The sequence below is a fragment of the Roseivirga sp. AWQ4_251 genome (genome assembly GCF_056158225.1).
In genome coordinates, this window is record NZ_JBSWSW010000002.1 from 1,789,993 (window position 1) to 1,905,335 (window position 115,343).

A 115,343-nucleotide genomic window follows, 5' to 3' on the forward strand; every position below is an offset into this window, starting at 1 on the left:
CTGCTTCTGCTTCTGAAATTTTCGCAGGCGCAATGCAAGATTATAAAAGAGCTGTGATTGTGGGAGAACAAACCTACGGTAAAGGTACGGTTCAGAATGTGCGAGGCTTAGCCGATTTCTTAAGAGAGCCTTCTGATGAAGAGTTAGGTTTGATAAAATATACAATGGCAAAATTTTATCGAGTAACAGGAAGTAGTACTCAGCACTTGGGAGTTTCTCCAGATATTTCTTTTCCATCGGCTTTCAGTGCAGCGGAATTCGGAGAGAGTTCTAAGCCAAGCGCTTTGCCTTGGGACAAAATCCCAGCAGCTCAGTTTAAGCCATTGAATTATGTGAATGCCGATATGATTTCGAGCTTGAACAAGTGTCATAAAGAGCGTTTAAAAACGGACCAAGGACTATTGGATTATCAGTATGATATTTCTGAAGTAAATAAAGCCCGTGAACAAACTTCTATTTCTTTGAATTATGAAGTAAGGAAAAAAGAAAATGACGAACGTGAGAAGAAAAGAGCTGCAAGAGTTAAGGTAGGAGATTCATTGAAAGAATTGGAAGCTAACAAAGTAGCAGATCGCTCTTTAGATGATCTTAAAGATCCGTTGTTGAAAGAGAGCATCATCTTAATGGCAGAGCAAATTGCCGCAAGAAAATCATAGAATAGAATTAGTATTGAAAAAATTAAGGCATCCCTTAGGGATGCCTTTTTTTGTTATGTTACTTCGTAGTAAGTTTAAAACTTAAGCCGTTTTTCTTTTCGTCTACCATTCGTTTTACATCTTCCAGAAGTTTTTTGGCATCGTAAACAATGCCATCTTTCACTGTATAGCGCACACCGCCAACACGAACTACTTCATTATTTTCATCAAGCTTTAGTGCTCCGGTTCCGTAAAGTACTTTTAAGTTTTGAAGTGGGTTTTCTTCTAGAATCACAAAATCGGCATACTTGCCTACTTCTACCGTTCCTATTTTGTCTTCCATGCCTAAAGCTTCAGCACCATTCAAGGTAGCCGACATAATTACTTCTAAAGGGTGGAATCCCGCTTCGCGAAGCAATTCCAGTTCGCGGATGTAAGCAAAACCATAAAGTTGGTAAATGAAGCCCGAATCGGAGCCAGCCGTTACACGTCCTCCGCGGTTTTTGTATTCGTTAATGAAGGTCATCCAAAGTCTATAATTTTCTTTCCAGCTTACTTCTTCTTCAGTTCCCCAATAGAACCAATAAGAACCGTGCGATTTTCTGCTCGGGCGATAGAATTCCCAAAGCGAAGGCAATGTGTAATTTTGATGCCATTCTGCAGAATAGGCGCGCATTAAATCACGGTTGGCTTCATAAATATTGAAGGTTGGATCAAGGGTGAAGTCAAGCTCTAAAAGCTCATTCATCACTTTGTTCCAATGGTCTGAATAAGGTGCAGCCGCTTGTTTCCAAAGCTTTCCAGCTTCGCCAAATCTGTCCTGCTCGTTTCTATAGTTATAATCTAGGCTGTAGTTTTGAACAATTCTATCGGTGAAAAGCGCTTCTGGTAAACCATACCAGTGTTCCATGGAGGTTAGGCCAGCTCTTGCAGAATTCAGCACATTCCAACGGGTAACATCCATTTGGGCGTGATGCATGGCCGAACGTAATCCCAGTTTTTTGTTTTCTTCCAAAGCCGCCTGCATAATGTCTGGAGCTGCACCAAAAAATTTGATCCCGTCTGCTCCATTGGCTGCATTTTGTCTTACCCATTCTCTGGCCATTTCTGGGGTCGAAATCGATTCTTTAGCGCCTTGCCCAAAAGCAGTATAAGCCAAAATTCTGGGAGCCGTAATCGTGTTTTTATTACTTTTCTCTTTGTGTTCTAACACCCACTTAAGGCCATTGCCGGCCGAAGGGTCACGGATGGTGGTAATGCCATGAGCAAGCCAAAGTTTGAAGACGTATTCTGCTGGTGTACCTTGACCTGTGCCTCCAATGTGTCCGTGCATATCGATAAATCCAGGCAACAAATACATGCCCTCTAAGTCAAGAACTTGATCTTTTGGCCCTGCTTTTGGCCTTCCCCTTTCTTCGATTGGCAAACCTGGGTAGCCCACATTATAAATGCCTTTAATGATGTTTTGCTCTACGACAATATCCACAGGGCCAGTTGGAGGGGCGCCATTACCATTGATGAGGGTTACACCTCTGATGATAAGCTTTTCGAAAGGTCCTTCGCCTTCAGCTCTATTGGGCGCTTTTTCAATTTGGGCGAAAACTGAAATGGCGAATACTAAAAGAAAAAAGGACACGAATGTCCTTATCAAATGATGTTTCATTGCGATTAAGGTTGAATTCAGGTTAGAAGATAACCATTCCTTAACCTATCGCAAAGTCGATTTTTTGCTAATGGCGCTTACTTCTTTTTCTCCTTGGTAAGGTTCAGTTCAAGCGACTGGCCATTTTGGCTCCATTTTCCTTCCAGCTTTTCTTCTTTTAATTTTCCTTCATAGAAAGCGTTGATTGCTTTCATTTTTAGGACGAGCACACCGTCTTTGAAAGAAGTTTCGTCCATTGCCAAGCCAAATGCGCCTTGGTCGGGGCTGTCGAAAGTAGTTTTTAACTTTCCGTCTTCCTCTGTAATGTGAAAAGCAAGTTTGATTGAACCGCCATTCGGAATGCCGATGGCTCCGTTCCAATCGCCTATGATTTTGGTGTTTTCCTGAGGGAATGTTGAGAAACTAATGACAAAAATTAGCGTTGAGATGAGATGTTTCATAACCAAAGGGGTTAAAAGTTAATGCCTCACTGGATTTCGCTGCGTAATACTTCTAAAGGGGATTTGCTCAAAATGCCTCTACTATTCAGCAGTCCAATCAATACAGTTAAGCCTGTAATTGAAATATAAACGACCAAAATGGGAAGTAAGTTGGGAACGAAGGAAGTTTCGAAGAGGAAATAGGCTAATGCCCAGCTACCCAAGAGTGCTAAAATTACGCCTGAGAGCGATGCCAAACTGCCAAGAATAAAATACTCCAAGCTGTTGATGGTTAGAATTTGCTTTCGGCTTCCTCCTAAAGTCCTGAGTAAAATGCTTTCCCGAATCCGTTGAAACTTGCTTAAAATCACAGAGCCAACCAGTACTAAAAGGCCAGTGATTATACTGAACAAGGCCATAAAGCGAATCACAAAGGAAATTTTTCCAAGAATTTCGTCTACTGTGTTCAGAATCAAGCCTACATCAATTACGGAAACATTTGGGTATTTCTTAACGATTTCGCGTTGATACAAAGCTCCTTCTTCTGTGGATTTCACCCTTGTAATCAGAACATGAAATTGTGGCGCTGGCTCGAGTACTCCTTTAGGGAAAAGCACTAGAAAATTGGTCTGAACACGGTTCCAGTCCACTTCTCTGAAGCTACCAATATAAGTGGTGATAGGTACTCCTTGGACATTCCAGATTAATTCATCTCCTATTTTCAGATGGCTACTTTCGGCATAGCCTTTCTCAAAGCTGATGAAAATGGAATCTTGGGCCGAGGTCACCGATCTCAATTCTCCTTCTGTCAGGGTCTCAGATTCTATCAAGCTATCGCGGTAAGTAATTCTCCATTCACGGTTAAAAGTGCCGCTTCGGTAATCGCTTGTCGAATCGGCCAACACATCCTTTATTGTTTCTCCATTGATGCTTTGCAAACGCATTGTAACCACAGGTACTTGCTGCAAAACGGGTAAGCCCGATGATTTGGTGAATTCTGCAATTTCTTTTGTTTGATAGCTTTGAATATCAAAAAGCATCATGTTTGGCCTGCCTTCATCTGTGGTAATTTCAACTTGGCTAATTAACAATCCTTGAATAAAGTAGAGCGTGGTAATCAGCGCAGTGCCCAAACCAATGGAAGCAATCAGAATTGTGGTTTGGTTGTTCGGTCGGTATAAGTTTGCCAGACTTTGCCGCCATGCATAACTCCAAGACGTTGGAAAGAATCTCTTCACCAACCACATGGAAAAACGAGCGATTAAAGCCAAAAATCCAAAAGCTAGAAGGATAGAAATGGTAAACCAGAAACTGCTGACAAAGTCACGAATTTGAATAAAAGCAAAACCTTGAATGAAAAGGAAAATGCCTGTGAAAACCAACCATCTTAATGGATCTCGAACATTCTGAACATCGGCTGTATTTCTGAGTGTCAACAGAGGAGATGCTTTTCGGATGGCCAAAAGAGGAGTTAGTGCGAAGAGAATGGAAACGACTAATCCTGTAGCGATACCGCCCAAAATAGAAATCCAGGAAATACTGAAATTAACTGCTACGGGAAGAAAATCGGCAAATACTGTTGGTAAAATGGTTTGAAGTAGTGTACCAAGAAAAGCACCAATTATGGCGCCTATCAATCCAATGATTCCGATTTGGATAAGGTAAATCAAGAAAGTATCACGCCCTTTCGCGCCTAAGCAGCGGAGAATGGCTACTGTTCTGATTTTCTCCTTGATATAAATATGCACAGCACTAGCCACACCAACACAGCCTAAAAGCAAAGCAACAAAAGCCACTAAATTCAAAAAGCTGCTTAAATCTTCGAAAGTTCGGCCAGTTTCTTCTTTACGCTCCTTCACCGTATCTGCACGAATGCCTTCTGTTCTTAGCTGTTCACGGTCTTCCTCTAATTGTTCATCTAAATCAAGGGTTTTGGGCAGATTTTCAAACTTGTAAAACCTGCGATAGAAAACTCTACTTCCCTTTTGGATCAGCCCAGTAGCGTCCAAATATTCCATAGGAATGTAAACCGCAGGAGCAACTAAAGTAGCGGCTATAGATTGCGATGGAGAACTCACTAAAGCGCCTTCAATCACAAAAGTAACTTGTCCAATACGTACAGAATCGCCAGCTTGAACATCGTACTGAATCATCACACTTTTATCTACCAAGGCTTTTGGTCCGCCCTTTCTAAAAGACTGAGCAGCTGTTTCGGGTTCTGATTCAATTTTACCGTAGAAAGGAAAATTTCCTTCCAGTGCCCTTACATCAACCAATCTGCTTCCCTGATTTTTTGGAAAAAAGACCATTGAAGCAAAGCTGTTTTCTTGAGACACTTCATAATCAAGGCGCGATAGAAATGAATAGTTGAAATCGGCCTTGTTGCTGCCTAATTCCAAATCGGCTCCTAGTAATTCCTTCGCCTGACCTTCGATGTCGGCTTTTAAATTTTGACTGAAGGAATTGATGGCAACCAAAGCGGCAATGCCTAAAACTATAGATGAAATGAACAGAAAAAGCCTCGATTTGCTTTTTCGGGCATCGCGCCAAGCCATTTGCAATAGCCATCGGAAGCTGGTTTTAGAAGAGTAATTCTGATTCATGCTTACGCTTCTTATAAATTTATTTCTGTTGAAAGAGCCGAATCGAAAGTGATTTGGCCTCCTTTAATTCTGATGATTCTGTCGGTTTTATTGGCCAATTCAATGTCGTGTGTTACCAGTACTAAAGTGGTTCCGGCTTCACGATTTAAACTGAAAATCAAGTCTTCAACTTTTTGAGAAGTTTCTTCATCCAGATTGCCAGTGGGCTCATCGGCAAATAGAATTTCGGGTTGGTTTGAAAATGCCCGAGCTATAGAAATACGCTGTTGCTCTCCGCCAGAAAGTTGGGTAGGATAATGGTCGTGACGTTCGGCCAAGCCCACTCTATCGAGTAATTCTAACGCGCGTGGCTTAATATTTTTTTCTCTTCGCAACTCCATCGGAACCATCACATTTTCCAAAGCAGTAAGGGTTGGTAAAAGCTGGAAATTCTGGAAAACGAAGCCTACATGGCGATTTCGGACAGCTGCTCTTTCATCTTCATTCAGTTTTTCCAAGGCATTTCCATTCAAAATTACCGATCCTGAAGAAGCTCTATCTAATCCTGCACAAAGGCCAAGCAAAGTGGTCTTTCCGCTTCCCGAAGGCCCAACAATCGAAAAACTTGTTCCCGTTTCAATTTCAAAATTTACATTTTTAAGAACGGTAAGGTTTTTGGAACCGCTGCTATAAGTTTTCGTTAGGTCTTGAACCTTGAGGATACTTGCCATGTATTATTAGGGTGTTGAATATATTCAAGACGTTTCGGTGCCCTGAAAGTTTGTGTATTTTACAATTAAGTCCAGAATAGTATGATTTCAAAGTTTTGGTTTTTTACAAGTTTGATGGTTTTAACCGCCATTTCTCCATTTGTTTCAGAGCAAGAGAGCAAAACCATTGTGTTTTTTGGCGATAGCATTACGGCTGGTTTCGGAATCACTTTGGCTGAAGCTTATCCTCAACTGATTCAAGAAAAAATGGATTCTCTGGGTTTGAATTACAAAGTGGTTAATGCGGGTTTGAGCGGAGAGGCTTCGGCTGGTGGTTTGCAAAGAATTGATTGGATACTCAGAAATAAAGCTGATGTTTTTGTTTTAGAACTTGGCGGAAACGATGGCTTGCGTGGTTTAAGTATTGAAGAAACCGAAGCCAATATTAAAGCCATGATTGATAAAATCAGAACGGCTAATCCGAACACAAAAATCATTTTGGCGGGCATGCAAATTCCTCCAAATCTTGGGCAAACTTATACCAAAGCTTTTAAAGAACTTTATCCTAAAATTGCTAAAGAGAAAAACGTGGATCTTATTCCCTTTTTGCTAGAAAATGTTGGTGGGGAAAAGGAGTTGAATCAATCGGATGGTATTCACCCAAATCCTGAAGGGCATAAAATCATAGCGGAAACGGTTTGGAGCTATTTAAGAGATTTTTTAAGATAACCCCACTACTAGGAGTAAATTATTATTGGTTTTCTTATTTTATATAATAAAAATTTTAAATTGTACAATTAATATTAATGCTTAATAGCGTTTGTATGTCTATTGTTTAATTTTTAATGATTTGAAACAATCACTTATGAAGAATTTTGGATTATATCTTTCCGTCTTTTTGGTGATAATTGTCTTTGGTTGCCAGATGGACAATATTGAGCCCATGGTCGTGGCTTCTCAAATGAGAGCAGAATATAGAGATCCCTCTGATCTTCCAGACGTATTAGCTCATCTAAATAATTCGTTAAATGAACAAAGTAATATTAGGGGTTCAGTTAGCAATGGTCAAGTGGTTACCTCAATTGGCAAGATTGATATCGATAGAATATTTGAGGTGATTGATACCTTAAGTAATACTAACTACACCTTTTTAGTTGATGACGAGGATGGCAATCCTTTCACTTTTACTAATCTGGTTATCAAAAAAAGAGAAAATGGTGATTTTGAAATGCCCTACTTGATAGAGTATACCGTAGACTCAGCCCATATCTCTGACTTTGTAGCTAACGACTTTTCCATGACAAGTTTTACAGGTAAGACCAGGAGGAGATATTTGCAGAACTTTTCTTTTAGCCAGAGGTCTGAGGCTAATTTAGGGGAAAGAAGCCCTGTTTCAACTCAATGTGAAATAGAGGGTAATTTTCAAGAGGGAACAACAGTTCCAAATCCATCAACTGGAGGAGGAGGTGGGCGACCCATAACAGATCCATCTCCTACTAACTCAGGTGGAGGTGGAGGAGGTATTATCTGTATCGAATTTTTTGAGGTGATTGAAACCGATCCTTGTGGCTGGGAAACCAGCCCTACAACCGGTTTGCTACGTCCTGATTTCTGTGGTCAACCTAAAACCAAGACAGTGAGCCATGTTGAATGTTTTTCTTTAGTGGGTGCTGGTAGTGCGAATGATGGCGAAATTTGTCCGGAGCCAGAAACAGGAGATATTGGGGTGCTACTTGAATCACAATTTCGTGAAAAGGCCTTAAGGTTTCTGCTTGAAAATAACCCTTACCTCTTACTTAATATTCCCTGTTCTGAAATTGAAAAATGGAAGAAAGTTGCTGAACACAAGCCAGACATTGAAGTTGTAAATAAATTAAAAGAGCTAACTGAAAACAACCACACAGCATTTGGTTTTGGATTTGATATTCAAGAATTGTCCGACCCCAAAAGTCCAACAGTAAACATGGATTATTTTTCTGTAACAATAACTGAACTGCCCAACAATATGACTGGGACGGGCTTTCTCAATTACATAAGAAAAAATATCAACAATTTTATTGATACTAACCTGTCAAGCTTTGAACCATACAACTTGACACCAACTAATACTAATAAGTCTGCAATCTGGAATTCAAATAACCCTATTGGAGCTATAGTACATATTGATATTCCGGGTGATGATGCTTCTGTAGTTTGTAGTGATTATACTGATGAATACTGGAGGTTTAGTACTATTACTTCTCCGGCAGATTACACTCATCCAGTTAGTGGAACAAGGGAGTTTGGGTTCTATAAAAATCCAGATGCATCTTATACATTTTATACTCGTGGAGTCGACCGATTAACAATAGATTTGCAAGGCACAAACAATAGTGGTGTGCTGGCATTTGGTGATTTGATTATGAAGAAGATAGCTTTTTCTAGCGCGGATAACCTTTGGAAAAGCTTTCAAGAAAGGATAAACGATTATGTTAATAGCAATGGAGGGTATGGTTACAAAAATTCGCCCTTGATATACCGTCCAGATTATCGTATTTTAGAAAGAGTGTTATCAGGAGAATTACCAATTTCTGCCTTAGGTTGTGATTGAGAACAAGAAAACTAGTGACTATATTTCTATCCTAATGCTTGCGTTAATGACTATGGTTTTATCCGTGGTCTTAGACGTTATTTTAAGATATGTTTTTGAGGTCTTAGAGTTATTGCCTGTTAGAACTTTCAGCTTACCCTTTATGAAGGATGAAGGTTTTTTTTACAACTGCTTTTTACTTGTAATTTATGTCATATACAGAAGGGGGCATTTTCTATTTGCATTAGGAGTGCTTTATGTTCTATTGATTAGAAACGAATTTTTTAGTAGTTACTTGAATAAGTTTATACTTTTTTTTATAATTCAACTAGTTCATTATAGAATTCTTGTGGGCTTCTTTTCGGAAGAAGATGTTCCGATAAGAGAAGTGTTATTAATTTCAGTGACCACAAGTGCATTAGTACCTATTGTTTTAAAAAGAATCAAAGGATTGAAAGTGTTTGAAATTCCATAAGTAAACAGTTAAAATCAATAATTTAAATGTTTACTAAATGAGCCTGCTATACTTGATTTCTCAAATGTCTGATTCGTCAAATCAATATCTACTTTGTTAATATGAGCGTGAGAAAGCAAGCTACCTCCTCAAAAAAGCATCATACCTTTTTAAAATTTTGACCGCCAAGGTATACTCTGAGGCTTGAATGATTTCCGTGTCTAAAAAGCCACAGAATTCCATAAACTCATCGATCACGCGGTCATCTATTCGTGTAACCTGTTTCACAAACTCCTTGTTGAATTTGGCTTCGGCTTTCGATTTTCGATCTTCCTCACGGGCTTTCGATTCAAGAAGTAATTTCAGTTTTCGCTGCTCTTTTACTTTTCTATCCAAAGAAGAGAGAAGGCCGGTTATGACTAAACCGCCATTCATTTCTACTTGAGGAACCGTCCAATCTCTTTTGGGGGCATTTGGGTCAACAAAGCCCATATCTATCGGAACTCCCTTCTTTCGATTTAAATAAAAATCTTCAGGCAAGCTGGTGACGACTACAGAATCGAGCTCATAAACACCGGGCTTCATCTGAATATACAAACCCGTTGGGTATTGGGCTATAAATTCAGGAGACACAACAAATTCCACTGGTTCATAACCAATTGAAGTCACTTGAATGGTGTCTTTGTCGCTTACGGGAAACTCGAATGTGCCATCATAATCAGATGCTACTCCTTTCTTTTTATTGAGGATTTGAATGGTAGCATACATAACGGGTTCTTGGGTTTCGACATCAACCAAAATACCCTTCAACACAAGTTGATTTTGTGTTTGCGCTTGACTTAAAAAAGCGCAAAGGAAGGTGAAAAATAGTATGGCCGAAATTTTAAACACGTTACAAATTAACGCTTTAGCCAAAGGAAACCCTAAGCAGAAAAGGCCTATTTAACCAAATTTAACCGCTATTGCTCCTGAGTTTTTAGCAGAAATTTATCGAAGAGTATAACCAACCAAACTACACCAACAGCAACAAGCGGCAACAAAGCGTAAGTGGTGTCGAATGAAAAACTGAAGGGAAAAGAAGTTGGAAGTTGTTCTTTTATTATGCCACTTAAATTGATTGGATGGCTGATAAACATGTAGATTGCTGGAGAAATACCGAAGATAATTAACAAGCTAACAAGCCATTTTGGAGCTTTGGCTGGCTTCCTTTTGGTCTTCTCAAAGGCTTCGATTTTGGAGAGTAAGTTTCTGTTGAAGCTCATAGAAGGTTCTTCTAAGCCTTCTTCTAAAAGTAGGGCTTTTATCTCCTTGTCTGATAAATCGAATTCTTTCATAATAATGATTTTACTTCATCATCCAGCAATACTTCCAATGCAGAAAGTAAACGCTTTCTGGCCCTGTGAAGTTTTACTTTAACGTTTGCTATCTCCCAACCGGTAATCTCACAAATTTCTTGAAGACTGTTCTCGTTTAAATAAAACAGTGTAATTACCAAGCTGTCTTCTTCTTTAAGCGAATCTAAAGCGAGCTTAATATAGCCAGACCTTTCTTGTTTTTGGAGTTTTCTCCATTCCTTTTCGCTTTCGCTAAAACTTTCTAGGTTATCTATCGGAGTCATGCCACTTTCATCAATGGCAATCTTCTTTTTACGCAATTTGCTCAAGGCTGTATTGTATACAATGGAATAAAGCCAGGTCGAAAACTTCGACTTTCCTTCAAATTGTTTGATGTTTTTGTAGGCCTTGAGAAACGCATCCTGAGTTACTTCTTCAGCATCTTCTCTTGATTTAACCAGCTTTAGGGCTAAGGTAAAGGCCATGGCTTTGTGCTCATCTATCAGTATATTAAATGCTGATAAATCGCCTTCTTTTACCCGGGCAATTATCAGATCCATAATATACTTTTCATGCTGAGCTTTCATTGTTTTTGCGTTTGACTCAGGTTCCGCTTTTTAGGTTACAGAAGAAAAATAAAAAAATTAGCTGTAACCTGTTTTCTGGAAGGCGGGTCAAAGCTTTTGAAACACAAAAACGGAAACGATTAAATTGAAATAAAATGGAAGTTGCATCAGTATTTATCGCCTTGTTTGCAGGCCTCTTCGGTATCATTTATTACTACCTTTTGTCTCGCCATAGGGAGCGTATGTCGCTAATAGAAAATGGAGCCGATCCTCAATTATTCCACGCTAGGCCAGAACCTAGAAGAAAACCTTACTTCTTTTCTATGGTACTCGGGGTTGCATTGATTTGCCTTTCTGTTGGTATTGGATTGGGCTTTATTTTGGATCAATATTTAAGAACCCGAGAGATTATCAGCCGTCATAACGATTTCCCCGGTGCTTACTTCTTTATGATTTTCCTTATGCTGGGCGTTGGATTCGTGGTTTCTTATTTTCTACATAAGAAGCTAGTTCTAGAAGAAAGAAAATAATGGGTAAAATGAATTAGGTCAGAAACTCAAAATAAGGGCGTAAAAACCCTTATTTTTTTCTCTTTTCTTTAATAGCCTCACCCAATTGACACACCGCCATGGCGTACATAGGGCTGTGGTTGTAGCGGGTCACCACATAGAAGTTATATAAGCCGAAGAAGTACTCGTCTCCTTTTTCACCGTCAAGGATGATCATGGTTGCAGGTAGGTTTGGATCCAATTTTTGATCAGGTTTAAAACCTATAGCAGTATAATCAGAAACCTTGTTTTTAGGCTTTAAAACTTGTTTTCTTAAGCCAGTAATTTTTCTTGTCAAAGTAGCTTTGGTGGTGATTGGCTCATCAGCTTTCCAGCGATGTACTTTCAAATAATTCGCCACAGAAGCGATGGCGTCTTCTGGAGAATTTACTAGGTCTTTGGTACCATTTTCGTCAAAGCTTTTCGCGTAGGCTCTATAACTGCTGGGCATAAATTGTGAGTAACCCATGGCGCCTGCGTACGAACCTTTGGTGGTTCCAATCTCTAATTTCTCTTCTTTGGCCAAGGTTAAGTAAGCTTCCAATTCTGAAGTGAAAAATTTGGACCTTTTTGGGTAGCCAAAAGCCAAAGTATAAAGTGCATCTAACACATTGTAAGAGCCTTTTATTCTTCCAAAGTAAGTTTCAACTCCAATGATGCCCAAAATAATGTGTTCGGGAACGCCAGTTTCTCGGCTTACTTTGGTCAGAGTTTCTTCGTTTTCTTTCCAGAATTTTACGCCAGCATCAATACGTTCATTGGTGACGAAAATTTTTCGATAGCGTCCCCAAGTCATGGTTCCTTCTGCTGGCTTAGAAATTTTATCGATGATGTCTTGCTTATAATCGGCTTTCGCTAAAATGGATTGGATTTCTTCTAGGCTATAGTCACTTTTTTGGGAGAAGGACTTTGCGAAATCATCAACCGCTTGTTGGTTGATTTGAGCAGAGAGGGATGTAGCTAGACCTAAAATTAAGATGAAAGAAAGAAATGTGCGCATGTTCAAATTTAGAAGATTTTAGAGGAGGATGTGCAAACTTGGAGCCAAGAATGTAATCAGAAGAGTTGTAGGAAAGGGCTTGAGCTAATGTTTTGCTAGCCTGCCCAGCCGTCTCTATCGAGGCTTCGGTATTGAATGGCTTCGGCCAAATGCTCGATTCGAATTTCTTCGCTTTCGGATAAATCGGCAATCGTTCGACTTACTTTCAGAATCCTATCATATGCCCTTGCTGAAAGGCCAAGTCTTTCCATGGCAGTTTTAAGCAATGTTTTTCCTGCATCATTGATTTGGCAAACATCTTTAACCATTTGGGAGGGCATCATAGAATTAGAATGCAAGTTTTTGCCTTTAAACCTTTCGGTTTGAATTTCTCTGGCTTTTATTACTCTTTCCCGAATCGTAGCGCTGTCTTCTGCCTTTCGGTTTTGAGTCATTTGGTCAAACGAAACTGGGGTAACTTCTACGTGTAAGTCAATACGGTCCAGCAGTGGTCCGCTAACTTTGTTCAGATATCTTTGAACTTGCCCTGAACCACAAACACATTCTTTTTCTGGGTGATTATAATAGCCGCAAGGGCAAGGATTCATGCTCGCGATTAGCATAAAGTTGGAAGGAAAATCAACCGATATTTTTGCTCTTGAAATAGTTACTCGCCTTTCTTCCAACGGTTGGCGCATTACTTCCAGAACCGTGCGTTTGAACTCAGGTAATTCATCCAAAAATAGAACTCCGTTATGAGCTAAGGAGATTTCGCCCGGCTGAGGAATTCCTCCTCCGCCTACCAAGGCAACATCGCTAACGGTATGGTGAGGTGCTCTAAATGGTCTTTTGGTGATGAGGTCGGCATGAGTGCCTAATTTGCCCGCCACTGAGTGAATTTTAGTGGTTTCCAGCGCTTCGTGTAAACTGAGAGGCGGAAGAATTGATGGCAACCTTTTGGCCAGCATGGTTTTTCCTGCTCCAGGAGGACCAATCATGATCACATTGTGGCCACCTGCTGCAGCAATTTCCAAAGCTCGTTTTATGTTTTCTTGCCCTTGGACGTTTGAAAAGTCGGCTTCGTAATCGTTTAAATGCGTAAAGAACTTATCGCGCGTATCGTATTCTAGCGGTTCTATTTCTCGCTTGCCATCTAGAAATTCGATGGCTTCAATCAAATTCCCTACACCAATTACATCCAAGTCATTAACAATGGCAGCTTCATTGGCATTCTCGGTTGGTAGAATAAAACCTTTAAAACCTTTGTTTCTGGCTTCAATGGCAATAGGTAGAACGCCTTTGATTGGTCGTAGATTTCCATCTAAAGCCAATTCACCCATTACGAGATATTTCTCTAAATCATCTGCATGAATTTGACCAGAGGATTTCAAAACGCCTAAGGCAATGGGAAGATCATAAGAGGAACCTTCTTTTCGAACATCGGCAGGAGCCATGTTCACCACCACCTTTTGGCGCGGCATTCTATATTCAAAATGTTTGAGAGCTGATTCTATACGATGCTCGCTTTCTTTTACAGCACTATCGGGCAGCCCACTAAGCCAAAATTTTGTGCCTTGCACAATGTTCACCTCAATGGTTATGATTTTGGCATCAACACCAAAAACCGCTGCTCCATAGCCTTTACTCAGCATCTACAGTACCTTTCTCTATCAGTTGAATTAAAATGTGAATTACCTTAATGTGGATTTCTTGAATTCTATCAGCATAGCCCATATGCGGAACTCGAATTTCCACATCAGCAAGTTCTGCCAATTCTCCTCCGTTTTTTCCGGTTAGGGCAATAACCTTCATTTTGCGTTGCTTAGCCATGGTGGCAGCTCTCAAAATGTTGTTAGAATTGCCACTTGTACTTATGGCCAAAATTGCGTCTCCTTCGCGACCAAGGCCATCCACAAATCTTGAAAAGATGGCTTCATAACCGAAGTCATTAGATACACAGCTCATGTGGCTGGGGTCAGAAATGGCAATCGCTGGCAATGGTCTGCGGTTTTCGCGATATCGGCCAGTAAGCTCTTCTGCAAAATGCATGGCGTCACAATGTGAACCTCCATTGCCACAGCTGAATATCTTACCGCCATTTTGTATGGTTTCCACAAAAGCTTGAGCTGCAGCTTCTATGGTTTCCAGATTTTTGTCGTTAGATAAAAAATTGTCTAATACTTTGGCTGCTTCTTGAAGCTCCTTAAGTATAATGTTGTAATTATCCATGTAGAAGAGGTTTGTCGATGTAAGGGTAATTATAGGAAATATATCGATGCGATATGTAATAAATCAAATGGATTGCATGCTTATAAGGCGAGTGTACACCCCATTTAGTTCCATTAGGGTTTGGTGATTGCCTCTTTCGATGATTTCTCCTTTTTGCATTACAAGAATTTCATCGGCATGCTGAATTGTACTTAACCTATGTGCGATGACAATTGATGTTCGGTTTTTCATCAAGTTGGTAAGCGCATCTTGTACCAATCTTTCTGATTCAGAGTCTAATGCCGATGTGGCTTCGTCTAAAATCATAATCGGTGGGTTTTTCATAACGGCCCTGGCAATGCTGATTCTTTGGCGCTGTCCACCTGAAAGTTTGCCGCCACGTTCACCAATGTTTGTTTCGTAGCCATTTTCTAAATCCATGATAAAATCATGCGCATTGGCGATTTTTGCGGCATTTTTCACTTCTTCTAAATCGGCACCAGGCATTGCAAAGGCAATATTCTTGATTACGGAATCATTGAAAAGTATAGATTCTTGAGTCACGATTCCCATCAATGATCGCAAAGAATTGATGTCCACTGATTTTATTGGATGCCCATCAATTAAAATTTCACCTTCTGTTGGGTCAAAATAGCGAGGAATGAGATCGGCCATTGTAGATTTTCCACCGCCTGAGGAGCCCACCAATGCTACTGTTTTGCCTTTTTCAACTGTAAAGTTGATTTTGTTAAGCACAGTTTCCTTGTCATAAGCAAAGCTTACATTTCTAAATTCAATCTTATCGTTAAAGTTATCGATTGAAATGGCATCGGGTGCATTTTCGATTTGAGGCTGTTCGTCTATCAGTTTAAAGATTCGTTCTCCGGCCACTAAACCCCGCTGAATGTTGCTTAATGATTGAGAAATGCTTTTTGCAGGGTTAATGATTTGGCTAAAAACAGCGATGTAAGCAAGAAGTCCCCCCGCATCCAGTCCTCCCTTATCTTGAAGCACTAACATTCCCCCATAAACTAATAATGAGGCAACTACCAAAATCCCTAGGAATTGAGAAACAGGCGAAGCCAACTCGTTTTTGCGCGCCATGGAAATGTTGATTCTTCTATAAGTAGAAGTTTCTTTTTCGAAAATATCGTCTACATAATCCTTGGCATTAAAGGCCTTGATGATGCGCATTCCAGAGAAAACCTCGTCCATCAAGTTTACAATTCTGCCCAGCGATTCCTGACTAAGAACCGCTTTCTTTTTCAGCTTTTTCACAATCCATGAAATCAGAAAACCCATGATTGGGAAAAACAGAAAAACGAAAAAAGTTAGTCGAACCGAAGTAGCAAAGAGAAATGCCACATAGATAATAATAGTAGCTGGTTCTCGGAAAAGAACTTTAATAGAGCTGACCAGTGTAGTCTCTATTTCTTGAATATCATTGGTCATTCGCGACATTAAATCGCCTTTTCTTTCTCCGGAAAAGAAGTTTAAATGAAGGTTAGTAGTGTTTTTGAAAACCTTGTTTCGGATTCTCTGAACCACGTTTGCCTTTACAATGCCCATGGTGACATTCGAGAGGTAGGTAAATAGGTTCGATAAGAAAGCGGAAACCGCAATAATGATGCTTACATAAATAAGGCTCCCTGATTTTCCGTAAGCATCGCGAAAGATTACGAGTTTTTCGTAAAGAAGGGCTTTTAAACTATCTAAAAAGCCAGGGTCTTGAATGGCATTAGCGGCCGCTTCATATTCTTCCTTTGTTTTGTTTTCAAAGATGATATTGAACAAAGGTTCGAGTAAGGCCAAATTGGTCAAACTGAAAATAATAGCCAGTATAGCAAACAGAAAGTATTGCGGAAAGTGCTGATGATAAGGTTTGGCAAAAGCCAGTATTCTCCGAAATGTCTTCATAATTTAATTTCGGCTGCAAGTTATGGATAAAATATTGGGAAAACCCGAATCAAAACTCGTGTTGCCGTTTGGCTAAGTTCCATCTTAGCCCACCGCTAATTGTGGTGCTGTTTAAGTCTCTATCGTCTAAAACGCTGTTAAAGTTCCTTTTGATGAGTGTAAGGTCGATAAAAACATTGTGAAGGATCATATATGAGCCGCGGGCTTCCATATATGCATTCTTTGCATTGGCGCCTTGACCAATATGGTTGCCGCGGGCACGAGCCTTGTCATCGGTATCTGCTAAAACATTTCCCCCATAATTAACCCCATCTCCAAAGTCTTCACCCAAATCAGTATAGATGAACTTCCCCGTGAGATAAAGCTTTTTCATTGGCTGGTAGCGGGCTACAAGAACAAGTTCTTTAAAGTTGCTGCCTATTGGGTTAGCCAAAGGATTGCGGTAGTTTGAGTAGCTGTTTTTAAATTCACTCTGATATAAGTAGGGCCGGGCAAGGTTAATTTCTGCTTGAAGGTCAAGGTTAGAAACTTTGAACGCATCATAGTATTTTGTGCCAAATTGAATGCCAAATCGGTTTCTCCAGTCTCCGTCATTTTTTCTCAAAGCACTAATCACAAACTCATCTAACAAAACCTGACCGTAAATGGATAGCGTGTTTTTTACATTGTATTTTAAATCCAGCCCAACCATAACATTGTCGGGGCTGCCTTCTTGCTGTTCTACGGCTCTATAAAAAACTATAGGGTTGAAATAGGCCAAGGTGGCGCTTTCGCTCATTACAAACTCAAAAAGGCCAATGGTGAACCTTGGTGTGATGTTGAGTCCGAGTCTATGAAATGCCCAGAATTTCTTAGGATAATCTCCGTCTCCAGGGTTGGCGTTGGCGAAAATTATATCTTCTGTTAATTCAGCAAACATGTTGGTGTATTGAAAAGGGCCGACTTGAGTGTTGATTTTCAGAAAAGCATATGGGCTTGAGAAATCGGATAGAATCATAGAGCGTAATCCATCACCTATGAAATTTTTGTCGTAGCCTGCTTGAACATGAATGCTTTTGGTAAGTCCAAAAGTAAAATAACCTCGTGCATGAAGTAAATCCCAGCCGCTTCTTGAGCCTTCAATTTCTTTATAAAAGCCTTCGTTGGGGAAAGCTCTTCGATATCTGATAGTCTTTCTTACATATTCAGGAAAAAGGGCTTCTGTTGTAGTGACAAAAGAATAGAAGCCAATTTTGTTGTCTATGCGGCCACGTATTTCAGCGCCACGGGTATTGGTGTAAAGTGTCTCGTTAGTTTCGGAGTCCTTTCCTCCTTTAAAATCGAACACTGGGTTTATATGTATGTCGGAATTTTTATTGCCATAGTTCAGAAAGTCCGACTTCTGGTTGTAGAAAATGTTCCACCAACTTTTGTCATTTTCAATGAATTCACTCTGAGTATATTCCCAGCTATCATTCATTAAATACTGAAAGTTGAATTTGTCTTGAAGAGAAAAGCTGTCGTAATTTTCTTTAATGCTGTTTAAAAAAGTGGCTAGGTCTTCTCTGGAAACAGGTTTGTAAGTGGTATGAAAAGCTTTTGCCGCTTCGGGGTATTTAATGGTAAATCTATCGATCAAATGATAGTAGTCTCTGTTATAAGGCACATAACTGCTTTGAGCAAAGGCTACGGCAGAGAAAAGAAACAGCAAAAGAGAGATGGAGAACTTTTTCATAACTATATTAATGCCTGCAAGAATAGCTACTGAGCATAAATGCAGAGCCGAATTTTGGAGAAAGCTAAAATTCCTAAATAATAAAAGTAATTTGTTTGTGAAATATCCTGTGACTCACTACATTTGCAGTCCTTTTTGAGGGCAGTATAAGAAAAGCGTTATGAAAAAAGAAATCCATCCTGAATATAAGCCAGTTGTATTTTACGATACTTCAAGCGAGTTCCAGTTTATGACTAAGTCTACAATGACTTCAAGCGAAACTATTGAATGGGAAGATGGAAATACTTATCCATTAATTAAAGTGGAAGTTTCTTCTGCTTCTCATCCATTCTACACTGGTAAGAAATTGTTTGTTGATACAGCTGGTCGTGTTGAGAAATTCAACAAGAGATACAGCAAGAAGAAGTAATAAGGGTTTATTACGATTAAAAGAAATTAGCCTGTATGCATTGCATACAGGCTTTATTGTTTTTGAGTGTTTGAACTTGTTACAAATTGATTTTATCCAATAAATCCCTGGTCTGCTGATCCCATTCTGCCATTGATTTACTGCTGCTCAGATAATATTCTTTAAGCTTGCCATTAGTAATCAAGTTGAGCTGGTACTCATAAGATTTACCTTTTTTTGCCTGTCCGTATAGCTTGCTTATAGAGTAAGTTCCAAAATCAGATGCTTTATAATTCTTGAGCACTTCGTTTTCCACTTTCTTGTCATCAATCCAAACACCGTATAAATTGAAATCCAACCAATTTTCAGTAATCGTAGGGGAGGGACTTCTTTTAATCACCGGAGGAGGTGGTGGCAACCTAAGGGCGTGAATAGCATCTATTGCCTCTTGACTTAATGAGGTGAGATTTTTCACTATAGGTTCTTTGTCTTTTATAAAGAAAACGGCCTTTTCATCATCATATACTATTTTCAGGAACTTGTAGTCGTTGCCGAAATTAACCATGTAATGCTTTTGGTCTAGACCGTATTTTATTTGCGTAGCCTTATCGCTAGCCAATGATTTCTTAGCTGCCTGTGACTTTTCCTGAAGGAAGGTTAATGGGTCTATTCGCTTTCCATTCATTATGATTTCATAATGCAAATGAGGAGCTGTGCTTTTTCCTGTGCTACCTACTTTTCCAATTGTCTGACCTTTTTCCACAACATCTCCAGTTTGTACATCCATAGCGCTCAAATGAGCATATAGTGTTTGGTAAGTGTCGTCATGTTTGATCTGAATATACAATCCACGGCCCGGATTGTTCTCCGTTTTTTCGATAGTGCCGGCTGCAGTAGCCATAATGGGTGTTCCTGTTTTAGCGGAATAATCAATTCCATAATGCATTTTTTTCTCTCTGGTAATCGGATCGGTACGCATCTTGAATGGTGAACTAATTCGGGAAATGTCTTTACTGTCTAGAGGTACAATATCAGGGAGGTTAACCTCGGGTGCTTCATTTTGAGTTGGGGTGCTGAAGGCTGGATCCAATGAGTTTTCATACTCAGTTTTAAGTATAAATGAAGAGGTCGTCACCAGTATTGCGATGGCCGCTAAAAAGAGCCTTGTCAGTTTTGTTGTTTTGGACATTTTTTGAGTTATCATTTTAAACCTTTTTTTAGTTAATGAATAGTTTGAGAATGAGGCCAGTTGTGCATTGGCTTCGGGAGGTCTGCTGATAAATGCGAGCAGCATTTTTTGATAATCAACCACATTATTGTCGGCTTTAATTACTTCGGAATCGGCTAAATATTCATGGTTTAGCCTAATAGCTTTGCCTAAGAAGTAATAAGAAGGATTGAACCAGAAAATGGCTTTTAGAACTTCGAGCAAAAGAATATCGAGCGAATGAAGTTGGCGCGCGTGTGTTATTTCATGGGTGAGGAGTTTGTCGCGAAGTCTGTCGTCTTGATAGTCTTGCCTGCTTATGAAAATAGTATTTAAGAAGTTATGCGGTATAATTGGTTTAGTTGAAATCACAACCTTTTGGCCGCTGATTGTGATTGAAGCTGGCTGTTTGGAAAGCAGCAATATCTTCATGACATTAATGAAATACCTTGCCAGAGCGACAAAAGCAACCAAGGCATAAAGTCCAACGAGCAAATCTTTCCATGGAAAATGGGAGTGGTTCGATGATTGTTTTTCGGGTTGTTCTTTGTTCTCTATGCTATTGCTTATTCCTTCACTTGAGGCCGCAGAACCCATATCGAACATCTGATATGCTTGTTGAATAATGGGTTTATCTTCCATTTTCAGCTCTACAGTAACTAGCGGAATCAGAAATGGGATGGTTAGGCAAGCCAAAAGAAACGCCCTTTTTAACTTGTGCATGGTGGTATTCTCCAAAAGTAGTTTGTAAACAAGAAGGAATACCAAGCAGCTAATGCTGGCTTCTAATAAATAGCTCATTCTTTCTTTTTGATTTGTTCGTCAATCATTGCTTTTAGCGATTCCAGTTCTTCTTTGCTCAAGTTGGTTTCTTGGGTGAAGAATGAGGCAAACTGCGTGTTCGAATCATCAAAGAAATCCTTAATTATGCCTTTTACATGCTTCGAGAAATAGTCACTCTTTTTAACCAGAGGATAATATTCCCGCGAGTTCCCAAACATTTTATAATCCACAAATCCCTTTTCCTGCATGCGTTTTAATAGTGTGGCTACTGTGGTTGTAGCGGGCTTAGGATCAGGGAATTCGGTTAGCAAATCTTTCATAAAAGCTTTTTTCAGCTTCCATAAATAGCTCATCAACTGTTCTTCACTTTTTGATAAATTCATGCTCTATATTTTTAGAGTGTATTCTACAAATGTAGAATTATTTATTTCTCACGCAAATCATTACTAGTTTTTTAGTTGAAATTTGTCAGGCAATACTTGGTCGAATTGTCATTTACTTCCATTGCCTTTTTTATTTTTGCTTTATGCAGATTGATCTATTCGACCCTTCAGAAATTCGGGAAAACCTTTTGCCCTTTACGTTTACCCGTCCAGTGGCTGTAATTCGCGTTGGTATTCTAACCATTGCAGAAAAATGGGAGAAACAAGGCTTTGAAGTCGGCTTTCAAACTCAAGATTACTTGAGCGAAAAGTTCAAAACTCTAAATAGCGATTTCCAGATTAATGGAGCTTTGTGCCCAAATGAAGCATTGGTTGGTGCTATAAAAGCATTACCAGAAAACGCTCAGTTAATTGCGGGAGAAAGTATGTTGGCCAAGCGAGGAAATGGAGAGAATCAGGTCAATTTTGAAGGAGAATTTAGGCTGATAAACCAACCTTGGGAGATCTTTCAGTTTAATAAAGAGCAAATTGTAGCAGATTTTGCCGTTATCACAAAGGGTAGAAAGTCTCAAGAAATTACCGATCCTCATACGATTGTGTATGGAAAGGAGAATGTGTTTTTAGAAGAAGGCGCTTCGGTTCGTGCCGCCATAATCAATGCGGAAACAGGCCCAGTTTACATCGGTAAAAATGCCCATGTTTGTGAAGGTGCTATCATCAATGGAGCATTGGCTCTTTGCGAAGGTGCAACCGTAAATATGGGTGCCAAAATGAGAGGAGATAATACGGTTGGTCCTTTTTCCAAAGTAGGTGGAGAAGTGAGTAATTCAGTGATTTTCGGCTATTCCAACAAAGGGCACGATGGCTTTTTGGGCAATAGCGTATTGGGTGAATGGTGTAATCTTGGAGCAGACACAAATACTTCCAACCTTAAAAATAATTATGCTCCCGTTCGTTTGTGGAACTACCCAACGCAACGATTCATTCACACAGGCCTACAGTTTTGTGGCTTAATGATGGCCGACCATGCAAAGTGTAGTATCAATACCATGTTCAATACTGGTACAGTGGTAGGTTTTGGGTCCAATATTTTCGGAGCGGGTTTTCCTAAAAACTTTGTTCCTTCATTTTCGTGGGGTGGTTCCGCAGGGCTTACCACTTTTCACCCTAAAAAGTTTTACGAGGTGGCCGAAGCTATGATGGGGCGTAGAGGTTTGGTTTTCAACGAAGTAGAAAAGGAAATTGCCGATAAAGTTTTTGAACTAACCGCGCAATATAGAACTTGGGAGAAGCAAGACGCATGAGATTTCAAGATATACCGGGATTAGAAGAAGTAAAGGGGAAGCTGATTGAAGCAGTAAAGGCCGATCACGTGGCGCATGCGCAGTTGTTTCTGGGGCAAGAAGGTTCTGCAAATTTAGCTATGGCTTTAGCATTTGCTGCTTTTTTGAATTGTGAAAACCGTCAAGAAACAGATTCCTGCGGTCAATGCGCTTCTTGTGTTAAGAATTCGAAATTCATTCACCCCGATATTCATTTTGTGTTCCCTACGGCCGCTACGCCAAAAATTAAGAGGGAAGATGCTACCAGTGAAAAGTTTCTGAGAGAATGGCGTGAGTATTTAATCAAGTCGCCTTACGGTAATCTAAGCGATTGGAGTTTCCATTTTGGATGGGAAAACAAGCAATTGATTATTCCTCGCCAAGAAAGCCGAAATATCATCAACAACCTTGCACTTAAGGCATTTGAGGGCCGTTATAAAATCATGATCATTTGGCTGCCCGAACTCATGAATAGCAATGCGGCCAATGGTATTCTGAAAGTTCTGGAAGAGCCACCAGAGAAAACCATTTTCATTTTGGCGGCTAACGATGAAAATAAGCTTTTAACGACTATTCGTTCGCGAGTTCAGTTGCTTAAGATTCCCACTTTTTCTGATGAAGAAATTCTAACGGTAATCGGCAACCAGTCGGCTATTACTGAAGATAGAGCAAGCGAAATTGCTTATTTGGCGGAAGGAAATATGCGTGAGGCACTGCATTTAGCAGCTGGGGCTGAAAACGTAGTGGGCGACCAGTTTAAGCAGTGGATGCGTTTTTGTTTTACCTATGATTTTCCTTCTTTGGTAAAAATGGGCGATGAATTTCAACAAGGAGGAAAAGAGTTTCAGAAGAATTTGCTCGCTACAGGCGGTAAAGTAATGCGCGATACTTTGATTCACCAATATCATGTGGCCGATTTGGAGCGTGTTCCTGAAAAGGAAAAAGGCTTTGTCGCCAATTTCAGTAAAGTGTTTAATGCCGATAAAATTGGCGAAGTAGTTCCTAAATTAGAGGAAGCGCATTACCATATCGAGCGAAACGCCAATCCGAAAATTCTGTTCCTTGATTTATCCTTGGCGATTGCTCAAATTGCACGGTCGAAATAAAACCTATGTCAAAACCACTTCAATTAATTGGTCGGCAGGATGTTATCAACTTACCCGAATTTGGGCTCGAAGAAGTAGAAGCCAAAGTAGATACTGGCGCCTACACTTCGGCTATCAATTGTTCGCGGGTAAAGTTGGTTGAAATAGACGGGGTGCAAACCCTTACTTTTTATTTGTCGGCACATAAAATTCATGAAAAGAAGGCCCGCAAATTCTCTACAACTTCTTTTAAAAGAAAAAAGATAAGAAGTTCGAACGGAGTCATCGAAGAGCGGTTTATAATTAAAACTACGGTTGTGGTTTTTAAAAGAAGAATCAAGGCCGAATTCTCTCTTTCCGACCGAAGTAAAATGAAATTCCCTGTTCTGCTGGGCAGGAAGTTTCTAACCAGTAGATTTATAGTGGATGTAAGTCAAAAAAACCTTTCGCTCAAGGCCAATAAAAAAAATAAAAAAGCGGATTCCGCTGAGTAAACTAAACGAACTAGAAATGAAAATTGCTGTGCTTTCCCGAAACCCATCTCTTTACAGTACGAGAAGGTTGGTAGAAGCCATTGAAACCCGAGGTCACCAAGCTGTAGTTATGGACCACCTTAAATGCGACCTTGTGATTGAAGCAGAAGGGCCTGCGGTATATTATAAAGGTGAAAAAATCACCGATGTAAATGCTGTGATTCCTAGAATTGGTGCTTCAGTTACTTTTTACGGAACAGCTGTGGTTCGCCAGTTCGAAATGATGGAAGTTTTTAGCACTACCGATTCTCAAGCGATAGTTCGTTCGCGCGATAAACTTCGCTCCATGCAAATATTGTCAGGGGCGGGTTTGCCAATGCCAAAAACTGCTTTTACCAACTATTCCAAAGAAGAAAAATCTTTGATCGATCATGTGGGTGGTGCTCCTGTGATTATCAAATTACTGGAAGGAACGCAAGGTTTGGGCGTAGTTTTGGCTGAAACCAGAAAAGCTGCTCAGTCGGTAATTGAGGCATTTCATGGCCTTAAAGCCCGCATTATAGTTCAAGAATTTATTAAAGAAGCCAAAGCCACCGATATGCGGGTTTTCGTGGTTAATGGCAAGGTGGTTGGCGCTATGCGAAGAAAAGGAATGGAAGGCGAATTCCGCTCTAACTTGCATAGAGGAGGCTCTGCCGAAGTGATTAAACTTTCCCGTACTGAAAAATCAGTAGCCATTAAAGCAGCCAATGCCATGGGGCTTTCCGTAGCGGGTGTAGATATGTTGCCTTCTTCAAGAGGGCCGTTGGTACTTGAGGTCAATTCTTCTCCAGGTTTGGAAGGCATTGAAAAGGCTACAGGCGTTGATATCGCGGGTAAAATCGTTGAGTTTATTGAAAGCAACGAACCTAAAAGGAAAAGTATAAAGGCCAAATTTAACGCCTAATGAAGATAAGAATAGGAACGAGAGGAAGTAAGCTGGCTTTGTGGCAGGCTTATTTTGTGGAAGAAAGGCTGAAGGCTGCAGGTGCCGATACTGAAATTGTGACCATTGAAACCAAAGGAGATAAAATCTTGGATGTTTCAATTGCTAAAATCGGGAGCAAAGGTGTTTTTACTGAAGAAATTGAAGACCAACTGGCGGCAGGAACGATAGATATTGCGGTGCACAGCGCAAAAGATATGCAATCTTCTTTGCCTGAAGGTTTTAAGCTGATCTCATTTTCGGAGCGCGAACAAGTAAACGATGTTTTGGTGAGCAAAAAACCAGGTGTTTCTTTAAATGATAAAAACATTGTGGTTGGAACTTCTTCAACCCGAAGAATTGCCACGCTAAAAGCTTTTTATCCTCACATAAAAACTGTTCCTGTTCGCGGAAATCTTCAGACGCGAATTCGCAAAATGGAAGAGGGCGATTGCGATGCACTGTTGCTTGCCTACGCTGGTGTTCATAGAATGGGTTATGGCGAAATGATTGCAGAGCATTTATCGCTGGAAGAGTTTATTCCGGCTGTTGGGCAAGGTTCTGTGGCCATTGAAGTGCATGAAAGCATTACCGAAGAAAAAAGTGATTTGGTTCGAAAAGCACTGAATCATTCAGCAACCGAAACTTGCTTGTTGGCAGAAAGAGCCTACTTGAAAACGATGGATGGTGGTTGCTCTATTCCCGTTTTTGGTTTAGCCCAATGGGTTGGCGATAACATTGAGATTGCCGGTGGAATTATCAGTTTAGATGGCCAGCAAATCATAAAGAAGAAATTCATGGGCAAGCCAGAGGAAGCTGAGGTTTTGGGCGAAAAACTGGCTCATGAAGTGCTATCGGCTGGCGGATCGCGAATTCTTGAAGCAATCAAATCAGAACTTAACTAACAACTACAAACTATATGAAGAGGTATTTACAACTAGCGTTTACGGCTGCTCTGGTGTTAACGATGTCCGCTTGTGGGTCGGGTAAAACAGAGTCAACTGCGGAAGGCAATGATTTTTTAGTGACGATTAAAACCAGCCAAGGCGACATGAAGGCTATTCTTTATGAAGACACGCCTTTGCACAGAGAAAACTTCGTAAAACTGATTAAAGATGGCTTTTACGATAGCTTACTTTTTCATAGAATGATTCAAGGATTTATGATCCAAGGTGGAGATCCAAATTCTAGAAATGCAGGACCAAACGATCGTTTAGGAAATGGCGGTCCTGGTTATACCATTCCTTCGGAAATCAAACCAAACCACTTCCACAAAAAAGGTGCTCTTTCGGCTGCAAGACAAGGCGATGCTGTGAATCCTCAGAGGGAATCTAGCGGAAGCCAATTTTATATTGTTCAGGGTCAAATTATCCCGGCAGAAAATTCTAGAATTGACATGCAGGCATTGGGAATAGCCGTTCGCCAAATTGGTATGGAACAAAGTGACTTAGAGCTTAATAAGCAATTGGAGGCCGCTTATAATGAAGGTGGAAGCCAAGGTTTTCAGGATAAAGCTGTTGAGTTGATCAAGGAAATTGAAGAAGCTACTGGTACAACCTTAACTAAGGAAGTGAGCAGTGAGAAGATGGATGCCTACGCTGAGCTTGGAGGAACTCCATTTTTAGATGATCAATACACGGTTTTTGGCGAAGTAATCGATGGTTTGGATGTGATCGATAAAATTGCCGCTACACGTACATTGCCTGGCGATAGACCTCAAGAGGACATTAAAATGTTTATTACGGTAGAAGAAGTGCCTAAGGCTGAAATTGAAGATAAGTACGGATACACTTACAAATAGATCATGAAATTTCGCTTCAACTTTTTAATACTGGCCTTACTCTCGGTACTTTTCTCATGCGAAAAGGAAATGGATGAAGTGGTGGTGATTTCAACGCCATATGGCGATATGACTGCCGTTTTGTTTGATGATACGCCATTGCATAAGCAAAACTTTCTTGAATTGGCTAAATCAGGAAAATACGATTCAGTGCTTTTTCATAGAGTGATTGAAAACTTTATGATCCAGACTGGCGACCTTTCTACCGGAAAGCAAGAGAAAGATGCTGATTATAGAATTGACGCGGAGTTTATGGCTGATAAGCATTTTCATAAGAAGGGCGCTTTAGCAGCTGCTAGAAATGGCGATGCCATGAATCCAGAGAAGAAATCAAGCGGTTCTCAATTCTATATTGTTCAAGGCGAGGTTTATGATGATGAAGGCTTAAAAGTTAGGGCAGAAAGAAGACAATATTTAAAACTTGATGGCCTATTTCAACGAATTTTGAAAACCGATCGCGCTCCGGAACTGATTGAGAAGTACAATTATCATTTGGAGAAATATAGAGAAGATACGACCTACGATTTTAACGAAGCTCGATTCAAACTTGTAATGTCTTCGCAACCCACACTCGAAAAGTTTTTTGGCGATTTGGACGATCCAGGATATTCAGATCAACAAAAGGAAACTTATGCCACTGTAGGAGGAACGCCTCATTTGGATGGCGAATACACCGTTTTTGGTCAAGTGGTAGAAGGGCTCGAAGTGATCGATAAAATTGCTGCAGTTGAAACTAATCAGCGAGATAGACCTTTGGAAGAAGTAAGAATGACGGTGAAGGTTGTTGAAATGCCTAAAAAGGAAATCACAAAGAAATACGGAATTCAATATTCAAAATCAGAGCAAAAATGAAAATTCTTATCACGGGATCGAATGGCCTTTTAGGCCAAAAGCTGGTTGAGCTTATTCTTTCAGAAGGAAACCATGAATTGATTGCTACCGCCAGAGGAGCTAACCGCCTACCGATTCCGGAAGATAAATACATTTACGAAACGCTTGATATTACAAATCGCCAGCAAGTTTTAAGCATCTTCGAAGCTCATTCTCCCGATGTAGTTATTCACACAGCCGCGATGACCAATGTAGATCAGTGCGAAACCGAAAGAGAGGCTTGTTGGGATTTGAATGTTGAAGGAGTTCGAAACATTGCCGATGGTTGCGAATTAGTGAATGCTTTTATGGTACACCTTTCTACCGACTTTATTTTTGATGGAGAAAATGGGCCTTATGATGAAGAAGCGGAAGCTAATCCAATCAGCTATTACGGTGAAAGTAAATGGGAGGCAGAAAGAATTTTAGGTCGAAGCAAAATAGATTTCGCGATAGCCAGAACGGTTTTGGTTTACGGAATTGCTCATGATATGAGCCGTTCTAACATCATTCTTTGGGTGAAGAAAAGTCTTGAAGAAGGCAAAGAAATCAAAGTTGTGGACGATCAGTTAAGAAGCCCAACTTTGGCAGAAGATTTGGCCAAAGGCTGTTTGCTTTTGGGCGAACAGAAAGTAAGTGGCATTTTCAACATTTGTGGTAAAGATTTGCTGACTCCTTACGAAATGGCAAATAAAACGGCTGAATATTTTAACCTAAGCACTGAAACCATGCAAAGAGCCGATGCTTCTACTTTTTCACAAACAGCCAAGCGCCCTCCGAAAACAGGTTTGCTTATCGACAAAGCGCAGCGCGTGGTGGGCTATAAACCTCATTCTTTTGAAGAAGGAATTGCCATTGTAGCCAAACAAGTGGCGGATAGAGCATAAAGTTATGGCACAAAAAAGCCCTCCAAAAGTGAATTGCTTCTGGAGGGCTTTTTTATGTGTTCCTGTTTAGTCTTCCTTTTCAGCCTTCATAGCTTTAAACAAGAAAAACAAAAAGCCTCCTACTGTAATCAATAGGCATATAATCATTCCAATTATTCCTTCTCCACTCATTTTTTTACGAATTTTTTGTAGAACCATCCATTAAATACAACCGCTATAACCATAGCAATTCCCCATTGGGTAACAATACTGGCATTGCTGTAAACGTCTAAGAAATTCCAGTTACCATCGGCATCAAACCATGGGTAATCGCTGTAACCTTGGTTCATCCACCAATACACGAGAAAAAGACCAGCGAAAAATATAGTGTAAATCATGGCTGAATAGTAGCCCGAAGAAACTTTGAAATCTGAATGGTCATCGATAAAGTCTCTTTTGAATTTGCCAGGGCCATAGCGCATCACCAAGAAGGAAATGAAAATACCGCTCACCAGAAGGCCAACGCCCCAAACCCAATCTTGATTGGTGAAAATATCTAAACTCCAAGCTGATGGAAAACCGATAATAAAGCAGGCGGCACCTGTAATAATGGCTGCTTTCTTTCTGCTGATGTTGTAGTCAGTAAGGTTACGGATAATAAGCTGCATCATTGGCAATACCGAACTGAAGGCCGCCATTAAAAATGCCCCAAAGAACAACCAAGATAATATTGGTCCACCGGGCATTTGAGCAAACAGCTGAGGCAAAACTGTAAAAGTTAATGCCTGACTACCCTCATGAAGGAATTCAGTGGCTTCGGCAGGAGTGGCTGCCATGGCGAAAACTGCCGGTAGAATGGCCATTGCGGCCAAAAGTGCCGCAGTGTTGTTTCCAAAAGCACCCAAGAAAGTGTTTAGCGTTACATCTTCTTTAGAACGGGAAAATGATCCAATGGTAATCATCAAACCCCAGCCTGCTCCCGTGCTCCATGCTGAATCGGTTATGGCTTCAATCCAAATGGTAGAATCTGAAAACAAATCGAAATTGATGGTGAAGAGATATTCTAACCCCTGAAGACCACCGTCCATTTGCAAGGCAAAGGCAGAAACTACAATCAAGAGTATAAATAAGGCAGGAATCAAAATCCGATTTACCTTTTCCAAGCCTTCTTTAATTCCTTTTCCAAGTACCCAAATTGCCAAAACAATGGTAACCATATAACAGGCTACGGCTTCCCAACTCGCGTTTGATAATCCTTCCCAAAAACCTGACATATAATTAATGTCGGGATTGGCTATTTTCTCATTGATGGCGCCAGAACCAAAGAGGTAATCTACCAGATTTTCGGTGTTAAAGATGAAGTACCTAAGCGACCATCCTGTAACTACGGAATAATAAAAGGCAATTCCCATCGTGACAAGCGTGATGAAAATGCCCATCCAGTTGAATTTCTTTCCAGAAAGGCTGCCTAACGATCCTAGCGTTCCTTTTTTATAATATTTTCCTATTGCTAATTCGGCCATTAATAGGGGAATAGACCATACAACAAGGAAGAACATCCATAAGATGATAAAGGCTCCTCCGTATTCTCCGGCAATTCTTGGAAACCTCCAAAGGTTACCGGCTCCAATGGCCATTCCTAAAGAGGCTAGAATAATTCCCCACCGATTACTAAATTCTTCTGCTTTTTCTTGCATGAGTTAGCTACTGTGCATTTTTAGTTAAAGTTCTCAAAATCCCGTATTTCGGGGCGGGGAAACTAATTTTTTTAACTGAAAACTCAAGTTTTCTCCGGATTTTATTCCTGAAAATACGCTTTTTGTATTCACTTATGTTAAAGCGGATGGCTTGTAACCCTCTGCCTTTCAGTGGATAGTAGCTTGGTTTTTATTTTTAAAATGCTCAATATTCCTCGTTAATTTTTTCTCAACTTCAAATAACTTTTGACATATGGCTGTTAGTGTAAGCGACAAAAACCGTGGCCAATGGGGGTCTAAATTTGGATTCATCATGGCGGCTGCGGGTTCTGCTGTCGGTTTGGGAAACATCTGGCGTTTTCCATACATCACAGGGCAAAATGGAGGCGGAGCCTTTGTTTTGGTTTACCTGCTTTGCGTGATTCTGATTGGTGTTCCGCTTTTATTTACCGAAATGGGCTTTGGGCGATTCACCAAAAAGGGAACTATCGGGGCGTTTAAAGATACCGGTGCAAATCCATTCTTTATGGGACTGGGCGCAATTTTGGCACTTATGGTGAGCTTTTTTGTGCTTTCGTATTATGGAAATATCGCAGGCTGGACCATCGGATACATCTTTAAATCATTAAGTGGAGGCGAAGGTACTTTCGAGGAATTTGCTGCCAATCCTGTCAATACCATTTCGCTTATGGGCGTATTCACTTTAATAACAGTATTGATCGTAAGGAAGGGGATTTCTGGCGGTATCGAAAAGGCTGCAAAAATCTTGATGCCGATTCTGTTTCTATTGATTGCCATTGTAGCTATTCGAAGTATGACTTTAGAAGGAGCTATGAAAGGCGTTGACTTCTATCTGAATCCTGATTTTAGTAAAATCAGTGCAAATACCTTCTTGGTGGCATTGGGCCAAGCTTTCTTCTCGATGAGTATTGGCTGGGGAATTATGATTACTTATGGTTCCTATTTACCGAAGTCGGCCAACATTATCAGTAGTGGCGTTTGGGTGGGCCTAATGGATGCTGGGGTTGCTCTTTTGGCTGGCTTCATGATTTTTCCTGCCGTATTTGCCTTCGGAAAAGATCCTGCCGCGGGTCCCACTTTAGTATTCCAGGTATTACCCGATATTTTCAGTCATATGGCTGGCGGAGCGATCATTGGAGCATTTTTCTTCTTGTTGCTAATGGTGGCAGCATTGACTTCGTCTATTTCTATGCTTGAAGTTCCTGCTTCTTATTTTATGGACGAAAGAAAATGGAGCCGTAGTAAATCTGCCTGGGTTGTAGGGGCTTTACTTTTCATTGTAGGTATTCCATCGGCTTTATCGCAAGGAGGTTCGGCCTTTTTCTCTGAAATGAACATTGAAGTATTTGGCTCAACCTATACTGGTTTTCAAGATATTTTGGATTTCTTTTTCGGTACTTTCTTCATTGTAGTAGTGGCCTTAGTCACTTGCGTTTATGTAGCCTGGAAAATGCCAATTAAGAATATTGTGAGCGAAATAGATATGGGTGCTCCAGGTTGGAAGCCAGGTACTTTTGCTTCTAATGCTTTTGTGTTTTTCATCCGATATGTATGCCCCCTAGTGATTTTCATTGTTCTATTGAACATGATGGGCGCATTCGGAATTTTCGCAGGTGGGGGCTAGAAAGTAAGTTGCGAGTTTACTGAAAAAGCTGCTTTGAAATTGTGATTATCAACTTCAAAGCAGCTTTTTGTTTAATACATCTTGTCAATGTTTTTGTCTTTCACTTTGATTTTTTCAAGCGCTAAGAATTGCTCCCAGAACTGATCATTTGGTAGGCCAGCCCTAATAATCAGTGGTTCTTTTTTCACAGGATGCTCAAAATATAAGCCCCGAGCATGTAGGTTGATGCTTTTGTCAGGGTTGGGTTTTGAGAACCCGTATCTTAAATCTCCACGAATTGGACAACCGAATTCAGCCAATTGAACTCGGATTTGATGCGGACGACCCGTTAAAGGTTTTACCTCGATCATGTAATGATCATTTAGTTTACCCATCACGCGAAAATCCAATTCCGCTTTTTGAGAGCCTTCTTCCTGATAATCGTAAGCCGTGGTGATGTTTTTTGTCGGGTCCTTTTTCAACCAACTTACTAACTTTCCTTCGGGTTGGCTTGGTCTTCTCTTTACAATGGCCCAATAGGTTTTCTGCACTTTTCTCGACTTGAAAAGCTTGTTCATTCTTTCCAAAGCTTTGGAAGTTCTTGCAAAAACTACTGCTCCACTCACCGGCCTATCTAGCCTATGTACAGGATGCAGAAAAACCTCACCAGGTTTGTCGTATTTCTCCTTGATGTATTCTTTGCAATACTCCGTTAGGTTTTTGTCTCCAGTTTTATCACCCTGAACCAAAATACCAGCAGGTTTATTGACAATCAAAAGGTGATTGTCTTCATATATGGGTTGAACAATATTTGCCATTAAAATTCAGATGTAAAGTGGAAATCAATATCGGGGAAGTTATCCTGAACCATTTGAAGCCAAGCTCTCGATTCGGCCATAAACACCAACTTTCCGTCTTTGTCACGGGCAATGTGGCGCTGCTTTGAATCGATAAACGCATCTAGCTTTTTCGGGTCTTTGGCAGAAATCCAACAAGCTTTATAAACCTGAATTGGCACGAAATCAACCGTAGCACCATATTCATTTTTTAAGCGGTATTGGATTACCTCGAACTGAAGTTGGCCTACCACACCAACCGCTTTTCGGGCTCCTAATTCGTAGCTAAACAACTGAGCAACTCCTTCGTCCATCAACTGAACAAGGCCTTTTTCCAATTGTTTGGTTTTCATCGCATCGCGATTGATTACCTCACGGAAAATTTCAGGAGAGAAGCTCGGAATTCCTTTGAAAGTACCTTTTTCTCCATCGGTGAGCGTATCTCCAATTTTGAAATTTCCTGTGTCGTAAAGTCCGACAATGTCACCTGGCCATGCTTCATCGATGGTTTCTTTGTCTTGAGCCATAAAAGCTGTGGCCTGAGATATCCTGAACTTTTTGTCTTGGCGGGTGTGGTAATAATTGCTGCCTCTCTCAAATTTACCTGAACAGATGCGAAGGAAAGCAATCCTGTTTCGGTGTTTGGGGTCCATGTTAGCGTGAACCTTAAAAATGAACCCACTGAATTTAGATTCGTTTGGTTTCACCTCGCGCTCGTCTGTATTTCTTGGTCTTGGTTCTGGAGAAATTTTAAGGAAAGTGTCCAAGAGCTCTTTCACTCCAAAGTTATTTACGGCCGAACCAAAGAAAACAGGAGCCACTTCTCCATTGAGATAAGCTTTCAAGTCCAAGTCGCCATATAAATCGGAAATCAACTCAACATCTTCTCTTAATTGATTGGCATCTTTTTCTCCAATGAATTTCTCGAGTTCGGGGTTATTGATGTCAGAAAGTTTAACGGTTTCTTCGTAAAGCCTTTGTTTGCTAGGTTGAAATAACCTTAGACTTTTATCGTAAAGGCTGTAAACACCTTTAAAGCCTTTTCCAATGCCAATTGGCCAGCTTAGAGGGTGAACATTGATGTTCAGTTTGCCTTCAATTTCTTCGAGTAAATCGTAAGGGTCGCGGCCTTCACGGTCCATTTTATTGATGAATGAGATTACGGGTGTACTCCTCATTCGGCAAACTTCCATTAGCTTTTCGGTTTGCATTTCCACGCCCTTCACACAGTCAATTACCATCACCACGGAATCGACTGCTGTTAAAGTACGGTAAGTGTCTTCAGCAAAATCTTGGTGACCAGGAGTATCGAGCAAGTTGATTTTTCTGCCTTCGTATTCAAAAGCCATCACCGAAGTAGCTACCGAAATACCCCTTTGCTTTTCAATTTCCATCCAGTCGGAACGGGCGTGCATATCGATTTTGCTCGATTTTACCGCGCCAGCTTTTTGGATTGCTCCTCCGAAAAGGAGTAATTTTTCCGTTAAAGTGGTTTTTCCGGCATCGGGGTGACTGATAATTCCAAAGGTTCTTCTTTTGGCTATTTCCTGCTCTAATGTCATCTGCTCAAAAATTGAGGTGCAAAAATACTTAAAATGTACTGAGTGGCATAGGGTTGCACAAAGTTTGAGTTCTCAATCAAATATAAGCTTTAATGTCTTGATAGTTTGTTGGTTGATTAAATGTCGGCATCTAGTAGCTCTGGCTTTTCTGAATAAGGGATAACTAAGATTAAATCAAAGGATCAAGAGATAAGATCTAGCCTCAGAACATGGCCGTTACTTTTTCTAACGGCTTTTCAGTGTCGTCTATGGACAGTCACGGAAACTTCACTCCTCCTATTTCTTGTAATCTAGGTTAGGCTTTTGAAATTGTTATGTCAAATTCCGGTGATGTTATAAAGTATAAAGGCTATGCTTCTAATATTAATCAGTTAGAAATTTATAACGAACAATTGAATGGGGCGATCTCAGCTTTGCTCAATCGAGATGGGAAACTTTGTGCATCGAAAGCAAATGTTGTCCCAGAAGAGAGAGCCGTGTTCCAACTCTCTAATAATATTTTTATTGGGGCTGCATTTGGAGTTACTGAAGGCCAAGTTTTAGATATGGCCATTGTTGAGAGCATTACTACAGAAATATCCTTAGAAGGAATTATCTCAGCCGATATTGTTATGACAGGCGGAGGAAATGGCCCTGACGCCAAACCTTTGAAGTTCACCTTCACCCTCGAAAACGTAAAGAGATAAACCTTAAATAAGCCTAAATGTAAGTCTAGTCAGTTGGCTAGACTTTTTTTATGCCTTCTTCTGCCAAACTGTCACCAAATGTCAGGCAAAACCCTTTGGCACAACCATTGATAATTAGCAGACCGAATTCTAAGATCAAAAAGAAACTATTAATAAATCATGGGAAAAATTATCGGAATTGATTTAGGAACTACTAACTCTTGCGTTGCCGTAATGGAAGGTAATGAGCCTGTAGTAATCCCTAACAGCGAAGGTAGAAGAACTACTCCATCTATTGTCGCCTTCTTAGATAATGGCAATGGAGAAAGAAAGGTTGGAGATCCTGCTAAGCGTCAGGCCATCACCAACCCAAAAAATACAATCAGCTCTGTGAAGAGATTCATGGGTAAAAAATTCAGCAATGTGTCTGAAGAGTTGAGAGGTATTTCCTACGAAGTAGAAAAAGGAAACAACGACACCGTAAGAGTTAAAATCGGTGATAGAATGTATACTCCTCAAGAACTTTCGGCTATGATTCTTCAAAAAATGAAGTCTACTGCTGAAGATTACTTGGGAACTGAAGTTACAGAAGCTGTAGTTACAGTGCCTGCATACTTCAACGATGCCGAGCGTCAGGCTACTAAAGAAGCTGGTCAGATTGCTGGTTTAGAAGTTAAGAGAATTATCAACGAGCCGACTGCTGCTGCTTTGGCTTACGGACTTGATAAAAAAGATAAAGATCAGAAAATCGCAGTTTACGATTTAGGTGGAGGTACTTTCGATATCTCAATCCTTGAATTGGGCGATGGCGTTTTCGAAGTGAAGTCTACCAACGGTGACGTTCACTTAGGTGGTGATGACTTTGACCAAGTAATCATTGATTGGTTGGCTGAAGAATTTATGCAAGATGAAGGATTGGACTTGAGAAAAGATCCAATGGCACTTCAAAGATTGAAGGAGGCTGCTGAGAAGGCTAAAATCGAATTGTCTTCTTCAACTTCTACTGAAATCAACTTGCCTTATATCATGCCAGTGGATGGTGTGCCTAAGCACTTAGTAAGAAGCTTGTCAAGAGCTAAATTCGAATCTTTAGCCGATAACTTGGTTCAAAGATCAATGGAGCCAGTGAAAAAAGCTCTTTCTGACGCTGGTTACAGCACTTCAGAAATTGACGAAGTAATCTTGGTAGGTGGTTCTACAAGAATTCCTAAAATTCAGGAAGAAGTAGAAAAATTCTTTGGAAAGAAACCTTCTAAAGGTGTAAACCCAGATGAGGTTGTGGCTATCGGAGCTGCTATTCAAGGAGGTGTATTAACAGGTGAAGTGAAGGATGTATTGCTTCTTGATGTTACTCCACTTTCATTGGGTATCGAAACCATGGGTGGTGTATTCACCAAGTTGATTGAGTCAAACACTACGATTCCTTCTAAGAAATCAGAGGTTTTCTCAACGGCTGCCGATAATCAGCCTTCTGTAGAAATTCACGTATTGCAAGGTGAGCGCCCAATGGCTAAGGATAACAGAACTATCGGTCGTTTCCACTTGAGCGACATTCCACCAGCCCCAAGAGGTGTGCCTCAAATCGAAGTAACTTTCGATATTGATGCCAACGGTATTATGAATGTTTCTGCGAAAGACAAAGGAACTGGTAAAGAGCAGAAAATTAGAATCGAGGCTTCTTCTGGTTTAACAGATGAAGAAATCGAGAAAATGAAGCAAGAAGCTCAAGCTAATGCTGAATCAGATAAGCAAGAAAAAGAGAAAGTTGAGAAGTTGAACGGAGCTGACTTTTTAATCTTCCAAACTGAAAAGCAATTGAAAGATTATGGCGATAAGCTTTCTGAAAGCAATAAAAAGCCAATTGAAGAAGCTTTAGCTAACTTGAAAACTGCTCATGGAAGCCAAGATTTAGCCGCTATTGAAAGTGCTATGGAAGCTTTGAACAAAGCATGGGAAGGTGCTGCTCAGGAAATGTATGCTGCTAGCCAAGGCGATGCTGCCGGAGCCCAGCCTGGCCCTGATGCGAACGCTGGAGGCGCTTCAGATTCAGGAAGTGGTTCTGGAGATGTATCTGATGTAGAGTACGAAGAAGTTAAATAATCCTTCTGCTCGAAATAATATAGATTGAAAGCCATTCGTCAGCTGACGAATGGCTTTTTATTTTTGTGCTCAATTGAGGGCTTTTCAAAATGGATTTAAAATGAAAGTAAGTATAGTCGGTTGTGGTTGGTTAGGTTTGCCATTGGCCAAAACATTGGTGGCTGAGGGTTTCCATGTAGCAGGAAGTACAACTTCTCGCGAAAAATTGAGCACTTTAAAAGAGAATGGAATTGAACCTTATTTGCTCAAATTCGACCCTATGCCAATTGGCGAAAAATTCAATCCTCTTTTTCAAACAGATTGCCTTATCATTAATATTCCTCCTGGAAGAAAAACCAATACACCTGCTCATTATGAAGAGCAAATCAAATATTTGAAATACCTGATCCAACAGCACAATGTGCCGAGGGTGATTTTTGTAAGTTCTACCTCATATTACCCGAATTCGGAAGAGTTGGTAAGCGAAGAAATGCCATTTGACTTTGAAAAAGGTTCTAGCAAAGCAGTGGTTCAGGGAGAAAAGCAAATAAGGCAAATTGAGAGTGAGCTTTTGGTTTTGCGTTGTGCTGGACTAATGGGAGAAGGTCGAATCCCAGGAAAATGGTTTGCGGGTAAACCTACGACAGGATCAGAAACCCCGGTAAATTATATCCATCGCGATGATGTAATTCGAATCATTCATCAGCAATTGCTTACTTCAAAATTTGCCTACGAAACGCTAAATTTAGTCTGCCCAAACCACCCAACACGACAAGAGGTACATGAAGCCATGGCAAAAAAGTATGGATTTGAAAACCCCGTTTGGCAAGCTCCGCATAAAGTTTCTTCTAAAATAGTAAGTGGAGAAAGGCTTGAATCAATCCGTTACGAGTTTACTCACCCAAATCCTCTGGAGTTTTAATTTCCTTGTCGCCATTCAAAGAAACACGTGTTCTTGGTAGGCAATCAGGATGGTTTTCCTGAATGTAGGTTATCAATCTTTCGCGAAGCCATACACGTAAATCCCAAGCAGTAGGTGAATCAGACGCACTCACCAAAACTCTTAATTCCATTGTTTTAGAAGTCGCATCTGTTACCTGTAAAACATTGGTTTCACCATCCCAAAGCTCCGTTTCGTTTAAAAGTCTGGTGAGTTCTTTTCGAAGGGCTTCTACCGGAAATGTGTAATCGGTATAAATGAAAACGGTTCCTAGAATGTCGGCAGAAACGCGTGTCCAATTCTGGAAGGGTTTTTCAATAAAATAGGTAGTAGGAACAACCAGTCTGCGTTTGTCCCATATTTTTATGACTACAAAAGTCAGGTTGATATCTTCTATCCAACCCCATTCGCCTTCCACAATCACAACATCATCAATACGAATAGGTTGGGTAATTGCCAACTGAATTCCCGCCAGAAAAACACCAATTAGTTTTTGAGCGGCCAAACCGATGATAATACCGATTACACCAGCCGATGCAAATAAACTCACTCCGATTTCACGAATAGATTCGAAGCTCATAAGCGCCACGGAAATTGAAACAATAACAATTATGGCAATGACAATTCTTTCGAGAATGTCGTATTGGGTGAAGATTTTTCGAGCACCAAGATTGTCTTTGGCTTTCAAATCATATTTGGAAAGCATGATGGCTTTGAGCACAACCACAGAATTGATAAGTGCCCATGCCAAGCCTAAAATCAGCGATATGCTGAAAAGCTTTGAGAAAGCGTATCGATAAGGGAAAGAGCCTTGGTAACTGCTTAAGGCAACCATGGCTGCTAAACTCAGCACTGAACAGATAACTGGCCACTTTATTTTTCTAATGATCAATTTGACTTCTTCGTGCCCAATGTGAGCTTTCTTAAAAAGCCTTTTGATCATTCGCGCAAAAAGAACATTCAGGGCAACGCCTAATAGAAGAGTTGCCCCAACAATGATGTAGAATAGAACATTATCGTTTTTTAGAACGGAGTCGAGCATAAGCAGTTTTGGATTGAAATCCTGAAAAGCCAACCTTGGATTATTTACTTTGACCAGAAGTAAATCGGTTGCCTTAATTTATAAAACTGCCAATGGCGTATTCTGTTAGAGGATTTTAGTTAAAAGGACGGAAACGTTTGTTTAGCCTTCCATTTCATCTAAAAAGAGCTCGCCACGCTTAAGCCTATGAATTGCCCTAATTGTTTTGAGTTGATTATTCATTTGATCTAACACTTCAAATTCGGCTTGAGCAATCTGCCAGCCTCTCTTGTATCTGTCAGGCGACAGAGACTGATGATTTTTCGTTTTCATTACTGGTTTTTGAGACTTTTTTATAAGACGTAAAAACGTGACAAAGTTCCCTTAGGGTTTCCGATATTCTGAAAATTTTTAAAAAAATATTGTCTTATAATAAAAAAACCATCTTACCCCTAAAGAATTGAAGTTCAATTTGATAAGATGGGTTTGCTCCTGCGCTTTCCGCAAACGTTTGTTATTGCCAGGCTCCTAAAATTACACCCACAATAGTATAGGCTACAATGTGGTAAAAGGAGTTGATAAGAATGAGTGTTGTGGATTTTCTGGCGAAAAGATAATTCATGGCTGTAGAAGGTAAAATGAAGAAAATGCCCGTCATAGCCGCCATGCTTGCTCCCATACCTGCGTTCATTTCTGGGTTTGGACCAAAACCATAAAAGAACATGGCCATACCAAAAGATACAATGAATGCCATTATAAATGCCGAACCAAAGAGTTTGGCCATATTGGCCTTTTTAATTTCTTCGTCACTCAGGCCAACGCCCTTTTGCCAAGCTTTTCCGAAAAGAGGTCCGTACCAAACCGAACCCAAAAGAAAGAAGGCTACAGCAGAAATTACTACAGCCAGCCAGTTGATGTTAGATAAATCCATAGTACTTGTTTTGTTAATGTTGAAGATTGACCTCGAGAGCCACACTTTTGGAGCTTTCACATTTCGAGGCTTAACAAAATATAAGTAAAAAGAAGGAGAAACTGGTTAGTCCTCAAGCATTTGTATGAGTTCGTTTATCGAAGGAATCAATAAAACATCTTCAGGGTACTCCAACTCTTCCATAAAATATGGGTTGCCGGTAATCAGGATGTGCTTGTCAGGAAAAGTCTCGGAGAGCTTATAGATATAGGCTTGAGTATCAATTTTGGATACAGGAGCCTTAACAAAAGTGAGGAGTGTGTCCGGTTTAGAAATTTCGGCTACTTTCAATAAATCCTGAAATGGAATATCGGCCCCCAAGTAAATGCACTGTCTTCCTCTAAATTTTAGTACGTATGTGAAAAGCAGAATGAGCAGGTCGTTAAACTCCGATTTTGGCAAAAAAAGCATGTACTTTTCGGCATTGGGTGGAGGGAATTCCAAGCCATCAATCCCCACAATAACCTTTTGCCGAATCAGTTGGTACATAAAACTTTCTTGAGCTGTTGAAACTTCTCCGGTACGCCACATCACCCCGATTCGCTGTAAAAATGGATAGATCACTTTAATGATGATGCCTTCAAAATTCATTTTGAGCAAACCAGAAGAGATGATTTTTTCAAAAAGGCCTTCATCAATTTCCAACATGGCTAGCATTAAGCCATTGATCATGGAAGTGGTGGAATGATCTTCTTCAGGCTTGGGCTGAGCATCCATTACAAGCCGAATTTTCTCGGCAAGTTCGTCTTCTGAAAAAGTACAGATTTGGCTAATGCGGTAGCCGTTGTCTATCAACAGCGAAACGTTCAACAGATACTTCAGCTGTTCTTCGTTGTAATAGCGGATATTCGTTTCTGTGCGCTTAGGGGTCAACAATTGATAACGTTGTTCCCAAATACGGATGGTATGAGCCTTAATGCCAGAATACTTTTCAAGGTCCTTAATGGAATACCTTATCATATGCACACAATAATAATTGTGAAGCTAATAATTTTAAGGCGAAGAAAGCCTTAGCGGTAAATACTAATTTCAACCCTTCGGTTCATCGCTCTGCCTAAGGCAGATGCATTATCTGAAATAGGCAGAGTATCGGCCACACCCTTTACTTGAATTCTGTTTGCCTGAATTCCATTCTTTATCAAGAAATCGGCTAAGGTTTGTGCCCTACTTCGCGAAAGCCTCTTGTTGACGGTGTAACTTCCTACGCTATCCGTGTGGCCCGTAATCAGAATATGCGTTGTAGAATCTTGCTGCAGATTCTTTAAAATTTGGTTCAATTCTTCTTCGGCTGAAGCGTTCAAATTGTGACTGTTGAAACTATAATTGAATGTGTAAGTTTCTTCTACGCTAACTCTTCCTGATTTAACTGGGTTCGCAGTTTTCGGAAATACCTTACCATAAGGAGGTTGGGCTAAGGGCTGGTATGGAGGCAAACCTATGGGCCATAAGTTGTATCTTCTTTCAGCAAAAGGACGCTTTTTACTAGGGCGTTTTCGCTTTGATTTTTTCTTCCTTTCCTTTTCTTTTACCAAACCTTTGAACTTTAAACCGAACTCGAAAGCGCCTGTGTTGGCTGAATTTTTAGCACTCACCGATAAATCATAGGCCATTCCCACAGAAAAATTTCCCTTATTCAATTCCAGTGTGCTGATCAAATCCCTACCTACCAAATAGCGAATGCCAAAATCTAGGGAAGATTGGTTTGCCAATCGATATTCACTGGCCAAGCCGATGTTCAAACGGTTTCTCTTATTGTGATGAACCCTAAGAAAAGTAGGTAGTAGATTCAGTTTGGGTGTTTGGTAAATAGATACCGCAAGTTCAGTCATATAAGTTGGCGGAACTTTCGATTGAGTATCGAAGAATGAACCTTCCGGATGGTTAATGTCAAAAATGGAAAAGCCTAAACGCGACAAAGTTTGGCCATTCGCATTTTCATAACGATACAGAATACCTCCGTTGATTCGATAATAATTGGTTGATAGTTCTTGAAGGTTTTCTCCGTTGCTGAGCGATGAATCGAAACCTCTATCAGGAATATACTGGGCGTTGGTTAAGAAGTTAGAAAAGTTAAAGCCTTGTTTGTGATAAAATCCACTTATGCCGAATGAAAGTGTTTGACCATCATTTGATGTGAATTGGAGCGCATACGAAAGTCCAACTTCTTGAACTTCGAAAGTATTGGTTGAGCCAGACTGATCATTCAATACGTTCAAACCAAAACCACCTTCAACGTTTTCTCTATTGCGAATCAAATGTGGATATCGAAAGGAAAATGAAGAGCTATTTATGTTGAAGTCGGGAGCGGTTTGCTGGCTTCTGTGTAAAATATCGGCTGACCAATGATGGTCTTGTGCTGCATAGGCTGGGTTTAACCTTTGTTCAGCATAAGAGAGTAATGAAAAATTGAACTGCTGCGATAAGGCTCTTTTGTGAGAAAGTGCAATCAACAGAGAAAAAATGATTAGGGCTCTTACGTTGATTCTCATTATCTCACCAAGCTGATTTTACCATTGGTTTCATTGTTAAGTTTTACGGGTTGGCCATTGGCAAACTTGCCGCTTACGCTCCAAAAATAGACTCCGTTGGAAACAAGCGACCCATTCACGCTGCCATTCCACCCTTGTTGAGTAGCTTCTTTGGGGTCTTTGGTATGGTATAAAAGATTGCCCGAGCGGTTATAAATATTGAACTCGAATTCGTTGGGCATTTGGCTCAAGAAAACTACAATATTGTCATTTTTTCCATCTCCATTAGGGGTGAAGAGGTTAGCAATTCCACCAGTTTGGGCTACGTTTACCTGAACTTCAAATGATTCAGAACAGCCGTTTTCACTGGTTATGGTGACCAAATAAGTTATGTCAGTTCGGGGATTTGCTGTTGGATTCGCAATGTTTGGGTTACTAAGGTCAGAGGAAGGAGACCATTCATAAGTAGCGCCTCCTTCAGCTTTAAGTTCAATGCTTTCTCCAACATTAATATTCAATACCGAGTTTTGCACTGAAGGATTAAAATCTTCAACCTCTACATAGCCTTGGAACACAAAAGTGCATCCATCAATATTTTCACCTTTGAAGGTGATGGTTTGGCTTTCTGTTGGAAAAAAACTCACACTTGGAGAATCGCCAATTTCGCTGTGAATATCGGACCCCCAGCTGATATTTTGCCATTCTGGTGAAGCGGAAAAACTTACTTCATCCCCAGGGCATACCAATGTATAGGGTGCTAGGTTTACTTCAGGGATTTCAGAATCATAAGCTTCAATATGATAGGTGAATTGTTTGGCGCTGCAATTTTCATATTCTACCACAGAACCATAAATGGTTTCGTCATTCTTGACTTCAATTGCTAAGACCTTCATTTGCCCAAGAGAACCTCGGGTTGTAGAAACCCAATTGCGAAGAATATCTGGTGAACCTAAATTGATGGTACTCCCTCTACAGGCTTCTATATTCGAAACCTCTAAGTTTTCTACTTCGCAAATGGCGAAACGATTAAGTATGCCAGTTCCGCTTTTGCCAGAACAGAAATAATTAAAGGCATTGTCCGCACTGCTTACAAAACGGAAGTAGTTACCTGGGTCTAACTTCTTGAAAGTGGTATGATGAGCGTACAATTGATTACCGTGATTTGGCGTACGGGGGTTGGGGACATTTATGTTTACATTGCCATCATTTAGGGCAACCGTGTCATCCTTGGTAATTACAACATCGAAAGAAAGAAGGTGACTTTTCGTAAGTGAATCGATACCGCCTCGCCAAACAAGATAAGCCTCTCCTTCGCCAGTTTGCACAGCATTTGAATGAAGGCCCGTTGGTCCTGCATTTATAGGTTCAACTTCATTTTTATATAGAATAATATTTAAAGAGTCTGTGGAAGAAATAAGCTGTGCAAAATCAAGGTTTCCGTCAAGAGAAAAATCCGCAAATCTTGTTAATGCAGGCTCGTCCATTTCATATTTAATTGTATCAGATTCAGCAAGCCCCACGCTGTTTAAAAAGTAGCTTGCCAACTCATTTTGATCATTTCGGCCGTAAAGCCATAAATCAGTGGTTCCATCAGAGTTGAAATCGGCTATTAGCGCATCCAAAACTTCTAGTTCGGGTAAAATGGAAGCTATTATAGTGGTGTCAGCTTTTGATAAGGTCAAAATATTATGGGTTTGCTGAGTTGTAGAGGTCCCTGTGAAAAACAGATCTGGACTTTTGGCACCAACAAATCGACCATAAGTAAAAACATTGTCAATAGTGAGGCTATCTAAAGGCCAAGAGTTTTGCCAAACGTCCCAAGAATTGGCTTGTGAATTTTGGAAGTGAAGTGTCTGCTTTTCTGTTGGGTTGGGAGAAGAAACCAAAATATCCCGAAATCCATCGTTATCTAAGTCCAATTCCTGAAAGTTGTTTGCTTTGGTTTTTTTGAACTCGTTTAGCGGAAGTTCCCAGCCCGATTCCGTGCCTTCTAAATAGATTAGTGAATCCTGTTGATCGATATATAAAAGTTCAGGACGTATGTCTTGATTAAAATCCCTGAGCACAAACTTTTCGGTTAATATGGAATCGAGCGGAGTATTGGCCAATTCAAACTGAGAGTTTCCCTTATTTTCAAGGAAAGAAAGAAGCGTATCCTGACCAGACTTTATTCCAGAAAAAACGATGTCAACTTCTCCATCTGAATTCATGTCCATGATTTGGATTGCATGAATTTGAAGGTCGAAGGTCTGGATCTTATGAACCTCAAATTGAGATTCTCCTTGATTTTGCAATAAATAGAGCTCTGTAGAATCTGAGACTGGATTTGAACCGTAAATCAGCAAATCATATAATCTATTGGAATTGAAACCAGCCCAAACCATGTTCGGATTAGTGAGCTTAGGAAGCTTTAAAGAATCAATTTTCTCAAAGGTTTGAGCAGTTGTCAATTTAAAAATGAACAGCAATAAAAGAGACAACAGTATTTTTAAGCCTTTCATAGTTAATGATCTTCAAGATCGAATTTGAGTTTTATACTAAGTTGGCTTCTCACGGCTTCGCTATTGAAAGTGGCAGGTTCCCAATCTTTTACCAGTTTTAATACACGAAGAGCTTCGTTGTCAAATGCTTCTCCTAGACTTTCCTGAATTTGAAAATCTGAAATCGTTCCGTCAGGATTAATCGCGAAAAGCACTTTCACATAGCCTTCAAAAATATTGGAGTTAGCATTTTCAGGGTATTGTAATTCTTGGTCTATAAACTCATAGAATTTCTCAAAACCCATTTTGGGCGATGCCTTTATGAATACATCTTCTTTGACCACTTCTTTGTCAAAACTTTCAGTTTTTTTGATGGGCCTTGGTGTCTCTTCTGCTTGAGGTTTTTCTTCTTTAATTGCTGTTTTTTCTTTTGCTGAATCTGTCTTGGCTTCAATTTCTTGCTCAGGCTGAATGCTATCCGCTAAGGCTGGCTTTGCAGGAGAAGGCTCTGCTTCCGCTTGTGTTTCTTTAGGCTGAATGCTGTTTGGGTAATCATTATTACCCGCTGTATTCAAAGTGAAATATGCGCCAACTGCGATAGGAAGTAGAAGCAATAAAAGCAGCCAGCTTTTGGAAGCACTTTTATGTGTGAGCGTTTCAGAAAGCGGTTGTTCAATGCTTGTTGACGCATTTTGCAGCACTTGCTCAAAATTCATGTGAGCTTTAATATCGCTGCTACTCAGCTTTTGGCCTTTTTTCAAATATCTATATTTCATATTTGCTCGGCTTTAATTTCTTTCTAATTCTTTGAATAATGCGTTGCGAACGGGTTTTTGCATTGTTTTCAGTAATGCCCAAAATCTCCCCGATTTCTCTAAAGCTTTTCGATTCGTAAAATCTCAGCTCAATCAGTTCAAGATCAACGGGTTTGAGTTGTTCAAGAACTTCCGATACATGCTTAAAGCTTCTTTCTGGCTTGTCGCCATCAAGGTTCATTTCCTCGATTAAGCCTTGAGTCATAAAGTCTTCTAAAACAACCGTCCGCTTTTTCTTTTGGTCGCGGAAGTAATCATAGCAGGTGTTTAGGGCCAAACGATAAAGCCATGATGAAAAGCTAAGGCCATGAAATTTGTACTTGTTAAGGTTCACCAATGCCTTGCAAAACACATTCGAAGTGATTTCGCTGGTGGCAACTTCATCTTGAACCCGCGACATAATGAGCCTGAAAATGGGTTCGTAGTACTTTTCATAAATGGACTCGAAGTACCGAGGGTCCTTTTTCGACCATTCGATCAACTCATTTTCTGAGATTACTTCAGGATCCACTTTTGATTCAATTATCATTTGAGCTACGTTACTCGGTTAATTTTGGACCTTATAGCCTTGGTAAGAGGGCTGCATTTTCAGCAACCCAATTACAATTCTTTCAAGGCTTTAAAAACACTACTTTAAGTATGTAAACTTCGCATATGAAACGCGGGCATATTAAAAAGATACACTTTGAATGTCTATATTGAATTGCGCCTCGGAAAACACACAATTTACCCACTTTAAAAAGAATCTGGAATTCATTAAACCAATTTACAACGGCTTGCGTTGTCTTTGCACTTATGAAAGGCTACCGATTTTCAAAGTACATTCCGCCCAAAACCCAAGGCGATACCGCTTTTGATAACCTACTCAATGTTTTTCTTCAATTGGTGAGTATTACTGGGGGCGATGTTGGCGAGGCACTCAACTGGCTTACCAGCTTGGACAGGCAGTACAACATTACCGATGGGAGTTACGGAATAGGCGATTTTATTGATGAACTCAAAGAAAAAGGTTACCTCACGGAACAAAACCAAGAGGGAAAGTATGAAGTAACCGATAAAGCTGGTCAGCAAATCCGTAAATCAGCTTTAGAAGAAATTTTCGGCAAACTGAAGAAGTCTGGAAAAGGCCAGCATACCACAAATATTCCCGGCCAAGGAGAAGAGACAGGAACCGACCGCAGACCTTTTGAGTTTGGCGATGCCCTTCAGCAAATAGCCATGACGGATTCCATTCGTAATGCCCAAATCAATCATGGTTTCGGAGATTTTATGCTTACCGAAAACGATTTGGAAGTTGTAGAAACTGAGTACAAAACCCAGACTTCTACCGTACTGATGATCGATATTTCACATTCCATGATTTTGTATGGCGAAGATAGAATTACGCCAGCCAAAAAAGTGGCAATGGCTTTGGCCGAACTCATCAAAACTAAATATCCGAAAGACACTTTGGATGTGATTGTGTTCGGTAACGATGCTTGGCAAATCGAAATCAAAGATCTTCCTTACCTACAAGTTGGGCCCTACCATACCAATACCATTGCAGGTTTGGAGTTGGCCATGGATATTCTCAGAAGAAGAAAAAATGCCAACAAGCAGATTTTCATGATCACTGATGGAAAACCAACGTGCATGAAAGTGGGCATTAAATACTATAAAAATGCTTTTGGTCTTGATCCGAAAATCTTGAACAAAACATTGAATCTGGCCAGCCAATGCCGCAGGTTAGATATTCCCGTTACCACTTTTATGATTGCTTCAGATCCTTACCTAAAGGAATTCGTGAAGGAATTTACCACCGCCAATAATGGCAATGCCTATTACAGCAGTTTGAAAGGGCTGGGGCATTTAATTTTTGAAGACTTTAAACGTAATCGCAGAAAACGATTTTAATATGAGCTACTCCGAATTGACAGCAGATCAATTACTAAAAATAAATACACTTGGCGCTTTGAAAAAAGCAGGCTACCAAAGCAAGTCTGTTAAAGATGAACTTCGGGAAAACCTGATCAAAAAGCTGGTGAACAAAGAGCCTACTTTTGAAGGAATTTGGGGTTATGAAGACACCGTAATTCCCGATGTTGAAAGAGCAATTCTCTCAAAACACAATATGAACTTGCTTGGCCTTAGAGGTCAGGCAAAAACGCGTATTGCTCGCCAAATGATCGAATTACTAGACGAATATGTACCTGTAATTGAAGGTTCGGAATTGAACGATGATCCTTTGTTGCCAATCACAAAATATGGAGTGGATAAAATAGCTGAATTGGGCGATGATACTCCAATAGGCTGGTTGCACCGCAGCGATCGTTATGCTGAAAAACTTGCTACGCCAGATGTTTCCATTGCTGATTTGATTGGTGATGTGGATCCTATTAAGGCGGCTTCCTTAAAACTGCCTTATTCCGATGAACGCGTGATTCATTATGGATTGGTGCCACGTTCGCACAGAAGTTTGTTCGTAATCAATGAATTGCCCGATTTACAAGCTAGAATTCAGGTGGCGCTTTTCAATATTTTACAAGAAGGAGACATTCAAATCCGTGGATTCAAATTGCGTTTGCCGCTCGATATTCAATTTGTGTTCACGGCTAATCCTGAAGATTACACCAATCGTGGAAGTATTGTAACGCCTTTGAAAGACCGAATCGATAGCCAAATCATTACGCATTACCCAAAAACCTTGGAAATTGGCAAGCAGATTACGGTTCAAGAGGCCAATATAAAAGAAGCTCAAAAGGAGAAAGTTGTGGTGAATGCCATTGCGCAGGACCTGATTGAACAAGTGGCTATTGAAGCCCGGCATAGCGAATATGTAGATGAGAAAAGTGGGGTTTCGGCCCGTTTAACCATTTCTGCCTATGAAAATTTACTGAGCGCTGCCGAACGAAGGGCTTTAGTGAATGGCGAAAAGCAGACTTACATCCGTGTTTCTGATTTTATTGGTGTGGTACCTGCCATTACGGGTAAAGTAGAATTGGTGTATGAAGGTGAGCAAGAAGGGCCAGGGATTGTAGCCCAGAATTTGGTTGGAAAAGCCATTCGCACGCAGTTCTCGGATTATTTTCCAAAGCCAGACGATAAAAAGAAAGACAAAACCCAGAAAACGGAGAATCCTTACAAATCCATCATCAATTGGTTTGGAGAAGGTTATACGATCGATTTGCTAAACGACCTTTCCAATGAGGCTTATGAGAATGCACTTAACTCTATTCCGGGTCTTTCCGATTTAGTGAAAAAGCAGCACCCAAAAGTTTCAAAATATGAACACCTATTCTTGATGGAGTTTGTGCTTCATGGCTTGGCGGAATATAGTAAGCTTAGCAAATCTGCACTTGATACGGGAACACGATTCAAGGATTTACTCAGCAGCATGTTCTCCATCGATAACCTTGAAGATTTTGATGAAGAAGATTTAGAATAGAAACAGCGAACATTTTCTATTTAATGAAAAGCTAATTCAGAAATGGGTTAGCTTTTTTTTCTGAAAAGAAAATTAAAATCAGTAGACCAATCGGTCTATTTTTGCTTTATTTGAATTATGCTATCCACGCGCGAAAAATTGGTTCAATCGGCTGCCGTTCTCATTAGGAGAAAAGGCTATTTCGGTACTGGCATTAATGAAGTTCTGAAAGAAGTGGGTGTGCCGAAAGGCTCTTTATACCACCACTTTCCTGAAGGGAAAGATGAGCTGATTCGTCAGGCGATTCAGTATGGAGGCGAAAATCAGATGATCAAATATGGTAATGCCTTAAGAGGAAAGTCCGCTTTAGAAGGTTTAAACGCGATGGTAGATGTTATGATCAACGATTTGTTAGACTCTGATTTTAAGGATGCTTGCCCCATAACTGCCGTGGCTGCTGTAGCGTGTTCCATGGACGAAACCATACGAAAGGCCTGCGAAAGTATTTTCAAAGGTTGGCAAGATAACCTAACGGGCTATTTACAGCGAAGAGATATTTCTAATGCGGAAGTTAAGGCTCAGCAATTATATACAATGTTTGAAGGCGCTTTTGTATTGAGCCAAGCTCATAAGGACATCAAGTTTTTGAAACTACAAAAGACCTACATTCCAATAATTCTCAACAGTTAAAAAATTTTATTCTGATATAGACAGACTGGTCTATTTTAAATTTGAAAGCAATGACTTTAAATAAAAATCCAGAGAGTAGAGCCATAGTTCGGTTTCAAGACTGTGACCCGTTGGGGCATCTGAACAATTCGAAATACTTGGATTACATGCTCAATGCCAGAGAAGATCATCTTATCCAACATTATGACTTCAATGTGTTTAGAATGGCGCAAGAAATTGGTGTGACTTGGGTGGTTGGGCACCATGAGCTGGCCTACTTAAAACCCGTTATGGTGATGGAAGAAGTGCTAGTGCAGAGCAGGCTAATTTCATATACTGAAAAATACGTTCAGGCTGAAATGGTGATGTACGACAAACACAAAAAACAGATTAAAGCTGTATTGTGGACAAAGTTCTTTCACTTCGATGTGAAAAGCCAACGTTCTGCCATTCATTCAGAAAAGCATATGGTTTTGTTTAAAAACCTGTTGGAGCAAATTGAACATAACTCAGTAGAAGAGAGGGCAAGGCATTTGGTAAGTGAATTGAAACTTCAGGCTGCCGAAAGGGTACTTTAATAAAGAAAGAGAGGTTGTTTCAAGCTTCAAACTTACCAAGTGGATTGGGTTTGCTGAGCTTGAAACAACCTCTATATTGATGAGAAGCCTATTTTATTTTTGAGCTGGCTTCGTTAATTACTTTTTCAGGAACAATGTTTTTCCAAGTCATTGGGCTCTTTGGGTCGAAATCCACCAAATACCATTCATTGCCTAGTGATTTTTCTTTCACCCAAATTACGTACTTGGTTCCCTTTGCCTTAATGGTGTAGGTAGAAGCATCGTAGCTAACATTATTGCTTCCAAATTGGCCTTTCATAGCGCCTACAATCTGATCAGCAAAGCCTTTGTTTTGCTCATTCAGAATCATTTTCATGTCTAGAAGATAATCTGCCAAAGCGTATTGATTGCCACTTTGAGCACTCAAGCCTTCTAAATTTCCGATTTTGGCTTCGCTAATGTCTAGCTTGATTTTCATCAATTGTAAAAACTGAGCCATCTCTTTTAGCCCGATTGAAGATCCGTTTTCGAACTGTTTTGGATGAAGATAGCCGAGAACCTTTTCGAAATTCTGCTGGGAAGTATAAGTTAGAAACTCTTTAAATCGCTTATTAATGGCACCTTCATCTGCTTTTGAAAGCGTTTGAGCATTCAGCGCAAAGCAAGATATGGCCAAAACTAGTATTGAAATATATTTTCTCATTTTAATCGTTTTCTTAGGTTTTACAATTTTCAGGCCTGTTTTCAAGCCAGCTTTGTAAAGATCGATTTTAAGCTCGGAATGTTGCAGGCTTATTTTTTTGTAAGTGCTTCTGCCTTGGTTATCAGCTCTTCAGGAAACAAAATTTTCAACAACATTGGGTTTCCTGTATCAAATTCTGAAAAATACCATTCATCGCCATAAGCATCATCTTTTACCGCAATCAGGTATTTAACACCTTTAATCTGCATTTTGAATTTTTCCTTGTCAATACTCACTTCGCTCGAAGCGTAGGTTTGCTTTATGGAATTGAAAATAACTTCAGAGGTTTCAGGAGTTTTCAATTGCTCAGAAGCCAGGGTCACTGTCAAATCCATATTGTATGGACACAAAGCATATTGAACCGTTTCGGTATCGTAAATAGGCAGAATGTCAGTTACCTCCATTTCGTTAAAGCTCATATCGATGCCTTGGGCGGCTAAGCCTGTAAATACTTGAGTAACTTGTTCTTTACTCGCAAAATTGAAAATCTTAGGGTATACCATTTCTACCATCGAAACGTACTTTTTCTCTTTGGTGCTGGTAACATATTGGTCGAGTCTTTCCCTGATTTCGCTTTTATCTTTTTCAGAAAGCGATTGAGCAAAGCTGGAAAGTGAAATGAATAGCAGAAAAGCTAAAAATGTGAATCTGGTCTTAGTCATGATGGGCAGTTTAGTAGGCTAAAGTATGCTTTAAAAATCAAAGATTATTGCTTTGGGCCTTTATCCTTGGGTTTTTCGCTCACAATGGGTGAGAAGGACTGAAAGTTTTGGGTTGAAATCCAAAAACCATCTCCTTGGTTGTGAATGTCGTCATTCCCCTGCCATTTTCCTTTATAATAATAGGCGCCACAACCCAGCTGCAAAACGTTTTCGCTGTAGAGCGTTTTGGCATGTGGAGGCGATTTAATCCAGCCATCTACAACATAATCGGCCAGTTCTAAATACGATCCGAACTTTATGCCGCCCACTGCTGATATGTTTTCAGCAATTGAAGGATTAGAAATTCCGGCTAAAACAGCACGCTGATTAGGCTTATTTCTGTCTTTTTGTTTAGGATTGAAATGGTCGAAGAAATCTCGCTTTCCCATTTCAATGGAATGATTCCACGCCATAATTTCCAAGCTCGGATGGTAACTTGTTGGTTTTAGGCCCTTCTCTATTCTTGCTTCGTTGGTTACAAAAAATATGGCTGCATCTAGCGTTTTATAATCGGGGTCGTCCAAATCTATTGGTGATTTGAACAGTTTGAACTTTCTGAAATTGTCATCAGTCAGTTTCTCATAGTATTTATCATCCCATTTTTTCTGGCCGTAGGTCGAAATGGGAAAGCATAGAAAACCGATAAAAGTGAATAATAGGTGACTCTTCATATGTGTGCTTAGAAACGCAACGTTGGTAGTTCGTAGTTTATGAGTTTTTCTGTTTTTTTGGAATGAAAACCCAAATTGATTGTGTTTACTCCAGCGAATGCATCGAAATCTATTAAATTTACCTGAACCTAACCCAATTATTGTGCGCCAATTTAAAACTGTTCACTTTCTCTTACTTTCTCTATCATTTATTTTCATTTTTTCGGGTTGTGCGGGAGGTAATAAGGCTCGGGTTAAAAAGGCGGATATGGTCATTACTACGGCCAAATCGTATATCGGAACGCCTTATAAATATGGAGGCACTACACGAGTAGGAATGGACTGTTCTGCCCTTCTGTATCATTCTTATTATAGTGTTGGAATTCAATTGCCACGCATGTCAAAAGATCAGGCTAAAATTGGTCAGAAAGTAAAAATGAAGGATTTAAAAGAAGGCGATATGCTCTTTTTTGCTACCGGAAAACGGAAGAATGAGATTACGCATGCAGGAATTGTTACTGCCGTTCGAGGCAAGTCAGAAATTCGATTTATACATGCTTCTACTTCGTTGGGAGTTACTGAGAGCAATTTATTTTCGCCTTATTACATTCAGCGTTTTAAAAGAGCCAGAAGAGTTTTTTGAGCTAAGCCCGAATAGCCACAATTGAAGTGGCTCCTTCTTTCCCTTTCAATTCCGCAGTACCAAGAGGTTTGGCGGTATACATTTGGTTCAGGTCTAAATGTTGGTAAAGAGCTTCAGAAATCAGTAAGTCTTCTCCATAATAATTACAAAGGCCTTGAATTCGGGAAGTAGTATTGAGCACGTCACCAGTGTAGAATATTTCCTTTTTAAGAGCCCCAATTTCACCCGTGGTTACTTCTCCAAAGTGCATAGCGACCTTGAATTGAGGTTCAAAATCAAATTTCTTTCTGTAGAAATCCCAGCGTTTTTCAAGGTCGTTTTTCATAGCGAAGAAGCATTTCAAACAATTGTTTTCAGCCAGGCCAGCCTCAAACTTCCAAGACACCACCACTTCATCTCCAATGTATTGATATACTTCTCCCTGATGCGCAATTATGCCTTCGGAGAGGTCGTCATAATATTCTCTCAGAAAATCGAAATAGCGAATATGACCAAGCTTTTCAGCCACTGTGGTCGATGATTTCATGTCTAGAAACATGAAAATCCGCTTTTCTACTTTAGGGCTATGATACTTGCCTGTAAAGAAGTTGATTAACACCTTGTGCCCAAGGTTTTCACTGATTCCCGCATAGAAAAAGCATAAAAACAGGCTTATACTCATAGAAAACAAAGTGCTGGCAAACGTTCTACTATTTAAATAATGAAGGAATTTTGCCCAAACTTCACCGTCTAGCGGAGAAATGCCAAGTTCCAAACCTGCTGCTATGGGGTAAGTAACACTGATAATTACCAGCATCAAGAGTGTGTACAAAATCAGTTTGTAAAAGAGTTTTTGGGCAAAGCTTCTCTTTCGGAAGACTTTTTCGAGCCAAATAATCTCGATTGTGCCAACAATCAGCCCAACCACCATTACGGCAAAACTTGCAAAGAGAAATACTGAGAGAGTGAGGGTTATGGCCGTTTCCGGATCAGGATTTTCGTAGTTGGTGGCAAGGCCTTCAATAAGTAATATTGCCCAGCCTGCAATAAGCCAAATGATGCCGAAGGGCAGAATTCGGGATATATTTCTTTTGATTTTGGGAGAAAGTGAAAAAGACATCAGGCTTTTTGAAAAAATATTATGTGATAAGGCAATAATGAAGATAGAGAAAAGCCTTGAAGAAACACAAGTGAGGTAAAGCTAAAACACAAAAGGCCATCGTGAAGATGACCTTTTTTGTGGAGGATACCGGATTCGAACCGGTGGCCTCTACACTGCCAGTGTAGCGCTCTAGCCAGCTGAGCTAAACCCCCTAAGAGTGCGCAAATATAAGGGTTGAATTTATATTCTAGCAATTTGCTAAACGTTTTTCAATAAATTTTGCGCTAAATTGTTCTTGCAGAACCCTTTACATTGAGGTTTGGTATTAATGAAAGTAGTTACTTTCTGAAAAAAATGTATCTTTAAATTCTTGGACGATCTCACTGGTCATGAGTTTTTCATTTTTTGGTCAAAACATAAAACAACAACATCATGCTAAAAAACTACATTAAGGTTGCGCTCCGCAGCTTTAAAAAGCAAAAAGCTTTTTCTTTTATCAACATCTCTGGATTGGCCGTAGGCCTAACCTGTTGTATGCTGATTGGCTTGTACATCAGCGAAGAGCTGAGTTACGATCGTTTTCATAACAATGCCGATAACATTTATCGGGTTACGCGAGAGTTTAAGAGCCCCGATGGTTCTACATCTCTTCATTTATCCAGAGTAGCTCCTCCATTTGGTCCTTTAATGAGGGAAGATTTTTCGGGAGAAATCGAGAAAATTGGCCGATTTATGACTGTCGGTGGGCCGGTAAAGTACAAGGATAAGCTTTTTGTAGAAAGTGATTTCGGTTTTGCCGACCCCGAATTCGCAGAAATTCTCACCTTTAATACTATTGAAGGGGATTTAAAAGCAGCTCTTTCACAGCCTGGTTCTTTGGTGATTTCTGACGAAATGGCTACCAAGTATTTTGGTGATGAGGATCCTATTGGAAAAACGGTCAATTTCCTTTCCCAAATAGATTTAATCGTTCGCGGAGTTTATGAAAAACTGCCTGATAATTCGTCCTTCCAAATTGATATGATGGCCGATTTTAGTGGCATCGAAGCTTTTTATGGTGGCCGAGAAGCCATGATGCAAAATTGGGGTAGCAATAATTTCACGACCCTTTTTACGCTGAAACCTGACGGAAGAATTGATGAAATCGAGCGTAGAAAGGAAGATTTTCTTGTCAGCCATATTGGTGAAAACGCCAATACTTGGACGGATATTCACATTCAAAAACTGACCGATATTCACTTGCATTCAAACCTTTCCGATGAGCAAGGCCTGAATAGCGATATTTCTTATATCTACATTTTTGCGGGAATCGCCTTTTTGATTTTGGCCATAGCCTGTATTAATTACATGAATTTAGCCACTGCGCGTTCTGCCAATAGGGCGAAGGAAGTGGGAATGAGAAAAGTTTTTGGAGCAGGAAAGGGCAAGCTGATCAATCAATTTTTGGTAGAATCTATTTTGCTGGTGTTTTTTGCTGTGTTGGTGGCAACGCTAGCAACAAGTTTGATTTTGCCCTACTTCAGAGACTTTACAGGCCTCAATTTGGTTTTCGACCTTAGTGAAAATGCTGGCCTTATTGCTATAATTTTAGCCAGTGCGCTAGTGGTTGGCGTTCTTTCAGGAAGTTATCCTGCTTTTTACCTTTCTTCATTTCAACCCTTAAAGGTATTGAAAGGGAAATTGGCTTCTGGCGCAAAAAGCGGTCTGCTGAGAAAAGTCTTGGTTGTGGTTCAATTCACCATTTCTGTCATTCTTATTGTTTCTACGTTGGTTGTTTTTGAGCAATTGAATTTCATCCAAAATAAAAAATTGGGCTACGAAAAGGAGCAGATGATGATTATGGGCGTGAGCCAAGAAGTAGCCAATCAATACGATGCATTCAAAAATGAACTGTTGCGTATTCAAGGTGTAAAATCTGTTGGCGGATCGAGCCGTGTTCCTTCAGGGCAGCTGTTGGATTCCCAAGGAGCACAGGCGGAAGTTAATGGTGAAATGCAGGCAACTCAAGTGGTAATTAAGGTGTTGTCTGTCGATCCAGATTTTATCCCAACTTATAAAATGGACTTAGCCAGTGGGCGAAATTTCTCAAAGGATTACTCAACCGATTCGGCAACTTTTATTTTGAATGAAAAAGCTGTAGAAATTATTGGTTGGGGAAGTGCTGAAGCAGCAATTGGTCAAAATATGATTTATGGTGGCGTTCGCGGAAAAGTGATTGGTGTAACTGAGGATTTCCATTTTGAATCTTTGCAGAGTGAGATTGTTCCCGTGATTATGATGAACAGGCCTGATCAAATGAGAAATCTATCCATTAAAATAGAAGGTTCTAATCTTAAAAATGTGGTAGAAGAAATTGATGATCTCTACGCAGGCTTTTCGCCCAACACTCCTATAAACTTCAATTTCTTGGACGACCGTTTCAATAATCTTTATGAGGCAGAAACACAGAGAAGTCAGCTGTTTACTATTTTTTCAAGTTTGGCCATTTTCTTAGCCTGTTTGGGATTGTTTGGTTTGGCTTCGTTTACGGTTTCGCAGCGAGGAAAAGAAATCAGTATCAGAAAGGTTTTGGGCGCTTCGGTAAATCAAATTGTGGGGATTCTGTCCAAAGAATTTTTCATTTTGATCATTGTCGCGGTTGTGTTGGCCTCGCCAGTGGCTTGGTACTTTATGTCGGATTGGCTTGCAGGCTATGCTTATCGAATCGATTTAGGGGCGATGCCTTTTGTATTCGCGGCCATCATTTCAGCTTTAATTGCATTTATAACCATCAGTTTTCAAACTGTTAAAGCGGCTATTTCTAATCCTTCGCAGCGACTGAGAAATGAGTAAGATTATTTTCTAAGTCTATTAAGAAACTCAAAGCCTAAGCCCATCGCTATTCCTACTCCAATACCGATGGGCAGGTTTTCTATAATTATGCCTGTGCCAATTCCTAGGGCAAGGCCTGTGATCAAGCCAAAGCCTGGCGGCCTTTTACCATATTTTCTGGCGGCCTTATTTGCCATAAAGGTTATCTAAAGAAGACCACATATCGATTGACATTCGCCATTGGCTGTCTTCTCCTTTTCTCCAAGTGATTACATACTGACCGCGAAAACTGGTAGTGTCTCCATTGCGCACGGTTTTCCCTTCATAAACGCCATAGTCAGTTGCCAATTTATCGTTTATCTCTAGTTTGGAAGAAGTGGATTTATGCGCTAAAACTTTAACAGTTTTAGGGAGGTTCCAGTACTGGCTCACAGCTTCTTTGCCTTTAATCATGGGCCTATCACCAGGTATGATCACGGCATCTTCCGTGTAAAAGCTCATTTGTTTTTCTAAATCCCGATTTACGTAAGCCTCTGAAAATGATTTTGAAGCTTTTAAAATGGCCTCCTTTTCTGCTTCTACATCCACTTTTGGTTGGCAGGCTAAACAAAAGCCCACGATACCGATTACTGCCAGGCGCTTCATCTTCGAATTTTTCGCAAAGTTAAGTAAGAATAGGTTTATTGAATACCTACGGAACCCACAAAACCCTATTTCGGTTCAAGAATGTGCCTGTTCTAAAGCCTGAAATGCTTAAATAACCGCTTCTTTGATTCTTTGGAGTTGAAGCATGTGCCTGTCCAAATGGCCGAGCAAAAAACGGAAAGCATCACCAAGCCTTAGTTTAATCACTGGCCCCAATGCCGTTGGAACTTTTACTTTGTTAAGGTTGTAGTTTTCGGCCTTTTTTATCTGTTCAATAAGCTCTTTGTGTATGGTGAAAAACTCATCGATTGTGGCTTTTGAATCAAGTGCCTGCGAAGGATCCATCGACTTGATAGTCTTCATGTTGTTTTTTACTTCCCCATTCTGCTTTGGAGAAATCATTTTGGTGAAATAGTCACCTTTCCAGTGTGATTTGAAAACGGCTTCAGTTTGCTGAGGATATTTATCAAAGGCTTTATTGATGTTATCTACATAAATGCCATCCGCCATACTTAAGTGTTTTAAGCATTGAAGTATACTCCATTTTCCGGGAGCTTCTTGGGTATTGAGTGTTTCCTCGGAAAGCCCATCAATAATTTGTTCCACTTCATACAGTGCCTTTTCGCATTGTTGAATGGAGTTGTTGATATGTTTTTTCGCTTCGACCTGCATTTTTTATTACAAAGTAAATGAAAGAAAGTCAGCCTTTTCTTGATATAAATCAAGTTCAGCTTGCCCATTTTTTTCTCATTCTTGAAAAGGTTTCGGGCGTCATTCCGAGGTAAGAAGCTAAATGCTTTTGAGGTACAATTTGAATTACATGGGGGCTTTGTTTCATCAAACGTTCAAACCTCTCTTCAGCAGAATCTGCTAATAAGCTTCGGAGAAAAATACCTAACCCAAACATCACTTGCTGGTTGAATTTGAAAGTCCATTCTTTCAGTTCAGGAACTTCAACGTAAAGCTTTTCCAATTGAAAGAAGCTGATCCTTAGGCCTGTAGTTTCGGCCAAAGTTTCCAGATTCCAGTCAGAAGGTTTCTGCATTACAAATGAATCGTAAACCCCACTGTAGTCTCCTTTATAGGTAAAACCGAGATTGTGCTCTATATCATCCTTCTCGAAAAAAGCACGCATCAATCCATCGTGAATAAAGTAGAAATACTTTTCAACCGAGCCTGCTTGTGTAACCAATACGCCTTTTTCATAATGAAAGGGCTTCCATTCAGCTTTTACCAATGCCCAGGCCGAATTGCTTAAGGGGGTAAACTTCTCTATACTTTTACCAAGACCTTCATACATTTCTTCCATGTTGGAAATTATTAAAAGGGAATCATTTTTGATAGCTTTAAGTATGGCTAAAAAGCTGATAATCCATAAGAATCATAAGGAGGCAGAGCGTTATGTGCTCGAGCAAGGATTTGAGCGAACACCTGAGGAACGAATTCTGTGGTTGCTTGATCAGATTAAGATTATGCAAAAGTTTAATCCAGAGCAAAAGGAGCCCAAAGGCTTACTATTGAAGAAGAAAGATGGTTTCTATTTGAAAGTTCTTTGTAAGCTTAGCCAGACCCCTAGGTTCCTCGGGATGGGAAAAAGGCGAAATGTGTAACCCTAATTAGTTTACGCAGTTACACTCTATCTGACTTCTGACTTCTGACTTCTGACTTCTGACTTCTGACTTCTGACTTCTGACTTCTGACTTCTGACTTCTGACTTCTGACTTCTGACTTCTGACTTCTGACTTCTGACTTCTGACTTCTGACTTCTGACTTCTGACTTCTGACTTCTGACTTCTGACTTCTACCCGAAGAATAGCTTAATGGCAAAAGCAATAGCTGTGAGCATGACGAAGTAGCGGATATATTTCTCGTTTACTCTAGTGCTCCATCGGCTGGTAAGCCAACCACCAGCTCCATTTCCTGCAGCTAAAGCAAGTCCAAGTTCCCAATTGATAAGACCAGAATAAATAAAAACTCCCAAAGCAGAAAGGGTGTAGATAAGCACCGTCAGCGACTTGATCAAATTGATTTTGACCATTCCGAAGTTATGGATGAATGATATAGAAGCAATGATAAGGTAGCCCACGCCAGCTTGAATGAAGCCTCCATAAATACCAATAAAGAAAAAGGTGATTAACCCAATAATCTTGGATTTTCGGTCGGTTTTGATTTCGTCAGTGGTTTTAAGACTTCTACCAAAAACCATATAAGCGACAATAAAGACAATAACTGCTGCCAGAATTTTGTTGAAGGTTTCACCTTTGATGTCTACCGCAATGTATGAACCCAAAATAGCTCCAACAAAGGAAGATACGCCTAGCCATAAGTCGTAGGCTTCGGCTTTTACACCTTTGGAATGATAGCCTCTCCACGAAAGAAGTCCATTAAAGAATACACCAATTCTGTTGGTAGCATTGGCCACATTGGGAGGCAAGCCCAATAAAATCAGTGCAGGCAAGGTAAGTAAAGAACCTCCTCCCGCCAAGGTGTTAATCACACCAGCAACAAGGCCGATTGCGAAAAGCAGGAGAAGGTTCGAAAGATCCAATGGACTAATATTGGTAATTAGTTATCCCATCTCCAATCGCCACCGATTTGGAGTTTTAGTTTTAGGTCGTGGTCTTCGAGGAATTTCTTGGTAGCGGCATCATCTAGCTTTTTAGCAGGAAGCGTTTCTGCATCGGCCAAAGCATAAAGCATCATGGAGCTGAAACGCACATTGTTCACCATATGCTCTTTGTTCACTAAATCGAAGCTGTCACAATCAGCATGATAGCATCCGTAAATGGCTCTATCTAGTCTAGAACTTGGAGAAGTATAAGGAACCCCTTGAAGCATAAATGGCTGGTGATCGCTGTGAAGTCCTGCTCCACCTGAAACTTGATTTTTAAAAGTTGTTGAATCAATGGCCATAATTTCTTTTCCAACTTGTTTGAAGAAGGCTTCCGCTTCAGGTCGGCCGCCAGTACCAAAACCAGCAGGATTGCCCGACATATCCTGATTCATTACATATTTAATCTGATCGATGGTTCCGTCTTCAACAGCTTGGTCAACGAGGAAGCGTGAACCCAACAGTCCTTCCTCTTCACCCATAAACATTACGAACTGAACCGTTCTTTTTGGCTTAAGGTCGAGAGCAGCGAATGTTCTGGCCATATCCAATACAGCGAAAGAACCTATGCCGTTGTCGATGGCTCCTGTTGCCAAATCCCAAGAATCCAAATGGCCTCCAACTATGATTTTTTCTTCTGGAAATTCAGATCCCTTAATGGTGGCGATAACATTTCTGGCTTTGATCAATCCAGATTCGTTTGTCATGCTGATGGAAGCAAATTGCTTTTTAGATTTCAAGGTTTCTTTCAAGGCCATTCCATCTTCTTTGCCAATACAAACAGCAGGGATTGGAATTAGACTTCCTGTTACAGAAGCCGTACCAGTAAGCAGTACGCCACCATCTACTTGATTGATGATGATAATTCCTTTTGCTCCGTATTTAGTCGCCAAGGCAGTTTTTTCAGAGCGGTGAAGACCTGGAGTGCCTTTTGGGCTGTCTGGCAAAGTGCCAATATAAACTAAGGCTATTTTATCTTTTACGGCATCGGGTCTGGCTTCGTAATCAGCATCTACACCATTGCCCATATCTACAATCTCACCTGAAACGTTTGCTTCTACGGGAGAGTGAGCAAGGGTTACTGCTGGAGTGCTTTCTAAACTTCCTTGGTTACCGATTTTCACATCGATATCACCACGGCTCCATGATTCCACTTCAAATGGCTGATATTCTACTTCTAGGCCATAACTCTTTAACAGGTTGTAAGTGTATTCTTCTGCTTTAGCTCCATTTTCAGAACCAGTCAGGCGATGCCCGATGGTTTTAGAAGCTTCTTCTAGTGTTTCGTAAGCACGAGAATTAGCTAAGGCTTCTTCATTAATTTTTTTGAACACTGTGGCTTGGTCGTCCTTTTTGGGAGCGCAAGAAAAAATAACCAGTGAAAAGAGGCTGGCAATTAGTATTGACCGTGACATAATTTTGATTTTAAGGTTTGTCCAAAGATAAAGTAAAAGTAATTGGATTAATTGTCCTTTTCTTTTAAGAGGTGGTATTGTGTTGTGTTTTTGATGAAGGAAGAAGAAAGAATGATTTTTGTTGAAAAAATATAATTTTATTTGACATAAAACATTCTCTTTAACACTCTTGACAAGTCTTTTTATCTGCTTTTTTATGAAACACTTTTTGCGCTTTACGCTTTGTATTGCAACACTATTCTTCTCGGGGCAATTTGTTTTTGGACAAAATACCCCCCCTGTTTTTGTTTCTACACCTATTACATCAGTTGATGAACATGATGAAATGTATGTGTATGATATAGAGGTTTCAGACATAGATGGGGATTCTATTTCATACACAGTAGAGAACTTACCTACGTGGTTGAATTTAAGGGTAGCAGATGAAGCCCTTGTTTCAACAATTTCAGTTGATAAGCAGAGTGTGCTTGATGATGCAAGAGCAGTTGGGGTAGATAACAATGGTGTTTTATATTTTACAACAAGGTATTCTATTCAGAAAGTTGTTGAAGGAAAAGTAACCACTCTAGCAGGTTTAGATTGGCAATCGGGTTTTGCAAATGGAGAAGGAACTCAGGCAAGATTCGATTTTCTACAGGATATTGCTTTTGATAGTGAAAATAATATTTACGTCTCCGATTTTAGGAATAACCGCATTAGAAAGGTTACTCCCGAAGGTATTGTAAGCACCTTGGCGGGTTCTGGACAAAAGAATAGAGTAGACGGAACGGGCACTTCAGCGGCATTATATAACCCGTCTAGCATGGCAATAGATGCTTTCGGGAATTTGTATGTAGCAGAAACCTCAGTCATTAGAAAAATTACTCCTGACGGTGTTGTGTCTACTTTTGCAGGAACACTAACCAAAGAGAATATAGACGGTACATTAGAAGAAGCCAGATTTGGGGCCATTAGAGACCTAGATTTCGATAAGGAAGGAAACCTATATGTGTTATCTGAGTTTGTGTTAAGAAAAATTTCACCAGAAGGTATAGTGTCTACAGTTGCTGGAAACCTTTCTTCTGATATCGATCATGATGGTACAGGAACTGATGCTACTTTTCCTAACGCAGGTGGAATTAAAACTGATGAATTGGGCAATATTTATATATCCTCAAAAACCTCCATTCGAAAAGTAAGTCCAGAAGGAGAAGTAATTACAGTCGCAGGTACTTTTGAAGAGGCATCAATAAGAAACGGTTTGGGTGAAGATGCTGCTTTTAGAGACGCCAAATCTATAGCGAGAGACAAACTTGGAAATTTGTATGTTCTGGAGGCTGTATTGCGCAATATTCGAAAACTGGAATTCCCAATTGTGAGGCTAAGCGGAGAGCCTAATGGGAATGAAGGTAGCTATGAAATTAATTTGAAAGCCTCAGATGGTAAAGGAGGTGAAGCTTTTCAAACTTTTGTTATTGATGTTTCTTCTGCTCCTCTTATTACTTCAGCATCCAGTGTGGCAATTGATGAAAATTCAACAGGTGCAGCTTACAAAATTGTTGTTTTAGACAATGAAGATGTGGTGTTCAGCCTTGGTAATGTTAGGGATGAAGCCCTTTTTGATATAAATGAAGATGTCGTTTCCTTTAAAACGGCTCCTGATTTTGAAAATCAAATAGATGCAAACTCAGATAACATTTATGAAATTGAGATAAAAGCGAGCAATGGTCAATATGAGTCTTCCAAGCTTGTAAACATTACCGTATTGAACCTTAGCGAAACCGCACCAGTTTTCACCTCCCAACCTCTCAGCCAAATTCGAGAGAGTGACAATTATAACTATACAATTGACGCCACGGATTTGGATGGAGATAAAATAGAGTATTCGGCAGAAGGGCTCCCTTCTTGGATGGCACTTCAGTTTCCTCAAGTGAATGTTTCCGTTTTTGCAGGATCTAATGATGATAGCTATTCGGACTTTTATGGAATGGATATCGATCAATTTGGAAATGTCTATTGGGCAACAAGAGTCAGTGTCTTAAAAATAAATCCAGAGGGTGAGAAATCGGTGTTGGCCACTGAAAAGTCTGATAATGGGATTGGAGAGCAAATAAATTTTACGTGGCTAAATGATTTAGCTGTTGATGCATCAAAAACGGTATACGTGATTGATCAATCAAAGAAAATTAAGACCATTAATAAGGAGGGCATAATAAGCACCTTGATGAGCCCTTCAAATAACCCTTTTGTAAATTCAGCTGGAGAACCTTTTTCTTTTAACAGACTAGAATCTTTAGCACTGGATAACAAGGGTACTCTATATATTTCAGATAATCTTTTAAACGGTATAGGTCAAAAATACCATGGTCGAATCTTGAAGGTCGAAGAAAATGGCGTGGTATCGATATTATTGGGTGAAGGCGGTTCAATAGGCAATCCTAATGATTATTCACTAGGTGATATCGATCTAGACAAAAAGGGTAACCTTTATGCCAGTTTAAATTCTAGCATGATTGTCAAAATTTCGCCTCAAGGCCAGAGCATTGTAGTAGCTGGTTCTTCCATAAAGGGCAATAAAGATGGGACAGGAACAGGTGCTCAGTTTACAGACCCCGGAGAATTGTCTGTCGATAATCATGGAAATATTTATTTGTCGAATCAAGTAAGCACCGGAATTAAAAGGATTTCTAAAGAAGGAGTAGTTTCTACGATCGCCAAAAGCTATATCAAAGAAGGTGGAGAATTAATTTCTCAGAACTTGGTAGTATCAAATAATGGAGATGTTTACTTCGGAAATTCAGAAGATGAAAAAATATATAAAATCACCTTCCCTTCTCCTAGTTTGAAGAATATCGGAGAGCCTGAGATTGGGAAATATAAGATTTCCCTAAAAGCTAGAGATCCATTTAATGGAAGTACAAAGCAGACTTTTATACTTGAGGTTTTGGGCGATAAGCCTAACTTGGTTTCGTCTTTACCATTAGCTGGGGGCAATGAGTTTTACGGAAAGTCTGTTTCGTTAACCTTCGATAAACCAATGGAAAAAGGCATGGGGTCTATTTCTATTCATGATGCATCTAATGATAATGAATTATGGAAAGTTGGGGTTAGACACCCTTCCGTATCCATTGAGGGCAATACAGTTTCGTTGAGTTTGAGATCCCTTTTACCATTGAACAAGCAGGTTTACTTGAATATAGAGCCAGAGGCTTTAAAAAGTCAGGATGGCGCATACTTCGAGGGAATCACTAACAATTCCGACTTGGCTTTTTCTACCAAAACGGACCTTGTGCTAGTAACTTCAAATCCAATTGTTGGTCAGGAGGACGTATGGCAGAATACAATGACCTTGACATTTAACAGGGGTATTGAAAAAGGGTTTGGAAGTATAACAATTAAGGATGCTCTCAACCATTCAGTGGTTTGGAGTTCCGGCATCAATCATCCTCGTGTGAAAATTTCAGGTTCTCAATTATCCATAAGCTTGGATGACGCTCTAGAATATGAAAACGACTATTATATAAATATCAACTCAAAGGCGATCAGGGATGAAGACGGACTGTTTTATTCAGGGATCTTAACCAAAACGGATCTTTACTTTTCCACAGCGGCAAGACCTAAAATGATAAGTAGCAACCCAACCGATAATGAAATCGGATTTAGAGGGACTACTATTTCATTAACCTTTGATCGTGAGATTTATAAAGGGGCTGGAGAAATAACGATTAAGGATGCAGAAAATGACGAGGTTTTATGGAGCAAGGGAATTAATCATCCAAATATTTCAATAGACGGAATGGTTTTGTCGATTGACATTACAAGACCTCTGCCTATCAATAAAAATGCTTTTCTTAACATTAATAATACGGCATTGAAGGACGACAGGGGTATATTCTATGAAGGTATTGACGATAAAACTACCTTGAATTTTCAAACTAATAGAGTATTGTCTGGCCCTTCTTTAGCTTTCGGAGGCTTTGGAGAAGAGGCTGATACAATTGAATCTTACGAAATCGTTCTCTACCCTAATCCAGCATCAGGGCTTCTCAATATAGCCTTGAATGGCTTTGGGAACCAACCAACAATTAGGCTCACAAATATTATGGGAGAACTGGTTTATGAGAAAGAGAAAATGGAAGAGAGCACCCTCAAATTAGACGTTAGTAGTTACAGTCATGGAATATATGTCTTATCGGCTTTCACTGAAGAAGGAGTGAGAATAAGCAAGAAGCTCACAATTCAGAAATAGAAGATGTCAAAAAAAGAAAAGCAGCCCTCAGGCTGCTTTTTTTATAAACGACAGTTTACTTTCTTTTACAATTTTAAGGTGGTGGGTTGAGTGTCAGGATCTTTTACAAAACGTAAACTAAAAGCAGCCAGAATCATAAATACACCCGAAGTAACAATCGCATACATAGCATTTCCTCCGTAAAGACTTTTTACAATTGGCCCACCGATAATGGCATTTATAATTTGAGGGGCTACAATAAAGAAGTTAAAAAGCCCCATATAAATCCCCATCTTTTTAACTGGAATTGAGCCCGCAAGAATAGCATATGGCATTGCTAAAATGCTTCCCCAAGCGATGCCGACTCCAACCATCGAGCCGATCAGCCAATTCTTATCAGGTGCGAAATACATGGATATAAGACCTAATCCACCAATGATTAAAGAAATTGAATGGGTTCTTTTCTTGCCCAACTTGGAAGCTAATGAAGGGAGGAAGAAAGCGTAAATAGCCGAAACCAGGTTGTATACCCCGAATATGATTCCTACCCAATCACCTGCATCCTGAAAACCTTGAGAAGAAGTGTCATCTGTAGGAAGCCCCCAAATGTGATGGGCAATGGCTGGCGTTGTAAACACCCACATGCCAAACAATGCAAACCAAGAAAAGAATTGAACCAACCCTAATTGTTTCATCGTGGCTGGCATAGCAGAAATATCTTTGAAAATCTGAAAGAAACCATTGTTTTCCTCTTGAATCGGTTCTTCTGGCTTTTCATCAAAACTAGCGGATTCTTCTGGGCTATACTCTTTTGTAGTTGAAACCGTAATTAAAATAGTGGCGATCAAAACTACAGCACCGGAGATGAAGGAGATAATCAAACTTGGGGGTACAGAACCTGGCTCAGCGGTATTGGCTACTCCAAACCAATTGGTAATGGCCCAAGGCAGCCATGAACCGATAACAGCTCCAATTCCAATCAAAACCGTTTGAATACTGAAACCTAAGGTGGTTTGATCTCCTGGGAGTTTGTCGGCCACCAAAGCTCTGAAGGGTTCCATGGCAACATTAAATGAAGCATCCATGATCATCAAGAAGCCCGCGCCAACCCATAATGCTGGTAAAAAGGCAATGAACATATCTGCCTGAGGCATTAACACCAAACCTACGGAGGCTAGAATGGCTCCTGTTAAAAAGTAAGGTCTTCTTCTTCCAAGTTTTGTCCAGGTGCGGTCGCTATAATGCCCGATAATCGGCTGAACAATCATGCCGGTAAGTGGCGCGACAATCCAGAACCAAGACAGTTCTTCTACATCGGCACCAAAAATCTGGAGTATTCTACTGGCGTTTGCATTCTGTAATGCAAAGCCCATTTGAATTCCGAGAAACCCGAAACTCATATTCCATATTTGGAGAAAACTTAAGCGTGGTTTAGTAGCCATAATCTTTTATTTTGAAAAAACTTTATATCCATAAGCTGGCAATGACTGCTCAATGCCCACAACTGTATTCGTTTTTTTAAGCACATCTTTCATCGCTCCGTAATCTTTGTCTAATGTGAAGTCCACAGGTTTTCCAGAGATGTTTAAAAGCACCACTACTTCATTTTCATCTTTTACCCTTTTATAGGCTAAAATGCTATCGTCATTGTTAGTGGTGATGAATTCTAAAGAACCTCCAAAGTTGCCATTCCAAAGGGCAGGATTATCTTCTTTAAGCTGAAATAAGGTTTTGTACAGATCGGAAAACACGTAGCCTCCCGACCAATCGATCGGATCTTTCTCGAAAAATTCAATCCGCTTTTTGTTGTTTGCTTCTTGACCTGAATAAACCAATGGCATTCCGTAAGTCGTGGCGGTAAACACAAACCATGCATTCTGCCCTTCTCCGAAGAATTCATCGGCCGTTCCGTTCCAGCTGTTTTCATCGTGATTGGTCACAATGTTCATTTTGTAATAGCCTTCAGTATATCGCTCAAAATCGCGAGCATACATGTCTTTGATTACTTGAGGTTTGGCTTCGCCAGAAGCAACTTGCCTCATAAGGTGCATCAATTCCCAAGCATAAGTCATGTCAAAAGCCTCTTCATGATGTTCTGGCTCTTGGCCTTCGGAAAGCATGAAAACTGGTTTTATAGCGTCCAATTCCTTGCGGGCTTTATTCCAGAAATCGGTAGGAACACTTTCGGCTACATCGCAACGATAGCCATCAATGTCAAATTCAGCTACCCAATATTTCATGGCATCCAACATGGCGGTGCGCATTTCTGGGTTATCATAATTAAGGTCGATAACATCGGACCAATCAGCTACCGGAGGCTGAAATTCTCCATCTTCCGTTAGGTTGAAATACTCGGGATGACTTACGGTCCATGGGTGGTCCCAAGCCGTATGGTTGGCAACCCAGTCGATAATGAGTTTCATGTCATTGTCATGGGCTGTTTTTACCAAATTCCTGAAATCCTCTTTGGTGCCGAATTCTGGATTTACAGCCTTGTAATCCGTAATGGAATAATAGCTTCCCAGAGTGCCTTTTCTGTTCTTTTCACCCACTGGATGAATGGGCATAATCCATAAAATATCAATTCCCATGGCTTTTAACCTTGGTATATCTGCGGCAAAAGCATTGAAAGTGCCTTCGGGCGTATGCTGTCTGATATTCACTTCATAAATCACATCGTCTTTGCTCCATTCAGGATGAACGAGGCCTTCTGAAGGTTTTTCTTCCTCTTGTTTTTCATTCTTAGGAGCACAAGCGAAGCAGAAGAAAACGATTGCAGCGAGTAGAATACTTTTTTTCATGTCGGATTGGTTTAAAGGCTTACCAGGTCAGTTGTATAGCTTCCTGCGAAAAATCAGCCTCAATAAATTTAAGATCTTTTATTTGAAGATGCTTCTTATGCCTTTGTGGCAATGGATCAAATTCAGTAATTGGATCGAGCAAGGTTAGGTTTTCGAACTGAAGGTTTGCGGCATTTCCATTTAAATTGAAATCATTTTGACTGAAACCATGAAGGTAAATGTTCACCTTTTTGAATTTTGAAGCGAAATTTTCCGTCTGCTTTTCAATGGTCAGGCTGTGATTTTCTGCATCGAACAGAACAGTTCTTTCTGAAAAAGCACCTTGCTCAAAATCGAAGGTTTCTCCATCATCTTCATAAATCACCTGGCTGGTTTTTACTTCACCATAATAAACATGCAGTTTCAAAGTGCCGTCATGCGCTTCTCTGGTATGCTGAACTCCCGATTGCATTGGGATAATACTGCCTTCTTTGGCGAAAACAGGAAGGTCTTCCATCACAGTTTCCACAATCATATGTTGCTGGCCGTGGTGTTTTTCATCGGTAAAGAAATTATACCAATTTCCTTCTGGAAGATAAATTTTAGCAAATTCTTGAGTGCTTACCGTTGGGCAAACCAAAATCCATTTGCCTAACGTAAAGGCGCTTTGGGCGTTTCCTCCGTAAACATTGTGGTCGTTGGTGAAGTCAATGGCCAGGGTTCTGTTTATGGGTAATCCCGTTTTATGCGCTTGGTAGAATAGCGAATAGAAGTAAGGCAACAGTTTATATCGAAGGTTGATATAGTTTCTAGCGATTTCTTCCACCTCTTCGCCATAAGCCCAAGGTTCGGAATCGCGGCTGTTGATCATGGAATGAACTCTGAAAAACGGAGCAAATGAGGCTACCGCCAGCCATCGTGCAAATAATGCAGGACTGCTTTCGCCCACAAAGCCACCAATGTCGTAACCGCCAACCGGAATGCCGGCTAACCCCAAGCTGTTTACCAAGCGAACGCCAAGTAACATATAATCATCTCCGGCCACATTATCGCCCGTCCAAACGGCTGAGTAGCGCTGAACGCCAGAGTAACCCGAACGGGTTAAAGTGAATGGTCTTTTATTACCTAGAAATTTTCGGGCGCCTTCGTAGGTAGCGCGAACCATTTGCTGGCCGTAAACATTTCTGGCCGTTTTATGCGAAACCTGTTCGCCTTCAAAATCGAATTCGATCAAATCGGGCATGTCTTGGCCCCAGCAGGCAGGTTCGTTCATGTCGTTCCAAAAGCCCTCTAACCCCATATCGGTGTAGAACTTCATTTCTTGCGCCCACCAATTTCTTCCTTTTTCAGAAGTGAAATCTGTGAAATGACTATTGCCCGGCCAAACGCTTGCTTCGAACTTACTTCCGTCAGGATATTTCACGAAAACATCTTCCGCTATTCCACGGTCATAAGTGCCATAACCCTGTTCTGTTTTTATTCCCGGATCTAGAATTACAACCACCTTAAAGCCCATAGATTCCAACTTGGCAATCAGAGATTTTGGATCAGGGAAAGTTTCGTTGTCGAAAGTGAAGGCCTTGTAGTTTTGCATATAGTGGATGTCGAAGTAGATGACATCCGCTGGGATTTTTTTATCGCGGAAGGTTTTAGCGACCGTTTCAATTTCAAAATCAGGATAATAACTGTAGCGGCACTGCTGAAAACCTAAACTCCAAAGTGGTGGCATTTGAATCCTTCCTGTAAGGGCTGTGTAATGCTGAATAACATCCGCTACCGTATCTCCTTGAATGAAATAGTAATTCATGTCGCCCGCCTCAGCACTGAAATATGCAAAGCGATCGTTGTTTGAAGCGCCAAAGTTGAAGTGGGTTTTGTGCGTGTTATCGAAGAAAATACCGTATGGCCTGCCTTCGCGAACGCCTATATAGAATGGAGTAGACAAATAGAGCGGATCGGTATCGTTGCCAAAGGCGAATGCATCTGTGTTCCAGTTGTCATAAGAACTTCCTCTGCGGTTTAATCCACCCGTTTTTTCACCCAGGCCTAAGAATATTTCATCAGCAGCAAGTTGTTTGTAGCAAGTAACTTCTTCGCCTAACCAGCTCACACCAAAGCTGCTGTCGTCAGCATTTAGCAATTCACCTTTTTGGTTTTCGAACCTTACTCTGAAAGGTGATTTTTGAACGTAGCATTTTAAAGCAGAAGAGCTGAGTTCGAACTGATGGCCTTGGTCGGTAAGCGAGAAGCCTGTATGATTGGGTTCGGCAATGACAGCATAAGGATTGAAGTCAAATTGATCGTATTTGGAAACCTGAACTCTGACTATGTTCTGGCCATATGGCGTTAATTTGAACTGATGATCGTCTGTTTTTCCTTGGATAAAACCAGCCTTTACTTCGGCTTGAATTACATTCCCGACACTTTTATTTCTGAGGCTCATCGATTATTTCAGCTTAGAATTTTTCTTCTTTTCAATAAAATAGAGACTAATATTAAAGAAAATAAAGCTAGTAAAAGAGGCTGCTGTAGAGCAAAACCCTTCAATTTGAGCTGAAGCCGATTTCAAACGTTTGCAAAAAGTTTATGCTTTTCTTAAAGATGAGGCTCTCGGGATGATTACAGGCTCCAAAATGGAAATCTGGCTTTTGCGTGTGTTGTCTTCATTGTTGATTTCATCAAGCATAAGTCGGGCAGCTTCTCTACCCATTTCGTAACCCAATTGATTGACACTGCTGAGCGCAGGTTCTAACAAGGCGCAGAATTGCCAATCGCTAAAGCCGATGATGGCAATGTCTTCGGGTACTTTTAAATTATGCTTTTTAGTGGAGGCTAGCACGCCAAGAGCTGCCATATCGTTGTTGGCAAAAACACCGTCAATTTGCTTTCCTGTAGCCAATAGATCACTAAAGAGTTTTTCGGCCAGTTCGTTTTTGCCTTCCCTGCATTCTACAATTAGCGATTCATCAATCGGAATGTTATGGTCTTCGAGGGCGCTGATATAGCCTTCTTTTCTTTTACGACTTAGAATCAGGTTTTCAGGTCCACCCAAATGGACAATGTGTTTACAACCTTGTTCAATCAGGTGTACTGTGGCATCGTAAGCGCCTTCATAATCGTCAACAATCACACTGCTGGCGTTCATGCCTTCTACCAATCTATCGAAGAAAACCAAAGGGGTTCCTTCGTCTCGAACCTTCTGAAGGTGTTTCAAATCGGAAGTTTCTCTCGAAATGGAAACCAATAAACCATCTACTCGGGCACTCATTAAGGCGTCAATGCTGTCGGCCTCGCGCTCGTACGATTCGTTGGACTGGCAAATCATTACATTATAGCCTTCTTTCATGGCTTCATCTTCTATTCCGCTAATTACAGTAGAGAAAAAGAAGTGAACCGTTTCGGGAATGATCACGCCTATGATGTTGGTTTTTTGATTTCTGAGGCTTAACGCAATGGCATTTGGGCGATAGTTATACTTATTAGCAAGGTCAACCACGGCCTTTCTTGTTTTAGGGCTTATGCCAGGAAAATCCTTCAATGCCCGCGAAACCGTAGAGCACGATATGTTAAGTTCTTTCGCTATGTCTTTTATAGTAACCTGCCCGCTTTTCATCTTCGCTGTATTCTTCGATTGTATTGGTAATACTCTAAATTACGCCTATATATTTCGTCTGGGCTGCCGCTGACAGAAAAAAAATGAAAAAATATTTAGTATCTAAATTTTAAATTTGGGCTGTTTCAAACGATTGCACTTGCTTTTTGGAGCCTGTGAGCGTATATACCGACATTGAAATTTCGGCTAATTATATCTACTTTCAACATGTATTTGAGGAGAAGCGGCTCGGGAGAACGTTTCCATCAAAATTGTAAAAAGCAATTTCCTCCATTTCTATTATAGTTTACTTTACTTATAGCGCATTTATGCGCTATAAGTGCTTTAAGCCTAGAGGTTAGCTTTACACAATTAATCCATTCATATACAGAGGAAATTTTCGTTTCTTTGATCCACAGTTATTAAGAACAAAATAAAAAACACATGTCAAGATTTAGAAGTGGTGTGCTTTATGGCCAAGAGCTTAAAGACTGCTTAAAATATGCCAAAGAGAATGAGTTCGCTTTACCGGCAGTAAACGTAACTGGTACTAATACCGTGAATGCCGTATTAGAGGTTGCTAAAAAGGTGAATTCACCGGTAATCATTCAATTTTCAGTAAGTGGAGCTGCATTTTACGCGGGTAAATCATTGAGCAACGATGATTACAATGCCTCTATTCAAGGTGCTATTTCTGGTGCTATGCACGTGCATTTAATGGCTGAGCACTACGGTGTTCCGGTAATTTTGCACACCGACCATGCTGCTAAAAAATTATTGCCATGGATCGATGGTTTGTTGGATGCTGGTGAGAAATACTACAAGCAACACGGGCAGCCTTTGTTCAGTACTCACATGCTCGACCTTTCTGAAGAATCTTTGGAAGAAAACTTAGAAATCAGTGCTAAGTATTTCGAAAGAATGAATGCCCTTGAAATGGGTATCGAAATCGAATTGGGTATTACAGGTGGTGAAGAAGATGGTGTAGATAACACCGATGTTGATTCTTCAAGACTTTACACTCAGCCAGAAGAGGTAGCACAAGCTTTTGAAACTTTAAGAAAAGTAGGTGATATCTTTACCATTGCAGCTTCTTTCGGTAATGTTCACGGAGTTTATAAACCAGGTAACGTAGAATTGAAGCCTGAAATCTTGAAAAACTCTCAAGACTATATCAAAGAGAAATTTGCTACTGAAGATAAGCCAGTTTTCTTCGTATTCCACGGGGGTTCAGGTTCAGAGCCAGCTCAAATCAAAGAAGCAACCACTTATGGCTCAATCAAAATGAACATCGATACCGATATTCAGTGGGCTTTCTGGGATGGCGTTCATGGCTACTACAACGATAAAAAGGATTATTTGCAAGGTCAGATTGGTAACCCAACTGGCGAAGATGCTCCTAACAAGAAATTCTACGACCCACGCGTTTGGTTGAGAAAAGGTGAGGAAAGCATTGTAAAAAGATTGGAAGAAGCTTTCACAAACCTTAACTGTTTAAACAGAAATTAAGGTTTCTTTCTTCTAGAAATACAGAGAGCAGCTGCTGAAAAGTAGCTGCTTTTTTTGTGGGGTCTCTTCAATCCAAGATTCTTGTTTTATTGGTTATGTTCAATTTTTAAGTAATTATGCTATATTCATGATGTGAATGATTTTTCGAATCTTTTATTTTTAGACATTGAGACCGCTGCGGCTCACAAGGATTTTTCAGAATTGCCTGAACGCATGCAAAACCTTTGGAAAAGGAAAGCGGCTTTTCTTAAGAATCCTGCTGATTTACCAGCTTCCGAATTGTATGGCCAAGCTGCCATTTATTCCGAATTCGGAAAAATTGTTTCTATTGCCGTTGGCTTTTTAAAGAAGGAAGAAAATGTACTCTCGCTTCGCATTAAAGATATTTCTAGTCACAACGAGATCGAGATTTTAAACGAATTCAAGAGTTTTTTAGAAGAAAAATTCGATGCCACAAAACTTCGTTTGTGTGCTCACAATGGAAAGGAATTCGACTTCCCCTACATTGCCAGACGCATGGTGATTAACGAAGTAGAACTGCCTAAAACGCTACAACTATCGGGTAAAAAGCCTTGGGAGATTCCTCATTTAGATACTATGGAAATGTGGAAGTTTGGCGACTATAAGCATTTTACTTCTCTGGATTTGTTGGCGGCCATTTTGAATATTCCCACTAGTAAAGATGATATTGATGGAAGCCGAGTAAACCATGTTTATCATCAAGAAAATGATTTGGAACGAATAGCAAAATATTGCAAAAAAGATGTCGCTGTGCTTGCTCAGGTGTTTCTTCGCTTAAATCAACTTCCCAAGTTGAGTGCCGAGCAAATATTGATTCTCTAAAAACCTTTGGGTTCTCCCTGCCTTTGCTTAATTTCTTCCTAATTTTAAACCAACCAATTAAGCAATCCCTATATGGGTAGAAAAAAATCAAGTCAGTCTCAACCGAAAACCTCTGTAAGGGGAATTAAGCAAATTGAGCCGCTGATTATAGAATTCCTTAGCCAACATTTGGGGCGAGGGTATCAAATTAAGCAAATCCTAAAATCTCTGGGCGTACGCGATAAGAATTCGAAGCGTATTGTTACCGAAGCCATATATCATTTAGAAGATACCGGAGTAATTAAAAAGCAGCGAAATGGCTCATATGCCATGGAAGGGGAACTGGAAACTATTATCGGAACGGTCGATTTTGTGAATCCGCGTTTCGCATATGTGGTGCCCGATAATGGTGAAGGTGATGATATTTGGGTTTCCATAGAAAACCTTCTTGGCGCTTTTGATGACGATAAAGTCAAAGTTGCTGTTCAGCCTAAAAGGCATGGCAAAAGTAGAGAGGGAAAAGTTGTTGAAATTCTTGATAGAAATAGAGAAGAATTTGTTGGACGATTGGAGATGTCGACCCGTTATGCCTTCGTAATTCCTGATTTCAAAAAAATGTTTCACGATGTTTATGTCCATCTCAATGACTTAAACGGAGCGAAACACAACGATAAAGTAATTGTCAAAATCACCCAGTGGCCCGAGCGCGATAAAAAGCCTGAAGGCGAAGTTATTCGCGTATTAGGGAAAGCTGGCGAGCACAATGCCGAAATTCACTCCATCATTGCAGAATTTGGCTTGCCATTGGAGTTTCCTGTTCGGGTAGAACAAGAAGCAGAATCAATCTCTGAGAAAATTTCCGCAGCGGAAATCAAAAAGCGGAAGGACTTTCGAGATGTCACCACATTTACCATAGACCCTTTCGATGCCAAGGATTTTGATGACGCACTTTCAATAAAAAGGCTAGATAATGGCCATACAGAAGTTGGAATCCACATTGCAGATGTTACGCATTATGTAGAAACTTCTGGCATATTGGAAGAAGAAGCGCTGAATAGGGCTACTTCGGTGTATTTGGTAGATAGAACCATTCCTATGTTGCCCGAAAGGCTTTCTAACGGTTTGTGTTCGCTAAGGCCAAATGAAGATAAGCTTACCTTTTCTGCCGTTTTCGAACTCGACAAAAGCGCCAACATCAAGTCTGAATGGTTTGGTAGAACCATTATCCATTCCGATAGAAGGTTTACTTACGAAGAAGCTCAAGAACGAATTGAGTTTGGAGAAGGCGATTTTGCTGAAGATATCAATCATTTGAATGCGCTTGCTCACCATTTGAAAGATAAAAGATTCAGAAATGGAGCGGTCAATTTTGAAACGGTTGAAGTGAAATTCAAGCTGGATGATGACGGAAAACCATTAGGAATTATTCCAAAGGAGAGAAAGGACGCGCACAAACTGATTGAGGAGTTTATGTTGTTGGCCAATAAACGCGTGGCCGAATTCGTCTTCAACAAAGGCAAGAAGTCGGCTAACAAAGGTTTAACCTTCGTGTATAGAACTCACGATGACCCTGATCCAGAAAAACTAACTACGTTTTCTACTTTCGCCATGCGTTTTGGGCATAAGCTGGACATTGAAAAGGCTGGAGTTTCTCAAACTTTAAATAAACTGCTGAACGAAATCGAGGGAAAACCAGAGCAAAACGTTTTGCAGCAATTGGCGATTCGCAGTATGGCCAAGGCAAAATATACAACAGCAGAGAACAAACATTACGGTTTGGCTTTTCCTCATTACACGCACTTCACTTCTCCCATCAGGCGATATCCTGACATGATGGTGCACAGGCTTCTGCAACATTATTTAGATGGTGGAAAATCTGCGGATAAGGAAGAAACGGAGGAGAAATGTGTGCATTCTTCTGAAAGAGAAAAACGAGCTGCCGATGCTGAAAGAGCTTCAATTAAATACAAACAAGTGGAGTTTATGTCGCTTGTTGAGAATAAAGTGTTCGATGGAATTGTAAGTGGCGTAACAGAATGGGGTATCTTTGTCGAAATTACCGAAACCAAGTGTGAAGGTATGGTTCGAATGTCTGACTTAACCGATGACTTCTACGAGTTTGACGAGCAGAATTACCGCGTGATTGGAAGACGAAACAAAAAAATGATCACGTTGGGAGATGATGTAAAAGTGACCGTTAAAGCGACAGATATCGACCGAAGAACCATCGATTTAATATTTGCAAAGGATGACAGAAAATCACCTGGAGCTGATCCGGCTCATTAACGATAGAATAGAACAACTTAATTACGGAAATCGCCCCAATGAGCTTTATGAGCCCATAAAGTACATTATGTCTTTAGGCGGAAAGCGCATGAGGCCGTTATTGGTGCTTTTGGCATATAAGCTTTTTAAGGATAATCCTGAATCGGTTTTGGATGAAGCGATAGCCGTGGAGGTTTTCCATAATTTCACCTTAGTTCATGACGATATCATGGACAATGCGCCCCTGAGAAGAGGAAAGGAAACGGTACATGAAAAGTGGAATGCGAATACAGCCATTCTTTCGGGCGATGTAATGATGGTGAAGGCTTATGAGTATTTGCTCAATGCCCCCGGTGATTTAAAGGCTATTCTGAAAAGCTTTAATGAATGTGCTGCTGGAGTTTGCGAAGGTCAGCAATTCGATATGAATTTTGAAAAGCTTGAGCAGGTTAAGGAAGAAGAATACATTGATATGATTCGCCTTAAAACTGCCATTTTGCTAGGTTTCAGTTTAAAGCTTGGCGCTATGCTGGCACAAGCCGATAGTTCAGATGCAGATTTGCTTTACGACTTCGGGGTGAAAATTGGAATAGGCTTTCAGTTAAAAGATGATTTGTTGGACGTTTATGGTGATCAGGCCAAATTCGGAAAGCAAGTGGGGGGCGATATCATTTCCAATAAAAAAACCTTTTTGTTGATTAAGGCTTTAGAGCTTGCCAAAAATGAACAGTTGGAAGAGCTGGAGCATTGGCTTTCTTTAGAGGATTTCAATAGTGAAGAAAAGGTGAACGCTGTAACTCAAATTTTCGATAGCATTGGTATTCAGCAACTGACTCGCGAAAAGATGGATGAATATTTTCAGCAAGGATTTGAGGCCTTGGAAAAACTGAATATCGATGAGGCTAAAAAGCAGTCGTTAAGGGCTTTCGCTGAGTATTTAATAGATAGAGAAAAGTAGATGAAGATTACGTACATCCTTATGGCTATTATTGGCCTGGTAACTTATTTCGCTTGGCAACGACCGGAATGGCATCGCAAATTGATGCTAAATCCGTATTCTGTCGTTTACCAAAAAAAGTATTACCAGTTACTGACCTCGGGTTTTGTACATAATAATTCTCTTCACCTTTTTTTGAACCTATTCACGCTCTATTTTTTCGGTTTAGCGATAGAAGATATCTTCTATTTCTATTATCACGAATTGGGTTATGTACTCTATGTGGGTTTGTTTCTTACCGCAATTATTGTGGCAAATATCCCCACTACTAATAAGTATAAGAACAATACAGGTTATAACTCTTTAGGGGCTTCTGGTGGGGTTTCGGCTTTGGTAATGTCTTTTATCCTTTTCGATCCTACTCAAGAGCTCTGTCTGTACGTGTTCATCTGTTTGCCGGGTTATATTTTGGGAGGCATTTTCATTGCGTACTCCATATTTATGAGCAAGCGAAACATGGACAACATAAATCACGATGCTCACTTATTTGGGGCACTTTACGGCTTGGGCTTTACGCTTCTTCTTCGGCCTTCAACCCTTTCTCGATTTATTGAAGCAATATTTTAGGAGTTCTTCAGAATTTCATATTAATTCGATACATGAATTTTAATATGATTTTTCGATTTTTATTTTTTACTATTTCTTTTGGGTTGATTTGCGTTCATTCCACTTTTTCTCAAGAAAGCAGCAACACTACTCAAGAGAGCATTTTCGTAACAGGAAAAGCTGAATATGACCAGTTGATAAAGTCAAAGGTTCACTACCCTAGAAATTCGCTGAGAAATGGAGTGCAAGGTGTGGCTATATTTGAGCTCACCATTCATCCTGATTCCACAATGACTGGTAGGGTTCTAACGCGTTTGGATGAGGATATTGAGAACGAATTGGTGGTTTTGATTTCTCAGCTATCTGGTTTTTGGAAAGTCAAACCTTCAGCATACAAAGTATATCAGCCATTATGTTTTTCAATGCAGCAGAGTTTTCGCGAGAACTTTGGACAGAATTTAGGGGGTTACCCTCAAAAGTTTGAAGGAGCATGGTTGGAGCCGATGGACGTAATAGCTAAAACGGCATTGAGAGTCGAGAGGACGGTAACTTCAACAGGCACTTCTTCTTATGGAAATGGAGGTGGGAATATGAGCAGAAGCCCATCTGCTCAAAGGATGTCAACCACTTCAAGAATGAAAATTGAAGATCATTATAAAACCTATCAAGGGCTTCAAAAGAAATACGAGAAAAGCTTCGATAAGGGCAAAAGCGAGAAGGCTTATGAGTATCTGAACCAGATGATTCACTTTAATCCATACGACATTACTTTGTTGACCAAGAGAAGAGAGCTGGAAGAATCGCTGGGGCTAAATACTTATAAGGCTTATGATGTGGCGTTAGCAAGCGCTCTTAGGGCAATGTAATCAGTAAATAAAAGGCATAAAAAAAGCTCAGTCATTGACTGAGCTTTTCTCTTTTCTTGTTTGAAAGACTAATTAAGCCTCTGCAGATTCACCTGAAAAAGGAACAACAGAAACATAAGATCTGTCTTTTCTTCCTTTTTTGAATTCTACAACACCGTCAGCTAATGCGAAAAGGGTGTGGTCTTTACCAATACCTACGTTTTCACCTGGGTGGTGCTTAGTACCTCTTTGTCTTACAATGATGTTGCCAGCAATAGCAGCTTGGCCACCGTATATCTTAACTCCTAGTCGTTTACTTTCCGATTCACGACCGTTTTTTGAACTACCAACTCCTTTTTTATGTGCCATGGTAATTAATTATTTAGAAATTGTTTCAATCAAAACCTTAGTGAAATCCTGACGGTGACCATTTTTCTTTTTGTAACCTTTTCTTCTTTTCTTTTTGAAGACGATCACTTTGTCACCTTTTACATGTCCGATAATTTTACCGGAAACCTTAGCACCACTAACGGTAGGTGCACCAACCTCAACTGTGCCTTCGTTGTCTAACAACAAGACTTTGTTGAATTCTACGGAAGCGCCCTCTTCGCCCTCCATCAAAGGAGCGTAAACGAATTGGTCTTGCGTTACTTTGAACTGCTTTCCTGCTATGTCTACAATTGCGTACATTGAATGTGTTTTTCAAAAACGGATTGCAAAGGTAATCAATTGATCGCCAAAAACAAACCAAATCTCACTCATAAATGCAAGCGAATTTCGAATATTAAATTTTCAATTTTTTGCACCTTGGAATACGTCTTTTTTTCGATGAATCTTTAGATTAAGATAGTATGTGTAAATCTCAATAAATAAGGTGTTTAAGTCATCATATTAATTGCTATACATATGAAAATTACCACACTGAATCGCATTGATTTTTACGCAGTTTTGTGTAATATTTGTTTCAGGTTTCGGCCCCAAAAAACAACCTAAATATTCCGTTCAGCCTCATTCCTAAGAATGTCAGGCACTTATCTCGGAATCGTCTTTTATAGTGTAGTGTTTGGACAATTATTCTCAGGTGATGCCTTTGAATAACCTTGCATCAGTTAGTACTGGGTGCTCCGTTACCTTATTATAGAACCCCAATTAACAAAAGAGAGACATGAGTGAGCTATCAGGCGTAGCAGAGGAACCATTATTGAGAGAAAACAAGGACAGATTTGTGCTGTTTCCTATTAAGCATGATGACATCTGGAATTTCTACAAAAAGGCAGAAGCAAGCTTTTGGACAGCTGAAGAAATCGACCTTCATCAAGATCTGACCGATTGGAACGATAAGTTGAATGATGAGGAAAGATACTTTATAAAACATGTACTCGCTTTCTTTGCTGCTTCTGATGGAATTGTGAATGAAAACTTGGCGGAAAACTTCGTGAATGAAGTTCAGTATACCGAGGCTAAGTTCTTTTATGGTTTTCAAATCATGATGGAAAACATTCACTCAGAAACCTACTCGCTTTTAATTGATACATATATAAAGGATCCCAAAGAAGCTGATCAGCTTTTCCATGCCATCGAGAATTTTCCTGCTATTAAGGAGAAAGCCGAATGGGCATTAAAATGGATCGAATCGCCTTCGTTTGCTGAAAGACTTATCGCTTTTGCAGCAGTTGAAGGTATTTTCTTCTCAGGAAGTTTCTGTTCTATTTTCTGGTTGAAGAAAAGAGGTTTAATGCCAGGCCTTACTTTCTCAAACGAATTGATTTCAAGAGATGAAGGTTTGCATTGCGACTTCGCCTGCCATTTGCACAATAATCACTTAATAAATAAAGTACCTAAAGAAAGAATTAAGGAAATCATTGTTAATGCCTTAGATATTGAAAGAGAGTTCATTACGGAGTCTCTTCCTGTGCGTTTGATTGGGATGAACTCCGATTTAATGGCTCAATATCTAGAATTTGTAACAGATCGACTACTTGTAGAGTTAGGTTGTGAGAAAGTTTATAATTCGACCAATCCTTTCGACTTTATGGAGATGATCTCATTACAGGGTAAAACCAACTTTTTCGAGAAAAGAGTGGGAGAATACCAAAAAGCTGGCGTCATGAAAGAGAATGACGGTGGCAATGCTCACAAATTCAGCATGGACGAAGATTTTTAACCAATATTTCATAAACACCCCCAAACCCCCAAATAAATATGTTAGTAGTCAAAAGAGATGGCAGGCACGAGTTGGTTAAGTTCGACAAGATTACTGCCCGGATAGAGAAGCTATCCTACGGATTGGATCCATCTTTTGTGGAGCCTGTAGAGGTAGCCAAAAAAGTTATCGAAGGCCTGTACGATGGTGTAAGCACTCAGGATTTGGATAATCTAGCTGCTGAAATTGCCGCCACCATGACGGTTAAGCACCCTGATTATGCTAAGCTTGCTGCTAGAATAGCCATTAGCAACCTTCATAAAACTACCAGCAAATCGTTTTCTAATACCATGAAAAGGCTCTACACTTATGTAGACCCAAAAACAGGAGAAAATGCTCCATTGGTATCGAAAGAAACTTACGGTATAGTTAAGGCTAATGCAGCCAAGCTAGATTCAAACATTATTTACGACAGAGATTTTAGCTACGATTACTTCGGGTTTAAGACGTTGGAAAGGTCTTACTTGATGAAAATCGATGGTAAAATTGTGGAGCGTCCTCAGCATATGCTAATGAGGGTTGCAGTTGGTATTCATGGCGAAGACATTGAAAAGGCGATTGAAACTTACAATCTACTTTCAGAAAAATGGTTTACACATGCTACTCCAACTTTATTCAATGCCGGTACTCCAAAACCACAGCTTTCTTCATGCTTCTTATTAACCATGAAGGACGATAGCATTGATGGTATTTATGATACATTGAAGCAAACAGCCAAAATCTCTCAGTCTGCTGGAGGTATTGGACTAAGCATTCATAATGTAAGAGCAAAAGGATCGTATATCAAAGGCACCGGGGGCGTTTCCAATGGTATTGTGCCAATGTTGAGAAACTTCGACATGACAGCACGCTACGTTGACCAGGGGGAGGAAAAAGAAAAGGGTCTTTTGCGATATACTTAGAGCCTTGGCATGCTGACATCTTCGATTTCTTAGATCTGAAGAAAAACCACGGTAAGGAAGAATTAAGAGCTAGAGATTTATTCTACGCCCTTTGGATTTCCGACCTGTTTATGAAAAGGGTTGAAAACAACGAAGAGTGGACCTTGTTCTGCCCTAACGAAGCGCCAGGCTTGGCCGACTGTTACGGAGAGGAATTTGAGAGACTTTATGAAAAATACGAGCGCGAAGGTAAAGGGCGTAAAACTGTAAAAGCGCAAGACCTTTGGTTCGAAGTTTTGGAATCTCAAATCGAGACCGGTACACCTTATATGTTGTATAAGGATGCTGCCAACAAAAAATCAAACCAGAAAAACTTAGGTACTATCAAGTCTTCAAACTTGTGTACCGAAATTATAGAATATACAGCTCCAGACGAAGTTGCGGTTTGTAACTTGGCTTCTTTGGCATTGCCTAAGTTTGTGAATGAAGAAGCTAAATCTTACGATTTCCAAAAGCTATATGACGTTACTTACGTTGCAACTAAAAACTTGAACAAGGTAATTGATGTAAACTATTACCCTGTTGAAGAAGCTAAGAATTCGAACATGCGCCACAGACCGATTGGTTTGGGTGTTCAAGGATTGGCCGATGCTTTCATTTTAATGGGCATGCCTTTCGATTCTCCTGAAGCACGTAAGTTGAACAAGGACATTTTCGAAACCATCTACTTTGCTGCAATGACTGCTTCTAAAGACATCGCGAAAGTAGAAGGTACTTACGAGACCTTTAAAGGTTCTCCAGTTTCAAAAGGTATTTTCCAGTTCGATATGTGGGGAGTTACCCCAGAATCGGGCCTTTGGGATTGGGATAGCCTGAAGAAAGAAGTGAAGAAACACGGAGTAAGAAACTCTTTGTTGGTAGCGCCAATGCCTACAGCTTCTACTTCTCAAATCTTAGGAAACAACGAATGTTTTGAGCCTTATACTTCGAACATTTATACCAGAAGAACCCTTTCTGGAGAATTCGTAGTGGTGAACAAGCATTTGATGAGAGATTTGATTTCTCTAGGGCTTTGGAACGACAACATGAAGAATAAATTGATTGCTGCTAAAGGTTCTGTTCAGGCAATTCCTGAAATTCCTCAGCATATCAAAGAGCTTTATAAAACAGTATGGGAAATTTCTCAAAAGGCGATTATCGATATGTCTGCCGATAGAGGAGCTTACATCTGTCAGTCGCAAAGTTTGAACATCCACATTCAAGATCCGAACTTCGGTAAAATGACTTCTATGCACTTCTACGCTTGGAAGAAAGGATTGAAAACCGGTATGTATTACTTAAGATCAAGAGCTGCAGCTGATGCAATTCAGTTTACGGTAGACAAACAGGCTGCAACTTCGCCTTCTGCCAAAGACTTGGAGCAAAAAGCAGCAGATATGGCTTGCTCTTTAGATAATCCAGATGCTTGCGAAGCTTGCGGAAGCTAATTCAGAAATAGTCATCTAATGATACAGGCCCTCTCAGAAATGAGAGGGTTTTTTATTTGCTCGAAGAAAATGTAGGAGAGGATTTACAAGCGTTGAAATACTTTCCGCTAATGAACCTGATTGGTTAATAAATCTTCATAAACCATTTTGTAGCTGCCATTTACTTCTATGGAAGTAACACTAACGGTTTGCACCTTCCCTTCTCGGTTCATGACAAAATCATTCCATTGGTCACCTTTGCCACCATGTTTGTGAAAATCAATAATGGAGCTTTGTTCATAGGTGTTGTGGTGCTTTAGCCATTCGGAAAACCAATGTTTTCGCTCTTGCCTCACAGGTTCAGGATATAAAGTGCTAGAACTCCAAATATGTGGAGCATCCGCTTCCAAAGGTCGAACACTGATCAAATGTTCATCCCAAACCAATTCAGTAGCTTTCAGTTCTTCCCCAGTTTCTATAATAATCAAAGTGAAGGGCTCAATACCCCCAAAATCATATTCTGTACAGAACTTTTGAACATCTTCTGCCTTAAAAAAGTCGAGCAGCATAAGCCCACGGCTGAGTTTGTACGGAGGTTCATGTTGATGTTTTTCATAAGCTCCGTTTAGCAAACACAAGGTAAACCGCTGCTTGTCGGTGGCTATCCACGTTCCGCCAGCGAGAGGGTCTTTCGGAAAAAAGATTTCCTTGCCATTAATTGTGTAAGCTTGAGGAGCTAATGCAGCTCTTTTTGGGGTCTCATCTCGATTTGAGGTAAGAATATATGAGGTTTCTCCTTTAGGAAGAAAGGTTACTGTGCACATTCAGAATCCTTCTGATATTTAATAGTTGAGTAAGCGATGCCGAATCCGCTTGGGATTTCAATGTCGGGAAAAGCATTGATCAATGCTATTTTTATAATGGCCATATGATGCACGGCATGTTCAATATTGTATTGCAATTCCCTGAAAAGTGTGGTGTTAATCAAAACTGGGTCATTGCCTTCAATGGAGTAATTAGCTGACATGGTAATGGCTTTGTCCTGAGCAATGGCCGCTATTTCAATTGCCAGTGCATTCATTTTTTCGATTGCCAAAACCCGATTTTCTTCCAGTACTTTATCGTGTGATCTTTTATCGTAATCTACTTTGCTTGTGGTGTTACCCACCATCATCAGATCATAAAATTCAATGATGTGGCGCAAGTGCTTGCCTATTGAGTTTTCCGAGAGAATTTTCAGTGGAGACCTAAATTCTTCATCTTTAAGTTGCTTCGAAATAGCAATAAGTTGATTCAGTATGTCAATAGAGATTTGCTGAAGTTGCATTGAGTGATATTTAAAATAGATTGACCCATGATTTCCGAATTTACCAAATATTTCAATTTTCTGGGCTGGTAAATTTTTTAAATAGGGCCTTCTTCTTGATGATTGGCCTAGGTTTTAGTGATTGTCGGTGATTTTCTTCCATTCAGATTCAGCCTTTTTATACAAGTTTGCCTCATCTTTATTCCATGATTTCAGGGTGTTGTTGAAATAGAAATTGTAAAACAACAACAGCTTTCCATCCTTAATTTTAAAGGTTTCAGGGTCAATTTTTACTTTTTCGCCTGAAGCCATGGCAAAGGCGCACCAACCTCCGTAGGCTGGTTCATATTTCGAAGGATTTGCTTCGAACAAAGCTTTGTTTTTTGCTGAAGAAAAGAGGTAGGTAACATCATTATGTTTAAACTGAATATCTTTATTGCCTTCTTTCGCCTTTCCATCAATAAAATAAGCTACCGGATCATAACCCTGAAGAGCGAGACCGTCCTTTAAATTCAAATTTTTATTCTCTGTGGTTTGAGCATTGAGGTCGAAACCTGAGAACACAAAAATTAATAGGGAAACAATAAGCGTTTTTTTCATGATTTTAGAATTGTGTTCAAACTTACGAGCCCTATGGTTGTGGGTTGCTATTTCAATTTACGGATGTTAGCAATATGTTGGATTCATGACAATTGGAACTTAAAGGATATACTCTGAGGTTTCGGTTCTAATTACGATATTTCGTGAATCAACCTTTTGTTACAATAATGAAGTTATCTGAAAATCAACTAGCAGGCCTTTCTCGATTTACTGTAGAAAGGGCTTTAGCTTCTATTTTTTGGATGGATGAAGAAGGCCGAATCGTTTTTGCCAACGACACGGCTTGCAGCAATTACGGCTATACAAAAGCTGAGTTCGAGAGATTACACATTTATGATATCAACCGAAATTACGATCATTCTTCATACACATCCCTTCGTCAGAAAATTATTGAGAATGGCTTTCTAAATTTTGAATCGAGCCATTGGAATAAGCAAGGACAGGAAGTGCCTGTTGAGCTTTTCATTAATGTCGTTAATTATCAAGGCAAGACTTACAATGTAAGTTTTGTACTGAACATTTCGGAAAGAAAGCGTAAGGAGAAACTGCTGAAATCTGTAACGGAAAGCACGGTTGTGGCGATTGGGGAAGATTACTTTCGTTCTTTGGTAGAAAATGTAACTGAAGCATTGGGAGTTACCATGTCGGTAGTTACTGAATGTGCCAACACTGATAAAACTAGATTAAGAACTTTGGCTTACTATCGTGATGGTGAGATGAGGGAAAATGTGGAATACGACCTTGAAGGCACTCCCTGCAAAGTGATTTTTGATACCGAAAAGCCCTTCTATCAGAGCAAGAATGTTCATCGGGATTTTGTTCGCGATGAAGGCATTGAAGGTTATCTCGGTTTTCCTATCGTTTCTCATCAAGGAGAATGTATCGGCCATCTAGCGCTTTTCAGCGAACATGAAATGTCTATTTCTGATGAGGAAATCAATATTTTGAAAACGCTGGCTCATCGGGCGAGCCTTGAAATTGAAAGAAATACTGCCAATGCTAAGCTTCTTTTGGCCTTAAAAGAAGTGGAATCTTTAAAAGACAGATTAGAGGCGGAGAATTCATATCTGCAACAAGAAATCAAGGTTGATCATAATTTTGAAGAGATTGTAAGCCAAAGTCACAAGTTCAAACAAATTCTTACTCAGGTAGAACAAGTTGCTAAAACAGATGCTACGGTGCTTGTTTTGGGTGAATCGGGCACAGGTAAAGAACTGCTTTCTCGTGCTATCCACAACATCAGCAATCGAAAGACTAGGCCGCTGGTAAAAGTGAATTGTGCTTCATTGCCGGCCAACCTGATTGAAAGCGAACTTTTTGGCCATGAGAAGGGAGCTTTTACAGGAGCGATTGGCCGTAAACAAGGTAGGTTTGAATTGGCAGATGGGGGGACAATTTTTTTAGATGAGATTGGTGAACTACCGCTTGAATTACAATCCAAGTTGCTTCGTGTTTTGCAGGAAGGTGAATTCGAAAGGGTAGGTGGAGCAAAAACCCTCAAGGTAAATGTGCGTGTGATTGCCGCAACAAATCGAGAATTAGAAGAAGAGGTAGCAGAAGGCAGGTTTCGTGCAGACTTGTTCTATCGCCTGAATGTTTTCCCAATCCACAGCATTCCGCTGAGAGAAAGAAAGGAAGATATTCCTCTTTTGGTCAAACATTTTGTCGATAAATATGGCAGCCAAATGGGTAAACGCATTACCAATATTTCAAAGCGGGTAATTACTTCGCTTCAGTCGTATCATTGGCCGGGCAACATTCGCGAACTGGAAAACATCATTGAGCGGGCTGTCATTATAAGTCCAGACCAAAAGCTTGAATTAGGCAATTGGATGCCGCGAAAGGAGGTAGAAGAAGAACATGGTAGTTTGATTTCCATGGAGCAATTCGAGAAGGAGTATATTTTGAAAGTTCTGCATCACACAACTTGGAGGGTCAGTGGTGAAAAAGGAGCTGCTCGAATTTTGGGAATGAAGCCAACAACCTTAGAATCACGAATGAAAAAGTTAGGCATTAAGCGAGGTGCGTAAACTGCACTTAAATTTTTTATGGATTAACGATATATCGTGAATTCGTTTTTAAACATTTCTTCAATCTTAAAATTGAGAGCTTCAACTTCTTCAATTCCAGAGGGTAAGATGCTTAATGTCGGCTATCTAACATATTGATTTTTGAATTCCTGAAATAAAATGTTTTTCCTGATATATCAGGAAAATTAAATCTTAATTTCGGCCTCTTACTTTTGTTAATTAATTGTAATTAACTGAAATTCAAGTTTTTGTATTATTTTTTTTGAAAATGGCACGTCTGTTGTCTTTAAAGAGACAGTTCTGCATACGGCAGATCAATTAGTTTGGCTGAAGATTGAAAGTATGTGCCTTTGTGCACAACGTTTTGATTGGTTGTTTATCTTTCAACCTTGAAATGAAGAAGAGAAAATTACCCTTGTTGTTTGTTAAAGTATTCAATTATGAATACTGGCCCTTTTGGCTGTTTTTTATGCCATTGGTGCCATGGTGGGTGTATTTGGCTTTAAGAGCCAGGTCGTTTACTTACTTTACGGCAGCTAATCCTGGTATTGAACACGGGGGAGTTTTTGGTGAATCCAAGATCGATATTCTCAAGAAAATCGATGCTAAGTATTTGCCCAAAACCCAATTCTTCAAAGCAGATTCAAGTCCTGCCCAGGTTTTGTTTTTTATGGAAGAACAAAAACTTGACTTCCCAATAATTCTGAAACCGAATATTGGAGAACGTGGCTCTGAAGTGGAAAAGGTTGAAAACAGTACAAAGCTGCAAGCTTACCTTGCTAAACACAACGAAGATTTCATTGTGCAAGAATTTATCACTTATGAAATCGAGTTGGGCGTGTTGTACTACAGGTTTCCGAATAGCGATGAAACGGGAATTACTTCTGTGGTTGAAAAGGAATTTTTAACTGTTACAGGCGATGGAAATTCTAGTATTCTGGATTTAATTCAGCAGAATGATCGCGCGAGATTGCAGTTAGAAAGCCTGAATAGCATTTGGGGAGATGAACTTTTGAGTGTTTTGCCCAAAGGTAAAGTGAAAAACCTTCAACCTATCGGTAATCACTGCAAAGGAACCAAGTTTCTCAGTGGTATGCGCTTGCTTAATCCGCAGTTAGTAAAGGTTTTTGATGATGTGGCAGCCCGAATTGATGGTTTTTACTTCGGTAGGTTCGATTTAAAGGTGAAATCAATGGATGATCTTTATAAGGGAGAAAACATTCGAATTATGGAGTTGAATGGGGTTACTTCTGAACCTGCTCATATTTATGATCCCTCATTTTCTTTGTGGAAAGCCTACAGAGAAACTGCCAGAAACATGCACATGATGTACCGCGTGAGCAAAGCGAACATGAAAGCCGGGGTTAAAGTTACTCCCTTCCTTGAAATGTTTCGTTTGGTTCGTGCCCATTTTGGAAGAAAGGAGAATGCCGAGTTGCAATTAGCAACAAAGGTTAAACCTAGTGTTGCCAAATGATTGTTTGGTACATTCTTCAGGCGTTTCTTATCGCAACTGCCATCAGTTTTGCAGGTTCAATTCAATTAGGGCCTGTCAACTTCGGAACCATCAGAACAGCCCTTCAATACAATAGAAAATCAGCCATCCTTTTTGGATTTGGTGGTAGTTTGCCCGAATTGCTCTACAGTGCTTTGGCCATTGGAAGTTCCAATTTGCTAAGCCAGTTTGAGCAGCTCAACGACTACCTCAAATATTTGACAACTGGCGTCTTGTTTGTTTTTGGAATCTACCTGATTCTTCAAAAACCAGCTGAGGCGACTGACTCAACTGAAGTCAAAAAAGAAGGTAACCATATATGGCTTGGAATGAGCTTCGGCTTATTAAACCCTCAATTATTTCCCTTTTGGCTCTTTGTAATCACAAACCTCAGAAGCAACGGCTTTATGCCCCATGAAAGTTGGCCCGTACAGGTGGCTTTCGTCATTGGAACAGCTGCAGGCGCCTTTTTGCTCCAGTATTTGGTAGCAATTGTCACCTCCAAAAAGCGGCAGTTTGTTTATATGAAAATGACGAAAAACTATAATAAGGTCCTCGGCTCCATCATTTTGGCCGTAGCCATCTTCCAACTGGTGATTAACCTGTAAGAGCTATGCAACGAGAAATTAAATATTGGTATTTGAGAAACTATGACTTGTTCTCAAATCTCACAAAAGAGCAAATCAATGATTTGTCGAATGTCTCCAAATTCGTTCGAATGAAAAAAAGTCAGACGATTTATTTCGCTAATGATGAAGTAAAACGACTTTATTTTCTCATCAACGGAAAGATAAAGATCAGCGAGATTGATCAAACGGGGAATGAAATGATTAAGGACATCATTCTTACAGGAGATCTATTCGGTCAGGTGGCCTTTAATGCTATGGCTGCCAGCCATGAATATGCCGAAGTACTTTCTAGCGAAGTGATTTTGTGTACGCTTTCCATGGAAGAATTCGAAAAGTTGATGGAAAAGCACCCCGCTTTGAGCCTTAATTTCAGCAAAAAACTAGGCGACAAATTGAGAAAGCTTGAGCATCGCTATGCGAATTTGGTTTTTAAGGATGTGAAAGACAGGCTTAAGGACTTTCTGAAAACTTGGGCTTTGAATGAAGGGAAAAATGGCCAAGATGGCATTCTGATTAAGAACTATCTCACGCATAATGAAATTGCCAGCCTGATCAGTTCTTCACGCCAAACGGTGACTACCATTATCAACGAACTGAAAGAAGAAGGGGCATTAACTTACACTCGAAGCCAAATTGTAATTCCAGATTTGGCCGTATTGAATTAAGATTTGAATTCTATTTCAAAAAATTGAAGCTACTTCAAACCAACTCTATATCTGATAGAGTTAGGTTTGAGGCTGGTTTAGCAACCGTGGCAATGCTCTCCTTTGGCTTCGAACTCGATCGTCACGTGGTCAATGTGATTTTCTTTGAGTAGTTCTTTGGCCTTGGTTTTGATGTCGGCCATTTCTTGCAACGAAAGATTATTTTCTAAAACCATGTGTGCAGAAAGCACATTGTATTCGCCATCCATGGACCAAATATGGCAGTCATGCACATCGATAATTTCAGGAATGGCGAGTAGCTTCTGGCCAAGTTCTTCCATATTTACCTCATTAGGTTTGGCCTGTAGAATAATCAACAGACTTCTGCGAAGATTTCGAACCACATTGTAAATAATGAATACGGCTATAGAAATGGATAAAATCGGGTCGATAATGGGGACATCCCAAAACATCATCACCAAACTTCCGATCAGTACAGCCATCCAACCCAATACATCTTCTAAAAGGTGAAGGGAAATAACTTCTTCGTTAATAGAACTTCCTTTTTTCAGTTTTAAAACGGCAGCGCCATTCACAATTACCCCGAAAATGGCCAAGTATAACATGCCTTTTGCGTCTACAGCATTAGGGTTAAGCAGGGCAGGAATGGCTTCTGTTAAAATAATAATGGAGCCAACCAAAAGAACCACGGAGTTGATTAAAGCACCCATCAAGGAAAAGCGCTTGTAGCCATAGCTAAACTTTTCGTTTCGGCCTCGTTCAGAAACTTTTTGAAAATACCATGAAAGCCCAATGCTTAAACTATCGCCTAAATCATGTAGTGCATCGGAAAGAATAGCCAAACTACCGGTGTAAATTCCGCCAATGATTTCAACAATGGTAAAGAAGAAGTTAAGGAAGAAGGCAGTTTTTAAATTGCCCGTTCCATGGTGATGATGGTGGTGTCCGTGATGATGATCGTGATCATGTCCCATGCTCAAATGTAAGGGAGAAAGCCATGCAACAGGGCTTCAAGAAGATGTAGGTTTAATTTTCCTCCACTTTGAATAGCCTAAATTCAACTTGATCTTCATTAGTTTGATCCTTAACTCTAAAGTAGATGCCAGCATCACTTGTGAAAGCTTGATATAAATGGCCTAAGAATTCAATTTCATGCTCTGGAAGTTTGAAATACGAGAGTTTGTCGTTTGTGGTATTCAATACAATCAGAGTCGCACCTAGAGGTTCTGGTATTACTTCTTCAACACCAGAAATGAATTTGGGCTTTGTACCATGAAAAAATACTCGGTAAATGAATTTCTTATCAGGTGAAATGATCATGTCTTTGAAGTAAGGGGCTTGCTTGGGGTTCTGATGATAATTCATGCCTCCCTCAAAATGTTCTATTAGTATTTCTTTAGCATAATCAGAATAGCTAGCGACAGAAATGGGTGAATAACCAGCATAGATTGTTTTAGTATGCTGACCCTCTTTAAACACATATACGCTATCGGAAATTGAAGTGCTTGCATAGAGAAAACCGCCTTTCCACTTGAAATTGCGTTTGATGTTTTGAGCAAATTGCCTTCTTTTTTTAGCCTCTTTTTTTGTTTCTATTACAACCTCGTAATTGGGAATCAGTAAGTTGGTTTTAAGGTAGTGCTGGCTAAGGTTACCTCTCTCAATGTCAAAGAATACTCGTTCAAAATCTTCTTCTGTTCTTTCCATGAGCAAAAGTGAAGCCTCAATTTTGCCGTTTTTCAATTCAGAATCGAGGTCAAGAATAGCCCTTGGTTCATCGAAATTCAAAACTATAGCTCCGCCCTTTGACTTTTTACCATTGAATTTTTTTTGAACTATCTCACCTTCACCGTTCAAAGTGAGTAATCCAGAGGAGCTATCTAAAATAATGGAATCTGAAGAGTGAATACGGAACTGTGTGAGTAAATGGACTGCGTTAGGGCCTTCTTTTTCTAGAAGAATTTTGTTGTAGAGTTCATTGGTGTTGGCATCGTAAAAGTAAAATGCGTGGGTGATAGCATCATAGAAACTAATGGTTGGCCGCAGGTTTACGAGGCTCCATTTTATGCCCATTAAAGACTCAAAATTTAATCCGTTTTCTAACCTAATTGTTTTTATTCCTCCATCCGAAATCGTTAGAAAGTCTGCTTTAATTGAGGCGTTATGTTGTTCTGTATTGTTTTGGCATGAGAACGAAATTATCGCAATCGTAGAGAATAGTAATATTCCTTTAGGAAAGGAATAGAGCAGAAATGGAGTGCTATTCATAGAAAATCGAGACTAACTATAAATTAAGTTAATCTCGATTATTGTTGAAATATTTTTGGAGTTTTTGTGAAGATTTTTTGTTAGCCTCTGAATCTTATTTACTCGCTCCTTCTTTGATTGCTTCTACCACTTCAGGGTTCAGCAATGTCGAAATATCTCCAAGGTTTGAGCTGTCTCCCGCTGCAATTTTTCGGAGAATTCTTCTCATAATTTTTCCAGAGCGGGTTTTTGGTAAACCTGGCACAATCTGAATTTTATCAGGCCTTGCAATTGGCCCGATGATTTTGTTTACCGTTTCTTTGATTTCATTGATCAGGTTTTCTTCACTTCGTCCTTCCATATCGCAAATCACATAAGCGTAAATGCCTTGCCCTTTAATGTCGTGAGGATAACCCACTACCGCGGATTCAACCACTTTTGGGTGCTCATTGATGGCGTTTTCAACTTCGGCCGTGCCCATTCTGTGGCCAGAAACATTGATTACATCATCTACCCTACCTAGAATTCTATAGTACCCATCCTCGTCACGTTTTACTCCGTCCCCTGTGAAATAATGGCCTGGGAAGGAAGAGAAATACGTTTGTCTGCATCTTTCATGATCGCCATAGGTAGTGCGCAACATGGAAGGCCAAGGGAATCGAATGCACAAATTGCCTTCAACGGAATTGCCCTTGAGCTCATTACCTTCATTGTCGAGAATGACAGGTTGAATACCCGGTAGAGGCATGGTCGCATAGGCAGGTTTAGTTGGTGTAATGCCCGGAAGAGGCGAAATAAGAATGCCTCCCGTTTCGGTTTGCCACCAAGTATCCACAATAGGGCATTTGCCTTTGCCCACATGATCGTGGTACCAGTGCCAAGCTTCTTCATTAATGGGTTCACCTACAGAACCCAGCACTTTCAAGCTGTCCAGTTTGTAAGGTTCAAGCGGCTCTAAACCAAAAGCCTGCAAAGCCCGAATGGCCGTTGGGGCGGTATAAAACTGGTTTACTTGGTGTTTATCGCAAATGGCCCAGAATCGGCCGGCATCAGGGAAAGTAGGGACACCTTCAAACATAACCGAAGTGGCACCAGCCAAAAGTGGCCCATAAACAATGTAACTATGGCCTGTAATCCAGCCCACATCTGCCGTGCACCAATAAATATCGCCCTGATTGTATTGAAAAACATTCTGGAATGAATAGGTAGTGTAAATCATGTAACCACCGCAAGTATGAACCACTCCTTTCGGCTTGCCAGTAGAACCAGAAGTATAAAGAATGAAGAGCATATCTTCAGAATCCATCGGCTCGGCTTTGTTTTCGGTAGAAACTCCTGCAATGGCATCGTGCCACCAAATGTCTCTTCCTTCTTTCATGTTTACCTCTTGTCCGGTTCTTTTGAGCGTAATAACCGTTTCAATGGAAGTGCATGATTCAAGCGCTTCATCAACCACGTCTTTGACCGCTATTTTTTTGCTTCCGCGAAAATTTCCGTCAGAAGTTAAAACCATCTTCGCCTGACAATCATTGATTCGATCAGCCAAAGCCGAGGCCGAAAAACCTGCAAACACAACAGAATGAATCGCTCCAATTCTAGCACATGCCAACATAGCAACTGCTGCTTCAGGTACCATGGGAATGTAAATAATTACCCGATCACCTTTGCCAACTCCCTTTGCCTTCATGGCATTGGCAAACTGACAAACCTTGGCGTGAAGTTCTTTGTAGGTTAATGTAATGTGTCCTTCACTAGGATCATTTGGTTCCCAAATAATAGCCGCTTGATCGCCTCTGGTATATAAATGCCTGTCGAGCACATTTTCAGTAATGTTCAGCTTTCCGTTTACAAACCATTTAACGTCAGGCTTCTTAAAATCCCACTCAACTACCTTGTCCCATTTCTTCTTCCAATGAAAAGAATCGGCTATTCTTGCCCAAAAGGCCTCTGGGTCTTGTACACTTTTTTGGTATTCATAAAAGTAGCCGCTCAGGCTATGGATTCTGTCGCTCATGATTATCGGTTTATGACCCATTTTAAGCATTTATCAGCTTAACTGAAAGTGCTTTTCTATGCGTTTTGGAGTATTCTACTCAGATTAAGAGGATTGTTCAAGTATTAAACTTCTCAGCTAATGAACTCAAGAAAAAAGTCTAATCTTTGAAAGAACCTGGGATTCGAATTTCCTCCACAATGTCTTGAACTTCTTTAGGTGGAGGCGATGTGAAATGGCACACAATCAACGCAACCACAAAATTGATAATCATGCCTACGGTACCAAATCCTTCTGGTGAAATCCCAAACCACCAATCTTCTGAAGTAGTCGGGCCTCCGATCCAACCCAATTTATAGCGCATCATATAGTATAAGGTGATGGCTAAACCTACAACCATTCCTGAAATGGCGCCTTCTTTGTTCATTCGTTTATAAAAAATGCCTAGAAATATGGCTGGAAAAAAGGAAGCCGCAGCCAAGCCGAAGGCCAAAGCCACAACTGCCGCCACAAAATCGGGCGGATTAATGCCGAAATAACCAGCAACCACTACAGCCAAAAGAGATGATCCTCTGGCAATCCAAAGTTCTGATTTATCGCTTAAGTCGGGAATGAACTGCTTTTTAACCAAGTCATGCGAAACGGAGCTCGAAATAACCAATAATAAACCTGCTGCGGTTGAAAGTGCTGCCGCCAAACCACCAGCTGCTACCAATGCGATAACCCAATTGGGCAATTCAGCGATTTCAGGATTGGCCAAAACCATGATGTCATTATCGATGAAGAGCTCGTTTGCATTGCTATTGTCAATGTTGTTTATGATTAGTCGTTGCCCAGAACCGCCTCTTTCTTCACTAAAGCTAGGTTGGCCTTCCGCGAAAACTTTACCCGGCCTGTATTGAATAATTCCATCGCCATTTTTATCATACCAAGCCAAAAGTCCTGCATTTTCCCACGTGTTGAACCATTTTGGCATTTCTGTGTAAGATTTGTCATTCACAGAATCCATTAGGTTGGTTCTTGCGAAAGCTGCTACGGCCGGAGCGGTTGTATACAGAATGGCAATAAAGGCTAAAGCATAACCAGCGGAAATTCGAGCGTCTTTCACCTTTTTCACTGTAAAAAACCTTACAATCACATGAGGAAGCCCAGCAGTGCCAACCATAAGCGCTGCCGTAATAAAGAAAATATCTTGTGTGGACTTACTTCCGTCAGTAAATGCGGTAAATCCTAGCTCAGTCATTAAGCCATCCAGTTTTTCGAGAAGCGGAGTTCCGGTGCCAACCATATTGCTGCCAAAACCCAGTTGCGGAATTGGATTGCCCGTGAGTTGAATAGAAATGAAAATGGCAGGTACCATAAAGGCGAAAATCAACACGCAATATTGAGCCACTTGGGTATATGTGATGCCTTTCATTCCCCCTAAAACCGCATAGAAGAAGACTATGCCCATGCCAATGTAAACGCCATTGTTAATGTCGGTTTCCAGAAATCTGGAAAAGACCACGCCAACACCTCTCATTTGCCCTGCTACATAAGTAAAAGACACGAACAGCGCACAAACAACTGCAACTGTGCGAGCGAGATTTGAATAGTAGCGATCTCCAATGAAATCGGGAACGGTGAATTTGCCGAACTTCCTTAAATAAGGAGCTAGTAAAAGTGCGAGTAAGACATAGCCGCCCGTCCAGCCCATAAGGTAAACGGAGCCATCGTAGCCAGAAAATGCGATAAGCCCCGCCATGGAAAGAAAAGAAGCCGCAGACATCCAGTCGGCAGCCGTTGCCATACCGTTGGCCAATGGGCTAATGCCACCTCCAGCAATGTAGAATTCCTTGGTAGAACCTGCTCTCGACCAAATTGCAATGCCGATATAAATAGCGAAGGAAAGCCCAACGATAATGTAAGTCCAAATTTGTACGTCCATTATTCTTCCTCCACTTTAAAAGCTTTGTCCAACTTGTTCATAAGCCTTACATACACAAAAATCAAAACCACAAAAGTGTAAATGGAGCCCTGCTGAGCAAACCAAAAGCCAAGTTTAAAACCGCCAAGTTGAATGGTGTTTAGCTGATCGACCAGCAAAATGCCGAAACCGTACGAAACAATAAACCAGATGAATAAGAGAATGACAAGGTAAGTGAGATTGCGTTTCCAGTACGCCTTTCGTTGAGCTTGATGGTCCATAGGTTGAAGTTGAAATTTTATTAAAATACGTGGATTTTACCTTTGGACAAAATCCTGATAATGAAGAGCTAAGGAAATATTATATTGAAGGCTTATCAATTGATTTTTTGCTATGGAAAAAGTGTATGAATTTGATACTGAAATTGTTGGCGGTGATGAAAGATGGCCCGAAGCGGCTGGCATCATTCCTCCTTTTAGCATTGAAAAGGAATTTGGTACAAGAGGTCAGGTAAAAGTGAAGGCAACTTTTGATGGAGTACCTTATCAGGGTTCAATTTCCAATATGGGCACAGGCCATATGCTGATGATCAGAAAGGACATTCGCGCAGCCATCCAGAAGAATGTTGGCGATACCGTTCACGTTACCATTCAAAAAGATACTTCGGAAAGAATTGTGGAAGTTCCGGAAGAGCTTCAGGCTGCTTTCAAACAAAACCCAGAAGCAGAAGAATTTTACAACACCCTTTCGTACACCAACAGGAAAGAATACGCGAGATGGATTGCGGACGCCAAAAGGCAAGAAACCAAGGACAAAAGATTAGCAAAAACTATTGAAATGCTTTTGAGTGGGGTAAAGCATCCGTAAGAAAACTTCTTTTTTGAAGGCTATCCATTAAGGTAACCGCTAGTTTTTCATTGCCTTCGGGGTATAAATGGCAAAAATCCATGTACACATTTTTCATATGGTCTACCGCAAATCTCAGATCTATAAAATGAGGTTGAAGCGTACTATATTCTTCAGTATTCAAAAGTGAAATTACTTCTTTGTAATACTCATAACCGTTTTTGCGGCTGTTATTGAGAATGTCTTTGCGGTTGGGATTTATTTGAGGGTTTCCTACAAACGCATTGGGTTGAAGAATACAATAAAATTCCGCTCCAATGCTTTCAGAACTATTTTTGATGAGTAGCCATGATTCCAAAAGCTCTTTGGCGGCTGCTTTATTTCTTTCTGCCGAAAACACCTTGGGTTCTCCTTGCTCAACTTTCTTCTTTTTGGATTTTAGTATCTGAAGCATTAGTCTTGTGGACTTCAGAAAATAAGGCTTTTCGGCATTCCAACTATCCTGGCCCTTCATCGCTTTAATAATTTGATCTTCTCTGTGATTTTCAAAGGGTTCTGCGATAAATGCTGGGGAATTATTCACCCCATCCGTGGAGATGACCAGTGTAGGTTTGGCGCCCTTCATTAACATTTGTTGAAAGAAAATATAGTTTTGAAAAGCTGTATATCCAGATTCTCCATAATTTAGAACTGTGGCTGGAAAACTTAAGTGTTTGGCAAAATAGGAAGGAAGCGTTTGATCATCGGCAACACCAGTTCCCCATGTGGTAGAGCCACCTAAAAACACGATTAGACTGTCACCCGGTGTGTTACTTGAGCTTGTAGCTCTAAGCCCTTCTTCATTGATATTGATGAGTTTCCCTTGAAAAGGTTTCTTTCTCCAGCCAATATAGGATTTGTAGGTCAACTCAAGTGAGTTGAATTCTGTATTGAATTTTTTAACCCATTCTTGATCTGGATTTTCAGGCTGTTGAGGAGTAGTATCTCTTCCTTTCTCAAATTCACGATGATCCAAAATAATAGCACAACTCAATTCTACCACCAAAAGAATGGCGCAAAGCACCAAAAGGTTAATGAAAAGTAGATTGATGCCCTTGTTCATAAAAACTAGAAGATGAAATGAAAAATGGAGGTTGAAAGCTTGGCTTTACCAAGTTAAACTTACCAAAGATTCTCTAAATCTTTTAGCGTAAATGTATGATTCCGGCTTTCAAACAGAGATTCTCTTTGTTTTCCCTTTAAGTTGAAGTTGTCTTCTTTTCCTGAAATGCGCTTCAAAAGCGCTAATGGGGTAAGAAATACTAAATAAAGAACACTCATTAAAATTCCGCCTGTCACTTTGCCTAAAAGAGCTCCTAATTTAAACCAGAACAAACCAACATAATGGGCGGATCGAGGAATAGCTACACAGATGATCCCAATGCCTAAAGAGACGTAAAGGAGTGCTTCTATTTTCCAAATGAAATAAAAAAGAACGAGCCCGGTACAAAGGCCGAGCACCATACCTTCTGCATTTACCTTGGATGGGAATTTATCTTTGCTCATTTCGGGCTAAAAAAGAGAATAGATAAATGGCGATGCTGCAGAGCCTCCACCAAAAACAATCAGGGCACCCAACAATAGCAACATCAAAACGATAGGCACAAGCCAGTATTTTTTTCTTTCTAGCAGAAATTTCAACAAGTCTTTAACTACTGACATTCCGATTTATTTAAAATAAAAGAACCTAAAACTAAATAATCCATATGGGTTTTCATAAAGCAATTATATGCATCATTTAAACTGCAAACGATGGGCTCATCCTTAACATTAAAGCTTGTATTGATCAGTAAGGAATGACCAGTTTGCTGTTTGAAAGTAGATAAAAGTTTATGCAGAAGAGGATTGGTTTTACTGTCTACTGTTTGAATACGGCTTGAGTAATCAACGTGAGTAATGCCTGGGAAGGCCGATTTTTCGAGTTTGCTTTTGTCCATCATCGACTTTTGTTCGAAGTCTTCTGTAAGCGGAATTCTGAATTCATCTAGAATAGGGGCAACCAATGCCATGTATGGAGAAGGCGTATTTAAATCGAAATACTGAGATAGATCTTCTTCGAGCAATACTGGAGCAAATGGCCTGAAAAACTCCCTGAATTTAATTTTTTGGTTAACTGTTTTTTGAATGTCGGGTGTTTTGGGATTGGCAAGAATGCTGCGTGCTCCAAGAGCTCGGGCTCCAAATTCCATTCTGCCCTGCATCCAGCCTATTACAGCTCCATTGCTCAGAATTTCAGAAGTAGCTTCACAAAGCGCATCTTGATTTTCGGATTTGGTATAAGGGATCTTTCGCGATTCAAGAAAGCCTTCTATTTGTTGGTCGGTAAACTCAGGACCCAAAAATGAAATTTCATTTTTGGCTTCTATCGTTCTTTTCTCAGCTTCTGGATGTGCTAAATAATACGAAGAAAAAGCTGCTCCAATGGCACTGCCGGAATCTCCAACGGCTGGCGGAACATGCACCGAATCAAATATTTTCTCTTTTATCAAAAGGCCATTGGCTACGCAATTGTAGGCCACGCCACCTGAAAGACACAAATTTTTTGAACCCGATACCTTTTTTGCTTCAAGCGCCAATTTGAGTATGATTTCTTCCGTAACATCTTGGGCGGCCAAAGCAAAGTCACAGTGTATAGATTCAAGCGTCTCGTTTTCATTTCTTTGACCAATTCCGAAAAGATCTTTCCACTTTTCAGAAGTTATCATCCTTTCTCCTTTCAAAAACTCGAAATAATGTAGGTTGAGCTGTATGGAGCCATCTCCATAAACTTTAACCAGTTCTTTTTCAATTTTCGACTTGAAGTTTTGGTAAGCCTCTGTTTTTCGATTTCCGTAGGGCGCTAAACCCATCATTTTATATTCACCATCGTTCACCTTGAAGCCTAAAAACTGTGTGAATGAAGAATACAGAAGGCCTACCGAGTGGGGGAAATGCTGTTCTTTTACTGCGGTAATTTCTGTGCCATTGGCTTTAAAAATTGCAGAAGTGGTCCATTCGCCTACACCATCGATAGTTAATATGGCACTTTCAGTATAAGCTGAAGTGAAATAAGCCCATGCGGCATGCGAAAGGTGGTGTTCCGAAAATAAGAATTTGGCCTGTTTGAACTTTCCAAGGTCAAGCGCATTCAGTTCATCTTTGATAAGTTTTTTGAAGAAGATTTTCTCTTTGATCCACTCGGGTATGTGCTTAACGAAAGCTTTAATGCCAAATGGAGCTACGGCATAAAATGATTCCAAAACCCTTTCGAACTTGACAAATGGTTTGTCGTAGAAAACAATCTCTTCAATTTCTGAAAGGTCGACTTTGGCCCTATCCAAACAGAATTTTATGGAATGGGCAGGAAAGGAAGAATCGTGCTTTTTTCTTGTAAATCGTTCTTCTTGGGCAGCGGCAATAATCTGATCATTTATTAACAAACATGCTGCGGAGTCATGATAAAAAGCACTAATGCCGAGTGTATAGCCCATTTCTTTTGACAGTAGATAATTTCTGGTTTTTCAAGTTTTAACTTGAAGGCGGCAATATAAAGAGTACTTCTGAAAAAAAATGGGAAGAAGAAAAAGAAAGCCTCTTTGATTTTTAAAGAGGCTTAAGGTGTATTTGTTAAGAGAAAAAAGTTGAATCAGATCCGCTTCCAGAATACTCTCCTAGAGTGATTTCTTTAATACTGGCCATTTTAGAGATATACGGTTTTGACCATTTGGCCTTTTTTGAAGTGGTTTCATTTTTTTTTAAAGTGTTCATTTGGTTGAATTTTGGTGAGCTATAAAACTATTTAAACATAGTGTTTAAATGAAGAGGGAATTAACATTTGTTTTGGGTATCAATTTATTGTTAAATGCGGGTTGAATTTTTAATCCTTCTCGTTTGTCAAGGTGCTTTTTAGGATTTTGCCATGATCAAATCAGCATCTGGGCCATCACCGCGCTTAGTGCGCCTAGAATAGAAATCGAAAATCTTTTCCAGTTAAGCTTATGGCTTGGGTCAGTTTCAATAAAAATGGTGGTCGAAATTTGCAAGAAACCTCCGGCTACAACGGCAAAGAAAACGATCATGTATTCACTATTCAAAATTGAAGAGTGGCTGAAGAACTCTGAGGTAAGAAGACCTAATGGAGAACTGATGGCAAATACAATCAATAGCAAGAAAGCCTTGGTTTTATTTTTCAGCTGACTAACCAAAAGTGCAGTTAAAGCCATAGCCGCTGGGATTTTATGCATTACAATACCTAAAAGAATTTTCGGAGAACTGCCATGGCTGTAGACACTGTCGGGAGCATGGTTGGAGTGTAGTGAATCGGTTAAGATTGAACCTTCCAAAAATGAATGGAGTGCCAAAGCGATAAGTAGATAGGCAACCGGTGCGCCTGGGTGAATGTGTAAATGGCCGTGCTCAACTCCATTGGAGAAGTTTTCCAGTATCTTCTGTAAAAAGAAACCGATCAGAATGTAAAGTCCCAAATTGAAAGGGTCTTCACCGCTTAAAAACAAATCAGGAATGAGGTGAATTACCGTCATTGAAAAGAGGTAGGCACCCGCAAAAATCAAAAAGGACTTAATTCGATTTTCGTTGAACGTTTTTTTGCCCAGCATGAAAAAGCCAGGTAATAAAGCGCTGATCAGTAAAATGGTAATGGATATGAGCAAGATTTTTATTTTAATGCAACATTATTGCAAAGATTGGAAAGAAAATCGTAAAACTTCCTAAATGGTTCCCTAAGTTATCAATTCTATTGATTGCTCACTGTTTTGGTAGCTAAGCCTGGCGATACGTAATGTTCAGTTTCTCCATTTTCACCCGCAAAAATAAAGTAGCATTCCAAGCTGGGATCGTTTAATATCATCTCTTTCGCTTTTTCAAGGCCCATGGCCATACAGGCTGTTGCATAGGCATCGGCATACATACAGGAGGGTGCCACAACAGTAGCACTTAATAGTGTGATCATTTTTGGGTACCCCGTTTTTGGGTCGATGGTATGGGCGACCTTTTTGCCGTCTACAAAGCGGAAATTGCGATAATTCCCGGAAGTAGCCATGCCTTGGTTGTTCAATTGGATAGCATCAAACACTCCACCAACGTGGTTTTCGTCAGGTATTTCAATGCCAATTGTCCAGATTTCTCCTTTTTCATTTTTGCCATTGGCCCTTACCTCTCCTCCAATTTCAACCATCAGGTTGTCAATGCCTTCTTTTCTCAAATAATTGGCCACTACATCAATCGCTTGACCTTTGGCTATTGCCGAAAAGTTGAGCTTAATGCCCGGTAACGATTTTGAAACTTGGTTTTCGTCAAAAATCACTTTCTCCAGACCCACATAAGCTAAGATGGAATCAACTTGGCCACTGTCTAACTTCATCATATTTCCATCTCCAAAGCCCCAAGCATCTACCAATGGGCCCACTGTTGGGTCAAAATATCCTCCGGATTTGTCGTAAACTTCTTTGCTAGCTTTTAAAACCTCAGGAAAATATGGGTAACCAAAGCCTGTTTTGCCTTCTTTATTAAAAGTTGAGATTTCAGAATTGGGTACGTAAGTGGAAAGCGACTGATTGAAGTCCGTCAGAATAGAGTTGATTTGCGGTTGAAGGTTTCGCTTATCCTTGTCTAGGTATTTGATGTTATAGGGAACCACTCCCATGGTAATTCCTTTTACATTCACAAGTTGCAAATCGTTGCCTTTTCTGTATTGCCAAACAACATAAATGGCAATGACCAAAACCACTAAATATATGCGCGAGCGTGTATTCCTATTCATGGGTAAAACTTTGGGCAAAGATATACGATCCGTTTTCGGAATACTGGATTTATGGATTATTTTGAACTTGAAACGAAGCTCTTTTGAGCCACTCGCAAAGTATCTATTATCTTAGCAAAAAGATTGGTGAATGCGTGAAGACTATTTAAGTGCTGATGATGAAAATTTTAGTCCGGAAGAGAAGGATATTGAAAGAGCTCTTCGGCCACTAAGTTTTGAGGATTTTACTGGGCAGCACAAAATTGTGGAGAACTTGCGGGTGTTTGTTATGGCCGCAAAAATGCGTTCCGAGCCTCTAGATCACGTCCTACTTCATGGTCCTCCTGGTTTGGGAAAAACCACTTTGTCGAACATTATTGCCAATGAGCTTAATGCCGATATTAAGGTGACTTCAGGCCCCGTTTTGGATAAACCTAGTGATTTAGCCGGTTTGCTAACCAATTTGGAACATGGCGATGTGCTGTTCATTGATGAAATCCATCGCTTAAATCCTATAGTGGAGGAATACCTTTATTCTGCTATGGAAGATTATAAAATCGACATTATGCTCGATTCTGGCCCAAATGCTCGGACGGTTCAGATTTCTCTCGAACCTTTCACTTTAATTGGCGCTACAACACGTTCAGGACTTCTTACTTCTCCTTTGCGCGCTCGTTTCGGAATCAATGCACGTTTGGAGTATTACGATGCCAAATTGCTCACCCGAATTGTCCAGCGTTCATCTGATATTTTGAATACGCCAATAAAAGATGACGCAGCTTTTGAAATTGCGAGAAGGAGCCGCGGAACCCCACGTATTGCCAATAATCTTTTGAGAAGAACAAGAGACTTTGCCCAGATTAAAGGAACAGGTACCATTACCAAAGAAATAAGCGAAATTGCCTTGAGTGCTTTGGATGTGGATTCACACGGTTTAGACGAAATGGACAATCGAATTTTACTGACCATTATTGAGAAGTTTAAAGGTGGCCCTGTGGGAATTTCAACCATTGCCACTGCAGTAGGCGAAGAGGCCGAAACCATTGAAGAAGTGTATGAACCCTTTTTGATTCAAGAAGGCTATATCAAAAGGACATCTCGTGGAAGGGAAGCTACGGAACTCGCTTATAAACATTTGAATCTGAAAGCTCCAGGCCAAACGGGTACTTTGTTTGATTGAAGAAACCATTGAATTCTCTTTTTGAGAAGATTTAGCGGGCTGTTCAAATAACCATCCTTTTCAAAAGGGAAATGATCTAATATCCTTTGTTTCTGCTTATTCGTTATGGTTTTTTGAAAAATGTATCCGCGTTTGTGACAATTCCGGATTTTTTTCAACTAATACTTTTGAGTAGCAGTAAAATGAAACCTGAAAAGCGTCAATTTCTTCAAATCATAAATAATAACACCGGGGCAATAAGAAGCCTTTGCAAGTTTTATTTTATCAGTGATGAAGATCAAAAGGACGCTTTTCAAGACGTAATTCTGCAACTCTGGAAGTCTTTTGATTCTTTCCGTGGCGATTCTCAGATAAAAACCTGGGTTTACCGGGTAAGCCTCAATACCATTCTCGATAAAATTAGAAGAAGCAAAAAATCAGTTGAAGCTCAATCAATTGATTTGGCTCAGCTCTCCATTGCCAATGCTGGAGCGGACGATAATGTTGAGCTGCTTTCTCTGGTCATCCAATCTTTGAAGGACGTAGACAAGGCGATTGTTCTCTTGTATTTGGAAGGATACCAAAACAAGGAAATTGCCGAAATACTCAAAATGACTTCTACCAATGTGTCGACTCGCCTGAATAGAATTAAGGTAGAGTTGAAAAGGAAATTTAAGAGCAACTGTCATGCAACTGGAAAACCTTAAAGAAGCTTGGAAGCAGCATAAGCTTTCAAATGCCTTGCATTATATCGATTCAAGCGAGGTTCTTTCCATAATAGAGAACCAAGCGCCTTCGGGGAAATCTCGCCCACACGCAATCTTTCTTCATGTGGTTATGGTCATTGTGATTACAATTTGCTGCCAAGGAGGATGATTTCATTTATTATTTGGAATGTTGATCCTAATATTATTCCTGGGTTTGAATATCTGAGATGGTATGGCTTCTGTTGGCTTTTGGGTGCAGTTCTAGGCTATAAGATTATGCTTAGAATTTACAACTCAGAGGGGATTTCGAACTTAGAACTGGATAAACTTACGGCTTATGTAATGTTTGGGGCTATAATCGGAGCGCGTTTAGGGCATGTGCTTTTTTATGATCCCGTTTACTACTGGAACAACCCGATTGAAATTCTTCCTATCAGAATTCACCCTACTTTTCAGTTTACCGGTTTAGCAGGTTTGGCCAGCCATGGTGGAATCATTGGTGCTTTACTCGCCATTTATTTTTACAACAGAAAATACCAGCGTGGCTATTTATGGCTTTTGGATAGATTGACGATTGCGGGCGCTGCATTGGGCGGTTTTATTCGCTTGGGCAACTTGATGAATTCTGAGATTATTGGAATTCCCTCCAAAGTTCCATGGGCTTTTGTTTTTGAAAGAATTGATCAGGTTCCAAGGCATCCATCGCAGCTTTATGAGGCGTTGTTCTATTTCATTATCAGTGCTGTTTTGTTTGCCCTCTGGAAGTCCAAAAAGTATTATTACTCAAGTGGATTCATTTTTGGATTGGGAATGGTCTTGATTTTTGCCCAAAGGTTTTTGATAGAATTCCTTAAGGAGAACCAAGTTGCTTTTGAATCTCATTTGAGCCTTAATATGGGGCAATTGCTGAGTATTCCTTTAGTGCTTACGGGCGTTTTGGTAATGATTTGGAGTTTGAGAGTTAAGAAGGTAATGCAAGATGATTTGTAGCCAAACACTGTTCTTTTAAATTTTTTATCGACTGAAAATCGCTTATAGACTACTTTTGGATTCTTTATGCGAATAGGCCTAGCTTTGTTCTTGAAAGAATCCATGAGTCACCAAGTCGCAAAACATACGGCCATTATTAAGCAAACCGCTCAAAAGCTGGGTTTCGATTACTGTGGGATTTCGAAAGCAGAGTTTTTGGAAGAGGAAGCTCCTCGGCTCGAAGCTTGGTTAAAGAATGGCTACCATGGCAAAATGGCTTACATGGAAAATCATTTCGATAAGCGGCTTGATCCCACAAAGCTAGTTCCGGGTGCAAAATCGGTAGTTTCCCTTCTTTATAACTATTGCCCAGCTCAAGATTTAGCAGAGGAAAATCCTCAAAATTTCAAACTCGCTAAATACGCCTATGGCAAGGATTACCATTTTGTAATTAAAGATAAGCTCAAAGAGTTTATGTCCATTCTGAATGAAGAAATCGGAGAATTAGAAGGTCGCGTGTTTGTGGATTCCGCTCCGGTAATGGAAAGGCAATGGGCAGCTAAGAGTGGCTTGGGTTGGATGGGCAAAAACACTCTTTTAATCAACAAATCGAGCGGTAGCTTTTTCTTTTTGGCCGAGTTGATCATTGATGTAGAATTAGAACCCGATGGCCCAATCAAGGACTATTGCGGAACTTGTACCCGCTGCGTGGATGCTTGCCCAACAGATGCCATCACACCTTATAATGTGGACGCCAGCAAATGCATTTCTTACCTAACCATTGAATTGAAAGATAGCATTCCCGATGAGTTTTCAGGTAAAATGGAAAACTGGGTTTTCGGTTGTGACATTTGCCAGGATGTCTGTCCTTGGAATCGCTTTTCAAAATCGCACCACGAACCTCAATTTCTACCCAATAATGACCTTTTATCACTTTTTAACAATAATTGGGAAGATTTAACAGAGGAGGTTTTTAGGGTAGTTTTTAAAGGTTCTGCAGTTAAAAGAACCAAGTTGGACGGGCTAAAAAGAAACCTTAAAATGGGTGGAAAAAAGTAACCCGCTACTTTTGCAGCGGGTGAGTTTTTAACTTTTAATAAGTTGTAAGTAAGAATTGTTCTTCGAGAACATGTCCGTATAAGTGCCCAAATTTAGCGTAGCACCAACGTTTTAATTCTCCTAACTCTTCGCTCATTAAAGACTTAATGGCTTTTCTCAACTCTTTTTCAAAAAGCTTTTTGTCAAAGCTGACCTTCGAGAGGATCGTTTTGAAATACTCCAACATGTTAAGATCGTTTAGGGTTATGAATCTATTATGCCTTATGCACGTAAGGAACAACGCATCAAATTACGTTTTAGTTACCCCGAAAAAATAATTTATCTTTAAATCCTTTTCGTTTGAGGCTTAGCCAAGATAAGAAATTATGATGAGAAATACCAGTTTGAAATTTGTCCTCTCGGTTTGTCTACTGCTGTGGGCGGGCCTTCTTAAGGCGCAAGATATATCAGTGGAATTGGGCCCTGGTGATGTGGGCCTCAACGAGCTTTTTACCATAAAAGTGACCATTCAAAACGGGAAACTTCGCGATTATTCAGACTTTCCAGAAATTGATGGATTTGTGAAAAGAGGCACATCCTCTTCTAGCAGTACTAATATTATCAATGGCCAGGTAAGCTCATCGCAAAGTATTACACAGCGCTATTTGCCTCTGGAAGAAGGAACTTTCACGCTTAAACCATTTTCCATCAAAGTGAATGGAGAAAGCGTTTCTTCAAACGGAAAAAGCATCAAGGTTGGCCCTCCTGTAGATAGGAGAAGAAATGCCAGAAGAGACCCTTTCGGCAAAAGCCCATTCGATAATTTCTTTGGAGAAGAAAAGGATACCGAATTTGTAGATGTGAAAGAGGACGCCTTCTTGGCACTTACCACAGATAAGGATGAAGTTTATGTTGGCGAGGGCTTTACAATGACCTTTGCTTTTTACGTGGCTGATGCCAATAGAGCACCTCTTCAGTTTAACGATGCAGGAAAACAACTTTCCGAAGTGCTTAAAGACTTGCGTCCTGAAAACTGCTGGGAAGAGAATTTCAATATCGAAAACATATATGGTGAGCGAGTGACCATTCAAGGCAAAACTTACACCCGATACAAGATTTATCAGGCTTCTTACTTTCCTTTAAACGTAGAACCGGTTGTTTTCCCTTCGGTTCCTTTTGAAATGATCAAGTACAGAGTGGCTAAATCGCCTTCCTTCTTCGGTCGCGATAGACAAGAGGATTTCAAAACCTTCTATTCAAAAGAGAAAAGAGTTAAAGTGAAAGCCTTGCCTCCTCATCCGTTAAAGGATGTGGTAGCGGTTGGCGATTTTCAGCTTGATGAAAAAATCAACAAGCAAACCATGGAAACAGGCAGCAGCTTTGAGTATACCTTCAATATTTATGGAGAAGGTAATATTTCGGGCATCAATGAGCCGAATGTTCCTAGCAATAAGAATATCGATTTTTACCCTCCCGATGTAAATCAAGACATCAACCGTGGAGGCGGAGTTGTTTCAGGCTCTAAAAAATTCAAGTACTACGGCATTCCAAATGAGCCAGGGGAGTACAATATGAAGGATTATTTTAGCTGGGTGTTCTTCAACCCTAAAACTGCTAAGTATGATACCCTTCGGTCGGAAGTAAAGTTTGAAGTTACGGGAGAAAGCAAAAGAAACATTTCCATTTCAAGCCAAGAATTGGGCTCATTCTACGATTCTATCAATGATGAACCCAACGAATTACAGAGTTTAAAGGAAGATAAAACCATGCAGGTCATTGCCAATATTTTAATATTGGCTATGTTAGCAGGCGCTGGATTTATCTACTTTAAAAATTAATGGGCAATAGTTTCGGAACCCTTTTCAGAATTCATACTTACGGAGAGTCACATGGTAAGGCTCTTGGTGTAATTATAGATGGCTGCCCCGCTGGGCTAGAAATCGATGAGGCTTTTATTCAATCGGAATTGGATAGAAGAAAACCTGGTCAATCAAAAATCACTACACAGCGAAAAGAAGCTGATGAGTTTGAAATTGTTTCAGGGGTTTTTGAAGGCAAATCGACCGGTACGCCCATTAGTATTATCATTAGAAATCAAGACCAGAAGAGTAAGGATTATTCGCACATAGCCGATAAGTTTAGGCCTTCTCATGCCGATTATACCTTTCATGCCAAGTATGGCATTAGAGATTACCGAGGCGGAGGTCGAAGTTCTGCAAGAGAAACGGTTGCTAGAGTGGCGGCCGGAGCTGTCGCTAAAATGCTTCTTAACCACTACGGAATTAGTTTCAATGCCTATGTTTCTCAAGTAGGAAACCTCAAGTTAGAAAAGCATTACTCCGAAATGGATTTGGCCAAAACAGAGGACAATATTGTGCGTTGCCCAGATGCTGAAATGGCTGAAAAAATGATCGATCTCATCGATCAAACTCGAAAAGATAGAGATACCATTGGTGGAATTGTAACGGGTGTAATACAAGGTGTTCCTGCTGGAATTGGTGAACCTGTTTTCGATAAGCTTCATGCTGAATTAGGAAAGGCCATGCTTTCTATCAACGCTGTTAAAGGCTTTGAATATGGAAGCGGTTTTGAAGGTGTTAAAATGAAAGGCTCTGAGCATAACGATGCTTTCTATCAGGATGAAAATATGGTTAAAACAAAAACCAACCTTTCTGGCGGAATTCAGGGCGGAATCTCCAATGGGGAGGATATTTACTTCAATGTGGCTTTTAAACCTGTGGCTACGATTATGCAAGATCAGGAAAGCATCAATGAAGCTGGTGAAATTGTGACTGTCAGCGGAAAAGGGCGCCACGATCCTTGCGTAGTGCCGCGCGCGGTGCCTATCGTTGAAGCAATGTCAGCTTTGGTTATTGCCGATTATTTGCTAATTAGCAAGACTAATCGATTGTAAGCAATCCCCCTATTTCTATGAAAAAACTTCCTTTGCATGTCAAAATAATGATCGGTTTATTGGCTGGTGTTATTTGGGCATTCGTTTCAAGTGCTTTAGGCTGGAACCAATTCACCATCGACTGGATCGATCCATTCGGACAGATTTTTATCCGCATGCTGAAATACATTGCGGTTCCCTTGGTGTTGTTTTCAATTGTTAGTGGAATTTCTGGTCTTCAGGATATGTCCAAATTGGGTCGAATGGGGGGCAAAACCTTAGCTTTTTACCTAGTTACCACTGTTTTTGCGGTTGGGGTTGGTCTTATTCTCGTGAATATTTTCAGACCTGGCGATTTCATAGATGAAGAGCAGCGGATTAAAAACAGGTTGCAATATGAAAGTTGGGCGGTACAGAATGGTGTTCCTATTTTGGATGGAAAGGACTTTCTGAATGATCCTAAGTATTCGGGCTTGGATTACCAAGTAGAAATGACCGATGCTCAGAAGAAAATGGTAGCTGAAAAACAGGCTGCTGCTGCTCAAAACAAAGATGCTGGTCCTTTGGCATTTTTAGTCGATATGGTTCCTTCCAATATTATGCTTTCACTTTCTAATGATAAGCTGATGTTGCAGGTGATTTTCTTCGCCATATTCTTTGGGATTTGTTTAGCCTTAGTTCCCGATGAAAAGTCAGCCGCTTTAAAGAATTTTGTAGACGCCACCAATGAGGTATTCCTAAAAATGGTGGATTTAGTAATGAAGGCGGCTCCATTCTTTGTGTTCGCTTTATTGGCAGGTGTAATTGCAAAAATGGCTGACACACCTAGTCAGGTTTTAGAAATCTTCAAAGGATTAGCATCGTACTCAGTTACTTTGGTGGCCGGTTTGCTCTTCTTGATTTTCATTTTTTATCCTTTAATTATTCGCTCTTTTGTTAAGAGTTTAACTTATAGGAAGTTCTTCCAAAAAATTAGCCCTGCTCAGTTTTTAGCTTTTTCTACCAGTTCAAGTGCTGCAACACTACCTGTAACTATGGAGTGTGTTGAAGATAATCTTGGGGTTTCTAAGAATGTGTCGAGCTTTGTTCTGCCTATCGGAGCAACTGTAAATATGGACGGAACCAGCCTTTATCAGGCAGTAGCCGTTGTATTTATGGCGCAAATGCACATGGTAGATCTTTCAATTTCTCAGCAATTGACCATCGTATTAACAGCAACTTTGGCGTCAATCGGTTCGGCTGCAGTTCCTAGTGCGGGTATCGTAATGATGGTGGTTGTACTTCAGTCTGTTGGCTTAAACCCTGCATGGATTGCAATCATTTTCCCTGTTGATAGGCCACTAGATATGTTAAGAACTGTGGTGAATGTTACGGGTGATGCTACTGTTTCAACTTTAGTGGCCAAATCCGAAGGAGAATTAAAGGAAGACTAAGAAACTTTTGCCGTAACTTTGCAGTTCAATTGCAGGAGAATAAGATATGAGAGCTGTTAATATTTACATGGAAGCCAACCCAAACCCAAACTCAATGAAGTTTGTGGTCAACTTTATGTTGTTGCAAGATGGCGTTAGCTTCGATTACCCAGATGCTGAGTCTGCAAAAGATTCCCCTTTAGCCCAAGAGCTTTTTAAAATTCCTTCTGTTGAAAGGGTTTTTTACATGAGCAATTTCATCACGGTTACTAAAGATGAATCTGTTGAGTGGTTGGAAATTCAAGATGAAATTAGAGGCGTAATCAAGCCTTATCTTGAAAATGAAAAACCACTAATTCTTCAAGAATTTGATAAGGATCCTCTTTTCGATGAGAACGACACGGAAGTTGTAAAGCAAATCAAAGGGATTCTGGATGAATATATTAGGCCAGCAGTGGAGCAAGATGGCGGAGCGATTGCTTTTTCTTCTTTCCACGAAGGTATTGTGAAAGTAAACCTCCAAGGTTCATGCAGTGGTTGCCCAGCTTCAACTGTCACACTGAAATCAGGAATTGAAAACCTTTTGAAAAGAATGCTTCCTAACGATGTGAAGGAAGTTGTAGCGGAAGGTGTTTAACAAAATTATAATCTGAAATATAAGGTGACTTGCAAAAGTCGCCTTTTTTTATGCTTTTTGGGAAACGTTTGCATGAGGATTAATAAAGCATTGAACTTAGGTTCAATTTGAAAGTCCTAATTTTGGCCTGATAGGAGACAGATATATGAACCCAGAAATTAAAAAAATAGCCGTACTAACTTCAGGAGGAGATGCCCCAGGCATGAACGCAGCAGTGAGAGCAGTAGTTAGGGCGAGCATTTTTTATAAGCTAGATGTTTACGGTATTTATAAAGGTTATGATGGCCTTATTAAAGGTGATATGGAACAACTTCAGGTGCGTTCTGTGTCTAACATTCTAAGCAGAGGAGGTACATTTTTATTGTCTGCCCGAAGCGCTGAATTCAGAACAAAAGAAGGACGAGCCAAGGCTTACGAAAATTTCAAAGCCAATGACTTGGATGCTTTGGTAGTTATTGGAGGAGATGGATCTTTCACAGGAGCTGATGTTTTCAGTCAAGAATATGATGTCCCTGTAATTGGTGTCCCTGGAACCATTGATAATGATTTGGCAGGAACCGATTATACAATTGGATACGACACAGCCTGTAATACAGCTACTGAAGCTATTGACAAAATACGTGACACAGCCTCTTCGCACGAGAGACTTTTCTTTGTAGAAGTTATGGGTAGAGACGCTGGTTTTATTGCGGTTAATTCAGGCATTAGTGGAGGTGCGGTAGCCATGCTTCTTCCTGAGCATAATTGGAGCATCGATGACCTTATCAAAAGGTTAAGAAAAGGGGCTGCGAATCAGAAAGCTTCTAACGTGGTTATTGTGGCCGAGGGTTGTAAGTTGGGTAATGCTTATGAAATTGCAGGGAAGGTGAAGGAACAACTAAGCTATTTCGATATTCGCGTTACCGTTTTAGGCCACCTGCAAAGAGGTGGAGCACCAACCACTCAAGATAGAGTTTTAGCGAGTAGGCTAGGTGTAGCTGCTGTAGAAGGGCTTCTTAATGGTCAATCTAATGTTATGGTTGGTATGATCAACCATCAGATTGAATATACCCCAATTAGTGAAGCTGTTAAAACTGAAAAGCGCATTGATAACGAAGAATTCAGAATCGCCAAAATTCTTTCTATTTAACAATTAGTCCTTTGGCCTTTTATTCCTTATCGAAGCTTCCCTTTAATAAGGATAATGAGATTTTTTTCCTTTTCACAACCTTTTGAAACTGACTCATTTCGTGTGATATCATTTTTTGAATGCATATCTTCGGGGCTTTATAATTTTGGGGAGTTCAAGTTGAATGGAGAATTTTGGTATAAGTCAAAAACTTAGTGTTACATTACTTGCCATTTTTGGAAAAATAAAGAAGTCTCATCGCCTTAAGGCTATTGTTTTTTTTCTTGCTCTCCTATTTGGAGCGAGCTCGTGCGTTCCTTACAAGAATGTAGTTTACTTTCAAGACGAAAATGGAGACACTTACGATGCTCCAGCTTTGCCAGAAGTTTACAAAGTAAAAGAGGGAGACCTTTTGCAAGTAGAAATTAAAACACTTACTGAGAATACGGAAGATTTTATTTTAGGAGGAGGATCTACAACAGGCAATGTGGGCCAAAGTAAAACGGGTAACCCTCAAATGTTATTAAGGGGCTTTTTGGTAAGTGAAGATGGAGACATAGACTTACCCCTTTTAGGCAAACAAAAGGTTGCTGGGCTTTCTACAGATGAGATTAGTACTACTTTAGAAGCTAAACTTCAAGATTACAAGAAGTTTTCAAAGGTTAAGGTGACATTAACGAATTTTTCTATCAATGTAATGGGAGAAGTAAAATCACCGGGAGTGCAATATATTTATGACTCCAAATATTCCCTTTTTCAAGCGCTATCTAATGCCGGAGACCTTACGGATTTTGGAAATAGGAAGAGAATTAAACTGATTAGAGAGGAATCAGGAAAAATTAAGAATATCAATTTTGACCTTACTAGCCCAGAATCATTGAGCTCAAATTATGTATATCTTAAGCCTGGAGACATGATTTATGTGGAGCCCGTTAAGGCAAAAATTACCCGATCAAATACTCAGAATGTTTCATTGGGCGTCTCTTTAGCTTCATTTATGATTACTGTTTTAGCCCTTTTTGCAAAGTAAATGAGCATCCTTTCTATCTCAATCAATTGTTGAAAAAATGTCAGAAGGAACTACAGAAGTACGAGATTTCGATTTAAAATACTGGATTTTAAGAATTTTAGGGTATTGGTATTTCTTTGTCGTAGCGGTGATTTTAGCGGTTTTTGCTGCTCAAATGTATCTGCGATATACGGAAAGTATTTATCAAGTAAAGTCTACCTTGTTGGTGTCCGATGAAAGCCAGTCATCCGACATCAATATGGATATTCTTTCTGGGCTTACAGGTACTCGATCATTACGCCCATCTTCTGGGGGACTCGCCAAAGAAATGTCTCTCATTCGATCATACGAGATAATCGAAAGGACACTCGATAGCCTTAATTTTCAGGTTGGTTATTTTTCCGAAGGTAATTTCAAATCAAATGAGCTTTATTCCAAAGCTCCTATTGATGTTAGGGTTATAGATGGACATTTTCAAACCAAGGAAAATCTGTACTTCAATTTTAAAAAGGGAGATTCTTATGAGGTTTATATTAAAACAGAAGATGAGGAGCTTCGGTCGTGGGGTTGTGCTTATGGTGAAGAGTGTTCTTCAGAAGAGTTTTCATTTGTAACAACCTTAAAGGATGTATCTCAGATCAATAAGTTAGAAGGGCCTTTGTATATAAGAATATATGACTTGGAAAAACTTACCATATCGTATATGCAAACGGTCAAAATTGAAAGTGACGATCCCCTAGCAGGTAGGTACACTTCGAGCGGAATTATAGGATTGGAAATCAACGGACCACTAATTGAAAAAAACACTGCCTTTCTTAATGCGCTCTCTCAAACCTTTATTAACTATCACCTTCAGGAGAAAAACAAGATCGCTAATAATACTATTGAATTTATAGACATTCAATTAGCTTCCATTTCAGATTCGTTAAGAAAAGTTGAGACGGGACTTGAAGAATACAGAGCCAAGGAAGGAATCATTGACCTAACAAGTACTGGCCAGTTCTTGTTGACTAAGATTTCTGAATTGGAAAGTCAAAAATCGTTGATTGAGTTAAATCAAAAATATTACGATTACCTATCAGACTATTTATCAAAGGAATTTATTGGTGAAAACCAGATTATATCTCCAGCAACTGCAGGTATAACAGATCCATCTTTGACTTCATTGGTTTTAGAACTAAATGTGGTTTTGACTGAAAAGGCAAAATTGTCTACTACGGAAGGAGAGCGAAGCCCCTTGC

Annotated in this window: 105 protein-coding genes, 1 tRNA gene and 1 pseudogene (2 of these 107 only partly in view); 49 read left to right on the plus strand and 58 right to left on the minus strand. The window is 40.1% G+C overall.

What is annotated here, in order from left to right; translation table 11 throughout:
- Positions 1-656 carry the end of a carboxy terminal-processing peptidase gene (locus ACXACJ_RS21715; RefSeq protein ID WP_475136536.1) on the plus strand. Its footprint begins 1,402 nt before the window's first position, so the window shows 656 of its 2,058 coding nt (coding positions 1,403-2,058); the start codon falls outside the window, past its left edge; it ends in the stop codon at positions 654-656.
- Positions 657-714: 58 nt separating this feature from the next.
- Here the strand turns inward: ACXACJ_RS21715 and ACXACJ_RS21720 are convergent, their stop codons facing one another.
- The 4 genes from ACXACJ_RS21720 to ACXACJ_RS21735 all read right to left on the minus strand — a co-directional run bounded on the left by ACXACJ_RS21720 (position 715) and on the right by ACXACJ_RS21735 (position 6,030).
- Positions 715-2,298 (minus strand): amidohydrolase family protein, encoded by a 1,584-nt coding sequence (locus tag ACXACJ_RS21720; protein ID WP_475136537.1) that lies wholly within the window; start codon positions 2,296-2,298, stop codon positions 715-717.
- 77 nt (positions 2,299-2,375) lie between these two features.
- Positions 2,376-2,738, minus strand: a complete 363-nt coding sequence (locus tag ACXACJ_RS21725; protein WP_475136538.1) for a hypothetical protein — start codon at positions 2,736-2,738, stop codon at positions 2,376-2,378.
- Between the two features lie 26 nt (positions 2,739-2,764).
- Positions 2,765-5,320 carry an ABC transporter permease gene (locus ACXACJ_RS21730; RefSeq protein ID WP_475136539.1) on the minus strand — a complete coding sequence of 852 codons (2,556 nt, stop codon included), beginning with the start codon at positions 5,318-5,320 and terminating at the stop codon, positions 2,765-2,767.
- 11 nt (positions 5,321-5,331) lie between these two features.
- Positions 5,332-6,030 carry an ABC transporter ATP-binding protein gene (locus tag ACXACJ_RS21735; protein WP_475136540.1) on the minus strand — a complete coding sequence of 233 codons (699 nt, stop codon included), beginning with the start codon at positions 6,028-6,030 and terminating at the stop codon, positions 5,332-5,334.
- An 81-nt stretch (positions 6,031-6,111) separates the two neighbouring features.
- Between ACXACJ_RS21735 and ACXACJ_RS21740 the strand changes: the two genes are divergently transcribed.
- A complete protein-coding gene (locus tag ACXACJ_RS21740; RefSeq protein WP_475136541.1) occupies positions 6,112-6,738 on the plus strand; it encodes an arylesterase in 627 nt (208 codons plus the stop codon).
- Between the two features lie 136 nt (positions 6,739-6,874).
- Positions 6,875-8,599 (plus strand): hypothetical protein, encoded by a 1,725-nt coding sequence (locus ACXACJ_RS21745; protein ID WP_475136542.1) that lies wholly within the window; start codon positions 6,875-6,877, stop codon positions 8,597-8,599.
- A gap of 574 nt (positions 8,600-9,173) precedes the next feature.
- Here the strand turns inward: ACXACJ_RS21745 and ACXACJ_RS21750 are convergent.
- From ACXACJ_RS21750 to ACXACJ_RS21760, 3 genes are all read right to left on the minus strand, one after another.
- Positions 9,174-9,845: a carboxypeptidase-like regulatory domain-containing protein gene (locus tag ACXACJ_RS21750; RefSeq protein ID WP_475136543.1), complete on the minus strand. Its 672-nt coding sequence runs from the start codon at positions 9,843-9,845 to the stop codon at positions 9,174-9,176.
- A 146-nt stretch (positions 9,846-9,991) separates the two neighbouring features.
- Positions 9,992-10,366, minus strand: a complete 375-nt coding sequence (locus ACXACJ_RS21755) for a hypothetical protein (RefSeq protein ID WP_475136544.1) — start codon at positions 10,364-10,366, stop codon at positions 9,992-9,994.
- The gene (locus ACXACJ_RS21760; protein WP_475136545.1) at positions 10,363-10,953 is read right to left on the minus strand and encodes an RNA polymerase sigma factor; all 591 of its coding nucleotides are present in this window, start codon (positions 10,951-10,953) and stop codon (positions 10,363-10,365) included. Before ACXACJ_RS21760 ends, ACXACJ_RS21755 begins: the two co-directional genes overlap by 4 nt.
- A 134-nt stretch (positions 10,954-11,087) precedes the next feature.
- On the opposite strand from ACXACJ_RS21760, the gene ACXACJ_RS21765 reads away from it, so the two are divergent.
- Complete coding sequence (locus ACXACJ_RS21765; protein WP_475136546.1) at positions 11,088-11,462, plus strand: DUF6249 domain-containing protein; 375 nt, start codon at positions 11,088-11,090, stop codon at positions 11,460-11,462.
- A 49-nt stretch (positions 11,463-11,511) separates the two neighbouring features.
- Here ACXACJ_RS21765 and mltB read toward each other — a convergent pair whose 3' ends face one another.
- The 5 genes from mltB to ACXACJ_RS21790 all read right to left on the minus strand — a co-directional run bounded on the left by mltB (position 11,512) and on the right by ACXACJ_RS21790 (position 18,298).
- A complete protein-coding gene (mltB, locus tag ACXACJ_RS21770) occupies positions 11,512-12,480 on the minus strand; it encodes a lytic murein transglycosylase B (RefSeq protein ID WP_475136547.1) in 969 nt (322 codons plus the stop codon).
- A gap of 95 nt (positions 12,481-12,575) precedes the next feature.
- Complete coding sequence (locus tag ACXACJ_RS21775) at positions 12,576-14,111, minus strand: YifB family Mg chelatase-like AAA ATPase (protein ID WP_475136548.1); 1,536 nt, start codon at positions 14,109-14,111, stop codon at positions 12,576-12,578.
- Complete coding sequence (gene lpcA / locus ACXACJ_RS21780; protein WP_475136549.1) at positions 14,101-14,688, minus strand: D-sedoheptulose 7-phosphate isomerase; 588 nt, start codon at positions 14,686-14,688, stop codon at positions 14,101-14,103. The genes ACXACJ_RS21775 and lpcA overlap by 11 nt, the downstream gene beginning before the upstream one ends.
- 63 nt (positions 14,689-14,751) lie before the next feature.
- Positions 14,752-16,584, minus strand: a complete 1,833-nt coding sequence (locus ACXACJ_RS21785) for an ABC transporter ATP-binding protein (protein ID WP_475136550.1) — start codon at positions 16,582-16,584, stop codon at positions 14,752-14,754.
- 49 nt (positions 16,585-16,633) lie between these two features.
- The gene (locus ACXACJ_RS21790) at positions 16,634-18,298 is read right to left on the minus strand and encodes a capsule assembly Wzi family protein (RefSeq protein WP_475136552.1); all 1,665 of its coding nucleotides are present in this window, start codon (positions 18,296-18,298) and stop codon (positions 16,634-16,636) included.
- Between the two features lie 160 nt (positions 18,299-18,458).
- On the opposite strand from ACXACJ_RS21790, the gene ACXACJ_RS21795 reads away from it, so the two are divergent.
- A complete protein-coding gene (locus ACXACJ_RS21795; RefSeq protein WP_475136553.1) occupies positions 18,459-18,707 on the plus strand; it encodes a type B 50S ribosomal protein L31 in 249 nt (82 codons plus the stop codon).
- Between the two features lie 79 nt (positions 18,708-18,786).
- On the opposite strand, the gene ACXACJ_RS21800 is transcribed toward ACXACJ_RS21795, so the two are convergent.
- Positions 18,787-20,694, minus strand: coding sequence for a peptidoglycan DD-metalloendopeptidase family protein (locus ACXACJ_RS21800; protein ID WP_475136554.1), 1,908 nt, complete (start codon positions 20,692-20,694; stop codon positions 18,787-18,789).
- The gene (locus ACXACJ_RS21805; RefSeq protein ID WP_475136555.1) at positions 20,691-21,059 is read right to left on the minus strand and encodes a BlaI/MecI/CopY family transcriptional regulator; all 369 of its coding nucleotides are present in this window, start codon (positions 21,057-21,059) and stop codon (positions 20,691-20,693) included. The genes ACXACJ_RS21800 and ACXACJ_RS21805 overlap by 4 nt, the downstream gene beginning before the upstream one ends.
- A gap of 143 nt (positions 21,060-21,202) precedes the next feature.
- On the opposite strand from ACXACJ_RS21805, the gene ACXACJ_RS21810 reads away from it, so the two are divergent.
- Genes ACXACJ_RS21810 through ACXACJ_RS21845 form a run of 8 tightly spaced genes read left to right on the plus strand, consistent with a single transcriptional unit; the run spans position 21,203 to position 28,500 of the window.
- The gene (locus ACXACJ_RS21810; RefSeq protein ID WP_475136556.1) at positions 21,203-22,363 is read left to right on the plus strand and encodes a GlmU family protein; all 1,161 of its coding nucleotides are present in this window, start codon (positions 21,203-21,205) and stop codon (positions 22,361-22,363) included.
- Positions 22,360-23,487: a DNA polymerase III subunit gene (locus ACXACJ_RS21815; RefSeq protein WP_475136557.1), complete on the plus strand. Its 1,128-nt coding sequence runs from the start codon at positions 22,360-22,362 to the stop codon at positions 23,485-23,487. Before ACXACJ_RS21810 ends, ACXACJ_RS21815 begins: the two co-directional genes overlap by 4 nt.
- A gap of 5 nt (positions 23,488-23,492) precedes the next feature.
- Positions 23,493-23,960, plus strand: a complete 468-nt coding sequence (locus ACXACJ_RS21820; RefSeq protein ID WP_475136558.1) for an ATP-dependent zinc protease family protein — start codon at positions 23,493-23,495, stop codon at positions 23,958-23,960.
- Positions 23,961-23,976: 16 nt separating this feature from the next.
- Positions 23,977-24,885: a 30S ribosomal protein S6--L-glutamate ligase gene (rimK, locus tag ACXACJ_RS21825; RefSeq protein WP_475136559.1), complete on the plus strand. Its 909-nt coding sequence runs from the start codon at positions 23,977-23,979 to the stop codon at positions 24,883-24,885.
- Positions 24,885-25,808, plus strand: a complete 924-nt coding sequence (gene hemC, locus ACXACJ_RS21830) for a hydroxymethylbilane synthase (RefSeq protein WP_475136560.1) — start codon at positions 24,885-24,887, stop codon at positions 25,806-25,808. Before rimK ends, hemC begins: the two co-directional genes overlap by 1 nt.
- A 14-nt stretch (positions 25,809-25,822) precedes the next feature.
- Positions 25,823-26,704, plus strand: a complete 882-nt coding sequence (locus ACXACJ_RS21835; protein ID WP_475136561.1) for a peptidylprolyl isomerase — start codon at positions 25,823-25,825, stop codon at positions 26,702-26,704.
- A gap of 3 nt (positions 26,705-26,707) precedes the next feature.
- Entirely contained in the window at positions 26,708-27,595 is an 888-nt protein-coding gene (locus tag ACXACJ_RS21840; RefSeq protein WP_475136562.1) for a peptidylprolyl isomerase, read from the plus strand.
- Positions 27,592-28,500 (plus strand): SDR family oxidoreductase, encoded by a 909-nt coding sequence (locus ACXACJ_RS21845; protein WP_475136563.1) that lies wholly within the window; start codon positions 27,592-27,594, stop codon positions 28,498-28,500. The genes ACXACJ_RS21840 and ACXACJ_RS21845 overlap by 4 nt, the downstream gene beginning before the upstream one ends.
- Before the next feature lie 167 nt (positions 28,501-28,667).
- On the opposite strand, the gene ACXACJ_RS21850 is transcribed toward ACXACJ_RS21845, so the two are convergent.
- Positions 28,668-30,176 carry a sodium-dependent transporter gene (locus ACXACJ_RS21850; protein WP_475136564.1) on the minus strand — a complete coding sequence of 503 codons (1,509 nt, stop codon included), beginning with the start codon at positions 30,174-30,176 and terminating at the stop codon, positions 28,668-28,670.
- A 253-nt stretch (positions 30,177-30,429) separates the two neighbouring features.
- Between ACXACJ_RS21850 and ACXACJ_RS21855 the strand changes: the two genes are divergently transcribed.
- Positions 30,430-31,821 (plus strand): sodium-dependent transporter, encoded by a 1,392-nt coding sequence (locus ACXACJ_RS21855; protein ID WP_475136565.1) that lies wholly within the window; start codon positions 30,430-30,432, stop codon positions 31,819-31,821.
- A 71-nt stretch (positions 31,822-31,892) separates the two neighbouring features.
- Here ACXACJ_RS21855 and ACXACJ_RS21860 read toward each other — a convergent pair whose 3' ends face one another.
- Positions 31,893-32,618, minus strand: coding sequence for an RluA family pseudouridine synthase (locus tag ACXACJ_RS21860; RefSeq protein WP_475136566.1), 726 nt, complete (start codon positions 32,616-32,618; stop codon positions 31,893-31,895).
- On the minus strand, positions 32,618-34,198 hold the full coding sequence (locus ACXACJ_RS21865; RefSeq protein ID WP_475136567.1) for a peptide chain release factor 3: 1,581 nt from the start codon (positions 34,196-34,198) through the stop codon (positions 32,618-32,620). The genes ACXACJ_RS21860 and ACXACJ_RS21865 overlap by 1 nt, the downstream gene beginning before the upstream one ends.
- Before the next feature lie 314 nt (positions 34,199-34,512).
- On the opposite strand from ACXACJ_RS21865, the gene ACXACJ_RS21870 reads away from it, so the two are divergent.
- The 3 genes from ACXACJ_RS21870 (at position 34,513) to ACXACJ_RS21880 (ending at position 37,864) form a co-directional block, all read left to right on the plus strand.
- The gene (locus tag ACXACJ_RS21870; RefSeq protein WP_475136568.1) at positions 34,513-34,884 is read left to right on the plus strand and encodes a hypothetical protein; all 372 of its coding nucleotides are present in this window, start codon (positions 34,513-34,515) and stop codon (positions 34,882-34,884) included.
- Positions 34,885-35,043: 159 nt separating this feature from the next.
- A complete protein-coding gene (gene dnaK / locus ACXACJ_RS21875; RefSeq protein ID WP_475136569.1) occupies positions 35,044-36,963 on the plus strand; it encodes a molecular chaperone DnaK in 1,920 nt (639 codons plus the stop codon).
- 100 nt (positions 36,964-37,063) lie between these two features.
- A complete protein-coding gene (locus ACXACJ_RS21880) occupies positions 37,064-37,864 on the plus strand; it encodes a Rossmann-fold NAD(P)-binding domain-containing protein (RefSeq protein WP_475136570.1) in 801 nt (266 codons plus the stop codon).
- Here ACXACJ_RS21880 and ACXACJ_RS21885 read toward each other — a convergent pair.
- From ACXACJ_RS21885 to ACXACJ_RS21920, 8 genes are all read right to left on the minus strand, one after another.
- On the minus strand, positions 37,836-38,924 hold the full coding sequence (locus ACXACJ_RS21885) for a mechanosensitive ion channel family protein (RefSeq protein ID WP_475136571.1): 1,089 nt from the start codon (positions 38,922-38,924) through the stop codon (positions 37,836-37,838). The genes ACXACJ_RS21880 and ACXACJ_RS21885 overlap by 29 nt on opposite strands.
- 141 nt (positions 38,925-39,065) lie before the next feature.
- Positions 39,066-39,236 carry a hypothetical protein gene (locus ACXACJ_RS21890; protein ID WP_475136572.1) on the minus strand — a complete coding sequence of 57 codons (171 nt, stop codon included), beginning with the start codon at positions 39,234-39,236 and terminating at the stop codon, positions 39,066-39,068.
- A gap of 181 nt (positions 39,237-39,417) precedes the next feature.
- The gene (locus tag ACXACJ_RS21895; RefSeq protein ID WP_475136573.1) at positions 39,418-39,834 is read right to left on the minus strand and encodes a DUF1761 domain-containing protein; all 417 of its coding nucleotides are present in this window, start codon (positions 39,832-39,834) and stop codon (positions 39,418-39,420) included.
- Positions 39,835-39,939: 105 nt separating this feature from the next.
- On the minus strand, positions 39,940-40,833 hold the full coding sequence (locus tag ACXACJ_RS21900) for a MerR family transcriptional regulator (RefSeq protein ID WP_475136574.1): 894 nt from the start codon (positions 40,831-40,833) through the stop codon (positions 39,940-39,942).
- A 50-nt stretch (positions 40,834-40,883) separates the two neighbouring features.
- Positions 40,884-42,362: a PorP/SprF family type IX secretion system membrane protein gene (locus ACXACJ_RS21905; protein ID WP_475136575.1), complete on the minus strand. Its 1,479-nt coding sequence runs from the start codon at positions 42,360-42,362 to the stop codon at positions 40,884-40,886.
- Positions 42,362-44,842, minus strand: a complete 2,481-nt coding sequence (locus tag ACXACJ_RS21910) for a T9SS type B sorting domain-containing protein (protein WP_475136576.1) — start codon at positions 44,840-44,842, stop codon at positions 42,362-42,364. Before ACXACJ_RS21910 ends, ACXACJ_RS21905 begins: the two co-directional genes overlap by 1 nt.
- A gap of 2 nt (positions 44,843-44,844) precedes the next feature.
- On the minus strand, positions 44,845-45,597 hold the full coding sequence (locus tag ACXACJ_RS21915) for an energy transducer TonB (RefSeq protein WP_475136577.1): 753 nt from the start codon (positions 45,595-45,597) through the stop codon (positions 44,845-44,847).
- The gene (locus ACXACJ_RS21920; protein ID WP_475136578.1) at positions 45,587-46,165 is read right to left on the minus strand and encodes an RNA polymerase sigma factor; all 579 of its coding nucleotides are present in this window, start codon (positions 46,163-46,165) and stop codon (positions 45,587-45,589) included. The genes ACXACJ_RS21915 and ACXACJ_RS21920 overlap by 11 nt, the downstream gene beginning before the upstream one ends.
- A gap of 266 nt (positions 46,166-46,431) precedes the next feature.
- On the opposite strand from ACXACJ_RS21920, the gene ACXACJ_RS21925 reads away from it, so the two are divergent.
- From ACXACJ_RS21925 to ACXACJ_RS21940, 4 genes are all read left to right on the plus strand, one after another.
- On the plus strand, positions 46,432-47,529 hold the full coding sequence (locus ACXACJ_RS21925) for a vWA domain-containing protein (protein WP_475136579.1): 1,098 nt from the start codon (positions 46,432-46,434) through the stop codon (positions 47,527-47,529).
- 1 nt (position 47,530) lies between these two features.
- Entirely contained in the window at positions 47,531-49,060 is a 1,530-nt protein-coding gene (locus ACXACJ_RS21930) for a P-loop NTPase family protein (RefSeq protein WP_475136580.1), read from the plus strand.
- A 117-nt stretch (positions 49,061-49,177) separates the two neighbouring features.
- On the plus strand, positions 49,178-49,729 hold the full coding sequence (locus ACXACJ_RS21935) for a TetR/AcrR family transcriptional regulator (protein WP_475136581.1): 552 nt from the start codon (positions 49,178-49,180) through the stop codon (positions 49,727-49,729).
- A gap of 50 nt (positions 49,730-49,779) precedes the next feature.
- Positions 49,780-50,286 (plus strand): acyl-CoA thioesterase, encoded by a 507-nt coding sequence (locus ACXACJ_RS21940; RefSeq protein WP_475136582.1) that lies wholly within the window; start codon positions 49,780-49,782, stop codon positions 50,284-50,286.
- Between the two features lie 88 nt (positions 50,287-50,374).
- Here ACXACJ_RS21940 and ACXACJ_RS21945 read toward each other — a convergent pair whose 3' ends face one another.
- The 3 genes from ACXACJ_RS21945 to ACXACJ_RS21955 all read right to left on the minus strand — a co-directional run bounded on the left by ACXACJ_RS21945 (position 50,375) and on the right by ACXACJ_RS21955 (position 52,379).
- On the minus strand, positions 50,375-50,968 hold the full coding sequence (locus ACXACJ_RS21945) for a hypothetical protein (protein WP_475136583.1): 594 nt from the start codon (positions 50,966-50,968) through the stop codon (positions 50,375-50,377).
- An 89-nt stretch (positions 50,969-51,057) separates the two neighbouring features.
- Complete coding sequence (locus ACXACJ_RS21950) at positions 51,058-51,669, minus strand: hypothetical protein (protein WP_475136584.1); 612 nt, start codon at positions 51,667-51,669, stop codon at positions 51,058-51,060.
- Between the two features lie 44 nt (positions 51,670-51,713).
- Positions 51,714-52,379 carry a CAP domain-containing protein gene (locus tag ACXACJ_RS21955; RefSeq protein ID WP_475136585.1) on the minus strand — a complete coding sequence of 222 codons (666 nt, stop codon included), beginning with the start codon at positions 52,377-52,379 and terminating at the stop codon, positions 51,714-51,716.
- Between the two features lie 97 nt (positions 52,380-52,476).
- Between ACXACJ_RS21955 and ACXACJ_RS21960 the strand changes: the two genes are divergently transcribed.
- The gene (locus ACXACJ_RS21960; RefSeq protein WP_475136586.1) at positions 52,477-53,001 is read left to right on the plus strand and encodes a C40 family peptidase; all 525 of its coding nucleotides are present in this window, start codon (positions 52,477-52,479) and stop codon (positions 52,999-53,001) included.
- 1 nt (position 53,002) lies between these two features.
- Here the strand turns inward: ACXACJ_RS21960 and ACXACJ_RS21965 are convergent, their stop codons facing one another.
- Both ACXACJ_RS21965 and ACXACJ_RS21970 read right to left on the minus strand, forming a co-directional pair.
- Positions 53,003-54,100, minus strand: a complete 1,098-nt coding sequence (locus tag ACXACJ_RS21965) for an adenylate/guanylate cyclase domain-containing protein (protein ID WP_475136587.1) — start codon at positions 54,098-54,100, stop codon at positions 53,003-53,005.
- A 120-nt stretch (positions 54,101-54,220) separates the two neighbouring features.
- Positions 54,221-54,294 (minus strand) — tRNA-Ala (locus ACXACJ_RS21970).
- Positions 54,295-54,514: 220 nt separating this feature from the next.
- Between ACXACJ_RS21970 and ACXACJ_RS21975 the strand changes: the two genes are divergently transcribed.
- Positions 54,515-56,914: an ABC transporter permease gene (locus ACXACJ_RS21975; protein ID WP_475136588.1), complete on the plus strand. Its 2,400-nt coding sequence runs from the start codon at positions 54,515-54,517 to the stop codon at positions 56,912-56,914.
- A gap of 2 nt (positions 56,915-56,916) precedes the next feature.
- Here the strand turns inward: ACXACJ_RS21975 and ACXACJ_RS21980 are convergent, their stop codons facing one another.
- The 6 genes from ACXACJ_RS21980 to ACXACJ_RS22005 form a co-directional block, all read right to left on the minus strand.
- A complete protein-coding gene (locus ACXACJ_RS21980) occupies positions 56,917-57,090 on the minus strand; it encodes a hypothetical protein (RefSeq protein ID WP_475136589.1) in 174 nt (57 codons plus the stop codon).
- Positions 57,080-57,538 carry a YybH family protein gene (locus ACXACJ_RS21985; RefSeq protein ID WP_475136590.1) on the minus strand — a complete coding sequence of 153 codons (459 nt, stop codon included), beginning with the start codon at positions 57,536-57,538 and terminating at the stop codon, positions 57,080-57,082. Before ACXACJ_RS21985 ends, ACXACJ_RS21980 begins: the two co-directional genes overlap by 11 nt.
- 108 nt (positions 57,539-57,646) lie before the next feature.
- On the minus strand, positions 57,647-58,210 hold the full coding sequence (locus ACXACJ_RS21990) for a DinB family protein (protein ID WP_475136591.1): 564 nt from the start codon (positions 58,208-58,210) through the stop codon (positions 57,647-57,649).
- A 55-nt stretch (positions 58,211-58,265) separates the two neighbouring features.
- Positions 58,266-58,847, minus strand: coding sequence for a Crp/Fnr family transcriptional regulator (locus tag ACXACJ_RS21995; RefSeq protein ID WP_475136592.1), 582 nt, complete (start codon positions 58,845-58,847; stop codon positions 58,266-58,268).
- Between the two features lie 492 nt (positions 58,848-59,339).
- Positions 59,340-60,086: a sulfite exporter TauE/SafE family protein gene (locus tag ACXACJ_RS22000; protein WP_475136593.1), complete on the minus strand. Its 747-nt coding sequence runs from the start codon at positions 60,084-60,086 to the stop codon at positions 59,340-59,342.
- Between the two features lie 17 nt (positions 60,087-60,103).
- Positions 60,104-61,564, minus strand: coding sequence for a M28 family peptidase (locus ACXACJ_RS22005; RefSeq protein ID WP_475136594.1), 1,461 nt, complete (start codon positions 61,562-61,564; stop codon positions 60,104-60,106).
- A gap of 196 nt (positions 61,565-61,760) precedes the next feature.
- Between ACXACJ_RS22005 and ACXACJ_RS22010 the strand changes: the two genes are divergently transcribed.
- The gene (locus ACXACJ_RS22010; RefSeq protein WP_475136595.1) at positions 61,761-65,792 is read left to right on the plus strand and encodes an Ig-like domain-containing protein; all 4,032 of its coding nucleotides are present in this window, start codon (positions 61,761-61,763) and stop codon (positions 65,790-65,792) included.
- A gap of 65 nt (positions 65,793-65,857) precedes the next feature.
- Here ACXACJ_RS22010 and ACXACJ_RS22015 read toward each other — a convergent pair whose 3' ends face one another.
- The 4 genes from ACXACJ_RS22015 to ACXACJ_RS22030 form a co-directional block, all read right to left on the minus strand.
- Positions 65,858-67,171, minus strand: coding sequence for an MFS transporter (locus ACXACJ_RS22015; RefSeq protein WP_475136596.1), 1,314 nt, complete (start codon positions 67,169-67,171; stop codon positions 65,858-65,860).
- Positions 67,172-67,219: 48 nt separating this feature from the next.
- Entirely contained in the window at positions 67,220-68,572 is a 1,353-nt protein-coding gene (locus ACXACJ_RS22020; RefSeq protein WP_475136597.1) for an alpha-amylase family glycosyl hydrolase, read from the minus strand.
- A 19-nt stretch (positions 68,573-68,591) separates the two neighbouring features.
- Positions 68,592-70,994, minus strand: coding sequence for a glycoside hydrolase family 31 protein (locus ACXACJ_RS22025; protein ID WP_475136598.1), 2,403 nt, complete (start codon positions 70,992-70,994; stop codon positions 68,592-68,594).
- Positions 70,995-71,135: 141 nt separating this feature from the next.
- A complete protein-coding gene (locus tag ACXACJ_RS22030) occupies positions 71,136-72,164 on the minus strand; it encodes a LacI family DNA-binding transcriptional regulator (RefSeq protein WP_475136599.1) in 1,029 nt (342 codons plus the stop codon).
- Between the two features lie 423 nt (positions 72,165-72,587).
- On the opposite strand from ACXACJ_RS22030, the gene fbaA reads away from it, so the two are divergent.
- From fbaA to ACXACJ_RS22060, 6 genes are all read left to right on the plus strand, one after another.
- Positions 72,588-73,652, plus strand: a complete 1,065-nt coding sequence (gene fbaA, locus ACXACJ_RS22035) for a class II fructose-bisphosphate aldolase (RefSeq protein WP_475136600.1) — start codon at positions 72,588-72,590, stop codon at positions 73,650-73,652.
- A 132-nt stretch (positions 73,653-73,784) separates the two neighbouring features.
- A complete protein-coding gene (locus ACXACJ_RS22040; RefSeq protein ID WP_475136601.1) occupies positions 73,785-74,495 on the plus strand; it encodes a 3'-5' exonuclease in 711 nt (236 codons plus the stop codon).
- A 72-nt stretch (positions 74,496-74,567) separates the two neighbouring features.
- Positions 74,568-76,760, plus strand: coding sequence for a ribonuclease R (rnr, locus tag ACXACJ_RS22045; protein WP_475136602.1), 2,193 nt, complete (start codon positions 74,568-74,570; stop codon positions 76,758-76,760).
- Positions 76,723-77,697: a polyprenyl synthetase family protein gene (locus ACXACJ_RS22050; RefSeq protein ID WP_475136603.1), complete on the plus strand. Its 975-nt coding sequence runs from the start codon at positions 76,723-76,725 to the stop codon at positions 77,695-77,697. The genes rnr and ACXACJ_RS22050 overlap by 38 nt, the downstream gene beginning before the upstream one ends.
- Positions 77,698-78,303: a rhomboid family intramembrane serine protease gene (locus ACXACJ_RS22055; RefSeq protein WP_475136604.1), complete on the plus strand. Its 606-nt coding sequence runs from the start codon at positions 77,698-77,700 to the stop codon at positions 78,301-78,303.
- A 44-nt stretch (positions 78,304-78,347) separates the two neighbouring features.
- A complete protein-coding gene (locus ACXACJ_RS22060; RefSeq protein ID WP_475136605.1) occupies positions 78,348-79,148 on the plus strand; it encodes an energy transducer TonB in 801 nt (266 codons plus the stop codon).
- A gap of 72 nt (positions 79,149-79,220) precedes the next feature.
- Here ACXACJ_RS22060 and rpmA read toward each other — a convergent pair whose 3' ends face one another.
- Positions 79,221-79,496, minus strand: coding sequence for a 50S ribosomal protein L27 (gene rpmA, locus ACXACJ_RS22065; RefSeq protein WP_475136606.1), 276 nt, complete (start codon positions 79,494-79,496; stop codon positions 79,221-79,223).
- A gap of 9 nt (positions 79,497-79,505) precedes the next feature.
- Positions 79,506-79,817, minus strand: a complete 312-nt coding sequence (rplU, locus tag ACXACJ_RS22070; protein ID WP_475136607.1) for a 50S ribosomal protein L21 — start codon at positions 79,815-79,817, stop codon at positions 79,506-79,508.
- Positions 79,818-80,292: 475 nt separating this feature from the next.
- Here rplU and ACXACJ_RS22075 point away from each other — a divergent pair, with 475 nt between their 5' ends.
- Positions 80,293-81,291 carry a ribonucleotide-diphosphate reductase subunit beta gene (locus ACXACJ_RS22075; protein ID WP_475136608.1) on the plus strand — a complete coding sequence of 333 codons (999 nt, stop codon included), beginning with the start codon at positions 80,293-80,295 and terminating at the stop codon, positions 81,289-81,291.
- 38 nt (positions 81,292-81,329) lie between these two features.
- Positions 81,330-83,698, plus strand: a pseudogene (locus ACXACJ_RS22080) (ribonucleoside-diphosphate reductase subunit alpha).
- Between the two features lie 107 nt (positions 83,699-83,805).
- Here ACXACJ_RS22080 and ACXACJ_RS22085 read toward each other — a convergent pair.
- The 3 genes from ACXACJ_RS22085 to ACXACJ_RS22095 all read right to left on the minus strand — a co-directional run bounded on the left by ACXACJ_RS22085 (position 83,806) and on the right by ACXACJ_RS22095 (position 85,583).
- Positions 83,806-84,501 carry an NRDE family protein gene (locus ACXACJ_RS22085; protein ID WP_475136609.1) on the minus strand — a complete coding sequence of 232 codons (696 nt, stop codon included), beginning with the start codon at positions 84,499-84,501 and terminating at the stop codon, positions 83,806-83,808.
- The gene (locus tag ACXACJ_RS22090; RefSeq protein ID WP_475136610.1) at positions 84,489-85,004 is read right to left on the minus strand and encodes a hypothetical protein; all 516 of its coding nucleotides are present in this window, start codon (positions 85,002-85,004) and stop codon (positions 84,489-84,491) included. The genes ACXACJ_RS22085 and ACXACJ_RS22090 overlap by 13 nt, the downstream gene beginning before the upstream one ends.
- A 114-nt stretch (positions 85,005-85,118) precedes the next feature.
- The gene (locus tag ACXACJ_RS22095) at positions 85,119-85,583 is read right to left on the minus strand and encodes a YHS domain-containing (seleno)protein (protein ID WP_475136611.1); all 465 of its coding nucleotides are present in this window, start codon (positions 85,581-85,583) and stop codon (positions 85,119-85,121) included.
- A 167-nt stretch (positions 85,584-85,750) separates the two neighbouring features.
- Between ACXACJ_RS22095 and ACXACJ_RS22100 the strand changes: the two genes are divergently transcribed.
- The 4 genes from ACXACJ_RS22100 (at position 85,751) to ACXACJ_RS22115 (ending at position 90,402) form a co-directional block, all read left to right on the plus strand.
- Positions 85,751-87,613 carry a sigma 54-interacting transcriptional regulator gene (locus ACXACJ_RS22100; RefSeq protein ID WP_475136612.1) on the plus strand — a complete coding sequence of 621 codons (1,863 nt, stop codon included), beginning with the start codon at positions 85,751-85,753 and terminating at the stop codon, positions 87,611-87,613.
- A 394-nt stretch (positions 87,614-88,007) separates the two neighbouring features.
- Positions 88,008-89,090: a hypothetical protein gene (locus tag ACXACJ_RS22105; RefSeq protein WP_475136613.1), complete on the plus strand. Its 1,083-nt coding sequence runs from the start codon at positions 88,008-88,010 to the stop codon at positions 89,088-89,090.
- Positions 89,087-89,716, plus strand: coding sequence for a LysE family translocator (locus ACXACJ_RS22110; protein ID WP_475136614.1), 630 nt, complete (start codon positions 89,087-89,089; stop codon positions 89,714-89,716). Before ACXACJ_RS22105 ends, ACXACJ_RS22110 begins: the two co-directional genes overlap by 4 nt.
- Positions 89,717-89,826: 110 nt before the next feature.
- The gene (locus ACXACJ_RS22115; protein ID WP_475136615.1) at positions 89,827-90,402 is read left to right on the plus strand and encodes a Crp/Fnr family transcriptional regulator; all 576 of its coding nucleotides are present in this window, start codon (positions 89,827-89,829) and stop codon (positions 90,400-90,402) included.
- 77 nt (positions 90,403-90,479) lie between these two features.
- Here the strand turns inward: ACXACJ_RS22115 and ACXACJ_RS22120 are convergent, their stop codons facing one another.
- The 5 genes from ACXACJ_RS22120 to ACXACJ_RS22140 form a co-directional block, all read right to left on the minus strand.
- A complete protein-coding gene (locus tag ACXACJ_RS22120) occupies positions 90,480-91,376 on the minus strand; it encodes a cation diffusion facilitator family transporter (protein ID WP_475136616.1) in 897 nt (298 codons plus the stop codon).
- A gap of 52 nt (positions 91,377-91,428) precedes the next feature.
- Positions 91,429-92,670, minus strand: a complete 1,242-nt coding sequence (locus ACXACJ_RS22125) for a DUF4221 family protein (RefSeq protein WP_475136617.1) — start codon at positions 92,668-92,670, stop codon at positions 91,429-91,431.
- Positions 92,671-92,764: 94 nt separating this feature from the next.
- Positions 92,765-94,663 carry an acetate--CoA ligase gene (gene acs / locus ACXACJ_RS22130; protein WP_475136618.1) on the minus strand — a complete coding sequence of 633 codons (1,899 nt, stop codon included), beginning with the start codon at positions 94,661-94,663 and terminating at the stop codon, positions 92,765-92,767.
- Positions 94,664-94,802: 139 nt separating this feature from the next.
- On the minus strand, positions 94,803-96,569 hold the full coding sequence (locus tag ACXACJ_RS22135; RefSeq protein WP_475136619.1) for a sodium:solute symporter family protein: 1,767 nt from the start codon (positions 96,567-96,569) through the stop codon (positions 94,803-94,805).
- On the minus strand, positions 96,569-96,829 hold the full coding sequence (locus tag ACXACJ_RS22140) for a DUF4212 domain-containing protein (RefSeq protein WP_475136620.1): 261 nt from the start codon (positions 96,827-96,829) through the stop codon (positions 96,569-96,571). Before ACXACJ_RS22140 ends, ACXACJ_RS22135 begins: the two co-directional genes overlap by 1 nt.
- A gap of 112 nt (positions 96,830-96,941) precedes the next feature.
- Between ACXACJ_RS22140 and ACXACJ_RS22145 the strand changes: the two genes are divergently transcribed.
- Positions 96,942-97,415, plus strand: a complete 474-nt coding sequence (locus tag ACXACJ_RS22145) for a YdeI/OmpD-associated family protein (protein WP_475136621.1) — start codon at positions 96,942-96,944, stop codon at positions 97,413-97,415.
- Here ACXACJ_RS22145 and ACXACJ_RS22150 read toward each other — a convergent pair.
- From ACXACJ_RS22150 to ACXACJ_RS22180, 7 genes are all read right to left on the minus strand, one after another.
- Entirely contained in the window at positions 97,378-98,496 is a 1,119-nt protein-coding gene (locus tag ACXACJ_RS22150; RefSeq protein WP_475136622.1) for an SGNH/GDSL hydrolase family protein, read from the minus strand. The genes ACXACJ_RS22145 and ACXACJ_RS22150 overlap by 38 nt on opposite strands.
- Positions 98,497-98,555: 59 nt before the next feature.
- Entirely contained in the window at positions 98,556-98,939 is a 384-nt protein-coding gene (locus ACXACJ_RS22155; protein WP_475136623.1) for an SxtJ family membrane protein, read from the minus strand.
- Between the two features lie 6 nt (positions 98,940-98,945).
- On the minus strand, positions 98,946-99,095 hold the full coding sequence (locus tag ACXACJ_RS22160) for a DUF5989 family protein (protein ID WP_475136624.1): 150 nt from the start codon (positions 99,093-99,095) through the stop codon (positions 98,946-98,948).
- On the minus strand, positions 99,086-100,903 hold the full coding sequence (locus ACXACJ_RS22165; RefSeq protein WP_475136625.1) for a carbamoyltransferase family protein: 1,818 nt from the start codon (positions 100,901-100,903) through the stop codon (positions 99,086-99,088). The genes ACXACJ_RS22160 and ACXACJ_RS22165 overlap by 10 nt, the downstream gene beginning before the upstream one ends.
- 136 nt (positions 100,904-101,039) lie before the next feature.
- Positions 101,040-101,180, minus strand: coding sequence for a hypothetical protein (locus ACXACJ_RS22170; protein ID WP_475136626.1), 141 nt, complete (start codon positions 101,178-101,180; stop codon positions 101,040-101,042).
- A 155-nt stretch (positions 101,181-101,335) separates the two neighbouring features.
- Positions 101,336-102,082, minus strand: a complete 747-nt coding sequence (locus tag ACXACJ_RS22175) for a ZIP family metal transporter (protein WP_475136627.1) — start codon at positions 102,080-102,082, stop codon at positions 101,336-101,338.
- Positions 102,083-102,165: 83 nt separating this feature from the next.
- A complete protein-coding gene (locus ACXACJ_RS22180) occupies positions 102,166-103,191 on the minus strand; it encodes an FAD:protein FMN transferase (RefSeq protein ID WP_475136628.1) in 1,026 nt (341 codons plus the stop codon).
- 130 nt (positions 103,192-103,321) lie between these two features.
- On the opposite strand from ACXACJ_RS22180, the gene ruvB reads away from it, so the two are divergent.
- The 5 genes from ruvB (at position 103,322) to queG (ending at position 107,064) form a co-directional block, all read left to right on the plus strand.
- Positions 103,322-104,350, plus strand: coding sequence for a Holliday junction branch migration DNA helicase RuvB (ruvB, locus tag ACXACJ_RS22185; protein WP_475136629.1), 1,029 nt, complete (start codon positions 103,322-103,324; stop codon positions 104,348-104,350).
- A gap of 167 nt (positions 104,351-104,517) precedes the next feature.
- Positions 104,518-105,036, plus strand: coding sequence for an RNA polymerase sigma factor (locus tag ACXACJ_RS22190; RefSeq protein WP_475136630.1), 519 nt, complete (start codon positions 104,518-104,520; stop codon positions 105,034-105,036).
- Positions 105,017-105,205 carry a hypothetical protein gene (locus ACXACJ_RS22195; protein ID WP_475136631.1) on the plus strand — a complete coding sequence of 63 codons (189 nt, stop codon included), beginning with the start codon at positions 105,017-105,019 and terminating at the stop codon, positions 105,203-105,205. Before ACXACJ_RS22190 ends, ACXACJ_RS22195 begins: the two co-directional genes overlap by 20 nt.
- On the plus strand, positions 105,202-106,026 hold the full coding sequence (gene lgt, locus ACXACJ_RS22200; protein WP_475136632.1) for a prolipoprotein diacylglyceryl transferase: 825 nt from the start codon (positions 105,202-105,204) through the stop codon (positions 106,024-106,026). The genes ACXACJ_RS22195 and lgt overlap by 4 nt, the downstream gene beginning before the upstream one ends.
- 102 nt (positions 106,027-106,128) lie before the next feature.
- Positions 106,129-107,064: a tRNA epoxyqueuosine(34) reductase QueG gene (gene queG / locus ACXACJ_RS22205; RefSeq protein WP_475136633.1), complete on the plus strand. Its 936-nt coding sequence runs from the start codon at positions 106,129-106,131 to the stop codon at positions 107,062-107,064.
- Between the two features lie 34 nt (positions 107,065-107,098).
- On the opposite strand, the gene ACXACJ_RS22210 is transcribed toward queG, so the two are convergent.
- Positions 107,099-107,290: a hypothetical protein gene (locus ACXACJ_RS22210; RefSeq protein ID WP_475136634.1), complete on the minus strand. Its 192-nt coding sequence runs from the start codon at positions 107,288-107,290 to the stop codon at positions 107,099-107,101.
- Between the two features lie 139 nt (positions 107,291-107,429).
- Here ACXACJ_RS22210 and ACXACJ_RS22215 point away from each other — a divergent pair, with 139 nt between their 5' ends.
- The 7 genes from ACXACJ_RS22215 to ACXACJ_RS22245 form a co-directional block, all read left to right on the plus strand.
- On the plus strand, positions 107,430-108,881 hold the full coding sequence (locus tag ACXACJ_RS22215; protein ID WP_475136635.1) for a BatD family protein: 1,452 nt from the start codon (positions 107,430-107,432) through the stop codon (positions 108,879-108,881).
- The gene (gene aroC, locus ACXACJ_RS22220) at positions 108,881-109,957 is read left to right on the plus strand and encodes a chorismate synthase (protein ID WP_475136636.1); all 1,077 of its coding nucleotides are present in this window, start codon (positions 108,881-108,883) and stop codon (positions 109,955-109,957) included. Before ACXACJ_RS22215 ends, aroC begins: the two co-directional genes overlap by 1 nt.
- Positions 109,958-110,004: 47 nt before the next feature.
- On the plus strand, positions 110,005-111,369 hold the full coding sequence (locus tag ACXACJ_RS22225) for a dicarboxylate/amino acid:cation symporter (RefSeq protein WP_475136637.1): 1,365 nt from the start codon (positions 110,005-110,007) through the stop codon (positions 111,367-111,369).
- 46 nt (positions 111,370-111,415) lie between these two features.
- Positions 111,416-111,985, plus strand: a complete 570-nt coding sequence (locus tag ACXACJ_RS22230; RefSeq protein WP_475136638.1) for a NifU family protein — start codon at positions 111,416-111,418, stop codon at positions 111,983-111,985.
- A gap of 145 nt (positions 111,986-112,130) precedes the next feature.
- Positions 112,131-113,114: a 6-phosphofructokinase gene (gene pfkA, locus ACXACJ_RS22235; protein WP_475136639.1), complete on the plus strand. Its 984-nt coding sequence runs from the start codon at positions 112,131-112,133 to the stop codon at positions 113,112-113,114.
- 163 nt (positions 113,115-113,277) lie between these two features.
- The gene (locus ACXACJ_RS22240; RefSeq protein WP_475136640.1) at positions 113,278-114,123 is read left to right on the plus strand and encodes a polysaccharide biosynthesis/export family protein; all 846 of its coding nucleotides are present in this window, start codon (positions 113,278-113,280) and stop codon (positions 114,121-114,123) included.
- Positions 114,124-114,160: 37 nt separating this feature from the next.
- Positions 114,161-115,343: the 5' portion of a GumC family protein gene (locus ACXACJ_RS22245; RefSeq protein ID WP_475136641.1), read on the plus strand. 1,214 nt of this gene lie beyond the right edge of the window; 1,183 of the gene's 2,397 nt are visible here — the first part of the coding sequence; its start codon is at positions 114,161-114,163; the stop codon falls past the right edge of the window.

Excerpts from the sequence above, each read along its gene's own strand:
- ACXACJ_RS21720 (WP_475136537.1), bottom strand. The coding sequence starts at position 2,298 with ATGAAACATCATTTGATAAGGACATTCGTGTCCTTTTTTCTTTTAGTA.
- ACXACJ_RS21725 (WP_475136538.1), bottom strand. The coding sequence starts at position 2,738 with ATGAAACATCTCATCTCAACGCTAATTTTTGTCATTAGTTTCTCAACA.
- ACXACJ_RS21730 (WP_475136539.1), bottom strand. The coding sequence starts at position 5,320 with ATGAATCAGAATTACTCTTCTAAAACCAGCTTCCGATGGCTATTGCAA.
- ACXACJ_RS21735 (WP_475136540.1), bottom strand. The coding sequence starts at position 6,030 with ATGGCAAGTATCCTCAAGGTTCAAGACCTAACGAAAACTTATAGCAGC.
- ACXACJ_RS21740 (WP_475136541.1), top strand. The coding sequence starts at position 6,112 with ATGATTTCAAAGTTTTGGTTTTTTACAAGTTTGATGGTTTTAACCGCC.
- ACXACJ_RS21745 (WP_475136542.1), top strand. The coding sequence starts at position 6,875 with ATGAAGAATTTTGGATTATATCTTTCCGTCTTTTTGGTGATAATTGTC.
- ACXACJ_RS21755 (WP_475136544.1), bottom strand. The coding sequence starts at position 10,366 with ATGAAAGAATTCGATTTATCAGACAAGGAGATAAAAGCCCTACTTTTA.
- ACXACJ_RS21760 (WP_475136545.1), bottom strand. The coding sequence starts at position 10,953 with ATGAAAGCTCAGCATGAAAAGTATATTATGGATCTGATAATTGCCCGG.
- ACXACJ_RS21765 (WP_475136546.1), top strand. The coding sequence starts at position 11,088 with ATGGAAGTTGCATCAGTATTTATCGCCTTGTTTGCAGGCCTCTTCGGT.
- mltB (WP_475136547.1), bottom strand. The coding sequence starts at position 12,480 with ATGCGCACATTTCTTTCTTTCATCTTAATTTTAGGTCTAGCTACATCC.
- ACXACJ_RS21775 (WP_475136548.1), bottom strand. The coding sequence starts at position 14,111 with ATGCTGAGTAAAGGCTATGGAGCAGCGGTTTTTGGTGTTGATGCCAAA.
- lpcA (WP_475136549.1), bottom strand. The coding sequence starts at position 14,688 with ATGGATAATTACAACATTATACTTAAGGAGCTTCAAGAAGCAGCCAAA.
- ACXACJ_RS21785 (WP_475136550.1), bottom strand. The coding sequence starts at position 16,584 with ATGAAGACATTTCGGAGAATACTGGCTTTTGCCAAACCTTATCATCAG.
- ACXACJ_RS21790 (WP_475136552.1), bottom strand. The coding sequence starts at position 18,298 with ATGAAAAAGTTCTCCATCTCTCTTTTGCTGTTTCTTTTCTCTGCCGTA.
- ACXACJ_RS21795 (WP_475136553.1), top strand. The coding sequence starts at position 18,459 with ATGAAAAAAGAAATCCATCCTGAATATAAGCCAGTTGTATTTTACGAT.
- ACXACJ_RS21800 (WP_475136554.1), bottom strand. The coding sequence starts at position 20,694 with ATGAGCTATTTATTAGAAGCCAGCATTAGCTGCTTGGTATTCCTTCTT.
- ACXACJ_RS21805 (WP_475136555.1), bottom strand. The coding sequence starts at position 21,059 with ATGAATTTATCAAAAAGTGAAGAACAGTTGATGAGCTATTTATGGAAG.
- ACXACJ_RS21810 (WP_475136556.1), top strand. The coding sequence starts at position 21,203 with ATGCAGATTGATCTATTCGACCCTTCAGAAATTCGGGAAAACCTTTTG.
- ACXACJ_RS21815 (WP_475136557.1), top strand. The coding sequence starts at position 22,360 with ATGAGATTTCAAGATATACCGGGATTAGAAGAAGTAAAGGGGAAGCTG.
- ACXACJ_RS21820 (WP_475136558.1), top strand. The coding sequence starts at position 23,493 with ATGTCAAAACCACTTCAATTAATTGGTCGGCAGGATGTTATCAACTTA.
- rimK (WP_475136559.1), top strand. The coding sequence starts at position 23,977 with ATGAAAATTGCTGTGCTTTCCCGAAACCCATCTCTTTACAGTACGAGA.
- hemC (WP_475136560.1), top strand. The coding sequence starts at position 24,885 with ATGAAGATAAGAATAGGAACGAGAGGAAGTAAGCTGGCTTTGTGGCAG.
- ACXACJ_RS21835 (WP_475136561.1), top strand. The coding sequence starts at position 25,823 with ATGAAGAGGTATTTACAACTAGCGTTTACGGCTGCTCTGGTGTTAACG.
- ACXACJ_RS21840 (WP_475136562.1), top strand. The coding sequence starts at position 26,708 with ATGAAATTTCGCTTCAACTTTTTAATACTGGCCTTACTCTCGGTACTT.
- ACXACJ_RS21845 (WP_475136563.1), top strand. The coding sequence starts at position 27,592 with ATGAAAATTCTTATCACGGGATCGAATGGCCTTTTAGGCCAAAAGCTG.
- ACXACJ_RS21850 (WP_475136564.1), bottom strand. The coding sequence starts at position 30,176 with ATGCAAGAAAAAGCAGAAGAATTTAGTAATCGGTGGGGAATTATTCTA.
- ACXACJ_RS21855 (WP_475136565.1), top strand. The coding sequence starts at position 30,430 with ATGGCTGTTAGTGTAAGCGACAAAAACCGTGGCCAATGGGGGTCTAAA.
- ACXACJ_RS21860 (WP_475136566.1), bottom strand. The coding sequence starts at position 32,618 with ATGGCAAATATTGTTCAACCCATATATGAAGACAATCACCTTTTGATT.
- ACXACJ_RS21865 (WP_475136567.1), bottom strand. The coding sequence starts at position 34,198 with ATGACATTAGAGCAGGAAATAGCCAAAAGAAGAACCTTTGGAATTATC.
- ACXACJ_RS21870 (WP_475136568.1), top strand. The coding sequence starts at position 34,513 with ATGTCAAATTCCGGTGATGTTATAAAGTATAAAGGCTATGCTTCTAAT.
- dnaK (WP_475136569.1), top strand. The coding sequence starts at position 35,044 with ATGGGAAAAATTATCGGAATTGATTTAGGAACTACTAACTCTTGCGTT.
- ACXACJ_RS21880 (WP_475136570.1), top strand. The coding sequence starts at position 37,064 with ATGAAAGTAAGTATAGTCGGTTGTGGTTGGTTAGGTTTGCCATTGGCC.
- ACXACJ_RS21885 (WP_475136571.1), bottom strand. The coding sequence starts at position 38,924 with ATGCTCGACTCCGTTCTAAAAAACGATAATGTTCTATTCTACATCATT.
- ACXACJ_RS21890 (WP_475136572.1), bottom strand. The coding sequence starts at position 39,236 with ATGAAAACGAAAAATCATCAGTCTCTGTCGCCTGACAGATACAAGAGA.
- ACXACJ_RS21895 (WP_475136573.1), bottom strand. The coding sequence starts at position 39,834 with ATGGATTTATCTAACATCAACTGGCTGGCTGTAGTAATTTCTGCTGTA.
- ACXACJ_RS21900 (WP_475136574.1), bottom strand. The coding sequence starts at position 40,833 with ATGATAAGGTATTCCATTAAGGACCTTGAAAAGTATTCTGGCATTAAG.
- ACXACJ_RS21905 (WP_475136575.1), bottom strand. The coding sequence starts at position 42,362 with ATGAGAATCAACGTAAGAGCCCTAATCATTTTTTCTCTGTTGATTGCA.
- ACXACJ_RS21910 (WP_475136576.1), bottom strand. The coding sequence starts at position 44,842 with ATGAAAGGCTTAAAAATACTGTTGTCTCTTTTATTGCTGTTCATTTTT.
- ACXACJ_RS21915 (WP_475136577.1), bottom strand. The coding sequence starts at position 45,597 with ATGAAATATAGATATTTGAAAAAAGGCCAAAAGCTGAGTAGCAGCGAT.
- ACXACJ_RS21920 (WP_475136578.1), bottom strand. The coding sequence starts at position 46,165 with ATGATAATTGAATCAAAAGTGGATCCTGAAGTAATCTCAGAAAATGAG.
- ACXACJ_RS21925 (WP_475136579.1), top strand. The coding sequence starts at position 46,432 with ATGAAAGGCTACCGATTTTCAAAGTACATTCCGCCCAAAACCCAAGGC.
- ACXACJ_RS21930 (WP_475136580.1), top strand. The coding sequence starts at position 47,531 with ATGAGCTACTCCGAATTGACAGCAGATCAATTACTAAAAATAAATACA.
- ACXACJ_RS21935 (WP_475136581.1), top strand. The coding sequence starts at position 49,178 with ATGCTATCCACGCGCGAAAAATTGGTTCAATCGGCTGCCGTTCTCATT.
- ACXACJ_RS21940 (WP_475136582.1), top strand. The coding sequence starts at position 49,780 with ATGACTTTAAATAAAAATCCAGAGAGTAGAGCCATAGTTCGGTTTCAA.
- ACXACJ_RS21945 (WP_475136583.1), bottom strand. The coding sequence starts at position 50,968 with ATGAGAAAATATATTTCAATACTAGTTTTGGCCATATCTTGCTTTGCG.
- ACXACJ_RS21950 (WP_475136584.1), bottom strand. The coding sequence starts at position 51,669 with ATGACTAAGACCAGATTCACATTTTTAGCTTTTCTGCTATTCATTTCA.
- ACXACJ_RS21955 (WP_475136585.1), bottom strand. The coding sequence starts at position 52,379 with ATGAAGAGTCACCTATTATTCACTTTTATCGGTTTTCTATGCTTTCCC.
- ACXACJ_RS21960 (WP_475136586.1), top strand. The coding sequence starts at position 52,477 with ATGCATCGAAATCTATTAAATTTACCTGAACCTAACCCAATTATTGTG.
- ACXACJ_RS21965 (WP_475136587.1), bottom strand. The coding sequence starts at position 54,100 with ATGTCTTTTTCACTTTCTCCCAAAATCAAAAGAAATATATCCCGAATT.
- ACXACJ_RS21975 (WP_475136588.1), top strand. The coding sequence starts at position 54,515 with ATGCTAAAAAACTACATTAAGGTTGCGCTCCGCAGCTTTAAAAAGCAA.
- ACXACJ_RS21980 (WP_475136589.1), bottom strand. The coding sequence starts at position 57,090 with ATGGCAAATAAGGCCGCCAGAAAATATGGTAAAAGGCCGCCAGGCTTT.
- ACXACJ_RS21985 (WP_475136590.1), bottom strand. The coding sequence starts at position 57,538 with ATGAAGCGCCTGGCAGTAATCGGTATCGTGGGCTTTTGTTTAGCCTGC.
- ACXACJ_RS21990 (WP_475136591.1), bottom strand. The coding sequence starts at position 58,210 with ATGCAGGTCGAAGCGAAAAAACATATCAACAACTCCATTCAACAATGC.
- ACXACJ_RS21995 (WP_475136592.1), bottom strand. The coding sequence starts at position 58,847 with ATGGAAGAAATGTATGAAGGTCTTGGTAAAAGTATAGAGAAGTTTACC.
- ACXACJ_RS22005 (WP_475136594.1), bottom strand. The coding sequence starts at position 61,564 with ATGTCACGGTCAATACTAATTGCCAGCCTCTTTTCACTGGTTATTTTT.
- ACXACJ_RS22010 (WP_475136595.1), top strand. The coding sequence starts at position 61,761 with ATGAAACACTTTTTGCGCTTTACGCTTTGTATTGCAACACTATTCTTC.
- ACXACJ_RS22015 (WP_475136596.1), bottom strand. The coding sequence starts at position 67,171 with ATGAGTTTCGGGTTTCTCGGAATTCAAATGGGCTTTGCATTACAGAAT.
- ACXACJ_RS22020 (WP_475136597.1), bottom strand. The coding sequence starts at position 68,572 with ATGAAAAAAAGTATTCTACTCGCTGCAATCGTTTTCTTCTGCTTCGCT.
- ACXACJ_RS22025 (WP_475136598.1), bottom strand. The coding sequence starts at position 70,994 with ATGAGCCTCAGAAATAAAAGTGTCGGGAATGTAATTCAAGCCGAAGTA.
- ACXACJ_RS22030 (WP_475136599.1), bottom strand. The coding sequence starts at position 72,164 with ATGAAAAGCGGGCAGGTTACTATAAAAGACATAGCGAAAGAACTTAAC.
- fbaA (WP_475136600.1), top strand. The coding sequence starts at position 72,588 with ATGTCAAGATTTAGAAGTGGTGTGCTTTATGGCCAAGAGCTTAAAGAC.
- rnr (WP_475136602.1), top strand. The coding sequence starts at position 74,568 with ATGGGTAGAAAAAAATCAAGTCAGTCTCAACCGAAAACCTCTGTAAGG.
- ACXACJ_RS22050 (WP_475136603.1), top strand. The coding sequence starts at position 76,723 with ATGACAGAAAATCACCTGGAGCTGATCCGGCTCATTAACGATAGAATA.
- ACXACJ_RS22055 (WP_475136604.1), top strand. The coding sequence starts at position 77,698 with ATGAAGATTACGTACATCCTTATGGCTATTATTGGCCTGGTAACTTAT.
- ACXACJ_RS22060 (WP_475136605.1), top strand. The coding sequence starts at position 78,348 with ATGATTTTTCGATTTTTATTTTTTACTATTTCTTTTGGGTTGATTTGC.
- rpmA (WP_475136606.1), bottom strand. The coding sequence starts at position 79,496 with ATGGCACATAAAAAAGGAGTTGGTAGTTCAAAAAACGGTCGTGAATCG.
- rplU (WP_475136607.1), bottom strand. The coding sequence starts at position 79,817 with ATGTACGCAATTGTAGACATAGCAGGAAAGCAGTTCAAAGTAACGCAA.
- ACXACJ_RS22075 (WP_475136608.1), top strand. The coding sequence starts at position 80,293 with ATGAGTGAGCTATCAGGCGTAGCAGAGGAACCATTATTGAGAGAAAAC.
- ACXACJ_RS22085 (WP_475136609.1), bottom strand. The coding sequence starts at position 84,501 with ATGTGCACAGTAACCTTTCTTCCTAAAGGAGAAACCTCATATATTCTT.
- ACXACJ_RS22090 (WP_475136610.1), bottom strand. The coding sequence starts at position 85,004 with ATGCAACTTCAGCAAATCTCTATTGACATACTGAATCAACTTATTGCT.
- ACXACJ_RS22095 (WP_475136611.1), bottom strand. The coding sequence starts at position 85,583 with ATGAAAAAAACGCTTATTGTTTCCCTATTAATTTTTGTGTTCTCAGGT.
- ACXACJ_RS22100 (WP_475136612.1), top strand. The coding sequence starts at position 85,751 with ATGAAGTTATCTGAAAATCAACTAGCAGGCCTTTCTCGATTTACTGTA.
- ACXACJ_RS22105 (WP_475136613.1), top strand. The coding sequence starts at position 88,008 with ATGAAGAAGAGAAAATTACCCTTGTTGTTTGTTAAAGTATTCAATTAT.
- ACXACJ_RS22110 (WP_475136614.1), top strand. The coding sequence starts at position 89,087 with ATGATTGTTTGGTACATTCTTCAGGCGTTTCTTATCGCAACTGCCATC.
- ACXACJ_RS22115 (WP_475136615.1), top strand. The coding sequence starts at position 89,827 with ATGAAAAAAAGTCAGACGATTTATTTCGCTAATGATGAAGTAAAACGA.
- ACXACJ_RS22120 (WP_475136616.1), bottom strand. The coding sequence starts at position 91,376 with ATGGGACATGATCACGATCATCATCACGGACACCACCATCATCACCAT.
- ACXACJ_RS22125 (WP_475136617.1), bottom strand. The coding sequence starts at position 92,670 with ATGAATAGCACTCCATTTCTGCTCTATTCCTTTCCTAAAGGAATATTA.
- acs (WP_475136618.1), bottom strand. The coding sequence starts at position 94,663 with ATGAGCGACAGAATCCATAGCCTGAGCGGCTACTTTTATGAATACCAA.
- ACXACJ_RS22135 (WP_475136619.1), bottom strand. The coding sequence starts at position 96,569 with ATGGACGTACAAATTTGGACTTACATTATCGTTGGGCTTTCCTTCGCT.
- ACXACJ_RS22140 (WP_475136620.1), bottom strand. The coding sequence starts at position 96,829 with ATGGACCATCAAGCTCAACGAAAGGCGTACTGGAAACGCAATCTCACT.
- ACXACJ_RS22145 (WP_475136621.1), top strand. The coding sequence starts at position 96,942 with ATGGAAAAAGTGTATGAATTTGATACTGAAATTGTTGGCGGTGATGAA.
- ACXACJ_RS22150 (WP_475136622.1), bottom strand. The coding sequence starts at position 98,496 with ATGAACAAGGGCATCAATCTACTTTTCATTAACCTTTTGGTGCTTTGC.
- ACXACJ_RS22155 (WP_475136623.1), bottom strand. The coding sequence starts at position 98,939 with ATGAGCAAAGATAAATTCCCATCCAAGGTAAATGCAGAAGGTATGGTG.
- ACXACJ_RS22160 (WP_475136624.1), bottom strand. The coding sequence starts at position 99,095 with ATGTCAGTAGTTAAAGACTTGTTGAAATTTCTGCTAGAAAGAAAAAAA.
- ACXACJ_RS22165 (WP_475136625.1), bottom strand. The coding sequence starts at position 100,903 with ATGGGCTATACACTCGGCATTAGTGCTTTTTATCATGACTCCGCAGCA.
- ACXACJ_RS22170 (WP_475136626.1), bottom strand. The coding sequence starts at position 101,180 with ATGAACACTTTAAAAAAAAATGAAACCACTTCAAAAAAGGCCAAATGG.
- ACXACJ_RS22180 (WP_475136628.1), bottom strand. The coding sequence starts at position 103,191 with ATGAATAGGAATACACGCTCGCGCATATATTTAGTGGTTTTGGTCATT.
- ruvB (WP_475136629.1), top strand. The coding sequence starts at position 103,322 with ATGCGTGAAGACTATTTAAGTGCTGATGATGAAAATTTTAGTCCGGAA.
- ACXACJ_RS22195 (WP_475136631.1), top strand. The coding sequence starts at position 105,017 with ATGCAACTGGAAAACCTTAAAGAAGCTTGGAAGCAGCATAAGCTTTCA.
- lgt (WP_475136632.1), top strand. The coding sequence starts at position 105,202 with ATGATTTCATTTATTATTTGGAATGTTGATCCTAATATTATTCCTGGG.
- queG (WP_475136633.1), top strand. The coding sequence starts at position 106,129 with ATGAGTCACCAAGTCGCAAAACATACGGCCATTATTAAGCAAACCGCT.
- ACXACJ_RS22210 (WP_475136634.1), bottom strand. The coding sequence starts at position 107,290 with ATGTTGGAGTATTTCAAAACGATCCTCTCGAAGGTCAGCTTTGACAAA.
- ACXACJ_RS22215 (WP_475136635.1), top strand. The coding sequence starts at position 107,430 with ATGATGAGAAATACCAGTTTGAAATTTGTCCTCTCGGTTTGTCTACTG.
- aroC (WP_475136636.1), top strand. The coding sequence starts at position 108,881 with ATGGGCAATAGTTTCGGAACCCTTTTCAGAATTCATACTTACGGAGAG.
- ACXACJ_RS22225 (WP_475136637.1), top strand. The coding sequence starts at position 110,005 with ATGATCGGTTTATTGGCTGGTGTTATTTGGGCATTCGTTTCAAGTGCT.
- ACXACJ_RS22230 (WP_475136638.1), top strand. The coding sequence starts at position 111,416 with ATGAGAGCTGTTAATATTTACATGGAAGCCAACCCAAACCCAAACTCA.
- pfkA (WP_475136639.1), top strand. The coding sequence starts at position 112,131 with ATGAACCCAGAAATTAAAAAAATAGCCGTACTAACTTCAGGAGGAGAT.
- ACXACJ_RS22240 (WP_475136640.1), top strand. The coding sequence starts at position 113,278 with ATGGAGAATTTTGGTATAAGTCAAAAACTTAGTGTTACATTACTTGCC.